Annotated in this window: 123 protein-coding genes and 1 tRNA gene (2 of these 124 only partly in view); 43 read left to right on the top strand and 81 right to left on the bottom strand. The window is 66.6% G+C overall.

Annotated elements, in window-relative coordinates; all coding sequences use genetic code 11:
* The 8 genes from QQ25_RS24210 to QQ25_RS24245 all read right to left on the bottom strand — a co-directional run.
* Positions 1-147, bottom strand: partial view of an Acg family FMN-binding oxidoreductase gene (locus QQ25_RS24210; RefSeq protein ID WP_039381493.1) — the 5' portion only. The gene continues 843 nt to the left of window position 1, outside the view; the window shows 147 of its 990 coding nt (coding positions 1-147); it begins with the start codon at positions 145-147; its stop codon lies off the left edge, out of view.
* Positions 148-240: 93 nt separating this feature from the next.
* Entirely contained in the window at positions 241-1125 is an 885-nt protein-coding gene (locus tag QQ25_RS24215; RefSeq protein WP_039381495.1) for a polysaccharide deacetylase family protein, read from the bottom strand.
* Between the two features lie 72 nt (positions 1126-1197).
* Entirely contained in the window at positions 1198-2511 is a 1314-nt protein-coding gene (locus tag QQ25_RS24220; RefSeq protein WP_039381496.1) for an RNA 5'-3' helicase PhoH2, read from the bottom strand.
* Between the two features lie 200 nt (positions 2512-2711).
* Complete coding sequence (locus QQ25_RS24225; protein WP_039324065.1) at positions 2712-3539, bottom strand: acyl-ACP desaturase; 828 nt, start codon at positions 3537-3539, stop codon at positions 2712-2714.
* Between the two features lie 76 nt (positions 3540-3615).
* Entirely contained in the window at positions 3616-5079 is a 1464-nt protein-coding gene (locus QQ25_RS24230; protein WP_039381499.1) for a glycine hydroxymethyltransferase, read from the bottom strand.
* Between the two features lie 10 nt (positions 5080-5089).
* Entirely contained in the window at positions 5090-5599 is a 510-nt protein-coding gene (locus tag QQ25_RS24235; RefSeq protein ID WP_052236033.1) for a hypothetical protein, read from the bottom strand.
* Positions 5600-5642: 43 nt separating this feature from the next.
* Positions 5643-5966, bottom strand: a complete 324-nt coding sequence (locus tag QQ25_RS24240; RefSeq protein ID WP_101906482.1) for a hypothetical protein — start codon at positions 5964-5966, stop codon at positions 5643-5645.
* Between the two features lie 247 nt (positions 5967-6213).
* Complete coding sequence (locus tag QQ25_RS24245; RefSeq protein WP_039381503.1) at positions 6214-7449, bottom strand: hypothetical protein; 1236 nt, start codon at positions 7447-7449, stop codon at positions 6214-6216.
* 30 nt (positions 7450-7479) lie between these two features.
* Here QQ25_RS24245 and coaA point away from each other — a divergent pair, with 30 nt between their 5' ends.
* A complete protein-coding gene (gene coaA, locus QQ25_RS24250; RefSeq protein ID WP_036448005.1) occupies positions 7480-8418 on the top strand; it encodes a type I pantothenate kinase in 939 nt (312 codons plus the stop codon).
* Between the two features lie 79 nt (positions 8419-8497).
* On the opposite strand, the gene QQ25_RS24255 is transcribed toward coaA, so the two are convergent.
* The 4 genes from QQ25_RS24255 to QQ25_RS24270 form a co-directional block, all read right to left on the bottom strand.
* On the bottom strand, positions 8498-8911 hold the full coding sequence (locus QQ25_RS24255; protein WP_039324069.1) for a hypothetical protein: 414 nt from the start codon (positions 8909-8911) through the stop codon (positions 8498-8500).
* A gap of 121 nt (positions 8912-9032) precedes the next feature.
* Positions 9033-9461 carry a hypothetical protein gene (locus QQ25_RS24260; protein ID WP_039381506.1) on the bottom strand — a complete coding sequence of 143 codons (429 nt, stop codon included), beginning with the start codon at positions 9459-9461 and terminating at the stop codon, positions 9033-9035.
* A gap of 137 nt (positions 9462-9598) precedes the next feature.
* Positions 9599-10972 (bottom strand): hypothetical protein, encoded by a 1374-nt coding sequence (locus QQ25_RS24265; protein WP_039381508.1) that lies wholly within the window; start codon positions 10970-10972, stop codon positions 9599-9601.
* A 15-nt stretch (positions 10973-10987) separates the two neighbouring features.
* Positions 10988-11782: a (2Z,6E)-farnesyl diphosphate synthase gene (locus tag QQ25_RS24270; protein WP_039324073.1), complete on the bottom strand. Its 795-nt coding sequence runs from the start codon at positions 11780-11782 to the stop codon at positions 10988-10990.
* Positions 11783-11838: 56 nt separating this feature from the next.
* Between QQ25_RS24270 and trhA the strand changes: the two genes are divergently transcribed.
* The gene (gene trhA / locus QQ25_RS24275; protein WP_039324075.1) at positions 11839-12582 is read left to right on the top strand and encodes a PAQR family membrane homeostasis protein TrhA; all 744 of its coding nucleotides are present in this window, start codon (positions 11839-11841) and stop codon (positions 12580-12582) included.
* 61 nt (positions 12583-12643) lie between these two features.
* Here trhA and QQ25_RS24280 read toward each other — a convergent pair whose 3' ends face one another.
* The 4 genes from QQ25_RS24280 to mca are packed head-to-tail and all read right to left on the bottom strand — an operon-like array spanning position 12644 to position 16182.
* Positions 12644-13018 carry a nuclear transport factor 2 family protein gene (locus tag QQ25_RS24280; RefSeq protein ID WP_039324077.1) on the bottom strand — a complete coding sequence of 125 codons (375 nt, stop codon included), beginning with the start codon at positions 13016-13018 and terminating at the stop codon, positions 12644-12646.
* A 26-nt stretch (positions 13019-13044) separates the two neighbouring features.
* Positions 13045-15027 (bottom strand): thioredoxin domain-containing protein, encoded by a 1983-nt coding sequence (locus QQ25_RS24285; protein WP_039324078.1) that lies wholly within the window; start codon positions 15025-15027, stop codon positions 13045-13047.
* Positions 15017-15319: a hypothetical protein gene (locus QQ25_RS24290; protein ID WP_039324079.1), complete on the bottom strand. Its 303-nt coding sequence runs from the start codon at positions 15317-15319 to the stop codon at positions 15017-15019. The genes QQ25_RS24285 and QQ25_RS24290 overlap by 11 nt, the downstream gene beginning before the upstream one ends.
* The gene (gene mca / locus QQ25_RS24295; protein ID WP_039324082.1) at positions 15316-16182 is read right to left on the bottom strand and encodes a mycothiol conjugate amidase Mca; all 867 of its coding nucleotides are present in this window, start codon (positions 16180-16182) and stop codon (positions 15316-15318) included. The genes QQ25_RS24290 and mca overlap by 4 nt, the downstream gene beginning before the upstream one ends.
* Before the next feature lie 111 nt (positions 16183-16293).
* Between mca and QQ25_RS24300 the strand changes: the two genes are divergently transcribed.
* From QQ25_RS24300 to QQ25_RS24310, 3 genes are all read left to right on the top strand, one after another.
* A complete protein-coding gene (locus tag QQ25_RS24300) occupies positions 16294-16716 on the top strand; it encodes a DUF4307 domain-containing protein (RefSeq protein ID WP_039381510.1) in 423 nt (140 codons plus the stop codon).
* 235 nt (positions 16717-16951) lie between these two features.
* On the top strand, positions 16952-17446 hold the full coding sequence (greA, locus tag QQ25_RS24305) for a transcription elongation factor GreA (protein ID WP_039324085.1): 495 nt from the start codon (positions 16952-16954) through the stop codon (positions 17444-17446).
* Between the two features lie 36 nt (positions 17447-17482).
* Positions 17483-18151: a GOLPH3/VPS74 family protein gene (locus QQ25_RS24310; protein WP_039324088.1), complete on the top strand. Its 669-nt coding sequence runs from the start codon at positions 17483-17485 to the stop codon at positions 18149-18151.
* 15 nt (positions 18152-18166) lie between these two features.
* On the opposite strand, the gene QQ25_RS24315 is transcribed toward QQ25_RS24310, so the two are convergent.
* The 5 genes from QQ25_RS24315 to QQ25_RS24335 all read right to left on the bottom strand — a co-directional run bounded on the left by QQ25_RS24315 (position 18167) and on the right by QQ25_RS24335 (position 23958).
* Positions 18167-19324 carry a cystathionine gamma-synthase gene (locus tag QQ25_RS24315; protein WP_039381511.1) on the bottom strand — a complete coding sequence of 386 codons (1158 nt, stop codon included), beginning with the start codon at positions 19322-19324 and terminating at the stop codon, positions 18167-18169.
* An 83-nt stretch (positions 19325-19407) separates the two neighbouring features.
* A complete protein-coding gene (locus QQ25_RS24320; RefSeq protein ID WP_039381514.1) occupies positions 19408-19980 on the bottom strand; it encodes a TM2 domain-containing protein in 573 nt (190 codons plus the stop codon).
* Between the two features lie 135 nt (positions 19981-20115).
* On the bottom strand, positions 20116-21219 hold the full coding sequence (locus tag QQ25_RS24325; RefSeq protein ID WP_039324095.1) for a DUF2189 domain-containing protein: 1104 nt from the start codon (positions 21217-21219) through the stop codon (positions 20116-20118).
* A 265-nt stretch (positions 21220-21484) separates the two neighbouring features.
* Positions 21485-22891: a cystathionine beta-synthase gene (locus QQ25_RS24330; RefSeq protein ID WP_039381516.1), complete on the bottom strand. Its 1407-nt coding sequence runs from the start codon at positions 22889-22891 to the stop codon at positions 21485-21487.
* A 29-nt stretch (positions 22892-22920) separates the two neighbouring features.
* The gene (locus tag QQ25_RS24335; RefSeq protein WP_039381742.1) at positions 22921-23958 is read right to left on the bottom strand and encodes an alpha/beta hydrolase; all 1038 of its coding nucleotides are present in this window, start codon (positions 23956-23958) and stop codon (positions 22921-22923) included.
* 192 nt (positions 23959-24150) lie between these two features.
* On the opposite strand from QQ25_RS24335, the gene QQ25_RS24340 reads away from it, so the two are divergent.
* A complete protein-coding gene (locus QQ25_RS24340; protein ID WP_039324100.1) occupies positions 24151-25104 on the top strand; it encodes an SGNH/GDSL hydrolase family protein in 954 nt (317 codons plus the stop codon).
* A gap of 53 nt (positions 25105-25157) precedes the next feature.
* Entirely contained in the window at positions 25158-26375 is a 1218-nt protein-coding gene (locus tag QQ25_RS24345) for an acetyl-CoA C-acetyltransferase (RefSeq protein ID WP_039324102.1), read from the top strand.
* A gap of 50 nt (positions 26376-26425) precedes the next feature.
* Here QQ25_RS24345 and QQ25_RS24350 read toward each other — a convergent pair whose 3' ends face one another.
* Together QQ25_RS24350 and QQ25_RS24355 are read right to left on the bottom strand one after the other, a co-directional pair.
* Positions 26426-27283 carry a DUF559 domain-containing protein gene (locus QQ25_RS24350; protein ID WP_039381745.1) on the bottom strand — a complete coding sequence of 286 codons (858 nt, stop codon included), beginning with the start codon at positions 27281-27283 and terminating at the stop codon, positions 26426-26428.
* Between the two features lie 206 nt (positions 27284-27489).
* A complete protein-coding gene (locus QQ25_RS24355) occupies positions 27490-28338 on the bottom strand; it encodes a Bax inhibitor-1/YccA family protein (protein WP_039324108.1) in 849 nt (282 codons plus the stop codon).
* A 175-nt stretch (positions 28339-28513) separates the two neighbouring features.
* On the opposite strand from QQ25_RS24355, the gene QQ25_RS24360 reads away from it, so the two are divergent.
* The 3 genes from QQ25_RS24360 to QQ25_RS24370 are packed head-to-tail and all read left to right on the top strand — an operon-like array spanning position 28514 to position 32061.
* Positions 28514-29560 carry an enoyl-CoA hydratase/isomerase family protein gene (locus tag QQ25_RS24360; protein ID WP_039324110.1) on the top strand — a complete coding sequence of 349 codons (1047 nt, stop codon included), beginning with the start codon at positions 28514-28516 and terminating at the stop codon, positions 29558-29560.
* Positions 29557-30333 (top strand): enoyl-CoA hydratase, encoded by a 777-nt coding sequence (locus QQ25_RS24365; RefSeq protein WP_029107898.1) that lies wholly within the window; start codon positions 29557-29559, stop codon positions 30331-30333. Before QQ25_RS24360 ends, QQ25_RS24365 begins: the two co-directional genes overlap by 4 nt.
* A gap of 9 nt (positions 30334-30342) precedes the next feature.
* Positions 30343-32061, top strand: a complete 1719-nt coding sequence (locus QQ25_RS24370; RefSeq protein ID WP_039381518.1) for an alpha/beta hydrolase — start codon at positions 30343-30345, stop codon at positions 32059-32061.
* Positions 32062-32072: 11 nt separating this feature from the next.
* On the opposite strand, the gene QQ25_RS24375 is transcribed toward QQ25_RS24370, so the two are convergent.
* Both QQ25_RS24375 and QQ25_RS24380 read right to left on the bottom strand, forming a co-directional pair.
* Positions 32073-32441, bottom strand: a complete 369-nt coding sequence (locus QQ25_RS24375; RefSeq protein ID WP_039324116.1) for a rhodanese-like domain-containing protein — start codon at positions 32439-32441, stop codon at positions 32073-32075.
* Between the two features lie 2 nt (positions 32442-32443).
* A complete protein-coding gene (locus tag QQ25_RS24380; RefSeq protein WP_039381521.1) occupies positions 32444-32968 on the bottom strand; it encodes a cysteine dioxygenase in 525 nt (174 codons plus the stop codon).
* A gap of 118 nt (positions 32969-33086) precedes the next feature.
* Between QQ25_RS24380 and lpqV the strand changes: the two genes are divergently transcribed.
* On the top strand, positions 33087-33545 hold the full coding sequence (lpqV, locus tag QQ25_RS24385; RefSeq protein ID WP_039324127.1) for a lipoprotein LpqV: 459 nt from the start codon (positions 33087-33089) through the stop codon (positions 33543-33545).
* On the opposite strand, the gene QQ25_RS24390 is transcribed toward lpqV, so the two are convergent.
* Complete coding sequence (locus QQ25_RS24390; RefSeq protein WP_039324129.1) at positions 33542-35251, bottom strand: SulP family inorganic anion transporter; 1710 nt, start codon at positions 35249-35251, stop codon at positions 33542-33544. The two genes, lpqV and QQ25_RS24390, sit on opposite strands and share 4 nt — an antisense overlap.
* A gap of 29 nt (positions 35252-35280) precedes the next feature.
* On the opposite strand from QQ25_RS24390, the gene QQ25_RS24395 reads away from it, so the two are divergent.
* Together QQ25_RS24395 and QQ25_RS24400 are read left to right on the top strand one after the other, a co-directional pair.
* Complete coding sequence (locus tag QQ25_RS24395; protein ID WP_234706186.1) at positions 35281-36885, top strand: SulP family inorganic anion transporter; 1605 nt, start codon at positions 35281-35283, stop codon at positions 36883-36885.
* A 66-nt stretch (positions 36886-36951) separates the two neighbouring features.
* Complete coding sequence (locus QQ25_RS24400; protein ID WP_039381523.1) at positions 36952-37932, top strand: patatin-like phospholipase family protein; 981 nt, start codon at positions 36952-36954, stop codon at positions 37930-37932.
* A 75-nt stretch (positions 37933-38007) separates the two neighbouring features.
* Here the strand turns inward: QQ25_RS24400 and QQ25_RS24405 are convergent, their stop codons facing one another.
* Positions 38008-38865, bottom strand: coding sequence for a patatin-like phospholipase family protein (locus tag QQ25_RS24405; RefSeq protein ID WP_039381524.1), 858 nt, complete (start codon positions 38863-38865; stop codon positions 38008-38010).
* A gap of 36 nt (positions 38866-38901) precedes the next feature.
* Complete coding sequence (locus tag QQ25_RS24410; RefSeq protein WP_039381526.1) at positions 38902-39756, bottom strand: class II glutamine amidotransferase; 855 nt, start codon at positions 39754-39756, stop codon at positions 38902-38904.
* Between the two features lie 64 nt (positions 39757-39820).
* Here QQ25_RS24410 and QQ25_RS24415 point away from each other — a divergent pair, with 64 nt between their 5' ends.
* A complete protein-coding gene (locus QQ25_RS24415) occupies positions 39821-40864 on the top strand; it encodes a zinc-binding dehydrogenase (RefSeq protein WP_039381527.1) in 1044 nt (347 codons plus the stop codon).
* 61 nt (positions 40865-40925) lie between these two features.
* Here QQ25_RS24415 and QQ25_RS24420 read toward each other — a convergent pair whose 3' ends face one another.
* Complete coding sequence (locus QQ25_RS24420) at positions 40926-41969, bottom strand: NAD(P)H-dependent amine dehydrogenase family protein (RefSeq protein WP_039381529.1); 1044 nt, start codon at positions 41967-41969, stop codon at positions 40926-40928.
* Positions 41970-41999: 30 nt separating this feature from the next.
* The gene (locus tag QQ25_RS31130) at positions 42000-42137 is read right to left on the bottom strand and encodes an F-box protein (protein WP_169748648.1); all 138 of its coding nucleotides are present in this window, start codon (positions 42135-42137) and stop codon (positions 42000-42002) included.
* Positions 42138-42212: 75 nt separating this feature from the next.
* Here QQ25_RS31130 and QQ25_RS24425 point away from each other — a divergent pair, with 75 nt between their 5' ends.
* Both QQ25_RS24425 and QQ25_RS24430 read left to right on the top strand, forming a co-directional pair.
* Entirely contained in the window at positions 42213-42596 is a 384-nt protein-coding gene (locus QQ25_RS24425) for a hypothetical protein (RefSeq protein WP_234711968.1), read from the top strand.
* A 15-nt stretch (positions 42597-42611) separates the two neighbouring features.
* Positions 42612-43802, top strand: coding sequence for a lipid-transfer protein (locus QQ25_RS24430; RefSeq protein ID WP_039324148.1), 1191 nt, complete (start codon positions 42612-42614; stop codon positions 43800-43802).
* A 78-nt stretch (positions 43803-43880) separates the two neighbouring features.
* On the opposite strand, the gene QQ25_RS24435 is transcribed toward QQ25_RS24430, so the two are convergent.
* Complete coding sequence (locus QQ25_RS24435; protein ID WP_039381532.1) at positions 43881-44486, bottom strand: TetR/AcrR family transcriptional regulator; 606 nt, start codon at positions 44484-44486, stop codon at positions 43881-43883.
* A gap of 62 nt (positions 44487-44548) precedes the next feature.
* Between QQ25_RS24435 and QQ25_RS24440 the strand changes: the two genes are divergently transcribed.
* The gene (locus tag QQ25_RS24440; RefSeq protein WP_039381534.1) at positions 44549-45379 is read left to right on the top strand and encodes an alpha/beta fold hydrolase; all 831 of its coding nucleotides are present in this window, start codon (positions 44549-44551) and stop codon (positions 45377-45379) included.
* A 20-nt stretch (positions 45380-45399) separates the two neighbouring features.
* Here QQ25_RS24440 and QQ25_RS24445 read toward each other — a convergent pair whose 3' ends face one another.
* The gene (locus QQ25_RS24445) at positions 45400-47022 is read right to left on the bottom strand and encodes a fatty acid--CoA ligase (RefSeq protein WP_039381535.1); all 1623 of its coding nucleotides are present in this window, start codon (positions 47020-47022) and stop codon (positions 45400-45402) included.
* Positions 47023-47130: 108 nt separating this feature from the next.
* Between QQ25_RS24445 and QQ25_RS24450 the strand changes: the two genes are divergently transcribed.
* Positions 47131-47442, top strand: a complete 312-nt coding sequence (locus QQ25_RS24450) for a hypothetical protein (RefSeq protein ID WP_039324158.1) — start codon at positions 47131-47133, stop codon at positions 47440-47442.
* 3 nt (positions 47443-47445) lie between these two features.
* Here the strand turns inward: QQ25_RS24450 and QQ25_RS24455 are convergent, their stop codons facing one another.
* The 3 genes from QQ25_RS24455 to QQ25_RS24465 form a co-directional block, all read right to left on the bottom strand.
* Positions 47446-47760, bottom strand: coding sequence for a hypothetical protein (locus tag QQ25_RS24455; RefSeq protein ID WP_039324516.1), 315 nt, complete (start codon positions 47758-47760; stop codon positions 47446-47448).
* Positions 47761-47898: 138 nt separating this feature from the next.
* Positions 47899-49257, bottom strand: a complete 1359-nt coding sequence (locus tag QQ25_RS24460; protein ID WP_039381537.1) for a cation:dicarboxylate symporter family transporter — start codon at positions 49255-49257, stop codon at positions 47899-47901.
* Positions 49258-49415: 158 nt separating this feature from the next.
* A complete protein-coding gene (locus QQ25_RS24465; RefSeq protein WP_039324163.1) occupies positions 49416-49682 on the bottom strand; it encodes a hypothetical protein in 267 nt (88 codons plus the stop codon).
* Positions 49683-49859: 177 nt separating this feature from the next.
* On the opposite strand from QQ25_RS24465, the gene QQ25_RS24470 reads away from it, so the two are divergent.
* Positions 49860-51503, top strand: coding sequence for a sensor histidine kinase (locus tag QQ25_RS24470; protein WP_052236036.1), 1644 nt, complete (start codon positions 49860-49862; stop codon positions 51501-51503).
* Positions 51503-52198: a response regulator gene (locus tag QQ25_RS24475; protein WP_201774270.1), complete on the top strand. Its 696-nt coding sequence runs from the start codon at positions 51503-51505 to the stop codon at positions 52196-52198. The genes QQ25_RS24470 and QQ25_RS24475 overlap by 1 nt, the downstream gene beginning before the upstream one ends.
* Position 52199: 1 nt before the next feature.
* Here the strand turns inward: QQ25_RS24475 and QQ25_RS24480 are convergent, their stop codons facing one another.
* Together QQ25_RS24480 and QQ25_RS24485 are read right to left on the bottom strand one after the other, a co-directional pair.
* On the bottom strand, positions 52200-53297 hold the full coding sequence (locus QQ25_RS24480; RefSeq protein ID WP_039381748.1) for an MmpL3/TtfA transport complex stabilizer: 1098 nt from the start codon (positions 53295-53297) through the stop codon (positions 52200-52202).
* Positions 53298-53755: 458 nt separating this feature from the next.
* The gene (locus QQ25_RS24485; RefSeq protein ID WP_039324167.1) at positions 53756-54595 is read right to left on the bottom strand and encodes a peptidoglycan recognition protein family protein; all 840 of its coding nucleotides are present in this window, start codon (positions 54593-54595) and stop codon (positions 53756-53758) included.
* A gap of 245 nt (positions 54596-54840) precedes the next feature.
* Here QQ25_RS24485 and QQ25_RS24490 point away from each other — a divergent pair, with 245 nt between their 5' ends.
* Entirely contained in the window at positions 54841-55536 is a 696-nt protein-coding gene (locus tag QQ25_RS24490) for a DUF3060 domain-containing protein (RefSeq protein ID WP_052236060.1), read from the top strand.
* Between the two features lie 5 nt (positions 55537-55541).
* Here QQ25_RS24490 and QQ25_RS24495 read toward each other — a convergent pair whose 3' ends face one another.
* On the bottom strand, positions 55542-56396 hold the full coding sequence (locus tag QQ25_RS24495) for an alpha/beta fold hydrolase (protein ID WP_082017661.1): 855 nt from the start codon (positions 56394-56396) through the stop codon (positions 55542-55544).
* Positions 56397-56499: 103 nt separating this feature from the next.
* On the opposite strand from QQ25_RS24495, the gene QQ25_RS24500 reads away from it, so the two are divergent.
* Entirely contained in the window at positions 56500-57102 is a 603-nt protein-coding gene (locus QQ25_RS24500; protein ID WP_039324171.1) for a TetR/AcrR family transcriptional regulator, read from the top strand.
* A gap of 1 nt (position 57103) precedes the next feature.
* On the opposite strand, the gene QQ25_RS24505 is transcribed toward QQ25_RS24500, so the two are convergent.
* Together QQ25_RS24505 and QQ25_RS24510 are read right to left on the bottom strand one after the other, a co-directional pair.
* Complete coding sequence (locus QQ25_RS24505) at positions 57104-57877, bottom strand: amino acid ABC transporter ATP-binding protein (RefSeq protein ID WP_039324174.1); 774 nt, start codon at positions 57875-57877, stop codon at positions 57104-57106.
* A complete protein-coding gene (locus QQ25_RS24510; protein ID WP_039381753.1) occupies positions 57874-59289 on the bottom strand; it encodes an amino acid ABC transporter substrate-binding protein/permease in 1416 nt (471 codons plus the stop codon). Before QQ25_RS24510 ends, QQ25_RS24505 begins: the two co-directional genes overlap by 4 nt.
* Positions 59290-59463: 174 nt before the next feature.
* Between QQ25_RS24510 and QQ25_RS24515 the strand changes: the two genes are divergently transcribed.
* Complete coding sequence (locus QQ25_RS24515) at positions 59464-60384, top strand: DUF3616 domain-containing protein (protein WP_234711969.1); 921 nt, start codon at positions 59464-59466, stop codon at positions 60382-60384.
* 4 nt (positions 60385-60388) lie between these two features.
* On the opposite strand, the gene QQ25_RS24520 is transcribed toward QQ25_RS24515, so the two are convergent.
* A complete protein-coding gene (locus QQ25_RS24520) occupies positions 60389-62053 on the bottom strand; it encodes a CotH kinase family protein (protein ID WP_039381543.1) in 1665 nt (554 codons plus the stop codon).
* A 337-nt stretch (positions 62054-62390) separates the two neighbouring features.
* Here QQ25_RS24520 and QQ25_RS24525 point away from each other — a divergent pair, with 337 nt between their 5' ends.
* Positions 62391-62684, top strand: coding sequence for a hypothetical protein (locus QQ25_RS24525; RefSeq protein WP_039324180.1), 294 nt, complete (start codon positions 62391-62393; stop codon positions 62682-62684).
* 14 nt (positions 62685-62698) lie between these two features.
* On the opposite strand, the gene QQ25_RS24530 is transcribed toward QQ25_RS24525, so the two are convergent.
* Positions 62699-63667, bottom strand: coding sequence for a TauD/TfdA dioxygenase family protein (locus QQ25_RS24530; protein ID WP_082017662.1), 969 nt, complete (start codon positions 63665-63667; stop codon positions 62699-62701).
* Between the two features lie 24 nt (positions 63668-63691).
* On the bottom strand, positions 63692-64006 hold the full coding sequence (locus tag QQ25_RS24535; protein ID WP_230983377.1) for a hypothetical protein: 315 nt from the start codon (positions 64004-64006) through the stop codon (positions 63692-63694).
* A 156-nt stretch (positions 64007-64162) separates the two neighbouring features.
* On the opposite strand from QQ25_RS24535, the gene QQ25_RS24540 reads away from it, so the two are divergent.
* The 8 genes from QQ25_RS24540 to QQ25_RS24575 all read left to right on the top strand — a co-directional run bounded on the left by QQ25_RS24540 (position 64163) and on the right by QQ25_RS24575 (position 70555).
* Positions 64163-64459 carry a DUF4193 domain-containing protein gene (locus QQ25_RS24540; RefSeq protein ID WP_039324183.1) on the top strand — a complete coding sequence of 99 codons (297 nt, stop codon included), beginning with the start codon at positions 64163-64165 and terminating at the stop codon, positions 64457-64459.
* 46 nt (positions 64460-64505) lie between these two features.
* The gene (locus tag QQ25_RS24545) at positions 64506-64928 is read left to right on the top strand and encodes a YybH family protein (RefSeq protein WP_039381758.1); all 423 of its coding nucleotides are present in this window, start codon (positions 64506-64508) and stop codon (positions 64926-64928) included.
* A gap of 78 nt (positions 64929-65006) precedes the next feature.
* Positions 65007-66368, top strand: a complete 1362-nt coding sequence (locus QQ25_RS24550) for a cytochrome P450 (RefSeq protein ID WP_039324186.1) — start codon at positions 65007-65009, stop codon at positions 66366-66368.
* Positions 66369-66399: 31 nt separating this feature from the next.
* On the top strand, positions 66400-66687 hold the full coding sequence (locus QQ25_RS24555; protein ID WP_039381544.1) for a cupin domain-containing protein: 288 nt from the start codon (positions 66400-66402) through the stop codon (positions 66685-66687).
* Positions 66688-66802: 115 nt separating this feature from the next.
* Positions 66803-67366 (top strand): hypothetical protein, encoded by a 564-nt coding sequence (locus QQ25_RS24560; RefSeq protein ID WP_039381546.1) that lies wholly within the window; start codon positions 66803-66805, stop codon positions 67364-67366.
* A complete protein-coding gene (locus QQ25_RS24565) occupies positions 67363-68688 on the top strand; it encodes a Dyp-type peroxidase (protein WP_039381547.1) in 1326 nt (441 codons plus the stop codon). Before QQ25_RS24560 ends, QQ25_RS24565 begins: the two co-directional genes overlap by 4 nt.
* An 8-nt stretch (positions 68689-68696) precedes the next feature.
* Positions 68697-69713 carry a hypothetical protein gene (locus tag QQ25_RS24570; RefSeq protein ID WP_039381549.1) on the top strand — a complete coding sequence of 339 codons (1017 nt, stop codon included), beginning with the start codon at positions 68697-68699 and terminating at the stop codon, positions 69711-69713.
* Between the two features lie 11 nt (positions 69714-69724).
* Positions 69725-70555, top strand: a complete 831-nt coding sequence (locus QQ25_RS24575; RefSeq protein ID WP_039324534.1) for a bile acid:sodium symporter family protein — start codon at positions 69725-69727, stop codon at positions 70553-70555.
* On the opposite strand, the gene QQ25_RS24580 is transcribed toward QQ25_RS24575, so the two are convergent.
* From QQ25_RS24580 to QQ25_RS24600, 5 genes are all read right to left on the bottom strand, one after another.
* Positions 70485-72749, bottom strand: coding sequence for a winged helix-turn-helix domain-containing protein (locus tag QQ25_RS24580; protein ID WP_082017663.1), 2265 nt, complete (start codon positions 72747-72749; stop codon positions 70485-70487). The genes QQ25_RS24575 and QQ25_RS24580 overlap by 71 nt on opposite strands.
* A 23-nt stretch (positions 72750-72772) precedes the next feature.
* Entirely contained in the window at positions 72773-73963 is a 1191-nt protein-coding gene (locus QQ25_RS24585; RefSeq protein ID WP_162627865.1) for a hypothetical protein, read from the bottom strand.
* A 101-nt stretch (positions 73964-74064) separates the two neighbouring features.
* Positions 74065-74742 carry a YczE/YyaS/YitT family protein gene (locus QQ25_RS24590; protein WP_039324196.1) on the bottom strand — a complete coding sequence of 226 codons (678 nt, stop codon included), beginning with the start codon at positions 74740-74742 and terminating at the stop codon, positions 74065-74067.
* 65 nt (positions 74743-74807) lie between these two features.
* Positions 74808-75230: a hypothetical protein gene (locus QQ25_RS24595; RefSeq protein ID WP_131546212.1), complete on the bottom strand. Its 423-nt coding sequence runs from the start codon at positions 75228-75230 to the stop codon at positions 74808-74810.
* A gap of 190 nt (positions 75231-75420) precedes the next feature.
* Entirely contained in the window at positions 75421-75696 is a 276-nt protein-coding gene (locus QQ25_RS24600) for a hypothetical protein (RefSeq protein ID WP_234706189.1), read from the bottom strand.
* Between the two features lie 131 nt (positions 75697-75827).
* Between QQ25_RS24600 and QQ25_RS24605 the strand changes: the two genes are divergently transcribed.
* On the top strand, positions 75828-76667 hold the full coding sequence (locus QQ25_RS24605; protein ID WP_039381550.1) for a glycoside hydrolase family 16 protein: 840 nt from the start codon (positions 75828-75830) through the stop codon (positions 76665-76667).
* A 15-nt stretch (positions 76668-76682) separates the two neighbouring features.
* Here QQ25_RS24605 and QQ25_RS30675 read toward each other — a convergent pair whose 3' ends face one another.
* Positions 76683-77297 (bottom strand): LGFP repeat-containing protein, encoded by a 615-nt coding sequence (locus tag QQ25_RS30675; RefSeq protein ID WP_101906476.1) that lies wholly within the window; start codon positions 77295-77297, stop codon positions 76683-76685.
* A 295-nt stretch (positions 77298-77592) separates the two neighbouring features.
* Here QQ25_RS30675 and QQ25_RS24620 point away from each other — a divergent pair, with 295 nt between their 5' ends.
* Complete coding sequence (locus tag QQ25_RS24620) at positions 77593-77901, top strand: GNAT family N-acetyltransferase (RefSeq protein WP_039381551.1); 309 nt, start codon at positions 77593-77595, stop codon at positions 77899-77901.
* Positions 77902-77923: 22 nt separating this feature from the next.
* On the opposite strand, the gene QQ25_RS24625 is transcribed toward QQ25_RS24620, so the two are convergent.
* The gene (locus QQ25_RS24625) at positions 77924-78529 is read right to left on the bottom strand and encodes a TetR/AcrR family transcriptional regulator (RefSeq protein WP_039324203.1); all 606 of its coding nucleotides are present in this window, start codon (positions 78527-78529) and stop codon (positions 77924-77926) included.
* Positions 78530-78622: 93 nt separating this feature from the next.
* Here QQ25_RS24625 and QQ25_RS24630 point away from each other — a divergent pair, with 93 nt between their 5' ends.
* On the top strand, positions 78623-79834 hold the full coding sequence (locus QQ25_RS24630) for an alpha/beta hydrolase family protein (RefSeq protein ID WP_039381553.1): 1212 nt from the start codon (positions 78623-78625) through the stop codon (positions 79832-79834).
* Here the strand turns inward: QQ25_RS24630 and QQ25_RS24635 are convergent.
* The 5 genes from QQ25_RS24635 to QQ25_RS29825 all read right to left on the bottom strand — a co-directional run bounded on the left by QQ25_RS24635 (position 79822) and on the right by QQ25_RS29825 (position 86223).
* Complete coding sequence (locus QQ25_RS24635) at positions 79822-80967, bottom strand: zinc-binding dehydrogenase (protein WP_039381554.1); 1146 nt, start codon at positions 80965-80967, stop codon at positions 79822-79824. The genes QQ25_RS24630 and QQ25_RS24635 overlap by 13 nt on opposite strands.
* 17 nt (positions 80968-80984) lie before the next feature.
* Entirely contained in the window at positions 80985-82931 is a 1947-nt protein-coding gene (locus tag QQ25_RS24640; RefSeq protein WP_131546213.1) for a hypothetical protein, read from the bottom strand.
* A 99-nt stretch (positions 82932-83030) separates the two neighbouring features.
* The gene (locus QQ25_RS24645; RefSeq protein WP_131546214.1) at positions 83031-83474 is read right to left on the bottom strand and encodes a DUF6636 domain-containing protein; all 444 of its coding nucleotides are present in this window, start codon (positions 83472-83474) and stop codon (positions 83031-83033) included.
* Positions 83475-83509: 35 nt separating this feature from the next.
* On the bottom strand, positions 83510-84298 hold the full coding sequence (locus QQ25_RS24650; protein WP_039381557.1) for a glutamate racemase: 789 nt from the start codon (positions 84296-84298) through the stop codon (positions 83510-83512).
* Entirely contained in the window at positions 84295-86223 is a 1929-nt protein-coding gene (locus QQ25_RS29825; RefSeq protein ID WP_052236040.1) for a methyltransferase domain-containing protein, read from the bottom strand. Before QQ25_RS29825 ends, QQ25_RS24650 begins: the two co-directional genes overlap by 4 nt.
* A gap of 110 nt (positions 86224-86333) precedes the next feature.
* Between QQ25_RS29825 and QQ25_RS24660 the strand changes: the two genes are divergently transcribed.
* Positions 86334-87467, top strand: a complete 1134-nt coding sequence (locus QQ25_RS24660; protein WP_039381559.1) for an AfsR/SARP family transcriptional regulator — start codon at positions 86334-86336, stop codon at positions 87465-87467.
* Complete coding sequence (locus tag QQ25_RS24665) at positions 87464-88303, top strand: serine hydrolase (RefSeq protein ID WP_039381561.1); 840 nt, start codon at positions 87464-87466, stop codon at positions 88301-88303. The genes QQ25_RS24660 and QQ25_RS24665 overlap by 4 nt, the downstream gene beginning before the upstream one ends.
* Positions 88304-88314: 11 nt before the next feature.
* Here QQ25_RS24665 and QQ25_RS24670 read toward each other — a convergent pair whose 3' ends face one another.
* The 4 genes from QQ25_RS24670 to QQ25_RS24680 form a co-directional block, all read right to left on the bottom strand.
* Positions 88315-89757, bottom strand: a complete 1443-nt coding sequence (locus QQ25_RS24670; RefSeq protein WP_039381565.1) for a serine/threonine-protein kinase — start codon at positions 89755-89757, stop codon at positions 88315-88317.
* Positions 89758-89841: 84 nt separating this feature from the next.
* The gene (locus tag QQ25_RS24675; protein WP_039381567.1) at positions 89842-90090 is read right to left on the bottom strand and encodes a hypothetical protein; all 249 of its coding nucleotides are present in this window, start codon (positions 90088-90090) and stop codon (positions 89842-89844) included.
* A gap of 47 nt (positions 90091-90137) precedes the next feature.
* Positions 90138-90302, bottom strand: a complete 165-nt coding sequence (locus tag QQ25_RS30990) for a hypothetical protein (protein WP_157847844.1) — start codon at positions 90300-90302, stop codon at positions 90138-90140.
* Positions 90303-90370: 68 nt separating this feature from the next.
* A complete protein-coding gene (locus QQ25_RS24680) occupies positions 90371-91003 on the bottom strand; it encodes a cutinase family protein (RefSeq protein ID WP_039381568.1) in 633 nt (210 codons plus the stop codon).
* 372 nt (positions 91004-91375) lie between these two features.
* On the opposite strand from QQ25_RS24680, the gene QQ25_RS24685 reads away from it, so the two are divergent.
* Positions 91376-92695 (top strand): H(+)/Cl(-) exchange transporter ClcA, encoded by a 1320-nt coding sequence (locus tag QQ25_RS24685; protein ID WP_039381570.1) that lies wholly within the window; start codon positions 91376-91378, stop codon positions 92693-92695.
* A gap of 226 nt (positions 92696-92921) precedes the next feature.
* On the opposite strand, the gene QQ25_RS24690 is transcribed toward QQ25_RS24685, so the two are convergent.
* From QQ25_RS24690 to QQ25_RS24755, 15 genes are all read right to left on the bottom strand, one after another.
* Positions 92922-94175 carry a Fic family protein gene (locus tag QQ25_RS24690; RefSeq protein WP_082017664.1) on the bottom strand — a complete coding sequence of 418 codons (1254 nt, stop codon included), beginning with the start codon at positions 94173-94175 and terminating at the stop codon, positions 92922-92924.
* 128 nt (positions 94176-94303) lie between these two features.
* Positions 94304-94654 (bottom strand): hypothetical protein, encoded by a 351-nt coding sequence (locus tag QQ25_RS24695; RefSeq protein ID WP_039381571.1) that lies wholly within the window; start codon positions 94652-94654, stop codon positions 94304-94306.
* Positions 94654-95019: a hypothetical protein gene (locus tag QQ25_RS24700; protein WP_039381572.1), complete on the bottom strand. Its 366-nt coding sequence runs from the start codon at positions 95017-95019 to the stop codon at positions 94654-94656. Before QQ25_RS24700 ends, QQ25_RS24695 begins: the two co-directional genes overlap by 1 nt.
* A 214-nt stretch (positions 95020-95233) precedes the next feature.
* Positions 95234-96085 carry a phage major capsid protein gene (locus tag QQ25_RS24705; RefSeq protein ID WP_039381573.1) on the bottom strand — a complete coding sequence of 284 codons (852 nt, stop codon included), beginning with the start codon at positions 96083-96085 and terminating at the stop codon, positions 95234-95236.
* A 170-nt stretch (positions 96086-96255) separates the two neighbouring features.
* Complete coding sequence (locus QQ25_RS30995) at positions 96256-96858, bottom strand: hypothetical protein (protein WP_052236041.1); 603 nt, start codon at positions 96856-96858, stop codon at positions 96256-96258.
* Positions 96855-97100, bottom strand: a complete 246-nt coding sequence (locus QQ25_RS24715) for a hypothetical protein (RefSeq protein WP_039381574.1) — start codon at positions 97098-97100, stop codon at positions 96855-96857. Before QQ25_RS24715 ends, QQ25_RS30995 begins: the two co-directional genes overlap by 4 nt.
* On the bottom strand, positions 97097-97663 hold the full coding sequence (locus QQ25_RS24720; RefSeq protein ID WP_039381575.1) for a hypothetical protein: 567 nt from the start codon (positions 97661-97663) through the stop codon (positions 97097-97099). The genes QQ25_RS24715 and QQ25_RS24720 overlap by 4 nt, the downstream gene beginning before the upstream one ends.
* Positions 97660-97956: a hypothetical protein gene (locus tag QQ25_RS24725; RefSeq protein WP_039381576.1), complete on the bottom strand. Its 297-nt coding sequence runs from the start codon at positions 97954-97956 to the stop codon at positions 97660-97662. Before QQ25_RS24725 ends, QQ25_RS24720 begins: the two co-directional genes overlap by 4 nt.
* A gap of 2 nt (positions 97957-97958) precedes the next feature.
* On the bottom strand, positions 97959-98102 hold the full coding sequence (locus tag QQ25_RS31000; protein ID WP_157847846.1) for a hypothetical protein: 144 nt from the start codon (positions 98100-98102) through the stop codon (positions 97959-97961).
* Positions 98099-98440, bottom strand: coding sequence for a zinc finger domain-containing protein (locus QQ25_RS24730; RefSeq protein WP_039381577.1), 342 nt, complete (start codon positions 98438-98440; stop codon positions 98099-98101). Before QQ25_RS24730 ends, QQ25_RS31000 begins: the two co-directional genes overlap by 4 nt.
* A complete protein-coding gene (locus tag QQ25_RS30870; protein ID WP_131546216.1) occupies positions 98437-99279 on the bottom strand; it encodes a hypothetical protein in 843 nt (280 codons plus the stop codon). Before QQ25_RS30870 ends, QQ25_RS24730 begins: the two co-directional genes overlap by 4 nt.
* A 76-nt stretch (positions 99280-99355) precedes the next feature.
* Positions 99356-99667 (bottom strand): hypothetical protein, encoded by a 312-nt coding sequence (locus QQ25_RS24745; RefSeq protein WP_039381580.1) that lies wholly within the window; start codon positions 99665-99667, stop codon positions 99356-99358.
* A complete protein-coding gene (locus QQ25_RS24750) occupies positions 99664-99978 on the bottom strand; it encodes a hypothetical protein (protein ID WP_234711970.1) in 315 nt (104 codons plus the stop codon). Before QQ25_RS24750 ends, QQ25_RS24745 begins: the two co-directional genes overlap by 4 nt.
* A 4-nt stretch (positions 99979-99982) precedes the next feature.
* Positions 99983-100123: a hypothetical protein gene (locus QQ25_RS31005; protein ID WP_157847848.1), complete on the bottom strand. Its 141-nt coding sequence runs from the start codon at positions 100121-100123 to the stop codon at positions 99983-99985.
* Positions 100123-100329, bottom strand: coding sequence for a helix-turn-helix transcriptional regulator (locus QQ25_RS24755; RefSeq protein WP_039381581.1), 207 nt, complete (start codon positions 100327-100329; stop codon positions 100123-100125). Before QQ25_RS24755 ends, QQ25_RS31005 begins: the two co-directional genes overlap by 1 nt.
* Positions 100330-100490: 161 nt before the next feature.
* Here QQ25_RS24755 and QQ25_RS30270 point away from each other — a divergent pair, with 161 nt between their 5' ends.
* Complete coding sequence (locus tag QQ25_RS30270; protein ID WP_082017678.1) at positions 100491-100988, top strand: helix-turn-helix domain-containing protein; 498 nt, start codon at positions 100491-100493, stop codon at positions 100986-100988.
* Complete coding sequence (locus QQ25_RS24760) at positions 100972-102138, top strand: site-specific integrase (protein ID WP_039381582.1); 1167 nt, start codon at positions 100972-100974, stop codon at positions 102136-102138. Before QQ25_RS30270 ends, QQ25_RS24760 begins: the two co-directional genes overlap by 17 nt.
* 48 nt (positions 102139-102186) lie before the next feature.
* Here QQ25_RS24760 and QQ25_RS24765 read toward each other — a convergent pair.
* Positions 102187-102260: transfer RNA gene (locus QQ25_RS24765), tRNA-Leu, on the bottom strand.
* A gap of 198 nt (positions 102261-102458) precedes the next feature.
* Here QQ25_RS24765 and QQ25_RS24770 point away from each other — a divergent pair.
* The 3 genes from QQ25_RS24770 (at position 102459) to QQ25_RS24780 (ending at position 106096) form a co-directional block, all read left to right on the top strand.
* Positions 102459-102788, top strand: coding sequence for a nitroreductase family deazaflavin-dependent oxidoreductase (locus QQ25_RS24770; RefSeq protein WP_039381583.1), 330 nt, complete (start codon positions 102459-102461; stop codon positions 102786-102788).
* Between the two features lie 102 nt (positions 102789-102890).
* Entirely contained in the window at positions 102891-103598 is a 708-nt protein-coding gene (locus QQ25_RS24775) for an ABC transporter ATP-binding protein (RefSeq protein WP_407661820.1), read from the top strand.
* On the top strand, positions 103595-106096 hold the full coding sequence (locus tag QQ25_RS24780; RefSeq protein ID WP_039324232.1) for an FtsX-like permease family protein: 2502 nt from the start codon (positions 103595-103597) through the stop codon (positions 106094-106096). Before QQ25_RS24775 ends, QQ25_RS24780 begins: the two co-directional genes overlap by 4 nt.
* Here QQ25_RS24780 and QQ25_RS24785 read toward each other — a convergent pair.
* The 6 genes from QQ25_RS24785 to kdpA form a co-directional block, all read right to left on the bottom strand.
* Positions 106083-106706, bottom strand: a complete 624-nt coding sequence (locus QQ25_RS24785) for a class I SAM-dependent methyltransferase (RefSeq protein WP_039324235.1) — start codon at positions 106704-106706, stop codon at positions 106083-106085. The two genes, QQ25_RS24780 and QQ25_RS24785, sit on opposite strands and share 14 nt — an antisense overlap.
* Positions 106707-106721: 15 nt before the next feature.
* Positions 106722-107276 (bottom strand): hypothetical protein, encoded by a 555-nt coding sequence (locus QQ25_RS24790; protein ID WP_131546218.1) that lies wholly within the window; start codon positions 107274-107276, stop codon positions 106722-106724.
* Between the two features lie 71 nt (positions 107277-107347).
* Positions 107348-107920 carry a DUF4389 domain-containing protein gene (locus QQ25_RS24795; protein WP_039381775.1) on the bottom strand — a complete coding sequence of 191 codons (573 nt, stop codon included), beginning with the start codon at positions 107918-107920 and terminating at the stop codon, positions 107348-107350.
* A 10-nt stretch (positions 107921-107930) separates the two neighbouring features.
* Positions 107931-109127: an FAD-dependent oxidoreductase gene (locus QQ25_RS24800; protein WP_234711977.1), complete on the bottom strand. Its 1197-nt coding sequence runs from the start codon at positions 109125-109127 to the stop codon at positions 107931-107933.
* Positions 109128-109237: 110 nt separating this feature from the next.
* Positions 109238-109978, bottom strand: coding sequence for a type III PLP-dependent enzyme domain-containing protein (locus QQ25_RS24805; protein WP_039381585.1), 741 nt, complete (start codon positions 109976-109978; stop codon positions 109238-109240).
* 151 nt (positions 109979-110129) lie between these two features.
* Positions 110130-111012 carry the 3' portion of a potassium-transporting ATPase subunit KdpA gene (gene kdpA, locus QQ25_RS24810; RefSeq protein ID WP_082017679.1) on the bottom strand. It continues 776 nt past the right edge of the window, so only the last 883 of its 1659 coding nucleotides appear in the window; its start codon lies off the right edge, out of view; the stop codon is at positions 110130-110132.

Below are 111012 nucleotides of genomic sequence, written 5' to 3' on the forward strand. Positions count from 1 at the left end.
CACCACCCGATTGGGATCGAGATGCAGATGCAGGCAACCACCTCGGGCCACCAGCCGCCACGGCTGGGTGTTGTGCAGCGAAGGCGCACGCGATGCCAACTGCACCGCACGGGTGAGGGTCGCGGTATCCAACATCGTCTGAGGCATGCCTCAAGCCTCGTCGCGCCCGAGCCCGCCGGTTAGGGTCTTTGGTCCTCAAACCGACGCGATGTGCGTCTCATCCCCGGCTCGATCGCCGTGTCATGCCCCGTTGTTCGGACCACCGGAATTCGCTCCGGGGATGTCGGTGATCGGGAAGTTCGGCATCGGCGGAGGTGAGGGTGTCGCGGGCAGCGCCGGGATCTCCTCCGGCGGAATGTCCTTGAGCGCCTCGGCCGGCGGCACCGGCGGGCCGTTCTCCCTGCTGCCGTAACTGGTGCCCGGTTCGCACTCACCGAGCATGTGGCTGACAGTCACGAGGTGGTAGCCGTTGGCCTTGAGCACCGGGATGAACTGCTGCACCAGGTCCACGGTGGACGAGTAGGTGTCGTGAAACAGCACCACATTGTTGGGCCTGATCTGCGTCATCAGCATGTAGCGGGTCGCACCGATGTTGGCGTCGTTGGCCCAGTCGAACGGGATCACGTCCCAGTTGATGTCGGCCAGACCCTGCTTGCGTGCCTCGGCCAGGACCTGGTCGTTGATCAGCCCGCCTGCCGTGCGCACCAGCTTCGGTCGCGTGCCCGTCGCGGCCTCGATGGCGTCACTGGCCTTGCTGAACTGCGCCGGAATCTCCTCGGGCGGGATGGTGGTCATGTTGGGGTGTTCCCAAGTGTGGCTGCCCAGTTCCATCCCGGCCTCGACCACGCGCTTGGCGCCTTCGGGATTGGCGGCGACCTTGTTGCCGATCTGGAAGAACGTGGCCTTGGCGTCGTTGTCCTTGAGGATCTGCAGCAGCCGGTCGGTGTACGGCCCTGGCCCGTCGTCAAAGGTCAGGGCGATGCACTTCTCCGTGGCACAGTCCACGTGATCGGGATCGTCGCGCCGGATGTGCCCGGTGAGCACCCCGACCACCAGGACCACCACGGCGGCAGTCACGCCGACTACGGTCCACCGCCACGCCTGACTCTTGGGTAGCCTCGCCACTCCGGCAGCCTACCGGCCTGCGATTTGTGTGCGTTTACCGGCGGTGATCGCCGGTAAACGCACACAAATCACTCAGGGCAGCGCGCCCGGACTGAACTCCTCCAGCATTTCGGTGACCAGTGCGGCGATCGGCGAGCGTTCGCTGCGCTGCAGCGTGATGTGGGCGAACAAGGGGTGACCCTTGAGCTTCTCGATCACCGCTGCGACGCCGTCGTGACGGCCCACCCGCAGGTTGTCCCGCTGGGCCACGTCGTGGGTGAGCACCACCCGCGAGCCCGCACCCAGCCGCGACAGCACCGTCAGCAGCACATTGCGTTCCAGGGACTGTGCTTCGTCGACGATCACGAACGAATCGTGCAGCGACCTGCCCCGAATGTGGGTCAGCGGAAGCACTTCCAGCATGCCGCGGGACAGCACCTCGTCGAGGACCGCAGAGCTGGCCAACCCTTCGAGCGTGTCGAAGACAGCCTGGGCCCACGGACCCATCTTCTCGCTCTCGCTGCCCGGCAGGTAGCCGAGATCCTGTCCACCGACCGCGTACAGCGGACGGAAGACCACCACCTTGCGCTGGGTTCGGCGTTCCAGCACCGCTTCGAGGCCCGCGCACAATGCCAGCGCCGATTTGCCGGTGCCGGCCTTGCCACCGAGGGACACGATGCCGACGGATTCGTCGAGCAGCAGATCGAGGGCGACGCGTTGTTCGGCTGACCTTCCCCGGAGGCCGAACACTTCGCGATCCCCGCGTACCAACTGCACCCGCTTCTCGGCATTGACTCGGCCGAGCGCCGACGAACTACCACTGAGCAACCGAATTCCGGTGTGGCAGGGCAGATCCCGGGCCTCGGCCAGATCGATCTCGCCATCGGCGAACAGGGTGTCGACATCTTCTGTCGCCACGTCGAATTCGGTCATGCCGGTCCAGCCCGACACGACGACATCCTGCGCGTGGTATTCGTCGGCCGCCATGCCGACCGCGCCGGCTTTGACGCGGAGCGGGATGTCCTTGCTCACCAGCGTGACTTGCTTACCCTCCGCCGCGAGATTGGCCGCGCACGCGAGGATCCGGGTGTCGTTGGTGTCGGTGCGGAAGCCCGTGGGCAACACCGACGGGTCGATGTGATTCAACTCGACCTGCAACGTACCGCCTTCTGTGCCAACAGGAATCGGCTGATCCAGCCGTCCATGCTCAAGGCGCAGATCATCGAACATCCGTAGCGCCTGCCGGGCGAACCAACCCAGCTCGTGGTGGTGCCGTTTGGCTTCCAGCTCGCTGATCACGACCAGCGGGACCACCACTTCATGCTCGGCGAACCGGTTGCATGCCCATGGATCGGACAGCAACACGGACGTGTCGAGCACATAGGTACGGACAGGAGTATCAGTCACGTGGCGCTCCTAGAACCCGCGCGGCCCCACACGAGTTGCTCGGTGGACACTGCGGCACCAGGACCGGAGCCGGTCCTCTCGTGATCAAACCGATCGGTACCGTCCGGACAGCAGAGCATGTCGCTAGCCATCGGATTCGACGCTACTCCCGCCTCGGCGGGGTTGCTGGCTGGCGCGCCGCGTGAATGACGCCCGCCGCGTTACGTGTTGATGAACTCCTGGAGCGCGGGTTCGTCGGCCAGGCCCCAGGCGGTGATCCGGTCGGAGATGACCTGCGCCAAAGCGGCCTTGTCGAAGATCCCGGACTCGGCCACCAGCGCGACCTTGTCCTGGTAGGCGTCGATGTCCGCGCCGATCACGTCGAGTTCGCGGGCCCGGGCGGCGATGGCCTCGATGGTCTCGTCGCGGTGGGTGCCCAGCACGTGCGACACCAGGTTGGCGAAGAAGAGTTCGTGGCGTTCCTCGTCGCGGGCGATGCGGTCGATCAACGCGGCCAGGACCGGCTCGGTGAGCTGTGCCCGCAGGTTACGGCTGAACACGGCATGCGCGCGCTCGAAGAACGCCATGAACACCAGCGTCTCGATCTGGCTGTAGCGGTCGGCGCGGTAGCCCTTCATGACGTGCTCGACCCGGACGTCCTCGTTCGCCGTCGGATCGATCTCGCGGGTGACGACGAGGTAGTTGCGCAGGGCGACGGCGTGCAGGTGTTCCTCGGCCGTCCAGCGGCCCAGGAAGCGGCCCCACTTCTCCTCGAGGATGAAGTGCTCGACGAGCTCGCGGTGGTAGCCGGACAGATTGTCCTTGGTGATCAGCAGGATCTCCAAGGCGTCGGTGACGTTCTTGGGCAACGTCACCTGAGACGGATCCCAGTCCTGGCCACCGAGGAAAGCGAAGTTCTCACCCTGGTCGAACGGCACGTAATCGTGTGCGTACCAGAGATCCTCGGTGTCCAGGTGGCGACGCAGCTCTGCTTCGACAACCGGCTCGAGCTCAAGGGTCAGCGCGTTAGCGACAGGTTTCTGTGCCATGAGGTAACTGTAACCCGGGTTTACATGTTCTTGAAAGTCGGGCCGCTGTGTGTCGCGGCCCGGCTCACACGGACGGTCAGAGGGTCAGGCCGGGGTACAGCGGGTTGGCATCGAGCAACTCGGCCGAGGCGGCGTGCACACGATCGGCGGTGCCGTCGGCGAGCTTGTATTTGGCCTTCGAAGATCCCTCGGGCTGCGTGTTGGACAGCACCTCGACGATCAGCTCGGCAACGCGGTCGAAGTCGTCGGCGCCGAATCCGCGGCTCGTCAGCGCCGGGGTGCCCAGCCGGATGCCGCTGGTGTACCAGGCGCCGTTGGGGTCGGCCGGGATCGAGTTGCGATTGGTGACGACGCCGGCATCGAGCAGCGCGGACTCGGCCTGCCGGCCGGTCAGTCCGAACGAGCGCACATCCAGCAGCACGATGTGGTTGTCGGTGCCACCGGTGACCAGTCCCGCATCACGTTTGACGAATCCGTCGGCCAGCGCCTGGGCGTTGTCCGCGACCTGCTGGGCGTAGGCCTGGAACGCCGGCTGGCGCGCCTCGGCCAGGGCGACGGCCTTGGCGGCCATGACGTGGCTCAGCGGCCCGCCCAGCACCATCGGGCAGCCCTTGTCGACGGCAGGCGCGAACTCCTCGGTGGCCAGCACCATGCCGCCGCGCGGACCGCGCAGCGACTTGTGGGTGGTGGTCGTGGTGACGTGGGCGTGCGGCACCGGGTTCTCGTCACCCGTGAACACCTTGCCCGCCACCAGGCCGGCGAAGTGCGCCATGTCGACCATGAGGGTGGCCCCCACCTCGTCGGCGATCTCACGCATCTTGGCGAAGTTCACCCGACGCGGGTAAGCCGAGTAACCGGCGACCAGGATCAACGGCTTGAATTCGCGAGCTGCGGCGGCGACGGCGTCGTAGTCGAGGAACCCCGTCTCCGGGTTGGTGCCGTAGCTGCGCTGGTGGAACATCTTGCCGGAGATGTTGGGCCGGAAGCCGTGGGTCAGGTGCCCGCCGGCATCGAGCGACATGCCCAGCAGTCGTTGGTTGCCCAGCTTGTTGCGCAGCGTCTCCCAATCGGCCTCGGACAGGTCGTTGACGTGTTTTGCGCCGAAGTTGGCGAGCTCGGGCGCCTCGACCCGGGTGGCCAGGATCGCCCAGAAGGCAACCAGATTGGCATCGATACCCGAATGCGGCTGTACGTAGGCGTAGGGGGCGTCGAACAGTTCGCGGGCATGCTCGGCGGCGAGGGCCTCGACGGTGTCGACGTTCTGGCAGCCTGCATAGAAGCGGTGCCCGACGGTGCCCTCGGCGTACTTGTCGGAGAACCAGGTGCCCATGGTGAGCAGTACCGCCGGAGAGGCGTAGTTCTCGCTGGCGATCAGCTTGAGCGAATCGCGTTGATCGGCAAGCTCTTTGCGGGTGGCTGCCGCGACCCGGGGCTCGACGGATTCGATGACCTGCAGTGCGGCCCGATAGGCGGCGCTTGAGGTGTCGGCGTAATCAGCGCCGGAAGCCGCGGGCAAGGTGGATGACGAGTCTGCTGCCATGCGTTTTAGCCTAGTCGGAGCGGTTGTGGCCGTTGATCGGGCCCGGGCCGGGATAACCGGGATAGGGGTACGGCGGTTGTGCCGGCTGCGCGAGCGCGAGGCCACGGGTGAGCTTGGACATCAGCACGAACCATGCGACGGGCCCGGCAAAAACGCAGGCCCACCAGAGCAGCAGGCTCACGGTTTCCGACCACGGCGGCTCGCCGAGCAGTTTCATCAGGATCGATGGGAAGGTGCCGCTGTCTCCACCGTCGGCACAGAACAGGCCGAAGCCGAACATCGACGACCAGACGATGATCTGGGCCCAGGCCTGCCCGGAGGTGAGTTCCCGGCCCGGCTGCTTACGCATCATCCTGCTCGTCGCGACGAGGCAAAGCGCAAGCACAGGCGATGCGAGGACACCGAACACCACCATCCAGCCGAGCTGCGCAAAGAGTCCCCGACCGATCACCATCCACACTAGTAAGAGCATGTTGAGCGGCATGGCCAGCGCAGGGATGGACGACCGCAGCTCAGACACCCTGCGAGCCTAAGCCCGCAATGCCGAGGGGATCAGCGGCTCATCAATCGGCAGTGTGGTTCCAAGCGCCGCCGGCCTTGCCATTGGCATAGCCGCCGCCCGGCCATCCCTTGCTCCAGTCGTGACCGGCCCAGGCACCTCCGGGCCAGCCCTTGCTCCAGTCATGACCGGCCCACGCGCCGCCGGGCCAGGGACTCACCAGGCCAGGCGTGGGCGGTTCCACTTCCTCGCCATTCAAAATCACGACGGGATCAGCATTGGCCACCACCGCGGGTCCGACGAAGCCGGCCAGCCCCATCGAGCCTGCCGCTATGACCACACCGGCCATGCGCTTGATCCGGCTCGATGCCGTGCTTGTTGCAGACATGTCGACTCCCTTGCTGCCGCCCGGTTCTGTCGCACATTGCTCAGCAAACACACTACTCCGCGGCAACGAGGCCGATCAAGCTGTCGAGCGATCAGAGCCACGCCACGCCGCAACACGGATCAAGGTCAGTATTTGCACTTTCAACAGTACTTTCCAGCAACGGATCGACCACCCGCCCAAAACTCGACCGGCGCGAGCCGACGAACGCCGGAGAACTCGTCAGCAAATCCCTGATGCGAAGAGACGGCTACAGGGTCGACGGAATCAGCGGCTCATCGAGCAGCCGGCCGAAACGCTGCGTCAGCGACACGCCATCGGGCCGGTCGTCCAGCCATGCCCGCAACAGCCGGTAGCCCTCGATGTAGGTGCTGGTGTAGGCCCGCCACAACGGCGAGGACAGGAACCGCAGGGACTGCCGCGCCCGGGTGTCGTCGACCAGCAGCCATCGCTTGAGGAATTCGGCCACCTCGTCGACATCGCGGTGCTCGTCGTGCAGCATCAGCGCAGCGTCCTGACGCACGTCGGCCAGCCCGGCGACGGCCTCCGAGATGGCCTCGGCGCGCTCCCCGTCGAACCGCAGCCCCAGGTCGGCATAGATGTCGGCCGCCCATGTCCCCCAGCCCGGTCCGACGATGGCGTGCAACGCCAGGTCGGCCAGGCCCTCGGCCATCAGGCATTGCGGGGTGTTGACGAGGAAGATCGTCTGTTCCAGCTCGCCGTCGCGGGCCACCAGGCCGGCCTCTTTGCGGCAGTGCTCGGTGTGATGGCCGGGGTAGGACTCGTGGGCCACCAGCCGGGGCAGGTTGGCCATCTGTTGTTTCAGGTCGGCGTTGACCGCGACGGTGGACTTGTAATCGCCCAGGTAGTAGTTGAATCCCGACCACGGCTTGTCGGTGACCACCTCATAGGTGATGGTCTCGGTCTCCGGCAGCGGGTACACCGCCCGTACCTTGTCGCGCAGGGCCGAGGAGAACGCATGGATGCACTCCTCGAGCCGTGCCGGTGGGATCTCGTCTCCGCTGCGGTGGGCCTGAATCCGTTCGGCCAGTGGGCCGGTACCGCCGAGTGCGTCGTCCAGCTTGGCGTGGGCCTGGCGGTAGCGCTCGGGATCGCCCTTGGCGATCCGCACGTCGAAATAGGCCTGCACCTCGTCGACGAAGCCGACCTGCTCGCCGGCGAACTTCCGGCCCGCGCAGCTGAGCGCGCGCAGGTGCGCGGCGATGTACTCGGCGCGGTCGTGTTCGAGATCACCGGGGATCTGCGTCAGTAACCGGTCGGCCTGGCGGGCCAGATCGGCGGGGTCGGGTGCGGGCTCGTTCTCCACCACGCGACGCAGCTGGGGGTCACCGGTGAACGAATCGACGTAGCCGTCCTCGACGCGGTCGAAGCGCAGGCCGACAAGCAGATACTCGCGAATGAGGGTGGCCGAATCCGTCACCGCGCCGGTTCCGGAGCCCGTCGTTTTCTCGATCCCGTTAGCCATGCCCACAACCGTAGATGCAAGACTGACCGAATGCCGCGGCCGAGCGAGCCGAGCCCCTATGTGGAGTTCGACCGAAGTCAATGGCGTGCACTGCGCATGTCGACACCGCTGAAACTCACCGAGGACGAGTTGTTGCGCCTCCGGGGTATGGGCGAGAAGCTCGACATTCTCGAAGTCGAAGAGGTCTATCTGCCGCTGGCCCGGTTGATCCACCTTCAGGTGGCGGCCCGGCAGCGGTTGTTCGCCGCGACGGCGGAGTTCCTCGGTGAGCCGCAGCAGAATCCGGACCGGCCGGTGCCGTTCGTCATCGGCGTCGCGGGCAGCGTGGCGGTCGGGAAATCGACCACCGCGCGCGTGCTGCAGGCCCTGCTGGCCCGCTGGGGTCACCATCCTCGGGTCGACCTGGTGACCACGGACGGGTTTCTCTACCCGAACAAGGAACTCAACCGCCGGAACCTCATGCACCGCAAAGGTTTCCCGGAGAGTTACGACCGGCGCGGTTTGATGCGGTTCGTCACCGCGGTGAAATCCGGGGCGGACGAGGTCTGTGCACCGGTGTACTCACACCTGCTCTACGACATCGTGCCGGGTGAGCAGCAGGTGGTGCGGCATCCCGACATCCTGATCCTGGAAGGGCTCAACGTCCTGCAGACGGGCCCGGCGCTGATGGTCTCGGACCTGTTCGACTTCTCGGTGTACGTCGACGCGCGTATCGAGGACATCGAGCAGTGGTACATCTCGCGGTTCCTGACGATGCGCTCGACGGCGTTCGCCGATCCGGCCTCCCACTTCCACCACTACTCGACGCTGACCGATGAGCAGGCCGTGTTCGCCGCCCGCGACATCTGGCATTCGATCAACCGGCCCAATCTGATCGAGAACATCCTGCCGACCCGGCCGCGGGCCACCCTGGTGCTGCGCAAGGATTCCGACCATTCGATCAACCGGCTGCGGCTCCGCAAGCTGTAGCCCGATCGTGCCGAATGGCCGGTTATCGCACGGATTTCGGCAACCCGCGGGCAATAACCGGCCACTCGAACGGTGTCGATCAGGCAGGGATCCGCTTGACGCCGACGTATTGCAGTTCGGCCATCGCCAGCGTGTAGATGCCGGTGCCGATGACGAACACCACGCCCGCGGTGGTCAGCGCCATGGTGAAGACGGCGACGAGCGCGATCACGGTGCAGGCGGCGTTGGCGATCACGGTGCCGATACCTGCGGGCCGCACCCGCTCGATCCCGGCCAGGGCGAACACCGCGATACCGTAGACGACCGAGAAGATGCCGACGCCGTATTCGACGGATGTCGGCAGGCCGGTGAGATCGGCGAACCAACCGGCCGCGGCCAGCAGCGCGATCCCGCTGATTCCGACTAGGACTGCGTCGAGTCGCATCGCCAGGCGCAGCAGTGAATCGGTTGCCTTCCTGGTGCCTGCGGATCCGCTGGCGGTGATGGCGGTCATGATTCTCCTTCTCTCTGATGGGATTTCTTGTCGTGAATTGACTTCTCAGCGGTGGAGCACGGTGCGGGGATACCCGCCGTAACCTCTTCCGTCGGGCACCCCGCACCGGCTCGGAAAGGAGTCACGCCAGACGGCGCACTCCGCGGTATTGCAGCCAGGCCAACACGAGGTTGACCCCGGCGAATCCGAGCACCAACTCCTCGCCGGTCCCGGTCAGCGGCAACCACTCGGTCACGATCGCGACGACGGTGGTGATCGTGAAGGCCACGTTGCCGGCGAGGGCGGCGACGCCCACGCGGCGGACCTGTGGAACAGCGGCCAGCACGTAGAGCAGAGCGCCGTAGCCGACCAGGAACGCACCGGCCAGCCACCCGGCGGTGGCGGACAGGCCCGCGATGCGGGCCAGTTGATCGGCAGCCATGGCCACCAGCAGGCCGACTCCGGCACACACGGTGGCATCGGCGCGCAGGGCGAACCGCAGAAGGGAATCTTCGGCAGCCGCTCCGGCCGTGGTGGTTTCGGATCGGGGTCGGTTCAGGATCGCGGTCATATCGGGCTCTCTCGGCGATGAGGCGGTCGATCGGTGGAACACCTCTGACCCTGCCGACGAGGCGCTGCCAGATCGACGCCAAACACTGCCAAGCACTGCCAAGCCCAGGTCAGCGCTGTTTCTGAAGTCGACGTTCCCTATCGCCCGCTGGAGCCGACCGCCGGCGCCAGATCACTGCGCAGGTCCGCGGCGATCACCCGCGCGGCTGCGTTCTGCCAGTTGTGCAGCGAGCGCTGCGGAACCTCGGTGACAAACCACTGCCAAGCCTGCCGGGCGACCGGGTCGAGACCTGCGGCCGTGGCGTTCTGCGCGTAGGCGCGGACCCCGACGACGTAGGGAAAGTACAGCGAGTTGTAGTGACGCCATTGCTCGGTGGTGCCGAAGTCGCCGCCGTCGCGGGGTTTGAGCGCGGCGATGCGGTCGGCCAGCAGCGCCTTGAGTTCATTGGCGCGTTCCAGCGGCTGATCCGGTGCTCCGCGCTGCGTGAGCCGGGCATCGATGGCGGGCAGCGCGGTCAGCGGGCTGGCCACCAGTTTGGACAGATCGCCGTAGTGGCCGAGGGCGCGTCGCGTGAGCCGGGCGAACGCTTCGTCGTCGATGCCGCCCAGCGGATGGTCCGATCGCAGCGGCAGCGCCGCCTCGGTCCGGCGCAGTGCCTCACGGTCGGCGCGAAGATCCGGGGACCGGGAGAAGGCCAGCCGGTCGAAGAGCCCGGCCAGCGGATCGGCCAGGACTTCCACGGCTACGGCGACCGCCAGGCTGGTGAACAACAGGATCGTCATCACGGTGTGGCCGGCCCCGGCATCCAGGACCGTCATCCCGATCAGGGCCTGCGCGGCGAACGGCACCGCGATCACCAACGTGCCGATGATCGAGCGGCGCATGTCCACCCGCAATGCCTGGCCTTCGTCGAACGCGTCCCAGATCGCGACCGCCACACCCAGCAGCGCCACGTCGAATCCGGTAGAAGCCAGGGCCAGCCAGCTCGGCATCAACCCGAGCGGGATCACCAGGATCACGTTGCCAAGGGCGAAGAACAGCGTCGCGACGATGATGAAACCCACCACCGATCGGGGTTTGGCACCGCCGAGCACGGCTTTGACCATGGCGCCCAGCGAGGACAGCGAGATCACCGCGAACATCACCCAGTGACCGGTCCGCAGCGGCCCGTCGACGCTGCCCGCGAGCCCCGCCCCGGCCAGCGCCAGCATCGCCACGGCGAAGATCGCGGCGATCTCACCCACACGGGACCGGAAGGTGTCAGCCGGGCGGGCGAGTTCGACCATGACCGCGAACCAGGCGATGCCCGGTAGCGCCACCAGATAGATCTCGACACGGCTCAGCGCATCCGAGCCCGTGGCCAGCCGGACGGCATCGAGCGCGACGACTACGGCGAAGCTGGTGAGCCCGACCGCCGCGAGGACCAGGACGGGCTTACGCGGGTCGCGGGCAAGCAGGTAGAGGCCCAGCCACCAACTGAGCGTGAACACCACTGCCGACAGCGCAGCCATGGCACAAGTTTGGCACTACTTGCCGAATCTGCGGTGCCTGGCCGTGTAATCGCGCAGTGCCCGGAGGAAGTCGACGCGGCGGAAGGCGGGCCAGTACGCCTCGGTGAACCACATCTCCGAATATGCGCTCTGCCACAACAGGAATCCGCTGAGCCGTTGCTCACCTGAGGTGCGGATGACCAGATCGGGATCGGGTTGGCCTGACGTGTAGAGGTTCTCCGAGATCCCGTCCACCGTGACCGCGTCGACCAGTTGTTCGGCGGTGGCACCGTTGGCCATTTCCTTCGACAACAGCGAGCGCACGGCGTCGACGATCTCCTGACGTCCGCCGTAGGCCACGGCCACGTTCACATGAAAAGTCGCAGCGCTTGCCGGCGTCGTGCTCTCGACGGCCTCCCGCAGCCTCCTGGCCGGCTCTTTCCCCAACAACTCCAGGTCACCGACGGTGCGCACGCTCCAGGTGTTCGACGGGGCGCAGATCTCCTCGACCACGTCGGTGATGATCTCGAGCAGGGCGGACAGCTCCTCGGGATCGCGTTGCAGGTTCTCCGTGGAGAGCAGGTACACCGTCGTCATCTCGATACCCGCGGCCTGACACCAGCGCAGCATCTCGGCGATCTTGGCCGCACCCATCCGGTAGCCGATGCTCACATCGTCGTAACCCGCGTCACGCGCCCAGCGGCGGTTGCCGTCGCACAACACCGCGATGTGGCGGGGCAGTTCAGCTCTGGACCGCGCCAGTTCCTGACGCAACCGCATCTCGTAGAGCCGATAGGCCGGTTCCTTGAGCCGCGGGGGAATGATGTCCACGAGATCCCAGACTACTGTGAACGTCGGGGTACACCACGGTTCTCAATGGAGGTGACATGACTGCGCCGACGGGTAGCACCAAGCCGTACCGCTCAGCGGCCGCACACACCCGGCCCGCAGAGGATCTGCCCGAGGCGGTCGCCGAGGGCGTCGCCCAATTCCTGGGCAGGCCACGGGCACGCGGATGGATCCACGTGTACTCGGCGATCGTCGCGTTCATCGCCGGCGCGGCCCTGGTGTCGGTGTCCTGGTCGCTGGAATCCACGCGGGCGGGCCTGGCCACGCTGCTCTACACCTTCACGATCGTGGCGATGTTCGCCGTCAGCGGCACGTACCACCGGGTGACGTGGAAATCGCCCGGCGCCCGCAAATGGATGAAGCGCCTGGATCATTCGATGATCTTCATCTTCATCGCCGGCAGTTACACCCCGTTCGCGCTGTTGGCCCTGCCCGAATCCAAAGGCATGGTGCTGTTCTGGATCGTCTGGGGCGGGGCGATCGCCGGTGTGCTGCTCAAGATGTTCTGGCCGTCGGCACCACGCTGGCTCGGGGTGCCGCTCTACATCCTGTTGGGCTGGGTCGCGGCCTGGTTCATCGGGCCGATCATGCACGGCGCCGGGGTGGCCGCTGTGGTGCTGTTGATCGTCGGTGGTGCGCTCTACAGCATCGGCGGCGTGCTGTACGCCCTCAAGTGGCCCAACCCGTGGCCGACCACTTTCGGCCATCACGAGTTCTTCCATGCCTGCACGGCGGTCGCGGCGATCTGCCATTACATCGCGATGTGGTTCGCCGTCTTCTGAGTCTCGTTCGCAGAAGGCCCCGCACCGTCTCCGAAGCGATGCGGGGCCCGAAGGACAACGACTAGAGCGTGACGGCGTCGGCCTGCGACCAGTAGGCCTTCATCGCGGTGATCTTGCCCTCGCCGTTGAACACCATCACATCGATGGGCTCGATCCGCATGCTGCTGGTGCCGAAGTCCAGCGTGAGCCGGAAGTGGAAAGCGGCCTCGTGGCCGGCCACCCGCAGCGTCACCAACTCCGCCTTGCCCTTGACGTTCTCGACGTTGGCGTAGAAGCCACGGATGGCGGCGCGCCCGATGTGGACCTCACCGCCGCCCACCGGATCCTCGACGGTCGCGTCGTCCGCGTACAGATCGGCGATTTCGTCAGCAGTTCCGCTGGAGACCAATTCGAGGTAACGGTTGACGGTCTGGGTGATTTGCTCGGCATTGGGCATGGCCGCGAGGCTACACGGACGGCACATCAGCCGTCCCGAGGTTCACCACCCAGCGAGACGGTGAGATCCCCGACCGTGGTGACGGGCAGGTCACATACCGTGCCACGACAGACATAGGCGGCGTCCGAACCGTCGACCCGGTCCCGTCCCCGGAGCAGCTCCGAGGAGTTGACGGCACCCCCGATCACCAGCGCCCCGCCGGGGGCCAGCCGGCGCGCGGCGGTCAACAGCTCAGACGACGGATCCCCGGCGACGGCGACCTGGATCGGCCCGCGCACCTGCGCCTCGGCGACCGTGAGCCAGTGCCCGCCGGATCGGGCGGCACGGGCCAGGATCGGCGTGGCCGAGGACAGAGTCTCCTGTGCCGCATCGACATAGCGTTGCGAACCGGTCAGATATCCCGCGGCCTGCAGGGCCTCGGTGATCAGCGAGGCGCCCGATGGTGTCGCGCCGTCGATCGGATCGGCAGGACGCACCATCAGTTTCTCGGCGTCGTCGGCGGTGTCGAACCAGCGGCCGGGCTGATCGGGATCGGCGAAGTGCTCGAGGGCGATGTCGAGCAGCCCGACCGCCTCGGACAACCCGAAGCCGGTCAGCTGGTACAGCGTCAGCAGCGCGGTGGCAAGCGCTGCATGGTCTTCCAGGATGGCCGCGCTCTCCCCCACGCGGCCGCCGAGACCGGAACGACGCAACCGACCGTCCACGACGTGCAGGCCCAGCAGCCGGCGAGCGCATTCCATTGCGGCAGAAAGCAGTTCGGGCTGATCCAGTGCCACGGACGCTTCGGCCAGCGCGGTGATGGCCAGCCCGTTCCAGGCGGTCACCACCTTGTCGTCGCGGGCCGGCTGGGGCCGCAGCGCGCGGGCGGCCAGCAGCGCCGCGCGTACCGACTCGAAGCGGGCCTCGTCCTCGGGATCGCGGCGCAGTTGCAGCACCGAAGCGCCGTGCTCGAACGTCCCGCTCTCGGTCACACCGAAAAGCGAAGCCGCCCAAGCTCCGTCGTCACCGAGTACCGAGCGCAGTTCCGCCGGCGTCCACACATACGTCAGCCCCTCGTGCCCGTCCGCGTCGGCGTCCAGCGAGGAGGTGAACATGCCACCGGCACCCAAATCCGACACGATGAACGCCGCGGTCTGTCGCGTCACCCTGCGCGCCAACGGATCTCCCGTTCGACGCGCCAGGTGCGCATATACCCTCAACAGCAGCGCGTTGTCGTACAGCATCTTTTCGAAGTGCGGCACCACCCAGTGCGGATCGACACTGTAGCGGGCGAATCCGCCGCCCAGTTGGTCGTAGATGCCGCCGCGGGCCATCGCCGAACAGGTACGTTGCACGGCAGTCAGGGCCGGAACGGATCCGGTGCGTTCGTGGTGGCGCAGCAGCCCTTCCAGCAATGCCGAGGGCGGGAACTTCGGCGCGCCGCCGAAACCTCCGTAGGTCTCGTCCTCATCTTGCAGCACCGCGGCCACCGCGTGGTCGCACAACTCGGTCCCCACCGGCTCCCCGCCGCCGGGCAGCCCGGCGGACATCGACCGCAGTTCGGTGGCGATCTGATCCGAGGCCCGCTCGACCTCGTCGCGGCGGTCCCGCCAGGTTTCGGAGACCGCGTCCAACAGTTGCAGAAACCCCAGCTTCGGGTAGTACGTGCCGCAGAAGAACGGCCGGCCGCTGGGAGTCAGGAAGCAAGTCATGGGCCAGCCGCCCTGCCCGGTCAACGCGACGGTGGCGTTCATGTACACCGCGTCCAGATCGGGACGCTCCTCACGGTCGACCTTGATGCAGACGAATCCGTCGTTGAGCACCGCGGCCACCTCGGCGTCGTCGAACGACTCGTGGGCCATCACATGGCACCAGTGACACGCTGCGTAGCCGATGGACAGCAGGATGGGGACATCCCGCGAGGCGGCTTCGGCCAGCGCCTCGGGCGTCCACTCTCGCCAGTGCACCGGGTTGTCGGCGTGCTGGCGTAGATACGGGCTGGTGGACCCGCCGAGCGTGTTACCCGCCACCCGGCTCCCGTGGCTGACCCTTGTGGTCGTCGGGACTGCTGTTCAGCGCGCCGCCGTCGGGGTCCTCGACCGTGCCGTCGTCGGCCGCCTGATCGGGCTCGGGGTGTTCGGGGTCGAACGACTCGGGCAGCTTGCGCAGGTGCCGGTTCATCGACCAGACCAAGGCGAAGGTTCCGATCAACAGGGCCACGGTGATCAGCAGGCCGAGCGGAGTCGCCTTACCGAACTCGGGTCCGGTGTTGCGCGGCTCGTCGGCGAGCAGTGTGACCACTGCGGTCAATGTGTCGATCATTTCTCAATCCCGGTGAACAGGTCGTCTTCCGGCAGATTCACCGGCACACGTGACCGCGCCAACTCGAACTCCTCCGTCGGCCAGAGCCGCTGCTGCCACTCGATCGGCGCATGGAAGAAATCGCCTTTCGGGTCGATCTGGGTCGCGTGCGCGCGCAGCGCATCGTCGCGCTGACTGAAGTACTCCGAGCATTCAACACGGGTGGTGATCCGGTTGGCGAATATGTCGTGGTCGGGGTCCCAGTGCTCCAGCCACTTGGCGAAGGGACCGGTTTGGCCGTTCTTGGCGAACTCGTCCTGCAACAGCTGCATGCGCTGACGCAGGAAACCATGGTTGTAGTAGAGCTTCGACACGCTCCACGGCATCCCCGCTTCGGGATACAGCCGGTAATCGGCGGCTGCTTCATAGGCCGCCACCGACACCTCGTGGCAACGGATGTGGTCGGGGTGGGGGTAGCCGCCGTTCTCGTCGTACGTCGTCAGCACATGCGGCTTGAACTCGCGGATCACCCGGACCAGCCGGGCGACCGGCTCGGCCAGCGGCACCAGCGCGAAGCAACCCTCCGGCAGCGGGGGCGGCGGGTCGCCCTCGGGCAGGCCCGAGTCGACGAATCCCAGCCAGTGATGCTCCACGCCGAGGATCTCGGCTGCCTTCGCCATCTCGTCCCGGCGCACCTCGTGGATCCGGCCGTGGACCTCGGGCAGGTCCATCGCCGGGTTGAGAATGTCACCACGCTCGCCGCCGGTGAGCGTCACGACCATGACGCGCACACCTTCGGCGGCATAGCGCGCGGTGGTAGCCGCCCCCTTGCTCGACTCGTCGTCGGGGTGGGCATGCACCGCCATCAACCGCAGTTCACTCATGTCGCTTTCATCTAACTACGGCGTCCTCTTACCTAATCCCTGTACCCAAGACTGCGGCTCACTCCCTGGGCTGCACCGACTGATCTGTCTGGCCCTATAGTTCCAGTTCTGATGATCGAACGCCCCGCCGCCCGCTACGGATCCCGCCAAATGTCCCGGCGGACCCGGCGCTGGATCACGTTCGCGCTGGTCGGCATGGTGGTCGTGGCGGGTGTGATCCTCGCGATCGTGGCTTTCCAGCGGTTGGGCACCGGTGAGGTGAAGGGCGAGCTCTCGGCCTACGAACTGATCGACGACCAGACCGTCGCGGTGACGATCGGGGTGACCCGTCCCGACCCGTCCATGCCCGTGGTGTGCATCGTCCGGGCCCGCTCGATCGACGGTAGCGAGACCGGTCGGCGGGAGGTCCTGATCGGCCCCTCTGACCAAAACGTGGTGCAGGTGACGGCAGAAGTGAAATCCAGCCGACGCCCCGTGATCGGAGATGTCTACGGTTGCGGGACGGATATCCCGTCGTACCTGGTAGCGCCCTGATTCTTACGCCCGCAACCCACACCGCACAGCCATTAAATGAAGATTCGTTGGCCGCTCGGTGGTACGATTGTGCGATACACGGTTCCTCGCTGGGGCCGTGTATTGCTGCATTAGCGCTCGGTTAGGTGCTTACGCCCGCGGCAATACACGTGCCGTCCCCGGCCGGAAACAACGGACTTCGTACGCGAGGAAGGCGCACGAGCGCCACAAGCAAGACAGACAGGAGCGCGAGAACATGACCGACACACAGGTCACCTGGCTCACTCAGGAAGCATTCGACCGGTTGAAGGCGGAGCTGGATCAGCTGATCGCCAACCGACCGGTGATCGCGGCCGAGATCAACGACCGCCGCGAAGAGGGCGATCTGCGCGAGAACGGTGGCTATCACGCCGCCCGCGAGGAGCAGGGCCAGCAGGAGGCCCGTATCCGCCAGCTGCAGGAGCTGCTCAACAACGCCAAGGTCGGAGAGGCACCCAAGCAGTCCGGTGTCGCGCTGCCCGGTTCGGTCGTCAAGGTGTACTACGACGACGACAAGAACGACACCGAGACATTCCTGATCGCCACCCGCCAGGAGGGCATCAGCGACGGCAAGCTCGAGGTGTACTCCCCCAACTCACCGCTGGGCAGTGCGCTGATCGATGCCAAGGAGGGTGAGTCGCGCACCTACACGGTGCCCAACGGCAACACCGTCAAGGTCACTCTGGTCAGCGCCGAGCCCTACCACGCCTGACGGGACGCCCCGGGGCCAAGCACTACAGTCGGGGAAATGGCGCAAATCGCCGAAGACCTGTTCTTGCTGTTGCTGGACAACGCAGCCGCGCAGCCCGGGCTTGACCGTCACCGCAGGCAGAACGTACTCAGCGCCGCGGTATTGCTGGATCTGGCATACGCCTGCCGAATCCGCCCGGCCATGGCGGGCGAACCGATCGAGGCCGGCCGACTGATCGCACTGGCCGGCAACTGGCCGGCCGATCCGGTCGGTGACCCGGCTTTCGAGCTACTGCGGCGCCGGCCACTCCCGGCCGGCACCGCACTGGCGAAGCTGAGCAAACAGACGCAGCCCACCCTGGAGCTGCATCTCGAACGGCTGGGGCAGATCCGCCGAGTCCGCATGCCCGGCAAAGGTTTTCCGGGCAAGACCGCATACTGCTGGCCGCTGGCCAACCGCGACCGGGTGAGTCAGGTGCGGACGGCCCTGCTGGCGGCGTTGTTCGACGGACACAACCCCGTGCCTTCGATCGCCGCGATCATCTGCCTGCTCCATGCGGTGGACGGCCTGGGTGCCGTACTCAGCCTCAACGACCGGGGCTGGCGGTGGGTGCATGCCCGGTCCACCGAAATCGCCACCGGCAGTTGGGTGGACGAGACCGCGTCGGCACTGCCGGAGATGAATCTGGCGATGACGACGTCGGCGCTGCGTCCGGCTCTGATGTGATCGCGCTGCTCGCCGTCAGGACTTGAGCGCCTGCTCCAGGTCGGCCAGCAGATCGGCGGCATGTTCGATGCCGACCGACAGGCGCACCAGGTTGTCGGGCACCTCCAGCTGTGAACCCGCGGTCGACGCATGCGTCATCGCCCCCGGGTACTCGATCAACGACTCCACCCCGCCGAGCGACTCGGCGAGAATGAAAAGCTCAGTACGCGAGCACAATTCACGTGCGGCGCGCGGCCCCCCGCGCAGCTTGAGGCTCACCATGCCACCGAAACCGGACATCTGGCGCGCGGCGACATCGTGGTTGGGATGGCTGGCCAGACCGGGATAGAGCACGGACTCGACCGCCGGATGCCCGTCGAGGAATTCGGCGATGAGCGCGGCGTTCTCACTGTGCTGACGCATCCGCAGCACCAGTGTCTTGAGCCCACGCATCGTCAGGTACGCGTCGAACGGACCCGGCACCGCGCCCGCCCCGTTCTGCAGGAACGCGAACGCCGCATCGAGTTCCTCATCGTTGGTCAGCAGCGCGCCGCCCACGACATCCGAATGCCCACCGATGTACTTGGTGGTCGAGTGCAGCACGATGTCGGCGCCCAGCAGCAGCGGCTGTTGCAGCGCCGGCGAGGCAAATGTGTTGTCCACCAACACCTTGACGCCCGCCGACGATGCGATCTGCACGATCGCGGCGATATCGGCCACGCTGAGCAGCGGGTTGGTCGGTGTCTCCACCCAGATCATCCGGGTGCGCGGGGTCAGCGCCGACCGCACCGCGTCCAGGTCACTCAGCGGGACGGGCGTGTGCGTGACGTTCCACTGCGAGAACACCTTGTCGATGAGCCGGAACGTGCCACCGTAGGCGTCGTCAGGGATCACGACGTGGTCGCCGGGCCGCAGCACCGCGCGCAACGCGCAGTCGGTGGCGGCCATGCCAGAGGCGAAGGCCCGTCCGTAAGAGGCTTCCTCGACCGCGGCCAGCGCCGATTCAAGGGCCTGCCGGGTGGGGTTTCCGGTGCGGGCGTACTCGAATCCGCCGCGCAGCCCGCCGACGCCGTCCTGGGCGAAGGTCGAACTGGCATAGATCGGCGTGTTGACGGCTCCGGTGCCCGGATCGGGACGGTAACCGGCGTGGATGGCTTTTGTGGCCAGACCGTGCCACCTGCGCTGTTCACTCATAACGCATCGAGCCTATCGGGGTGGGCACGGGCGTGCCCGGCCCACCACCTCTAATCCGGGCCCGCCGTGCTCACCCCGACAGGTCAGCTGCGCAGCTTCCGCCCGTACTGGTCGGGAATCGATCGGGTGAACATCATCACCGCATCCACCAGGGCCCAGATGCCGACTCCGACGCAGATGAAGATTCCGACGATCAAGAATGACGTGATGATGCCGAGGATGGTCAGTCCGAGCTGGGCCGCGCCGATGTTGGTGGAGCCGATGTAGAAGCGCCCGACACCCAGACCGCCCAGGAAGAACTGAAGGAGGCCGGCGGTGATGGCCGATTTGTCAGACAGCGGCTCGCCGGTGAGCGGGTCGCGACCGTAGGGCGCCGACGGGTCCATGGGGTAGGCGCCGTAGGGCTGCGGCTGCCCCGGGTACGCCGGCGGCGCGCCTTGCGGCTGCCCCGGGTACCCGGCGGGCGGTCCCTGGGGCGGGTAGCCACCGTAGGGCGGGTAACCCTGCGGGGGCGCGCCCTGCGGGGGCATTCCCTGTGGCGGCACGCCCTGTGGGGGCATTCCCTGGGGCGGCACGCCCTGCGGAGGCATTCCCTGGGGAGGCATTCCCTGGGGAGGCATCCCGTACATGTCTCCGGGCGGATTCGGCATTGACATTGCGGCCCTGACTTTCTCGAATGCACCGAGCGGATGGAATCGGCATCGGCAGGCTAGCTCACATGATGGCACGGACCACAACGCCCACGACGCAGACATTTCTGCCTTACGCCGTGGGCGTCGAGTTCGGTTCTGCTACTGGGACAGCGGTGCGACCGGGCCGCCACTGAGCCGGCGCCAGGCATACACCTGGATCAGGAGGACCAGCGGGATCGCGATGATCAGGCCCAGCCCGCACGGGATCGCGCCGACGATCGCGATGGCGAACATCACGAGCACGGTGAGCAGCACGGTGCCGAAGTTGGGCTTCACGAGGGCGAAGCTCGCCTTGACCGCGTCGACCGCCTTGAGATTGCGGTCCACGGCGGCCACCGTCGTGAACAGGAACAAAACGGCGATGGCCACACCGGCGATGAAGGACAGCGGCATGGTCAGGAACCAGAGCCCCGGGATGAAGGCGCTCGGGAGCTGCAGCACGAAGTTGACCGCGAAGGTGATCGCGCCGACGATCACCGTCGCGAGGATGACGTTGGTGACATTGCGCGGCTTGAAGAACGATCCGATCGACACGGGCTGCCCGTTGGCGATGTCGAGCAGTCCGGCGGTGTAGGCCGCGGCGATCCACCCGCTGAGGATCAACATCACGATCCCGCCGACGAACATCACGATCGCGCCGGCCACACCGAGATCACTCGAGGCCCCGAAGCTGAAACTGTCGTCATAGTTCTCGTAGCTACTGGTGGTCCCGGGCGACACGGCGGCTGCGATGAGAGTGATGACAACCCAGACGGCAGCTGATGCCGCGCCGAACACCAGGCCCGGCACGATGAGCTCGACCGGATGCTTGAGGAACTTGTTCCAGGCCCAGGACAGGGCGTCGCCGATGTTGTACGGCGCGACGCCGAAGCCGGGGCCGCCGGCCTGCGGATATCCCGCCGGCGGATAGCCACCCGGTGGCGGGTAACCACCCGGAGGCGGGTAACCACCTGCAGGGGGATAGCCGCCAGGCGGCGGATAGCCACCGGGCGGCGGGTACCCACCGGCGTCACCCGGGGGCGGAGGTGGGTAACCGCCCTGCTGCGGCGGAGGCGGATAGCCACCGGGGGGAGGCGGCGGGTAACCACCGCCACCGGGGGGCGGAGGTGGTGGGTAGCCACCCTGCTGAGGTGGAGGCGGTGGCGGATATCCGCCCTCTGGCGGCGGCGGGTAATTCCCGGGCGGGGGCGGTTGATCGGTCACGTCGAAAGCTCTCCTCATCTCGGATAGCGCTCCGCGAACGGGCGCTACTTTCTGCCGGCACCTAGTACTGACTGCTCCACACGCAGATTACGCACCGCCAACCCGGTTTTGCAGGTCAACACGAGCGCATTCGCCGAGCACAGCGGGACAGTCCTCGCCATGGGCAGCGATGGTGTCTGAGTTTGCCGGCCCTCGGCCAGCTCACCCTAGCTGAGAAGTTGCTGGAGACAAGGTATTCCACGCGTCGCGAGGCGCCGCGATCTGGCTAGTGCCTGCTGCCGCCATTGGACAGGAATCCGAGGAGGTCGTGGCGCGTGAGCACACCGACCGGCTTGCCCTCTTCGACGACCATCACCGCGTCGCACTCACGCAGTGTCTTGGCCGCAGTGGAAACCAACTCCCCCGCACCGATGAGCGGCAACGGCGGGCTCATGTGCTCGGCGACCGCGTCGGCCAGCTTCGCCCGCCCTTCGAACACCGCGGACAGCAGTTCCCGCTCGGAGACACTGCCTGCCACCTCGCCCGCCATCACCGGAGGCTCGGCGCCGACCACCGGCATCTGGGACACGCCATACTCGCGGAGAATGCCGATCGCGTCGCGCACGGTCTCCGACGGGTGGGTGTGCACCAGGTCGGGCAGCGCACCGGACTTGCCGCGCAGCACGTCGCCGACGGTCGACTGTTCGATCGAACCGTCGAGCCGATTGCGCAGGAATCCGTAGGACGACATCCAGGCGTCGTTGAAAATCTTTGAGAGATAACCACGTCCGCCGTCGGGCAACAGCACCACGACCACCGAGTCGGGGCCCGCCTTGCGAGCCACCTCCAGCGCGGCCACCACCGCCATGCCGCATGACCCACCGACCAGCAGGGCCTCTTCGCGGGCCAGCCGTCGCGTCATGTCGAACGAATCGGCGTCGGATACCGCGATGATCTCGTCGGGTACCGCGGGATCGTAGGCCGACGGCCAGAAATCCTCACCGACACCTTCCACCAGGTAGGGGCGGCCGGTGCCACCGGAATACACCGAGCCCTCCGGGTCGGCGCCCACCACCTTCACGGGCCCACCTTGGCGGCCGTGGGAGATCTCCTTAAGATAGCGCCCGGCACCGGTGATGGTGCCGCCGGTGCCGACGCCGGCCACGAAATGGGTCACGGTGCCGTCGGTGTCTGCCCAGATCTCCGGGCCCGTCGTCTCGTAGTGACTCTCCGGCCCCATCGGGTTGGAGTACTGGTCGGGCTTCCAGGCGCCGTCGATCTCCTCGACGAGCCGGTTGGAGACGCTGTAGTAGCTGTCCGGATGGTCCGGCGGAACCGCCGTCGGGCACACCACAACCTCGGCACCGTAGGCGCGCAACACATTCTGCTTGTCCTCGCTGACCTTGTCGGGGCAGACGAAGATGCACTTGTAGCCGCGCAGCTGGGCGACCAGGGCCAGACCGACACCGGTGTTGCCGGACGTCGGCTCGACGATGGTGCCGCCGGGCTTGAGCTCACCGCTGGCCTCGGCCGCGTCGATCATCTTGGCGGCGATGCGGTCCTTGGAGCTGCCGCCGGGATTGAGGTACTCGATCTTGGCCAGGACAGTGCCCGAGCCTTCTGGGACAACGGAGTTCAGCCGTACCAGCGGAGTGTTGCCGATGAGCTCACTGATGTGCCTGGCGATGCGCATACGTCAATGGTCTCAGGCCCGCCGACAGCTCACCAGGTGGCCTCTCGAATGTATTCGCCGATCTGGCGCAAAGAGCGCTTCGCTTCCGACACCAGAGGTGACGCGAGCTGGAAGACATGCATCTGACCGGGCCAGATCCGGAGCTCGACGGGCACCCCGGCCGCCGCCAGCATGTGTGCCCCTTTTCGGGCATCGCTGAGCAGAACCTCCGAGCCGGACGCGTGGATCAGCGTGCGCGGCAGGCCGGGCTCGACATGATCGAGCGGCTCGTAGACGTGCTCGCCGTTGCGTTTGGCCGCGACCTCGACGAGCTCGACGAGTGCGTCGAACGCCTTGGCCGGGAACATCGCGTCGGAGTGCATGTTCGGGTGGTTGGCCCGGGACTCGTTGTCGATCTCGAACAGTGGCGACATCGTCACGATGGCGGCGGGCACTTCGCCCTCGTCGAGCAGGCGCTCGGCCAGGGCCAGCGACAGGTAACCACCCGCAGAGTCACCGGCCAGCACGATCTGGTCCGGTTCATAGCCGGTCAGCCGCAGCCACTGGTAGGCGTCGTAACAGTCGTCGATCGCGGTGCCCACCGAGTGCTTGGGGACCATGCGGTAGTCGACGACGAGCACCGGGCTGTCGGCATATCCCGACAACGCGGTCACGATGCCGGAGTGCGTGTTGGCCCCACAGGCCAGGAACGCGCCACCGTGCAGATAGAGGATGACGCTGCGCTTGCCGTCGGCGGGCAGTACGCCGTCGGCGCGGACCAGCTGCGCGGTGCAGTGGGACAACGCGATGGTCGCCTTGATGGTCCCGGGCACCGGCCGGATCAGCCGGGCGGCGAAATTGAGGAGCCCGAACGGCCACGGCAGATGCGGTACGTGGCTACCAATCGCCAGGGTCGGTTTGATTGTCAGCATCGCCGCCAGCGAAGCCAATCGGCCGGCCAGGCTCGGTCCGTCCTCGACCACCTCGACGGGTGCGCCGTCACTGACCGGAAACCTACGCCCGCGGTACGCCCTAGCTGGGCCTATAGCAGCATGATGAGACCTGGATACCTTGCTCGGTGCGGTCATCGTCACCACTTCCTACGTCTTTGTAGTGCTAGGTGAGCTTCGTCACTCAGACAACCCGGGTAACTTAGCTTGACATCCGTAAACAGTTCAACAGTCAAATAAACTGAATTGATACCGGACTTGATACAGCACCGTGACCGCCACGCTGAGGCGCCACGCGGACAACCCGTCTCGTCCGCCTAAACTGACCACGTGGGCACACGCTTGGCGCGTCGGTCGACCATCACTTTCGCCGCAGCGGCGACGCTGGCTTCTACGGCTTCGGCGTACATCGGAGCGCGCAACCTGCTGAACGGGCAGGCAGACAAGGCGCGGCAGGTCATCCCCAAATCGTGGGACATCCCGCCTCGCGCCGACGGCGTGTACCTCCCCGGCGGCGGGCCCGTCGAGAAATGGGAACGCGGAGTCCCGTTCGACCTACATCTGATGATCTTCGGCGACTCGACTGCCACCGGATACGGCTGCCACGTGCCCGACGAGGTGCCCGGGGTCTTGATCGCGCGCGGTGTGGCCGAACAGCTCGACAAGCGAATCCGCTTGAGTACCAAGGCGATTGTGGGAGCCACCTCGAAAGGCCTGTCCGGGCAGATCGATGCCATGTTCGTGGCCGGACCGCCGCCCGATGCCGCGGTGATCATGGTCGGCGCCAACGACATCACCAAGCCCAACGGCCTCGGGGCATCGGCGCGTCGACTGGGTGCCGCGGTACGCCGGCTGCGCTCGGCGGGGGCCGTCGTCGTGGTCGGCACCTGCCCGGACTTCGGCGTGATCACCGCGATCCCGCAGCCACTGCGCTGGTATACCCGCAGGCGCGGTCTGCGCCTGGCCCGCGCGCAGGCCGGCGAGGTACGCGCTGCCGGCGGCGTTCCCGTTCCGTTCTCCGATCTGCTGGCGCCGGAGTTTTACAAGGCCCCTGAACTGCTGTTCTCCGAAGACATGTTCCATCCGTCGGCGGCCGGCTATGCGCTGGCGGCCAAGCAGTTGCTCCCCGCGCTGTGCGCTGCCCTCGGTGAATGGGACGGTGACGCGGCGTTGGAATCCGGATCCGCCGACACCCGGACGCTGCTGACCCGGCTGGGCGCGGTCAGCAGGCTGTGGCGCCGCTCAACCGGGGTGCCCGCACCCATCGTGGTGCACGCGGGCTAGTTTCAACCTGAGTTTCTACAGTTTTCTACGCCATCCGATCAGCAGGAGCCGTCATGCCTGAAGCCGTCATCGTTGCCACCGCCCGCTCACCCATCGGCCGGGCCGGCAAAGGTTCACTCGTCACCATGCGGCCCGATGATCTCGCCGCCCAGATGGTCAAGGCCGTTCTCGACAAGGTGCCCGCGCTGGACCCGCGCGACATCGACGACCTGATCATGGGCTGTGGCCAGCCGGGCGGAAAGTCCGGCTTCAACATCGGCCGCACCGTCGCAGTCCAGCTGGGCTACGACTTCCTGCCCGGCACCACCGTCAACCGCTACTGCTCGTCCTCGCTGCAGAGCACCCGGATGGCGTTCCATGCGATCAAGGCCGGCGAGGGCCACGCGTTCATCTCCGCCGGTGTGGAAACCGTGTCGCAGTTCGCCACCGGCAACGCCGACGGCTGGCCCGACACCAAGAACCCGCTGTATGCCGACGCCATGGCCCGCAGTGAGCAGGCCGCCGCCGGCGCCGACGAATGGCACGATCCCCGCGAGGACGGTCTGCTGCCCGACGTCTACCTCGCGATGGGCCAGACCGCCGAGAACGTCGCGCTGCACACCGGCGTCAGCCGTGAGGACCAGGACCACTGGGCGGTGCGGTCGCAGAACCGCGCCGAGGAGGCCATCAACTCCGGCTTCTTCGCCCGTGAGATCACCCCGGTCACGCTGGCCGACGGCACCGTCGTGTCGACCGACGACGGCCCGCGCGCCGGCACCACCTACGAGAAGATCAGCCAGCTCAAGCCGGTGTTCCGGCCCAACGGCACCGTGACCGCCGGCAACGCCTGCCCGCTGAACGACGGCGCCGCCGCGCTCGTGGTGATGAGCGATGTGCGGGCCAAGGAGCTCGGCCTGACCCCGCTGGCCCGCGTGGTGTCCACCGGTGTCTCCGGACTCTCGCCCGAGATCATGGGCCTGGGCCCGATCGAGGCCGTCAAGAAGGCCCTCGCCAACGCGAAGATGGCCATCGACGACATCGACCTCTACGAGATCAACGAGGCGTTCGCGGTGCAGGTGCTCGGCTCGGCCCGCGCACTCGGCATGGACGAGGACAAGCTGAACGTCTCCGGCGGCGCCATCGCGCTCGGCCACCCGTTCGGCATGACCGGTGCCCGCATCACCGCCACGCTGCTCAACAACCTGCAGACCCACGACAAGACGTTCGGCATCGAGACCATGTGTGTCGGTGGCGGCCAGGGTATGGCGATGGTTGTGGAGCGCTTGAGCTAATTTGCGTTGACTCTGCGTGGAGGGCGCAAAAGTGCGAGTAACCCGCGCCCTCACCGCAGAGTCACCGGCTCGGCGACTTCATTCCACGCACGACGCAGACGCCGGAGGATGTCTACCCGACGGTGGCCCTTGGCTACTTGGATCGTGGTCCAACCGGCCCGCCTGATGTGTTCGTGGCGGACGATGTCGTAACCAAGCGCATCGGCATGCTGTACGCCGTCGTATTCGACCGCGAGCATCTGCTCCTCCCACCCCATGTCCAGGTAATACCGCGACCGGCCATTCGGGCCCGGCACCGGGATCTGGGTTTGCGGCCGCGGGTAACCATCGTCGATGATCATGAGACGAAGCCAGGTTTCCTTGGGCGACTGGGCACCCGGGTCATAGAGATCGAGCGCAGCCTCAAGCTGACGTAGCCCACGCGTACGCCGATGACGATCCGCCAGCGCCAAGACATCGACGGCTTTGAATCCAGTCGCATTGCCGAGCGCATCGAGCCGCGCCACCGCTTCCCCCAGCGGCCCGCGCCTGCCGATGTCGAATGCCGTCCGCTCGGGCGTCGTCACATTGAGTCCGTCGAGCCGCTGAATCTCCCCGGCCAACAACAGATCGGTGCGGGTGATCACTCCACGCGGAGCCCTCGCATTCGCCCAGATCAGCTCGACCGGAACGTCGTCGTCAATCCACTCTGCGCGATGCATCGCGGACGCCGCGAGACCCGCGACCACCGCTTCGCGATGAGACCACAACCACGCGGCCTGCGTCCGTCGCCGTAAAGTAAGGGCAATCCGCTTGTCCAGGTACACATTTGGCATAAGCGATCGGTAGTAATGGCGCAACTCGTGGCGGTTCACCGCACCGCACGCCAAAGCCTCACTGCCGACGAAGGGATCACTTCCGATGTCCATGGCCACAGGCTGGTTTCGATTGCCGACATTCGTCGCCGCCCACACCCCCCGGGGCTTCGCGCTGTGGATGAACATCGCGGTGTGGACCACCGGTTTGACTCTGCGTCCAGGGTGCAAAAGTACGAGAAACCTACGCCCTCATCGCAGAGTCAACCCATAAGAAAAAGGCGCCCGCAATCGCGGACGCCTTTCTCGGGGCAGGGTTGCTAGTCGTTGTTGAAGTACGACAGCAACCGAAGGATCTCGATGTACAGCCAGACCAGGGTGACGGTCAGGCCCAGGGCGATGCCCCACGCGGCCTTCTCCGGAGCACCGGCGCGGACCATCTGGTCGGCAGCGTCGAAGTCGATCAGGAAGCTGAACGCCGCCAGGCCGATGCACAGCAGCGAGAAGCCGATCGCCAGCATGCCGCCGTCACGCAGGCCCAAGCCGGCACCGCCGCCGACGCCGAACATCGCGAGCACGAAGTTCAGCAGCATCAGCGCCAAGACGCCGAACATGCCGGCGATGATCATCCGGGTGAACTTGGGTGTCACGCGGATGGCACCGGTCTTGTAGACCACCAGCATGCCGAAGAAGACGCCCATGGTGCCGACGATCGCCTGCGCGATCATGCCGACGCCACCGACCGAGGCGATGTTGGCGATGATGAACGACACCGCGCCGAGGAACAGACCTTCCAGCGCCGCGTAGCTCAGCACGATGGCCGGATTGTCCTGCTTGCGTCCGAACGTGGCGATCAGCACCAGGACCAGACCACCGAGCCCGCCGACGAGGGCGAACGGCGTCGCCAGCGTCAAGTTGCCGGAGACCAGGTAGTAGGACACCACCGCGACGACCGAAAGGACGGCCAGGGTGATGCCCGTCTTGGTGACGACGTCGTCGATGGTCAGCGGCCGGGAGACACCGGTCTGCCGCTGATCGGGATATTCAGGTGCATATTGCTGTGCATGCACCTGTTGAGCACCGAAGCCGGCGGCTCCGGTACCGAAATTTGCGTATCCGCCCTGCGTCTTGGGCAGGCTACGGAATACCGGGTTGCTGGATTCGCGCACCGTCGGGTCCTCTCCTATAGAGATGTGTTCGAGTACGAACTACTAGCTCAACGATCGATGTTCTGGGCAGGTTCCCGTGGAAGCGAAAGACTCCCAGGAAACTTCCAGGTTCGATCTTGAGGCAAACCCTACCCGTAGCGCACCGTCCCTGGGGGTCCGAACTAGATTGCAAATCGTGACAGAAAACGAGGACGTCCTAGTAAGTGTCCGCAACGGCGTCGGCATCCTCACGCTGAACCGGCCCAAGGCGATCAATTCCCTCAACGACGCGATGGTCGAGGGCATGTCCGAGGCGCTGCACGCCTGGGAGAACGATGGCTCCGTTCACACCGTGCTGCTGACCGGTTCCGGCGAACGCGGCCTGTGCGCGGGCGGCGACGTGGTGGCGCTCTATCACAGCGCTCGTGACGGCGGCGCCGACGCGCGCCGGTTCTGGTACGACGAGTACCTGCTCAACGCCTACATCGGCAGCTATCCAAAGCCCTACGTGGCGTTGATGGACGGCATCGTGATGGGCGGCGGTGTCGGTGTGGCGGCACACGGAACCGTTCGGGTGGCCACCGACACCACCAAGATGGCCATGCCCGAGGTCGGCATCGGCTTCATCCCCGACGTCGGTGGTACGTACCTCCTTTCGCGGGCTCCGGGCCGGCTGGGCTTGCACGCCGCGCTCACCGGTGCACCGTTCTCCGGGGCCGACGCGATCGCCATGGGCTTCGCCGATCACTACGTGCCCCATGACAAGCTGGCCGCCTTCACCGAGTCCGTCGTCGCCGACGGCGTCGAGAACGCGCTGGCCACCTACGCCGTCGAACCGCCGGCCAGCCCCCTGCTGCAGGAGCGCGGCTGGATCGACGAGTGCTACGCGGGCGACACCGTGGCAGATATCGTCACCGCGCTGCGCGGCCAGGGAGCCGCCGCCGAAAAGGCCGCCGATCTGATCGCCACCCGCTCCCCCATCGCGCTGGCGGTGACGCTGGAAGCAGTGCGTCGGGCCGCGAAGCTGGAGACACTGGAAGACGTGCTGCGCCAGGAATACCGGACCTCGTGCGCATCGGTGAAATCCCATGATTTCGTCGAAGGCATCCGCGCTCAGCTCGTCGACAAGGACCGCAACCCGCAGTGGTCCCCTGCCTCGATCGACGCCGTCACCCCCGCCGACGTCGAGGCGTACTTCGTTCCGGCAGAACCCGATCTGACCTTTCAGGAGGAGTCCAAATGAGTGAGTTCGAGACGATCCTGGTGACCCGCACCGACCGGGTCGCCACCATCACGCTGAACCGGCCCAAGGCGCTCAACGCGCTCAACAGCCAGGTCATGACCGAAGTGACCAGTGCCGCAGCCGAACTCGACCGCGACTCCGGCGTCGGCGCCATCATCCTCACCGGAAACGAGAAGGCGTTCGCCGCAGGCGCCGACATCAAGGAGATGGCCGAGCTGTCGTTCGCCGATGTGTACTCGGCCGACTTCTTCGAGCTGTGGTCGAAGTTCGCGGCCACCCGCACCCCCACGATCGCCGCGGTCGCCGGGTATGCGCTGGGCGGCGGCTGCGAGTTGGCGATGATGTGCGACATCCTGATCGCCGCGGATACGGCCAAGTTCGGCCAGCCCGAGATCAAGCTGGGCGTGCTGCCGGGCATGGGTGGTTCCCAGCGGCTGACCCGAGCGATCGGCAAGGCCAAGGCGATGGACCTCATCCTCACCGGTCGCACCATCGACGCCGTGGAAGCCGAACGGGCAGGCCTGGTTTCCCGCCTGGTGCCGGCGGACTCGCTGATCGACGAGGCCCTTGCCGTGGCGGAGACCATCGCCGGGATGTCGCTTTCGGCCTCGCGGATGGCCAAGGAAGCGGTCAACCGCGCCTTCGAGTCCAGCCTGGCCGAGGGTTTGCTCTACGAGCGCAGGCTGTTCCATTCGGCCTTCGCCACAGCCGACCAGAAGGAAGGCATGGCGGCGTTCTCCGAGAAGCGCGCCGCCAACTTCACCCATCGCTAAAGTCGACGGGTGACCGACACCGACTCACCCTCACCGGCCACCGTTACCGCCGAGGCTCCATCCGAGCCCGCAGCCGGTCCGGCGGCCAAGCCGGTGTGGTGGCTACGCCACTACACGTTCTTCGGTACCGCGGTGGGGCTGGTGTTCATCTGGTTCTCGCTGACGCCGTCGCTGCTGCCGCGCGGCCCGCTGTTCCAGGGCCTGGTCAGTGGCGCGGCCGGCGCAACGGGCTATGGCCTCGGCGTTTTCGGGGTGTGGCTGGTGCGCTACATGCGTTCGGCGGAGACCAGCCCGCGCGCGCCGAAGTGGGCGTGGTTGGCCTTGCTGGTCGTCGGCGTCATCGGCCAGATCCTGATGATCGTGTACTTCCACGTGTGGCAGGACGAGATCCGCGACTTCATGGGAGTGCCCCGGCTGAAGTTCTGGGATCACCCGTTGACCGCGGTGCTCTCGATCGTGGTGCTGTTCGCGTTCGTCGAGTTGGGCCAGCTGATCGGCAAGCTGGTGCGATTCCTGGACCGCAAGCTGGATCGTTTTCTTCCACCACGGGTTTCGGCCGTCGTGGTCGTGGCGTTGTTGTTGGCATTGAGCGTTGCCTTGCTCAACGGTGTGGTGGCCCGGGTGGCGATGGACACCATCAACCGGACCTTCGCGGCCGTCAACGATGAGGATGACCCCGACTTCCCCGCGCCGATGACGAATCTGCGCTCGGGAGGCCCGCAATCGCTGGCCGCATGGGAGACGCTGGGCCATCAGGGCCGGGTGTTCGTGTCGGCCGGCCCTACGGTGCAACAACTTTCGCGGTTCAACGGCAAACCCGCGACAGAACCCATCCGCGCGTACGCCGGCCTGCATTCCGCCGACGGCATCAAAGCCACTGCGGCGCTGGCGGCCAGGGAATTACAGCGCACCGGCGGGCTGAACCGGGCTGTGGTCGCGGTGGCCACCACGACCGGCACGGGCTGGATCAACGAGGCCGAGGCCTCGGCCCTGGAGTACATGTACAACGGCAACACCGCGATCGTGAGCATGCAGTACTCGTTCCTGCCCAGCTGGCTGTCGTTCCTGGTCGATCAGGAGAACGCGTTGCAGGCGGGGCAGGCGTTGTTCGAGGCGGTCGACGCGTTGGTGCGCGCGATGCCACAGGAGCAGCGCCCCAAGTTGGTGGTATTCGGCGAGAGCCTGGGATCGTTCGGCGGGGAGGCACCGTTCCTGGCGCTGAACAATCTCGTCGCCCGCACCGACGGCGCGCTGTTCTCGGGCCCGACGTTCAAGAACACGATCTGGACGACGCTCACCCGGGATCGCGATGCCGTTTCACCGGAGTGGTTGCCGATCTACGACAACGGCGAAAACGTCCGGTTCAGCGCGACAGCGGAGAATCTGGACCGGCCCGACGCGCCGTGGGGCCACCCGCGCGCGGTGTACCTGCAACACGCGTCGGACCCGATCTCGTGGTGGACGCCCGACTTGTTGTTCGCCAAACCGGACTGGCTCCGCGAGCCCCGCGGGTATGACGTATCGCGCCGCATGGAGTGGATTCCGATGGTGACGTTCCTGCAGGTGTCAGCGGACATGGCGGTGGCAGTCGACGTGCCCGACGGACACGGCCATGTGTACGTGAAGAACGTGGCCGACGCGTGGGCCGCGGTGCTTCAGCCGCCGGGGTGGACACCGGAGATGACCGCGAAACTGCGGCCGATGCTGTCGAACAACGAAAACGCTTGAGCCGCAGCAGGTCAGGCGTGTCCGGCCGCCACCAGGGCGTGATAGCCGCCGACGACGTCGGTGGACCGGTGCAGCCCCAGGTCGACCAGCGAGGCGGCGGCCAGGCTTGAGGTGTAGCCCTCCGAGCACAGGATCACCCAGTAGACGTCGTCGTCGACGGCCTGCGGAATCCGCGCATCGCTGGTCGGGTCGCAGCGCCACTCCAGCACGTTGCGCTCGATGATCAGGGCGCCGGGCACCGAGCCCTCGGCCGCGCGTTGTGCCTCCGGTCGGATGTCGACCAGCACGGCGCCGGAGTCCAGCGCCTCGGGAAGATCTGAGGCGGGCAGCCGGCGCAGGCGGGCCCGGGCCTGCTCCAGCACGGTGTCGATACGGCTCATCGCTATCCCTCCGGCGCGTCGGTGAGTTCGGTGCGGTTGCGCCGCAACGTGTTGTGCGGCGTCACTTCGTAGTAGGACATCGCGGTCAGCGGCGGCGAGTAGGCGTGCACGCTCAGCGTCGGCCCCGACACCGTCACCGGACCGTGCGCATGCACCACATCGTGGACCCAGCCCAGCGGGAAGGCCGCCTGATCGCCTGCCGTCAGCCGCCGTTGCCGCAACAGCTCACCGTCCCAACGAGTTTCGCGCAGTGAACCGGACACCACGGTCAAGGCACCCAGTGAGCCGCCGTGGTCGTGCAGTTCGGTCGACCTGTCGGGCACCCAGCTGATCAGCCAGACCTCGACTTCGTCGTCGCCGGACAACCGGGTGTACCAACGGTCGTCCTTCGGCAGCCCGCGCAGCAGACGGTCATAGCGTCCGGACAACACGTCGTCGGCGGCGCGGTCGGTGGCGTGCAGCAGGTCGGGCAATCGCAGCCGGGTTGGCGCGGAGACGGCAGGAATGGGCGCAAGAGTGGACAGCATCAGTGAAGCTCCAGGGATGACGGCGGATCAGGGCAGACGGGCGCGCTAGCGAGCCCGACAACACTCCTGGAATCCGGTCCCTTCCGTCACGGCGGCCAGTGTTGCATAGATTGGCGGCATGCGCAGTTACACGTGGACCACACGCCTGACCGCCGGAGCCGTCACAGCCGCCGGGCTGGGCCTGCTGATCGGATGCTCGACGGAGGCCGGCAAGGATCAGTCCGGAGAGTCCGCGGTGCCCTCCCCGCCGACCACCACAACCGCCGAGGCGGCGACCCCCACGGCCAAGCCCGGCGAGGTCGCGGTGTCCCCCGGCGGGGTGACCACCGCGGTCGGCGCTGACGCGCAGTCCACCGAAGAGGAGTATTTCCAGGCCTGTCACGCCGCGAAGGTGTGGATGGACGGCAAGGGCGGCGACCTCAAGGCGCAGGTCGAGCCGTACCTGGCGAGCCTGCAGGCACCTGGCGCGGCACCAGGGCCGGGCACCTACAACGTGGCGTGGGCCGAGCTGGAGCCGGCCCGGCAGGCCGCTGTCATCGTCGCGGCGCGAGCGGCCGCCGACGAACTCTGCAGCTAGTTCGAATCACGCTGCGGCGAATCCCCCGGCGCGCCGCCCTGGGCGGCCACCCAGGCACGTCCCCGCTCGACGGCGATGTCGAGTGCGCCGAATATCCGGTCGGTGGCCGGTTCGATGCCGTCGTCGCCCAGCAGGTCGTCGAGACCGCCGCGCCGCAGCACCTCCGCGGTCCCGGGTTCGACGCCGGCGATGATCAGCCGTCCGTTGTTGGCCTTCAGCTGGCCGGCCCAGCGGCGCAGCGCCTTGATCGTCACCGACGACGGCACATCGGGCAGCGCCCGCAGGCTCAGCACCACGACGGCATTTGAGGTGCCCTCGGCGCGCGGCCAGTCCTCGTCGATGCGGGCCACCTCGGCGAACAGCCCGACCCCGGCGTAGTGCAGCACGGTGACGTCGTTACTGGCGCACTTTTCGGGAACCGGTGATTCCTTCCAGTCACCGTCTCCGGTCGGTGTCAGCGCCACCAACTGCGCGGCCTTGGCCGCCTTGGCGCAGTAGAGCACCAGTGAGGTGATCACGCCGATGAGGATCGCGGTGTGCAACGGCAGCTGCGTGGTGGCCGCGAAGGTCACCAGCATCGCCACCGCCGACAGCGGGGCGACGCGCAGCACCAGCTTGATGTCGGGCAGCCGGCCGACCACGAGTTCGGCGCCGATCACCAGGATCAGCCCGCCGATCACCGGCATCGGGATGATCTCCGCGGCAGACCCGGCCACCAGCACCAGCAGCGCGAGCCAGATGCCGGCGAAGATGCCTGACCACCGGGTCTGGGCACCCGCCGAGGTCGACACCCCGGTGCGCGACAGTGAACCGCCGGCCGGCAGCGCACCGAACAGTCCGCCCGCGACGTTGGCCGCGCCCTGGGCCAGGAAATCGCCGTTCATGTTGGTGCGGCTGCCGTCGGGATTGGGCACGGCAGCCGAGATTCCGGCGGCCTGGGCCAGGGCGACGAGTGCCACCGCCACGCCGCCGACGAGCAGTTCGGGTATGGCGGCGAAGTTCGGAACCGTCACCGGTGGAAGCGCATTCGCGATCGACGCGATGTCACCGACAGTTTCGACGTCCACCTTTGCCACCGCGACAACAGCGGTGACAACCACCAGCGCGAGCAGGGTCGCGAAGGACTCCAGCGGTTTGATGAAGTGGAACACCGCCCATACCGCGACGGTGCCAAGAGCCACCGCCACCGCGGCGCCGGACCACAGACCGATGTGGGCCAACGCGTCGATGAATTTGCCGATGGTGTTGCCGCTCTGCGGTTTGTATCCCGTGGCGTCGCCGAGCACGCCGGCGACGATCTGCAGGGCGATGCCGGTGGAGAAACCGGTCATCACGGCGTTGGAGACGAAGTTCATGATCGAGCCGAACCGCAGCAGGCCGAACAGCAGCATCACGACACCGACCACGATCGCCAGGGCGGCGACGTTGGCGGGATCGGCCGGATCCAGCCCGGCCTCCTTGAGCACGCTGCGCGATGTCAGTGCGATCGCGCTCGTCAGCGTCGTCACCATCAGCACCGTGCGGGCGAACAGTGACCCGACGATGCCGGGCACGATGCCGGCGTAGATGCCTGCCACCGGGTTGAACCCGCCGATGCTGGCATAGGCCATTCCCTCGGGAATGGAGAACAACCCCGTCACCAGCCCGGCAATCACATCTCGAGGCTTGGGACGGCCCAGTTTCCGCGCGAATGTTGGTGCGCCCACGTATCAACCCTCCCACGAAACAGATCGTGGTGGGCGATACTTCGGATGTGCGCGTGCCGGGAATCGTTCCGTATCAGAGGGCGTGGCTACGCGCCGACGTGGTGGCCGGTCTGGCCGCCGGGGCGGTGATCATTCCGCAGGCCATGGCCTACGCGACCGTGGCCCACATGCCGGTCCAGTTCGGGCTGTACACCTGCATGTTGCCGCTGGTGGTGTACGCATTCATCGGTGGATCGCGGACGGCAAGCGTCAGCACCACTTCGACGATCGCGACGTTGAGTGCGTCGACCATGCTCGGCGCCGGCATCGCGGCCGGATCCCCGGACGCCCAAGCACATCTGATCACGCTGACACTGCTGGTCGGAGCGTTCCTGCTCGCGGCACGGCTGCTGCGACTCGGCGCGATCATCGAGAACATCAACGAGGCAACGTTACTCGGCATCAAGGTCGGTGTCGGCCTGACTGTCGCCGCTGCCCAGATCCCCAAACTGTTTGGTGTGCAAGATGATCCGCATGCCACCGGTTTCTTCCACATCCTGTGGTCGGTGCTGCGCCACCTCGGCGACGCGAATCTGCCCACGGTGCTGTTGTCCATCGTCACGATCACGCTGCTGCTGTTGATCGGAAAGCTCGCCCCACTGGTGCCCGGGCCTCTGGTCGTGGTGGCGCTCGGTATCGCGCTGGCCGCCTTCGGTGGGCTGCCGTCGATGGGTGTGGAGTTGATTCCCGAGGTGCCGCGAGGCATTCCGCTGCCGGCTCTGCCCGCACTCGACCACATCGGTCAGCTGATCCCGGGCGCATTGGCGATCGCGATGATGGCGTTCCTGGAGACCGTCGCGGTGGCCCGCGGCGTTCGCCGCCATGACGAACCACAGATCGACGCCGATCGCGAGCTGTCCGCCACCGGCATTGCGGCACTGGTCAGTTCGTTCTTCCACTCGCTGCCGCCAGCCGGAGGCTTCTCGCAGACCGGGATGAACCTCCGCGTCGGCGCTCGATCCCAGGTCTGCGGTCTGGTCACCGCAGGGCTCGCAGTTCTGGTGGCGGTATTCCTGGCGCCTGTGCTCTCCAAGCTGCCGCAGGCGACGCTCGGCGCGATGGTGTTGGTCGCGGTGCTCGGTCTCATCGACATCGGCGCACTGCGGCGGTTGTATCGGTTCGACAAGCTGGAATTCAGTCTCGCCGCGATCGTCGGGGTGTTCGGTCTCACCGTCGGTCTGCTGCCCGCCGTCGCAGTCGGAGTCCTGCTGACCCTGTATTTCGTACTGAGGGAGGCCAATCGCGCTCACGTCGTAGAAGTCTCCGGGGATCCGCTGGTCCTGCGTTTCGAACTCGGGCTCTACACGGCCAACCTGCGAGCCAACACCGAGGCGGTCGTCGCGTTGGTCGGTGCGCGCGAACCGCGCCCTCAGGTGGTGATCCTCGATCTGTCCCGGTTGCCCTGGCTGACCTCGACGATCCTTGACGGGTTACGCGATCTGGAGAACCAGCTCGACGGCATCGAGGTCCGGTATGCCGGGCTGAGCGATGAGCTGCACGAGACAGCACGGCGCTGGCCCTGGTGGCAGGAGGTGGAAAGCCAGGGGCGCTACTTCGGCACCACTGGCGACGGAGTCGATTCGACCAGGCAGTGAGCCGCTCGGCAAGCCACTTGGCAGGCGTCTTCACGGACATCGCGGATCAAACCGCAGAATGGACGCATGCGCGTTGCTCTGGCTCTCGGCAGTGGTGGGGCACGCGGCTACGCCCACATCGGGGTGATCAACGAGCTGAGCGACCGCGGCTACGAGGTCGTCGGCGTGTCCGGGTCGTCGATGGGTGCGCTGGTCGGCGGCCTGCACGCGGCGGGGAAGCTGGAGGATTTCGCCGACTGGGCACGGACTTTGACCCAGCGGGCGGTGTTGCGGCTGCTGGATCCGTCGATCACCGCGGCGGGCATCCTGCGCGCCGAGAAGATCCTCGACGCGGTCCGCGACATCGTCGGCGAGGCCACGATCGAGGACCTGCCGATCCCCTACACGGCGGTCGCGACGGATCTGATCGCGGGCAAGTCGGTGTGGCTGCAACGCGGCCCGGTGGTCTCGGCGATCCGCGCGTCGATCGCCATTCCCGGGGTGATCGCCCCGCATGTGCTCAACGGCCGGTTGCTGGGCGACGGCGGCATCCTGGACCCGCTGCCCATGGCGCCGATTGCCGCGGTCAACGCGGACCTCACCATCGCGGTCAGCCTGTCCGGCGGTGACCCGGGCACTGCCGCGGCCACACCCGAAGATCCCGACCGGCGCCCCACCACCGAATGGCTCAACCGCATGATGCGCAGCACCTCGGCGGTGCTGGACACCGCATCGGTGCGCGCCGTGTTGGATCGGCCAACGGCCCGCGCGGTACTGAGCCGGTTCGGGGCGTCACTCCCGGAAGGCGATGACCCCGAAATCGATCCCGACGGTGAACCTCCGGTTGTCGCCGAGCCGGCCGGGGTGCCGCGGCTGGGCAGCTTCGAGGTGATGTACCGCACCATCGACATCGCGCAGGCCGCGCTGGCCCGGCACACGCTCGCGGCCTACCCGCCGGACCTTCTGATCGAGGTGCCCCGCACGGTGTGCCGCAGCCTGGAGTTCAACCGCGCGGCCGAGGTGATCGACGTGGGACGGGAACTGACCGCCCGCGCGCTCGACGGCTGACCGCCGCATTTTGCCGAAACGGCATTCCAGCAGGAGAAGTGCGAGAAGCCGCCTGCTGGAATGCCGTTTCGGCGGTCAATCCGCGAGGAACTGCGCGACGGCGGCAGCCACGCGTCGCCCCTGGGCGCGGCCGGCCCGAGCCGACGGCACCCGGCACCGCGGGTCAAGCGGGTTCGTCCCGAAGGCGTCCAGTGCGTCGTCGTCGGCGAATATGCCCAGCGAGCGGCCGTCGAATCCGTCGACCTCCTGGGCCGCGCCATCACCGAAGGGCGATGGTGTCGAACGCCCTTGCGGTACCAAGGCCACAACGCTGTCACAGTCGGCGGCCAGCGCCATGTTCACCGCACTGCCGATGCCGCCGTCCATGAACCGCCGGCCGCCGATGGTCACCACGGGCCACACTCCCGGTACCGCGCAGCTGGCGGCCACCGCGTCGACGAGCGACACCCCGGAGTTCCGGTCCAACGTCACCAGTTCGCCGGTATCGATGTCGACGGCCGAGATCCGCAGGTCGCGGTCGGGCCAGTCATGCGACGGGAGACGTTGCTCGATCACCTTGCGACGCACGGCCGGGTCGATGGTGGCGGCGTCGAGCGCCACGGCACCGATCTCCCGCAGCTTCTGCGCCTTGGTGGTGCCCGGCGTGAGCATGGCCTTGACGAACAGGTCGGTGATGGTGTCGATGCTCACCCCGGGATCGAGTTCGGCCGATTCTGAACCGACCTGCAGCTCGAACAGTGCCTCCAGGCCGAGCCCACTGCTGAGCTGAGCCGACACCGTCGAACCCGCCGACGTGCCCACCAGCACATCCGAAGCGAGCAGCGCGTCGGCGGTGTCGGGCGATTCGTCGGCGATGCCCTGCAGGATGCCGGTTTCCCAGGCGATGCCCGCGATACCGCCACCGGCGAGCACCAATGCACGTTTGGAAGTCACGAACGTCGAGTGTGCCAGGGCCTCGAAATCCCAGAGCTAGGCATGCTGTGAGGCCGCGGCCTTGGCGGACAGGTCGTCGGGGCGCAGGAGGAGGCGTGGCGGCCCTGGAAGCGCGGTCCGGCGGTCGATGTGCAGATCCGCGTCGACGTGGACGAGCTCGCCGGGTTCGATGAGCTGCCAGTCCTCGCCGTCCATCGGCTCGCTGGCGAACACCACCGACGGCTGTGCACTCAGGTGCTGGGACTCGGCGCGGATCCGCGGGCTGTGCAAGCGCAGTTGCCGGTCACGCGGTTTCCTGCGGTCCAGCAGGTAGAGCTCGTGGGTGTCCGGATAACGTAGCGCCCACATGCCGGTGGCCGTGCTGAGCAGGAGGTTGACGGCGTAGATCGGCACGGTGTCGGCAAGCCAGCCGATGGCTTCGACGATGCCGGCGCCGACATCACCGTCACGGGCACGGGCAGCGGCGGTGATGAGCGCGAAAACCCGCTCGGAATCGGTCTGTCCACCCACCAGGTCCGCCACCCCGAGCTCGTGCAGCCGGTCATCGAGCGCGTCCAGGCCCTCGACCACGCCGTTGTGCGCGAAGATCCGCCCGTCTTGGAGGAACGGATGGGTGTTGGCCGCGTGGAGCGCTCCCGTCGACGCATAGCGAACGTGCGCGATGAAGGTCGTCGCAGTCACATCGTGTGCCTCGGTGGCGAATTCGCTGTCCTGCCACGCCGCCACCGGCTCCTTGTGCACCACCGGCAGGCCGTCGGCACCGAATGCGCCGAGCCCGGTGCCGTCGGGATTGCGCCTGCTCTGCTCGGCGAGATTGTCCGGCGCGTCCAGCAGCCAGAAGGTCGCCGGCACCAGTCGGCGGCCGGCGTGCAAGCCGAACAATCGGCACATGCCCTCAGCGCGCCCGATGAAGTGCCATGATGCGGATAGTAACCGGTGAGACGAGGAGAACGCCATGACAGCCACCATGCGGGCGGAACGTTTCTACGCCGACACCAAAAGGGTTGTGGTGGAGGATGTTCCGATCCCGCAACCCGGGCCGGGCGAGGTGCTGGTCAAGGTGGCGTTCTGCGGCATCTGCCATTCCGACCTCAGCCTGATCAACGGCACCTTTCCGGCGCAGGCGCCGGTGGTCACGCAAGGACACGAGGCCTCGGGCACCATCGCCGAATTGGGTCCCGGAGTCACCGGTTGGGCCGAGGGCGACCGCGTCATCGTCGCGGCGGGCAGGCCCTGCATGGCATGCCCCAACTGCCGGCGCGGCGATATCGCGAACTGCATGCGAATCCGGTTGATGGCCTTCGCTTATGACGGGGCCTGGGCCGAGTACACGCTGGCTCAGGCCGTTGGACTCACGCGGGTTCCGGACAACGTGCCGCTGGAGCAGGCCGCGATCCTGGCCGATGCGGTGTCGACGCCCTACGGCGCGGTGGTGCGCACGGGCAAGGTAGGCATCGGCGAGTCGGTCGGGGTATGGGGCCTGGGCGGCGTGGGCACCCATATCGCGCAGCTGGCCCGGCTGGTCGGCGCCGTGCCGGTGGTGGCCGTCGACGTCAAGCCCGAGGTGCTGGAGCGCGCCCTCGAACTCGGCGCCGATTACGCGTTCGACGCCGGTGACGAGGAGCTGGGCGAGAAGATCGCCGACGTCACCGGTGGCCGCGGGCTCGATGTGGCGTTCGACGCGGTGGGGCTCAAGTCGACGTTCGAGCAGGCGCTGAGCCAGTTGACGGTCGGTGGCCGGCTGGTCGCGGTCGGGATGAGCGCCCAGGAACCCACGATCGGCCCCACGTCGATGTTCGGCCTGACCCAGAAGCAGGTGCTCGGCCATCTGGGGTATCAGAACGTCGACATCTCGACGCTCGCCACGCTGGTGTCACTGGGCCGGCTGGATCTGTCGCGGTCGATCAGCGAGATCGTGTCACTGGAGGACATCGCGTCGGGTATCGACAAGCTGGAACGCCAGGAGGGCAATCCGATTCGGATTCTGGTGCGGCCATAGGATTTCCATACGCCGAATCTGAAGATATGTGCGAGTTCTCGGTGATTATTCGCACGCAAGCTCAGGTTCGACGCGCCTTGCCTGTGATGAGTGGCAGATCCGGGTAGGTGACGACACCGGGTTCGGCAGCGCACACCGCGGGCACCGAGTTGACGCAATGGGCGGCGGTGGCGACGACACCGGACTCCGGGCCTTCCTCCCCGGCCTCGGACTGGAAACCCTTGATGATCACGGTGAAGTCCGGGTTGCCGCGGACCTCCATCTCGTAGCGCTGCCCGGCCGGGCCGAAAGTCCATGCGGGGTCGAGGTTTTCCTCGCCCATCAGCCAGTTCACCGTGACACGCACCACGGGCTCGCCGTCGACGAGGGCCTCCCAGTGGAACTTGCGGCCGGCCACCTGGCCGGGTTCGATGACGCCGATCGGCGAGTCGATGGGTGCGGTCGCCACGGCGATCTCCTGGGTGGCCCGGATCCGCGGATCGATCTCGAACCCGACGTGATCGACCACCATCTTGACGGCCTGGATGAATCCGCCGTCGAGCATCTTCTGCATCGGCCCGCTCAGCGCGGTGTCCGGAGTGCCGCCGAATCCCATGACATGACGCACCACATCGGGTGCGTCATAGGTCCGGAGATCGGAAAACTCCTCGGCGCGAACGAAGTTCACCCCGGTGGCCATCGCCGAGAACACCAGCGGGAACTTCTCGCTGATTCCACCGGGCGCGATGCCGGTGCCGTGCAGGGTGGCGTTGCCCTCCAGCGCGGCGGCCCGCATGGGTGCGGCCTGCTTCTCGCTGGGATACAGCCAGCCCACCGGGGTGATGACGTTCTTGCCCGAGCGCAGCAGCGCCGCGACCTCGTCGGGGTTGGGAATGAGCGGCGAGTAGATCACCGCATCGGCATCCAGCGCCAGGATCTCGTCGACACTGCTCGTCGCGGTGATGCCGAGCGGTCCGGTCCCGATGATCTCGCCGACGTCCTTGCCGTTCTTGGCCTCGGAATGCACCCAGCATCCGGCCAGTTCGAGCTCAGGATGTTCGAGTACGCCCTTGATCGCGGCCACCCCGACGCCGCCGGTTGCCCACTGCACCACTTTGAGCGTCAAGACCCCTCCTCGGCGGAACTAGAACACGTTCTACTGGTCTACACCACCGTCGTCGTCAGCGGAAGCACGGTCTCGCCGCGCGAGGTAGGAGATCACGAGCACCACCAGGACGGCAGGCAGGAACGCGGGCACCGTGAGCAGCAATGAATGGTCGGCGAGGTAGGTCATACCGGGTTGACGAGAAAGCCTTGCCGAACGTGACTGTCACATCCCACCGGTCTGCGCCGTCTGATGGGTATGCAGATGAGATTCGTCCAGATCGTCGTGGTGGTGGCGTCGCTGAGCATGCTGGTGACCGGAGTGTGGATGCGGATCGACCCGGAGTCGTTCGCCCAGTGGGCCAACTGGCCCAATCACGTGCATTTCCTGCACGACGCAGGCGTGTTCCAGATCGGCATCGCAGCGACGATGCTGTTCGCGCTGTGGTGGCGCGATGTGATCGCCGTGGTGTTGACGGGGTTCCTGGTGGCCAACACCCTGCACGCGGTCAACCACTACCTCGACCGCGACGGCGGCAATCCGTCCGACTGGTGGCAGCTCGGGGTGTTCTCGCTGCTGGCCGCGGCGGCATTGGCGGTGCGGTTGCGCCAACTCCAGTTGAAGACGATTGACCCGGTTTCGAGATGAAGTATGTTCCGTTGCATGGCTAACAAAGTGTTCGTCGTCGGTGTGGGGATGACGAAATTCGAGAAACCCGGACGTCGCGAGGGTTGGGACTACCCGGACATGGCGCGGGAGTCGGGCACCAAGGCGCTCGAGGATGCGGGCATCTCCTACGACCAGGTGCAGCAGGGTTACGTCGGGTACTGCTCGGGCGACTCGACCTCCGGTCAGCGCGCGCTCTACGAGTTGGGCATGACGGGCCTCCCGATCGTCAACGTCAACAACAACTGTTCGACCGGTTCGACAGCGCTTTACCTTGCCGCACAAGCGATCCGCGGCGGGCTGGCCGATTGCACGATCGCGCTGGGCTTCGAGAAGATGCAGCCCGGTTCGCTTCAGGCAGGTGCGCAGGACCGCGAGTCCCCGCTGGGCAAGCACGTCAAGGCCCTGGCCGAGATCGATGAGTTCGCCTTCCCCGTCGCGCCGTGGATGTTCGGCGCGGCAGGCCGCGAGCACATGAAGAAGTACGGCACCACCGCCGAACACTTCGCCAAGATCGGCTACAAGAACCACAAGCATTCGGTGAACAACCCGTACGCGCAGTTCCAGGACGAGTACACGCTCGACGACATCCTGGCCGCCAAGATGATCTCCGATCCCCTGACCAAGCTGCAGTGTTCTCCCACCTCCGACGGCTCGGGTGCAGCCATCCTGGCCAGCGAGGCATTCGTCGACAAGCACGGGCTGGCCGCTCAGGCGGTGGAGATCGTCGGGCAGGCGATGACCACGGACTTCGCCTCGACCTTCGACGGCAGCGCGGCCAACATCATCGGCTACGACATGAACGTGCAAGCCGCACAACAGGTTTACAGCCAGTCCGGACTGGGCCCCGAGGACTTCCAGGTGATCGAGCTGCACGATTGCTTCAGCGCCAACGAGCTTCTGCTGTACGAAGCCCTGGGCCTGTGCGGTGAGGGTGAGGCGCCGCGGCTGATCGACAACGACGACACCACCTACGGCGGTCGCTGGGTGGTCAATCCGTCCGGCGGCCTGATCTCCAAGGGCCACCCGCTCGGCGCGACCGGCCTGGCCCAGTGCTCCGAGCTGACCTGGCAGTTGCGCGGCACCGCCGACAAACGTCAGGTCGACGGCGTCAACGCGGCGCTGCAGCACAACATCGGCCTCGGCGGCGCGGCCGTCGTGACCGCCTATCAGCGCGCCGAGCGGTAAGACTTCCCCGCCGAGCAGACGCAAAACTGCCCAAAATCGCCGACAAATTGGCAGGTTTGTGTCTGCTCGCGGGAGAACTCAGGCCGACAACATCGCGTCGATCAGGCGGCGTAACACCTGCCTGATCTCGCGGCGCGCCTTCTTCGGATCCTCGGCGGTGGCGATGGCCATGGCGGCCTCGTCGAGAGCGCCGATCAGCACGTGGGCCAGTGCCCGCACCGGCTGACGGGCCAGCTGGCCCGCCTTGATCGCCTCGGCGAGCAGTTGCTCCGTCATCCCCAGGCTGTAGCGTTGGGCGACATCACGGAAACCGGCCCAACCGAGCACGCTCGGCGCGTCGAGCAAGATCAACTGCCGCACCTCCGGGTCACCGGACACCTCCAGCCAGGCATCGACCGCGGCCCGGATCGCATCGGCCGGTGACGTCGCGCCCGATGCGGCGACCGCCTCGGCCAACCGGAACATCACGTCCTGCTCCACTGCCTCCGCAACCGCCAGGAAAAGCGCTGCCTTGTCGGCGAATTGGTGATACATCGCGCCGCGGGTCACACCGGCGGCCGTCGCGATCTCGGGGGTGCCGACGTCGGCGTACCCCCGTTCGCCCCACAGCCGCCGGGCAGCCGAGATCAACGCCTCGCGGGTGGCCGCGGAGCGCTCCTCCTGAGTACGTCTCTTGTTTTCCATACACCCTGTTGGTAAGTTACCGGCAGACTGTTCGTAAATGCGTATCGAGCCGGGAGTCATCCATGTCGATCATTGAGATTAGCGCCGGAACCATCCATTACGAGGAATTCGGACCATCTGACGGCAGGCCGGTCGTCTTCGTCCACGGCTACATGATGGGCGGTCAGCTGTGGCGGCAGGTCAGCTCGCGGCTGGCCGAGCGCGGCCTGCGATGCATCGTCCCGACCTGGCCGCTGGGCGCGCATCCCGAACCCCTGCGTCCCGGTGCCGACCGCGGGATCCGCGGGATGGCCGGGATCGTCGCCGACACGCTTGCCGCACTCGACCTGCAGGACGTCGTGCTCGTCGGCAATGACACCGGCGGGGTGGTCACGCAGCTGGTGGCGGTACACCATCCGGAGCGGCTCGGCGCTCTGGTGCTGACGAGTTGTGATGCGTTCGAACACTTTCCGCCGCCCATTCTCAAACCGGTGATCGTGGCCGCGCGGTCCAAGACGCTGTTCCGCGTCGGCATCCAGGCCATGCGGATCCCCGTGGTGCGCCGGCGGGCTTTCGCCGGGCTGGCGCACTCGAACATCGATGCGTTCACCCGCGAGTGGGTGCGGACCACGCTGTCGAACCCGGCGATCGTCGAGGATCTCCGGGAGCTCTCCCTGTCCCTGCGCACCGAGGTCACCACCGGAGTAGCTGCGCGGCTGCCGGAATTCGACAAGCCGACGCTGATCGCGTGGTCGGCCGACGACCTGTTCTTCGAGCTCGGTGATGGCCGGCGGCTGGCCGACATCATTCCGAACGCGCGGTTCGAGGTCATCGACGATGCGCGAACATACTCGATGGTCGACCGGCCGGACCGCCTGGCTGACCTGCTCTCGTCGATCGCGGTACGCGCTTAACGTCCCGCGAGCGGGAGAAATCAGAGAGTGATCACCTCATAGGCGCCGTCAGCGTGACGCGCCCGGATGGTCTTCTTGTCGTACTTGCCCACACTGGTGCGTGGCACCTCCTCGATGAATGCCCACCGCTCGGGAAGCCACCAGCGAACCACCTTGTCGGCCAGGAACTCCCGTAGTTCGGCCGGCTCTGCCGACGCACCCTCCTCCAGCACGACGACGGCCAACGGGCGTTCCTGCCAGCGCTCATCCGGCACCCCGACCACGGCGGCCTCCAGCACCGCGGGGTGAGCGATGAGGTGGTTCTCCAACTCCACCGAGGAGATCCACTCCCCGCCGGACTTGATGACGTCCTTGGCCCGGTCGGTGAGAGTGACGTAGCCCTGGGCATCGATCGAGCCGACATCCCCGGTGCGTAACCAGCCGGTGTCGAACTTCTCGGAATCGCGGTCCAGGTAGTAGGCCCCGGTGATCCACGGTCCGCGCACCTCGAGTTCGCCGACGGCGTCGCCGTCGTTGGGCAGCGGTGCACCCGCGTCGTCGACGACGCGCACCTCCACGCCACACATCGGCCGGCCTTGGCTGACCCGCATCTCCCACTGGCGTTCCTCGGTCACCCCTGGCAGCGGCTTGGCCACCGTCGCCAGAGGTGAGGTCTCGGTCATTCCCCAGGCCTGCTGGATGTAGACGCCATACCGCTCCTGGAAGGTCTGCATGAGCGAGAGCGGCACCGCCGAGCCGCCACACGCCACCAGTCGCAGCGACGAAACATCGTGTCCCGGTTCTTTTTCCAACCGATGCATGACGTCGTTCCAGATGGTCGGCACGGCGCCGGCCAGCGTGGGGCGCTGTGATTCGACCAGCTCGATCAACGAGGCGCCGTCCATGAACCGGTCGGGCATCACCAGGTTGGCGCCGGCCATCAGGGCCGCGTACGGCAATCCCCACGCATTGGCATGGAACATCGGGACGATCGGCAGCACAGAGTCACCGCAGCTGACGTCGAGCGCGTTGGCCGTGCAGGTGTTGAGCGCATGCAGGTAGCTCGACCGGTGGCTGTACACCACGCCTTTCGGGTTTCCCGTGGTACCACTGGTGTAACACATTGCCGCCGCAGCGTTTTCGTCGACGTCGGGCCAGTCGAATTCAGTGGGTTGGGCGGCCAACAGCTCCTCCCAACGCAGCACGGTCGCACCCGTCAGCGCGTCCACGTCGCCCTCGCCGACGACGATCACGGTGTGCACGGTCTCCAACAGCGGGAGCACGGGGGCCAGCAGCGGCACCAGGGAGGCGTCGGCGATCACCACGCTGTCGGCGGCCTCGTTGGCGATATAGGCGATCTGTTCCGGGGACAGCCGGATGTTCAGCGTGTGCAGCACTGCGCCCATCGCCGGCACGGCGAGGTAGGCGGCAAGGTGTTCGGTGTTGTTCCACATGAACGTGCCGACGCGCTGGTCGCCGTCGACCCCGACGCCGCGCAGGGCATGCGCCAGTTGGGCTGCCTGCCCGCCCAGCTCCCGATAGTTGATGGTGCGGTAGCGGCCCTGCCCGCAGGCGGTGGTGACGGTCCGGTCGCCGTTGATTCCGCACGCGTGCCGCAGTATCGCGGCGATCGTCAGCGGCCAGTTCTGCATCGTGCTCTTCACGGGCGCGATGCTATGCGCTCTCAGGGAAGCGTCGGCGGGAACGAATCGAATTCCTTGAACGATGTATGTAGGGGAAGATGAGCTGACAACGGCGAGAGGGCGTGACCGATGCGCGTGAAATGGTCCCTGGCGGCAGTCGCGGTAGCTGCGTTCGGGATGGTCGGTGCGTCGTCCGCGGTGGCCTCTGCGGAGGAAACCGCCCAGCAGGTGATCGATCGCCTGCAGTCTGAGGGGTACACCGTCACCATCGACAAGATCGGCACCGCGCCGCTGGACAAGTGCACGGTGACCAGCGTGCGCAACCCCCAGCAGGTCAGCCAATTGGTGCCCTACGTCGGGCCGGGCCTCGGTGGCGATCGGATCCTGGTCCCATCGATCACCAGCCGGACCGTGTCGGTCTCGCTCAACTGCCAGCGCTGAGGGCTACCTCGAACAGTCCAGTGACACCGTGATGGTGCGGCGCACCACTATGGGTACCAGGTCGAATTCCTTCTTGCCGTTCTTGCCGAACCGTTCGACCCGGATGAGCTTGGTCTGGCTCTGTGGGTTGCGGACGCTGGTGACCGTGCACTGATCGAGTGGGGCACTGCCGACCCGGTCGATGTTGACGTGGAAGCCCTCGGCTTCCAGTTGGCCGATGGTGACGATCGGCGACTCGGCGTGGGCCGGACCGGCGGTGACCAGAAGTGCGCCCAGTGCCGTCCCCGACGCGGCCAATATGGCGATCGATGTTCGCATGACCGTGTCTTCTTTCTCAATGCCCCGCACTCACCTTGTCGGTGATGCCCTCACCGTTGTTACGTGTTGGAACGGTGGTGAGTTCAACGCGAAAGGCCCGGCCATTCACCGGCCGGGCCTTTCGCGTCCGTCGAGCCGCTATGTGCGGGCGGGTTCAGCCGCCGCGGCGTGGTTGTCGACCATGGTGAGTTCGTCGAACGGATCGTCACCTCGCAGCACCGCATCGACCTTGGTCTTGTCCACGGTGTGTGTCCACGAGCCGACGAGCAGGGTGGCCACCGCGTTGCCGGAGAAGTTGGTCACCGCGCGGGCTTCGGACATGAACCGGTCGATGCCGACGATCAACCCGACGCCGTCGAGCAGGTCGGGGCGATGGGCCTGCAGGCCGCCGGCCAGCGTGGCCAATCCGGCGCCGGTCACGCCGGCCGCTCCCTTCGACGCGACGATCATGAACACCAGCAGGCCGATCTGCTGCCCGACGGACATCGGGGCGTGCATCGCGTCGGCGATGAACAGCGCCGCCATGGTCAGGTAGATCGCGGTGCCGTCGAGGTTGAACGAATATCCGGTGGGCACAACGACACCCACGGTGCTGCGGTCGACGCCCAGGTGCTCCATCTTGGCGATCAGCCGCGGCAGCGCCGACTCTGACGAGGACGTCGAGAAGATCAGCAGGTACTCGCGGGCCAGGTAGCGCACCAGCTTGAAGATGGACACCCCCGACACCGCACGCAGCAGGACGCCAAGGACGCCGAACACAAACACCACACAGGTCACGTAGAAGCCCAGCATCAGGGTCAGCAACTGCGTGACGGCGGTCCAGCCGGTCTGACCGACGACGTTGGCGATCGCGCCGAACGCCCCGATCGGCGCCAGCCACAGGATCATGATCAACACTTTGAACACGAGCTTCTGCAGGTGCTCGATGCCCCGCAGGATCGGCTCACCGGCGCTGCCCATTCCCTGCAGCGCGAACCCGACCAGCAGCGCCACGAACAGTGCCTGCAGCACGCTTCCGGCTGTCAGCGCGGAGAACAGCGTCTCCGGGATGATGCCCTGGACGAAGTCCATGAGTCCGCCGGCCTCGTGTGCCTTCTCCGCGAGTTCGGCGCCCTTGCCTGCCGAGCTTTCCGTCAGGTGCATGCCGCTGCCCGGGTGGATCAGGTTGCCGACCACCAGACCGATGGTCAGCGCGATCGTGGACATCGCCAGGAAGTAGCCGAAGGCCAAGCCGCCGACCTTGCCGACAGTGGCGGCCTTACGTACCGAGCCGATCCCCAACACGATCGTGCAGAAGATGATGGGCCCGATCATCATCTTGATCAGGTTGACGAACATGGTGCCGAGCACGCCGACGCTCTTACCCACCTCGGGTGCGACGAGTCCGACCACCACACCGAGAACGACGGCCGCGATGACCGCGATGTAGAGCCAGTGGGTGCGGTCGCGACGATGCGGGGTCGCCGGTTCGGGGTGTGGTTCTACGGACACGGTCATCGGTGCCACCTCCAGGTCGGGTCCGGTCGGACTTCGAATGCGCTCTACAAGCACCTTCGACCATAGGGTGAGCCAGGTCACGTTTTAGTTCATTACGTTCACGCAGCGATCCGGCCCCGAGCGCAGCGGCATCGGGACCGGATCAGCGATGGAATTGCTCAGATACCTGTGCAGAGCGAGACGAACGGGATCGGCGCGCAGACGCCCACCGAGAAGTACGGAGTGATGTCGCCGTTCCATGCCGGCGGCGGAGGCGGTGGAGGCGGCGGTGGAGCCGCCACGCAGGAGTCGGACGGCGGATCGTATACGGTGCCCGGCCCACATTCGGCGGCATCGGCGACCGCCGGGGCGATCACCGTCACAACTGCCAGTGCCGCGACCGCGGCCATGATGACGCTTGTCAGGCGATGAATCATGCAGTTCATCGCAGTCTCCCTTGGATCTTCCCTCGACCCTGCTTACGGTCAGATTCTACGACTCCGTGCCGTGGGGCAGCATCCCCGAATTGACGCTGGGATAGGCGCCGCGATGTCCGAGTGAACCGGCTACCAGGGTTTTCCGGCGATTATCTTGGTAGTTCGGTACGTTCACGATCCGGAGGTGTGGTGAGGCGTAGGTGGCGGCGGCTGTGTGAGCGAGCCTGGCCGCGCTCGCTCGCCGGGCAGGCCATCGCACTGCAGGTCCTGGTGGTCGCGGTGGTGGTGCTGGCCGGCACGGCCCTGGCCCTGCTCGATGCCCGCCGCGACGGGCAGGAGGCGGCACGTCAGCAGGTGGTGGGTATCGCGACCGCCCTCGCCGACTCCCCATCCACTGCGGCGGCCATCGAATCAGGCTCTGCGACAGCGGTTTTGCAACCGGTGACCGAGGCGGTCCGCACCGGCACCGATATCGCCTTCATCACGATCATGGCGCCGGACGGAGTCAGGTTCACCCATACCGACCCCCGCCAGATCGGCGGGCACTATCTCGGCACGGTGGAGCCCGCGTTGCGCGGCGAGACGTTCAGCGAGGTCTACACCGGGACGCTGGGCCCTTCGGTGCGCGCGATCGCACCGGTGCACGGTCGCGACGGACGGGTCGTCGGCCTGGTGGCGGCCGGGATCACCCAACAGACCCTGGGACAGCGCTGGCGCGCTCAGATACCGGCGATCGCTGCGATAACTATTGCCGCACTGGTCGTTTCGCTGATGGGTGGCTGGGCGATCCGGCGCAGGCTGTTACGCCAGACGCGTGGTCTGCGGCCCGACGAACTACGGGTCATGTACGACCACCACGATGCGATCCTGCATTCGGTGTCCGAGGGGCTCATCGTGCTGGATCGTGACGGCGTGGTGCTGGCCAACGACGAGGCGCGCCGGCTACTGGGACTGCCGCCCGGTCCGGTGGCTGCACAGGATCTGCCGGATTTTCTGCGCAGCGCCGATCCCGGGGCGCGCGACGAGCTGCACGTCACCGGGGATCGGGTGCTGGTGGTCAATCGGGCCCGGGTCACCGACTCCAGGACCGGCGGGCAGGAGCGAAGCCACCGGGGGGTCAGGACCGGCGGGCAGGAGCGAAGCCACCGGGGAAACAGATCCGAGGTCGTCACGATCCGCGACCGCACGGAATTGCAGGGAGCCCTGGGCGAACTCAGCTCGCTGCAGGTCCTTGCCGACTCACTGCGGGCGCAGGCCCACGAGTCGGCGAACAAGTTGCACACCGTGGTCACCATGGTGGAGATGGGCCGGCCCGAGGATGCGGTCCGGTTCGCCACCAGCGAGTTGGAGTTGTCGCAACGCCTGGTGGACCGATTGTCGCTGGCCGTCGACGAACCGGCGCTGGTGGCATTGCTACTCGGCAAGACCGCGCAGGCCGACGAGCGCGGGATCGTCCTGACGGTCACCGAGGACACACAGTTGGCCGCACATGCGGTGCTCACCGGACAGGAGATGGTGACGGTGCTGGGTAATCTGATCGACAATGCGATGGATGCCTGTGATCGCGAAGACCCGTGGATCGAGGTCACGGTGAGCCAGGACGATCAGGAATTGTTGATCCGAGTGGCCGACAGCGGGCCCGGCATGGACGCGGACACCTTCGAAAAGGCCATGCAGCGGGGATATTCGACGAAGTCGGACTCGTCCGGCCACGGCCTGGGCCTGGCCCTTGTGGCGCAGACCGTCAAACGGCACGGCGGGACGCTGCGAACCGACATCACCTACGGTTCGGTGGTCACGGCGACGGTACCGGTAGCGCCCCACGCATGATGATCAATGTGCTGATCGTGGAGGACGATCCGTTGATCGCCGAGGCCCATCAGGCCTATCTCGGTCGCCTGGAAGGGTTTTCGGTGGCAGCGGTGGCACACACCGCTCGCGACGCGATGCGTGCGGCGTCCGAGGCCGCCGCGTCCGAGCGTCCCGTCGATCTGGTGCTGCTGGACATCGGATTGCCCGACGCCAGCGGAATCTCCTTGGCGTCCGGTCTTTCCGGGCTGCGGCCCGCACCTGACATCATCGCCATCACTTCCGAACGAGACCTGGAGATGGTCCGCGCCGCGGTGTCCCACGGTGCACTGGCGTATCTGCTCAAACCGTTCGCCTTCGCGGCATTTCGCGATCGGCTGGAGCGCTACCGTCGCTATCGTTCGGCGCTGCCGTCGGGAACCGATGCGGCCAGCCAGGCCGAAGTCGACCGGGCGTTGGCCGAATTACGGATCGCCTCAAGCGAATCTGCGAAGTCCTCGGTAAAAGGCGCGGCGTCGCAGACCACCGAGGAGATCGCAGTGGCGGTGCGCGACGATCCGAACGGATTGACCGCCGATGAGGCAGCCAACCGGGTCGGAGTCTCGCGAGTGACTGCGTGGCGCTATCTCGAGCGTCTGGCCGATGACGGCGTCGTATCCCGCACCACGGAGTACGGCAAGGCCGGGCGGCCGCGCACGCGGTACCGCTGGCGCTGAATCAGGCGCCGGCCGGCTCCAGGGCGGGAAGCTGGTGCATCTCCACCGCATCCACCGAGGCGAGCTGCGAGTACAGGGACTCGGCGACGTCGAAGACGTTGACCTGGCCGGCGTAGTCGGCGATGTACAGCCGCGTGCCGTCGGCGCGCACGGCGACCGCGGCGGGCTGTGCGTGCACGTCGACGCTGCCCTGGATCTGGCTGGTCAGCGTGCACCACACGACGACGCGGTCGTAGTCGACCAGGTAGGCGCGGGTGGCGTCGGGGCTCAGCACCAACTGGGTGGGCGCTGCACCGACCTCGACCGCGTCCACGACGGTGCCGGCGGACAGGTCCACGGTGTGCACCACACCGCGGTGCTCGAGGTCGGAGGTCAGCACGTAGGCGATGCCGTCGCCGATCGCGATGTCGCGGATCGGCGCACCGATCCACACCGTGGCCTGGGCCTGGGCGGTTTCGGTGTTGACGATGACCAGCCGGCTGCCGCGGACGTCGGAGGTGGCGACGTACAGGCGCTTGCCGGTCGGATCGATCTGCAGGGCATCCAGGCTGACGCCGGAACCGGTGGCGATGTCGATGGTGCCCACGCGCTCGGCGGTGGTGTCGATGACGGCGATGTCGATGCGCTCGTGGCCGGTGCGGCCGACGAACACGCGCTTGCCGTCCGGGCTGATCGCCAGGGCCGTGACGCTGAAGGCCAGCGGGTACTCGTTGAGCACTGCGCCGGTGATGGTGTCGACCGTCACGATCGAGTCGTGTCCGGCGGTGGCGACGCTGACGTAGGCGCGGTCATCGGCGACGACGACGGCGAAAGGGTCTCCTGCCAGGCGGACCGAACCGACCACGCCCATGGTGTGGGGGTTGATCACGGTCACGCTCTGCGCCGCGGCATTGGTGATCACCGCGGTGTCGCGGTCGGGGTCCACGGCGATGTCCCCGAGCGGGCCCCGTCCGACCTCCACCAGGCCGGCCACGTCGATGTCGTCGAGAGCACCGTCGAATGCGACGCTGCACGCCGACGTGTCGTCGATTGCGTGGTCATGGCGGCCAGGGCGCAGCGCTTCAGTCAGCGCGCGCAGGAAGTTGTTTGCCATGGTCATCGGCACCTCCGCCGGCAAGGCTTTCACCGGCTCTAGATTTCAAGTCGATCTGCGCCGGGAGTGGCGCGGTTGCATCGAGTCTAGCGACCAAACCGACAGGTCCTGGACGAGTTCGCAGCGAATACGCGGCACTCATCAATTCTCTCTCAGAATGCGCTTAGGAAATTCTTCGTTATCGACTCGTTACCTTTTGGTCGCATTCGATTAAATGCTTGTTACCAGGCATTTCCAAGCTTCGGCGGGACGCGGTGCATTTCACGATCAGCGGCGCCGTCAAGAGCAATTCTTACCTTCTCCGGCAAAAGTGAGCCGTAGATCACACCGCGACACGCCAGCAAACTTTCTGTGGCGTCAATGCGCCCAGGTGCGCAGAAACACCGGATATGTGTTACGGCTGTGAAAGTTGAGCTGTGTCAGATGGCGTGTTCGCTGCCGACAGCGACAACTCCGGACACCGGTCAGAGCCGCAACGCGGCAGCGGTGGCCGGGCCGACGATTCCGTCGACCTTGAGTCCGCGCGTGCGGCGCTGGAACTCCTTGACGGCAGCCTCGGTCTGCGGGCCGAAGACGCCGTCGACCTCAAGATCGCCCGCATACCCCGCGTAGGCCGCTTTGAGCCGACGCTGGAGCTGGGCGACCTGCGGGCCTTCCATGGGCGCGAACAGCAGGGTGTCGGTGTACTGCCCCACGGGCACCGGCGGCCGGGGTGTCGGTGCCGGATTCGCGATGTCGCCGATCTGCGCCTGGATGTCGGCGCGCAGGATGTCCATGTCGATGGCGCCCGGATCCCACTTGCCTTGCGCGCGGCCCGCATATTCCTTGTGCCCGATGGTGCGTTGGGAGGTCTGCGCCAACCGGCGATTGATCGCGGCACAACACCGCACCAGCGCGAAATACTGTGCGTCGGGCCAGTTCTTGCGATGCGGCGCGGTGGGACTGGTGCCGCTGTTGGCACACTCGATACCGATCATGTGCCAATTGCCCATGTTCGTCGGCAACCACGGATACTGGCCGATCCCGGCATGCCACGCCACCCCGAGCGCCACGACGGCCACCGTGCCGTCGCGTGCGATGTGCAGCTGCGACAACGGGCCGGGAAGGTCGGGGCGCCCATTGGCGATCGACGCGGCCGTAGCCGAGTCAGATCCGGTGTGGTGCACCATCACCCCACGGATGTCCTTGAAATCGCCGTGCCCACGCGTACGCCAGCCGGGATACTCGACGAGGCCGACACCCTCCGCCCGGAGTACATCGGCCAGCCAGACCGGGTCACCGGTCCATCGTCCCGTCTGAGGCACTGAGATTCCTTTTCGTCGCACAGCAAACCATCTGTGCCACCAAGCCTACGCGCGGGCACCGACATCGCCCGGAACACCGCGCGACGGCCAGATCGGTTATGCATCAACTACTTTGCTCGTCACCATCCCACCTGCGCTCATGCCGCCGACCGTGGTTCGCGAACGCCACGTTCAGCAAATGCGGTCGCGCTGCGGCGCATCGACTTCCCACCCGCAGCAGCGGTCGGATGTGCGAGCATCTGCGCATGGACCCGAAGGACGACCCCGAGGCCCGCATCCGGGAACTCGAGCGCCCACTCGCTGATGCCGCCCGCGCGTCGGAGCTCGGCACCGGGGTTCCCGCCGGCCCTCCCCCGACCCAGCCCTGGACACATCAGAGCTCCTTCCCGCCCCCACCCCCGGGACCACCGGCGCCGTGGCCGGGCTACGAGCCGTATCCGGCTGCGCCGCAGCCCCAGCGCCGCAGCAACAGCGCACCGCTGTTCTTGATGTTCGGCGTGCTCGCGGTGGCGCTGCTGGTCGGCGGCCTGGTGACGGCGTATCTGACGTTCGGCGAATCAGAGACGGCCGGCACCGACACCGACACGGTCACCGACAGCCAGTCGACAACCATCCGGCAGACCACTGTCGGCGACGTGCCGCTGCCCGGACCGGTTGGGCCCACACAGGTTCCGGCCGGCGAGACGGTGATGGTCGCCGGCGTCGGCCAGAACCGGATCATCGAATGCCGGGAAAACACCGTGACGGTCAGCGGCATGCGGAACACGCTGGAGATCACCGGTCACTGCATCGCGGTGGTCGTCTCCGGCATCGAGAACACCATCACCGTCGACTCGGTCGAATCCATCGGGGTATCCGGATTCGACAACCGGGTCACCTTCCACACCGGGCAGCCAGAGGTGGCGAACTCGGGGCAGTCCAACGTGGTCGAGCAGGGCTGACCGGTTCAGGACGAGCGGTCGAGGCGCCCCAGGAAGTCGCGCAGCAGGGCCACCAGTGGCGCCGGATTGTCTTCCGGCGCCCAGGCATAGGAATCGTCGATGAACTCAAGCGCGGCCTGCGGCAGCGTCTGCGCCAGCCGCGACGTGCCCTCGGCGGGGAAATAACGCTCCTCGCGCGGCCAGACGACCAGGGCCGGCCGCTGGTAGTCGGCCAGTCGCGGTGAGTACCTCGCCAGGTAGGCCGGCGACAGCCCGCCGAGGAACCGGCGGAAATCCTTGCGCACCAACGGATCCGTACGCAGCGGCCGCAGATACTCGGCCATCACGTCGGCCGGGATCGGACGCTTGGTCGCGCCGCCGTAGGTGATGCGGAGCCGTTGCACGGGCTTGAGCCCGATCGCGGCCGACTGCAACAGCCCGGCGCCCGGCAGCGAGGCGAGCCGGGCCAGCACCTTGACCGGCCATGGATCGGAGTCGAACGCATTGGTGGCGATGAGCACCAGCGCCTCGACCCGTTGCGGATACTCGGCCGCGACCACCTGGGCGATGTCGCCGCCGTAGCCGTTGCCGACGAGCACCGCTTGCTCGATACCGAGCGCGTCGAGCAGGTCGATGACGGTGCGGGCCAAACCGGGCAGGGTGAGATCGGCACCTGGTAAGGCGGGACTGTGTGATCCGAGGGCCAGATCGGGTGCGATGCAACGGAACCCGTCCCCCAGGCCGCCGACCACATGGCGCCAGACCAGCCCGTTGGCCACCAGGCCGTGCAACAGCACCACCGGCCTACCGCTGCCGTGTTCACGTACACCGACCGGCCCGCAGGGCAATGGGACCATTCGCCGGGAACTGAGCGTGTTCATCTTCTGCGTCCTCTCGCCACGAGCACCGGGACAATCAATACAGACTGTATGCAAACACACCAAGCGCCGAACATCAATACATACAGCTTGTTAAAATTCTCTGATGAGCGACGATCCCCGCGACGGACGAGAGCAGCGCAGTGAAGCGACCCGGGCCGCGCTGATCGCCGCAGCCCGCTCGCTGTTCGTCGAACGCGGCTACGCGGCGGTGTCCACGGGAGACATCGCGCGTGTCGCAGCCGTCACCCGCAACGCGCTGTACTACCACTTCCCCACCAAAGAGGCGGTGTTCCGGGCGGTCTACGAGGATGTCGAAGGTCGACTGGCCGAGCGGGTCCTGCCGGCCGCCCTGGCCCATGACAGCAGCAGAGCGCAGCTCGAGGCCGGGATCGAAGAGTTCCTCGACGGCTGCCTGGACCCCACCGTGGCCCGGATCAGCGTGCTGGAGGCGCCTGCCGCGTTGGGCTTCGCGCAGATGCGTGAGATCGACAATCGCAACTACCTCGGCGCCTTGCGCGACGGCATACGCAGCGCCGTCGAGAACGGTGAGCTGCCCGGACTACCGGTCGATGCGCTCGCGTCGATGCTCATCGGCGCGCTGGACGAGGCGGCCCTGCTGATCGCGACCGCCGACGACCCGGCCGCGGCTCGCCGCGACGCCGGCCAGGTGGCGCGCGCGTTGGTCGCCGGGCTGTTCGTGGGCTGAGCTACAGCACCTTCGACAGAAACTCTTGGAGCCGAGGATGTTTGGGGCTGTCGAACACCTCGGCCGGAGAGTCGTCCTCGACGATGTTGCCGTCGGCCATGAAGATCACCCGGGAGGCCACCTCGCGGGCGAAACCCATTTCGTGGGTGACGACGACCATCGTCATGCCGCCCTCGGCCAGGTCGCGCAACACCTGCAGCACGTCGCCGACCATCTCGGGGTCCAGCGCGCTGGTGGCCTCGTCGAACAGCATGATCGAGGGGTTCATCGCCAGTGCCCGCGCGATCGCGACGCGCTGCTTCTGACCACCGGACAACGTGGCGGGCTTGACCTTGGCCTTCTCCGCCAGGCCCACCTGGGTCAACAACTCCATGGCCCGCTTCTCGGCGGCGGACTTGTCCATCTTCTTGGTCAGCAGCGGCGCCAGCGTGACGTTGTCGATCACCGTCATGTGCGGGAACAGGTTGAAGTGCTGGAACACCATGCCGATGTGCTGACGAACCTTGTCCAGGTCCACTTTTCGATCGGTGAGGTCGAACCCGTCGATGGTGACCTTGCCCGCGGTGATGTCCTCCAGCTTGTTGAGACACCGCAGGAAGGTGGACTTGCCGGAACCCGACGGTCCGATGACACAGACCACCTCGCCCTTGCTGACCGTGGTGTCGATACCGTCGAGCACCACCAGATCGCCGAATGACTTCTTGAGGCCCTCGATGCGGATCTTGACGGTGCCCTCGGGCTCGGCGGCCGCGGCTTCCGGTACCAGCTGGGTCATTTCACGAGCCTCTTCTCAAGCCGATCAGAAAGTTTCGTCAACGCCATGATGACAATGAAGTAGATGATGCCGATGATCAGCCACATGGTGAACGACTGGTAGTTACGGGCGATGATCAGCCGCCCGGTCTGGGTCAGCTCGGCGATGCCGATCACCGACAGGATCGAGGTGTCCTTGAGGGTGATCACGAACTGGTTGATGTACGACGGGATCATGGTCCGAATTGCCTGCGGCAGAATGACTTTTCGCATCGCCGGTAGGTACCCGATACCGAGGCTGCGCGCCGCCTCCATCTGGCCCTTGTCCACCGATTGGATTCCGCCGCGGACGATCTCGGTCATGTATGCCCCGGCGTTGAGCGACAGTGTGATGATGCCCGCGGTCAGCGCCGACATCTGGAAGCCCAGCGCCGTCGGAATACCGAAATAGATGAAGAAGGCCTGCACCAGCAGCGGCGTGCCGCGGAAGATGTCGACGAACGTCGTGCCGATGCCCCGCAACACAATCGATCGCGACACCCGGAAAAGCCCGAAGATGACACCGAGCACCAGCGCGATGGCGATCGACACCACCGTCAGGATCAGCGTCATCTTCAGGCCGGTCATCAAGAACGGGAAGGTGCTCTTGACCAGTCCGGCGAAGGAGTTGTCGGCCTCCGTGGCCCCTTCGCCGAGGTACTTCTCGACGATCTCGTCGTAGCGCCCGGAGTCCTTGAGTTCCTTGAGGCCCGCGTTGAACTTTGTCAGCAGTTCGGCGTTGCGGCCCTTGTTGACCGCGAAGCCGTAGCTGGAGCCCTTCTCCTTGGGCGTCACGGTCTTGAAACCGTTGCCCTGCTGGATGCCGTAGGCGAGCACCGGGTAGTCCTCGAAGACGGCAACGGAGTTACCGGTCTTGACCTCCTCGAACATCGAAGCCGAATCCGCGAACGAGACGATCTGGAAGCCGTACTTGTCCTTGATCGACGCGGCGAACTCGGCGCCCTGGGTGCCGTTCTTGACGGCGACCCGCTTGCCCCTGAGGTCGGCGTAGGACTTGATGTCCTCGTTGGCGGCCGGCACCGCCATCTGCACGCCGGATTCGAAGTACGGATCGGAGAAGTCGAACACCCGCTTGCGCTCGTCGGTGATCGACATACCGGCGATCACGCCGTCGGCCTGGTTGGCCTGAACGGCCTGCAGCGCGGCGTCGAATCCCAGCGGCTTGATCGTGACGTCGAACTTCTGGTTCGCCGCGATCTCCTTGATGAGGTCGATGTCGATGCCGACGAACTTGCCGTCAACATCTTGAAATTCGAACGGCGCGAACGTGATGTCGGTGGCGACGACGTAAGACTCGCCCTCGGCGGCAGCGCGGGCCGGAGCCAGCATCGCGGCCCCGAACAGCCCGACCATCAACGCCACGACGGCGGCCATCAGCCGTTGCGGGGACCGGATGACTCCGGCGATACCCTCGCCCGACGTGGATTCGGCTCTCATCGCTGCGGCTCCTATCGAGGTTTGAAACGACGAGTCCTCACGCTATCGTCGTGACACCCATTAGGGCGGGATTTCGGGGTACGGCGGACGCCACCGGCTTAGCATCGCCACATGGCCGGGTCGCTCAAGATGTCGTGGGAGCGGTTCAGAGACCACAGACGGATCAAGTCCCAACGGTTCGGTGAACGCAACGGCGGGGTGGCTTTCAATGCATCCGGAGTCGTGCAGGTGACACCGGACCGGTTCGTCTTCATCGACAATCACGATGCCACAGCGGTTTTCGAGCTCACCCTGGATCCCGACAACGACAAATCGGAAGGGATCAAGCGACGCGATCTGGCCGGAGTGACGGAGCAACAGCTCGGCGATCCCGAGGGTTTGACGCGCGTCGACGCAGACGGCCGGACATACCTCGTCGCGGCGTCGTCCTTGTCCGTATCGGGCTCGCGGGTCAATGACGGGCTGGTCCGCATCGCCTATACCGACTCCGGCGACCTGCGAGCCGAACCGATGACGGGGTTCCGGTCCTGGCTGCTGGCGCATGCGCCCACCCTGGCGACCGCAGCCACATGCGAACCCGATGACGGCGGGCTCAACTTGGAAGGTCTGGCATGGGATCCGGGCGCCCGCACGCTGGTGTTCGGCGTGCGGGGACCTGCGCAGCCCGGACAGGTGACGATCGTCGAGGTTTCCGTGCACGCCGGCACTGCCGCCTGGAGCACCGACTCCCTGGGCGCCCCGGCCACGCGGACCCTGCGGGTACCCCATTCGGGGGCGTTGCAGGGCATCCGCGACATCTCGTACGACGAGCGTTCCGCAGAGTTCCTGATCCTGCTCGGCAAGTCGTTGAGCAGGAAAGCCGAACCGTTCGCACTGTGCACGTGGACCCGCGGCACCGACGCACTACGGGTCACCGGGGCGCGCTTCCGTGCGTCGATGAAGCCGGAGGGCTGCACCGCGTTCTACCGGAACGGCCGGCGACGGATCCTCATCGTCGACGACCGCGGCGGGTACGCGGTGGCCGACGGTTGAACCCTCAGTAGAGGCAGATCCGCGAGCCGAGTGGCTCCTGGTGGACCCGGGCCCGACCACCCGGGGTGAGATCCATGCCGTATGTCGCCTGCAGGTTGGTCCGCGCGCTCACCAGCCGGAAATAGCCGCTGTAGGCAAAGTCGGCAGGCACCGATGCCGAGGGCACGATCGCGAATTCCTCTGCGCGGTCGGCGTTGGCCGGCACGCAGGTGTAGAGGTACTTGTGTCCCTGGTCGGTGGTCAGGCTGTTGCTGGCGTGCAACACGCGCCCGGAGCCTTGGCTGGTCAGCGATTTCCGTCCGCCTCCGGCGGCAGTGATCCGCCACAGGTCGGCCGGATCATCGTCGTCCTTCAGCGGCCAGTGGTAGACCTCGAAGTTCTCCGGTACGGACGCCCCGTGCGGGATCGTCTCGCTGCTGCTGGCGTGCAGGGCCGCGCCGGCCTCCTCACTGAGCAGGTAGACGGTGGTGTCGTCGGGGATCCCGGTCAACGCATAGGCGGCTGATCCGGCCAGCCGTAGCTGCTGGCGCACGGTCGCCACCCGCACGCCGGCATCTGGTACCCCGAGCTCGCTCACCAGGCCTTGCAACTGGTCCAGCAGTGGCCTGAGCACCGTCTGCTGGGATTCCCGGCTGAAAATCGTGTCGCGGAAGGTGCGGATCTGACCGAACAGCTGCTCGCGGCGGGCCGCGTCGGCACGCACCAGCCGTGCGAGCACCGCGGCGCCACCCAGCTTGAACCGGTGATCGGTGCGCAAGGTCTGGTCGATGCCCCACGGGATCAGCTTGAACTTGATGTCGCCGGCTCCGGGCGCCTCGACGGCGGTGACGTCGTTGTACACGTAGGTGTTGTTGGTGTTGTTGGAGTAGCCGTCCCAGTGTTTGAGGAAGAACTCCATGGCGTACAACCGGATGAACTGCTCGAGGTCGAACACGTCCGCGGCACCGGCGATCCCGTGGTCGGCGATGTGGCCGATGGCGAACTTGAGGTCTGCCTTGTTGTCGAACGCCGACAGTGACTCGGTGGCGATGAGGCGCACGCGGCCTGCGACGAAATCATCCCTGTGCTCGATTTCGTACAGGTTCCCTTCCATGTTGCCGAAGTTGCGCTCGATGTAGCGCTTCATGATCGGTTCGGCATTGACGTAGACGCCGGGCGCGTCGACCCCGGGAAAGCCCTGGCCGATCGGCGTGCCGTTCACGAAGACGCGCGCCAAGTTGCACCTCGAATGCGGCAGCCCGGCCATCGCCAGCAGGCGGTAGCCGAGTGGTTGGCGAATGTAGGACAAGTCCTGGATCGAGTTGTTCAGAGTCAGGTAGCGCGATCCGAACAGATCCTCGGCCAGCTCCTCACTGGTGTCGCTGAACTTGCCGAAATCCAGGTGAATACAGGGCTTTTCGCTGTTTATCGAGCCGCAGAAGGATTTCTTCTTGACGCCGACATCGCTGAATTCGGCCCGCGCAGGGAACGCCGTACCCGAGATCTCGACCGAGGCGGCCTTGCGCCAGGTATAGCGCGGACCGCCGTCCCAGTCGAAGTTGCAGATCCCCCCGGCGGGCTGTTCGGTGCGCACCGCGTCCCAATCTGCCTGCGCCATGGTGATTCTGATGGTCAGCACATTGTCGAGTGCGTAGAGCGCGTCAAGCTTCTGCTGCTGTTGCGCGCTCATCGGATCTCCCCCATGTCAGCACCTTTCGCCGCATCCTTGCCGATCAGTGTGCGCGACGCCGACGCGAGGGGCCATCCAATTGCACTGCGCGGGAATCAGATAGTTGCACAGGAAAGGTCCCGCCCACCACGCCATCGACCAGTGGCAAAGCGCGTGTTGGGTTTTACAAATCGATCGGCGTGTCCATCACCGGAAGCCTGGCTGTAAAAGAACGTTCGGTCCAAGACGCCACAGATAGAGGTAGTGCACTACGCGTGAGGTCACGCCACCGGCGGCCGTACGTTTTCTGCATCAGAGCGCTGAAGAGTACGGCGCTTGGTTCAGAGGAAGTTTCGACATGAGCGTTTTCAATCCGGTTTCCGTGATCAAGCGCGAAACCTCACGACAGACCGCAACGGGCCGTCATTCACACGAGCCCGTACTCATCACCGAACAGCAGGTGCTGTTCAGTACCGCCGCAGCGGCGGGTACCCGCGGCCACCACGACGTCGTCGCAATGGTGTCGCATGCGGTGGCATCGATGACAGAACACTGGCACGCCCGCGCCGACCGCAAGCACGCCCGCTACTACCCCTCGCGGTGCAGTTATCTCGAGAACGGCCTGATGGCTCGGGAGATGGAACGGCTCTGACCGGCCGGCACAGGTCAGCCGGCCAGCGCGATCGGCGGGACCACCTCGGAATAGCGCGATGCATCGCCGGCGATGGCCCGGCTGCGTCGACCGTGGACATCCACCGGGACATCGCCGGCCAGGGTGATCCGGCTCAGCCGGCGGTACTGGTCGTCGTAATCGGCCACCGCGTAGTGCTGGGTGGCCCGGTTGTCCCAGATCGCCAGGTCGCCTGGCTCCCAGCTCCAGCGAATCGTGTTCTCCAGCTTGATGACCCGACTCTGCAGCAACTGGAACAGGGTGGCCGATTCCGCGGAGCTCAGCCCGACGAACTGTTTGATGAAATGGCCCAGCAGCAACACCCGGTTGCCCGTTTCGGGATGGACCCGCACCACGGGGTGTTCGGTTTCGTAGTACTCGGAGACGAACTCATCGCGGTACTGCCGCTCGGAATCGGCCAGATCGTCGTGACGCCCGTCGTAATCGGCCGCATAGTCGTACTGATTGGTGTGTACCGCCCACAGATTTTCGACCAGTGCGCGCAGGGGCTCGGGCAGCTGGTCGTAAGCGGCCTCGGTCGACGCCCACGTCGTGGTGCCGCCGTATTCCGGCAGCGTCACCGCCCTCAGCAGCGAGGCCTTCGGAATGCGGTCGACGAACGTCACATCGGTGTGCCAACTGTTGGCCTTGTCATACCGCGAGTCGATGGGCAGGATCCGCTCGCCGCGCGAGGTGACGGTCGGGTGCGCCCGCGTCGGGGTGCCGAGCAGGCGCGCGAACGCCAACTGACCGTCGTCGTCGAGATGGTGTTGCCCACGGAAGAAGATGACCTTGTGCTCGAGCAGGGCATCGTTGATCGCCGACACCGTGGCCGGGCCGAGAGTGCCGTCGAGGTCGATTCCATCCATGCGGGCCCCGATGTGGGCCCCGAGCTTCACTACACGCAGAGAGGACACCCCGTCACCCTCGGCGACAGGGGGCCTGAACACCACGGTTGCGCTCATCACGAGCGCAAAGAGCTGCGAGGGTCAGTCGATCCGGATGACGTAGGTGCCGTCGTCGTCGCGCTCGATCTGCCCGTCGAGAGCGTTGATCCACACCGGGGTGTCGCGCCGCGAACCGAGGAACGCACTCTGCACGGAACCACCCGGCTGCAGATCGACATTCCATTCATCGTCCTGGGCGACGATGGTGAGGATCTCCTCGCCGTTGGCGCGACGAATCGAGATCAGCTGACCGTTGGAGTCCAGGTCCTCCAAGTCGGCATCGTCGTCATCGAGGTACTCATCAAGCTCGGCGTCGTCGAAAATCTCGGCGTCCGAACCTCTGACATCGTCATGCACGCCGACGACTGTACCGAGCATCACGTCGTCCGATGAAGACCCCGGCGGCTTCAGACGCTAACGTGCATCCGACGTTTACGGGCCGTTCGCCCGGGGAACAACGAGACCCGCTGCGGCGTTGGCCAGACATTGGTCTGGTTATTAGGAGGATCATCTATGGCAACTGACTACGACGCACCTCGCGTCAAGGAGACGGACGAGGCCACCGACGAGTCGCTCGAGGAGCTGGCTGCCCAGCGACGCACCTCGGCCAACACCGCAGTGATCGACGAGGACGAGGTGGTCGATTCGTTCGACCTGCCCGACGCCGACCTCTCCGGTGAGGAACTCAGCGTGCGGGTCGTCCCCAAGCAGGCCGACGAGTTCACCTGTTCCAGCTGCTTCCTGGTGCACCACCGCACCCGGATGGCCCTGCAAAAGGGCGATCAGCAGTTCTGCGTCGACTGCGTCTGACGCGATCCGCGACGGTGGCCGGCTGCGGTCGCCTACCGTGACGTTCGTGACTGAAGCCGCGATTCGACAGCGCATCGCCGAGGGTGTGGACGCGATCCGTGCGGGCGACCTCGACACCCTGACGGCTCTGTACGCGCCCGACGTGGTCTCGTTCGACCTCGGCGCCCCGCTCCGGTACGCCGGTGACGACAACAAGCGACGGGCCTGGCAGGAGGTCTTCACGGCCTACACCGGTCCGATCGGTTACGACGTACACGAGCTGACCGTCACCACCGAGGGCGAGATCGCCTTCGTCCACAGCCTCAACCACGTCCGCGGCACCCTGGCCAGTGGCCGGGACATCGACATGTGGCTGCGGTGGACGGCCTGCCTGCGGCGCGTCGACGGCATCTGGCTGGTGTTCCACGACCATGTATCGGTGCCGGCAGACCTCGAGTACGGCAGGGCGATCGTGAATCTCACGCCGTGATCTGGCCGAATCGCCCACACCGCCGGGCATAGTTCATATCCTCAGACCTGCAGACCGACAAGGACGTTGGGGGTGCAGATGTCTGACAGTGCCATGGTGGATGCCCGCCGTGCCGAACGCAGCTACCACTTCGACCGGCACACTCCACAGTATCGGGACCAGTTCGAGCCGATCGCCTCCGAGATGCTGGGTTCCTGCCCGCTCGCCTGGACCGACACCTACGGCGGGCACTGGGTGGCCGCAGGCAGCAACGAAGTCTTCGAACTCGCCCGGTGCCCGCACATCTCGAACGACAACGACATCGTGGGTGAGCGAAAAGGCTACCGGGGCATCAACATTCCACGCGGCGAGGTCAGCACTCAGTTCCGCGGCGGCATGTTGGAGATGGACGATCCCGAACACCGTGCCTACCGGACACCGCTCAACGGTTACCTGTCGCCGGCCGCGGTCGCACGATGGAAGCCGGTGGTCGACGAGCTCGTCAGGGCCTGCCTGGACGAGAAGATCGAAGACGGCAGTATCGATTTCGTCGACGATCTGGCGAACATCGTCCCGGCGGTCCTGACGCTGGGACTGCTGGGTGTCCCGCTCGCCGAATGGGAGATCTACTGCGAGCCCGCCCACGCATCGGTGTACACGCGCGCCGACTCCCCCGACGCCAAACGCGTCTTCGACCTGTCGGTGGCGTCGGCGGTGCACATGATGGAGCACGTCGCGGTGATTCGGGACCACCCGCGGCCGGGATTGATCGACGCCATGGTCCAGATGCGCATCGATGGCCGGCCCGCACCCGATTCGGAGATCCTGGGCATGCTGATGCTCTTGATCGGCGGCGGTTTCGACACCACCACAGCATTGACAGCGCACTCGCTGGAGTGGCTTTCGCAGCACCCGGATGAGCGTGAGCGGTTGAGCCGGGACCGGGCGACCCTGCTCGACTCGGCGACCGAGGAATTCTTGCGCTTCTTCACCCCTGCGCCCGGGGACGGTCGCACCATCGCCGAGGACATCGAGGTCGATGGCGTGCCGCTGCGGGAGGGCGAGCGGCTGTGGTTGTCCTGGGCGATGGCCAACCGCGACCCGCGGGTCTTCGAAAACCCGAACGAGCTCGTGATGGATCGAACGGGCAACCGTCACTTCAGTTTCGGCCTGGGCGTGCATCGCTGCATCGGTTCGAATGTCGCGCGGACGGTGTTCAAGTCGATGCTCACCGGGGTGCTCGACCGCATGCCGGATTATCGCTGCGACCCGGCCGGCGCCGTGCACTACGAGACCATCGGCGTCATCCAGGGCATGCAACATCTGCCCGCGACATTCACCCCGGGCCGCCGGACCGGGGCCGGACTGGCCGAAACGCTGGAGAAACTACAGCGGATCTGCGATGAGCAACCGTTGGCCGCGCCGATCACCGTGCACAAGGCCGCCGCGGTCATCGACTGAGAGCAGGCCTTGAAATGACAGTGCTGAGCACATGACGACCGGCTCCCACGGCGAGATCCAGCTCGAGAACAACTGGTTCCGGGTGACTCGGTGGACGATCAACCCCGGCGGTGCGATACCGATGCACCGGCACGATCACGAGTACGTGGTGGTCCCACTGGTCACCGACACCATGCATGTCGTCACTGCCGATGGCATCGAGATCGTCTCGGAACTCACTGCCGGCCAGAGCTATTCACGGCCGGCGGGTTCCGAGCACACCGTCGAGAATCGCGGCGAGAGCCCCATCGTCTTCGTCGAAGTGGAGCGTCTCGCGTAACCGCACCCCGCCCATCTCACAACACCATGGGAAGCCGGCCAAACGGACTCTGACCGGCGGTTTTCCCCCTCTTTGGGGGACGACGTGAGGTCGCCGTGTCCATATCGTCAATGCCATGGCGCACAACGGAAACAACGATTGGACCCAGCCGGCAGCCCTTGCCCTTCCCAAAGAGGGCTATTTCGAGCTGACGCGGGGACGGTACGGACCTGTCTTTCCCCGCACCCCCGCCTGTTACGGCTTCAACATCATCGCCAAGGTTCTCGACGGGCACGAGCAAGCGATCCGTGACTATGGCAAGCAGCTCGAGGCAGCCGTCGCCGCGCAGCCCGACGTGCTCGCGCCGCTCAAGCTCCACTACCTGCGCTGGCAGCTGTTCGACGTCGGATCCGGTCTGCACTTCCAGTACCAGGGAATCTTCGACACCGACTTCGACAAGTACACCGAAGACGCGGTCAAACTGTTCAGCTCGACAGGCATCACCACCGCGTTCACCCATCTGGAGGGCTTCCCGGAGGACTGGAAGACCAATCCGGAGGCCTTCATCATGTTCGTTCGGAACCACCAGGTACCCAGCTTCCTGGAGTATGGCGAGTACCCGTACGTGACGTCCGAGGAGGTCAAGAAAGCCCTGCGGCTCAAAGCCGCGTTCTCCGACATGCTGGATCAGATGCAATGACAGCCCTCGAATTCGACGACATCCAGCACATCATGCTGACCGGGACGCCCCACCTGACCGGTCGGTACGAATTCCTCTCCTTCGACACCCCCGAAGCGGGCCGCGCCTGGCTGGCCGAGATGGTCCCCCTGGTGCAGTCGGCCACCGATGTCCGCGAGACAGTCAACGCCTTCCAGCGTTGGGTCAACCTGGCCTTTACCTGGAATGGGCTGCGCGCGTTGGGGGTTGACGAGGACTCGCTGGCGTCATTCCCCGACGAGTTCCGTGAAGGGATGGCGTCGCGGGCCGACATCCTCGGAGACACCGGTGCGGCCGCGCCCGAACACTGGCTGGGCGGGCTGGGCGGCGACGACTTGCACGCCATCGTCATCCTGTTCGCACGGGATGAGGAGGAACGCCTGCGGTGCGTCGGAGAACACGATGCGCTGTTGGCCCGCTGCCCCGGCGTGCGTTCGCTGTCGCATCTGGATCTGGCGGCCACCGCACCGTTCGAGTACGACCACGACCACTTCGGGTATCGCGATCCGGTCTCGCAGCCACAGATGAAGGGCTCCGGGGAGGAGCTGATTCCCGGCTCGGGCGGGGCGCTGGCAGCGGGCGAGTTCGTCCTCGGCTATCCGGATGAGGAGGGGCTGGTGTCGAATCAGCCCACACCCGAGGCGCTTTCGCGCAACGGCAGTTATATGGCGTACCGGCGGCTGGAGGAGCATGTCGGGGTCTTCCGCGACTACCTGAAGCAGAATGCCGAGGGCGACGAGGACGAGGAGCTGCTGGCCGCGAAATTCATGGGCCGTTGGCGCAGCGGTGCACCGTTGGTGTTGGCACCCGAGCACGACGACCCGGAACTGGGTGCGGATCCGATGCGTAACAACGATTTCGACTACGGCGAGATGGACCCGCACGGCTACGCGTGCCCGCTCGGCTCTCACGCCCGCCGCCTGAATCCGCGTGACACCGAACCCAATCCGAATCGGCGCAGGCTGATCCGCCGCAGCGGCACCTACGGCCCGGCACTGCCCGAAGGCGTGCCCGACGACGGGATCGAACGCGGTGTCGGGATGTTCCTGATCTGCGCCAGCCTGGTACGTCAGTTCGAGTTCGCGCAGAACGTCTGGATCAACGACACGGCGTTCCAAGATCTCGGCAACGACCACGACCCCATCTGCGGCACCCAGGACGGCACGTTGGACTTCAAGATCCCGAAGCGGCCGATCCGGAAGGTACACAAAGGGTTACCCGCATTCACCACGCTGCGCGGCGGGGCGTACTTCTTCCTGCCCGGCCTGAGCGCGCTGCGTTACCTCCTGACTCCAGAAAGCTAGGCGACACCATGACCACGCCCCTGCCATACGCCCGCACCTACAATCAGGCCCACATCGCCCGGCCACACAACGGCAACCGACGGGTCTCCATCTACTGGTCGTGGAGCTACCCGTGGGAGGTCCAGCGCGACCCGGCGCAGTTGTACAACCGGTTCTCCACCGTCACCGAGGTGCGCCTGGCGACCTGGCCTGCTTACGAAACACCCGAGTACAGTCCCCGAAACTTCCTGCAGGGCATCGACGGAACGCTGGAACTGTTCCACCGCTCCTCGTTGGCATTTCAGGATGTCGCCGGCGAGGCGACGGGGCACCCGGTCGCGGTGTTCCAGCGGGTCGATCAGGCCGGGTACCGGCTGCCGATCGATGAACGCATCCTGAACGACACCGACACCCTGATGATCTTCGGCCTGGACCACGTGCTCGGCGACGAGGCCGCCACGCCGGAGGAGGTCGCCGCGATCCAGCAGTGGTTGAAGCGTGAGGGCACCTGTCTGATGCTGGCACCGCATCACGACGTCGGGTTCACCGACGACAAAGAGCAGCAGCAGATGGAGTTCCTGCACCACGGTGATCCGCTGACACCGCGGATCCAGCGCTTCAGCGGCTACGCCCGGTCGCTGTTGACCGGACTGAACATCCCCGTGCACAACACCTGGGGCCTGCGGCCGGCCACGGTCGAGGGCACCAGGCAGATTGTGCCGCTCACCCGATACCACGATCTGGATTCAGCCGGCCTGCTGCGGGACGTCACGACGTTGGCCTTGCATCCGCACCTTCCGCACTATGAGCTGAACGCGCCCGAGGGGCCTGACCTCAGAGTGCTGGGGCGGCAGTTGATCGACCAGACCCGGCCGCATCCGTTCACGTTGGCGGGCAACACCGAGTTCAACGCGCTGGTCCACATGCCGCCGTCCGGTGACCGCGCCGGCGACATCGTGCTGGTGGACTCCACCCACTTCACGACGCTGTTCGGTGCCAGCGACAGCCTGAAGTCCTTCTGGCGCAACCTTGTAACGATGGGTTGATGGTGGCCGGCATGAACGATCTCCTCTTACAGGGTTCGAATGTCGCCGTTGTCTTCTTCGTCGTTTCGAGCACTCTGGCCGTCGGTCTGGGCTTGACGGTCGGCCAGATTCTGGCCCCGCTCAAGAATATTCGTGTGGTCGCGCTGTCCCTCGCAGCCAACTTCGTGCTGGCGCCGCTGGCCGCGTTCGGGCTGTGGCGGGTGTTCGACCTGGACGACCCGCTCGGGATCGGGTTGCTGCTGTGCGGGCTCGCGGCCGGCGCACCGTTCCTGATCAAGCTCGCCGAGTTCGCGAAGGCCGACATGGCCTTCGCGGTGGGCCTGATGGTGCTGTTGATGGTGGTGACCGTCGGATATGTGCCACTGATCCTGCCGGTCTTCGTCTCGGGTGCGGCCGTCGACCCCGTCCAGATCGCGCTGTCTCTCGTGGTGCTGATGCTCATCCCGCTGGCCGCGGGCCTGCTTCTGCGGGCCCGCGGACCCGGCCTGGCCGCCCGGGTCCAGCCCGTGATCGCGAAGGTGTCGACCGTCAGCATGATTCTCGTCATCATGTTGACCATCGCTGCCCATTTCAACAGCGTGCTGTCGGTCTTCGGCACGTTCGGGATCCTGGCGGCCGTCATCTACACGGTGATCTGTGCCGGGATCGGTTGGCTCATGGGCGGTCCCGGCACGCGGGAGGTGCTGGCGCTGGGGACCGCTCAGCGCAACGCCGCAGCGGCGTTCGTCGTCGCCGGCCAGAACTTCGACGATCCGAAGGTGGTCGTGATGATCACCGTGGTGTTGATCGCCGAGTTTCTGATGCTGTTGCCGTTCGCGCGGCTGCTCGCGCGCTCTCGCTGAGCAGCCCGAGCCGGTCGGCCTCGGCCACCGCCGCGGCGCGCGAGGAGACCGCGAGCTTTCGGTAGATCGACTTGGCCTGGCTTTTCACGGTTTCCCGGCCGACGACGAGTTCATCGGCAATGCGCTGCAGAGATAGATGAGTGGCCAAGTAGGGCAACAGCCGCAGTTCCGCCGTCGTCAGCGACGACCGGGCACCGCGGGCCGCGCGGGCTGCCGACAGGGCACGGATCCGGTCCAGCCATTGCCCGACGCCGACGGCCCCGGTTTCACGCCGATGGGCGCGTTGTGCCTCGACCAGGTGACGGTCGCACAGTTCGGTGTCGTCGATCTCGACGGCGGCGCCGGCGACCAGCACATGGGCCATCAGTGCGGTGCGGGCGGACAGATCGCCGAGCCGCTCGACGAGCCGCTCGGTCGCGCTGACGGCCGAACGCGCTCCGGCCACGTCGCCGCGCCGGGCCCGCACCAACGCATCGACCGCGTAGACCACCACCATCGGGACCATGTCGGACAGATCCCGTGAGTCGACGATCGAGCGCGCGGTCGCGGTGTGCTCGGCGGCGGCTGGGAGGTCCCCATCGAGCAGGTCCAGTGCGGCGAGATGCGCCAGCGCGGCGGCCTGGAATCCGGGCAGGTCTTCGATCACCGGTAGCGCAGATTCCAGGGTGGCCCGCGCCTGCACGGGTTCCCCGAGCATGGACAACGCGGCACCCTTCATGGTGGTGGCCGCGCCCCACCACGGGTTCGCCAGGTGATCGCCTGCACCACACACTGTTTCGGCGTGACGGATGACCTCCCCCACGCCCCCGACACCGAGCAGTGATCCGATCAGCGCCGCAGCCACCTCGACCGAGGGCGTGCCGTCGGAGAGCGGCTCACCGGAGTCCGCCGCGCTCGCGGCCAGCAACGACCGCTGGATCAACTCGGCGTCACCGGTCATCACGCCCAGCCAGGCCCGCGCAATCGCCGCGTCGGGGTAGTCGCTGAAGGTCTGCTCGTCGACCAGGCTGAGCCGCCGCGCCAGCACGCCGACCCGGCCGTCGAAACCCAACCGGACGGCGTCCATACCCACCAGCGCGGCTGCCTGGGCACGGTCGTCGGCGGCCAGCGCCTGGGTCAGTGCGCCGTCCACGTCACCGGCTCGGGCCAGCCGATCTGCCGCCCTCGCGGCCAAGTCCCGGAACCGGTCCGGATCGCGGTCGCGTAATCGGGCGCGCAGCAGATCACCGAACAGCTGGTGGTAGCGGTACCAGATGCCCTGGGCATCAAGGGAAACCAGGAACATGTTGCCCGAGTGGGTGATTGCGTCGAGCATCGCCGCCGAATCGGTACGGCCCAGCAGCGCGTCGAGCTCGTCGGCGGAGAAACGGTCCAGCACCGCTGATTCCGTGAGAAACGTGACGGTGTCGGGTTCGAGGCGGCTGAGCACCTCCTCGACCAGGTAGTCGGCTACCAACTGGTGCCGGCCGGTGACCGCCTCGGCGGGTGCACCGTCACGCAGCGCCAAAGCTGCCATGACCACTCCGGCCGCCCAGCCTTCACATTTGTCGAGCACGCGCGCGATCGTGGCCTTGTCCATGCCGGCGCCGAGGGCCGCGAATGCGGCCGTACCTTCGGATCCGGACAGTTTCAGCTCCGGAATGCCGAGCTCCGTCACATAGCCCTGCAGCCGGCGTCGCGCCAGATCGAGCGCGGGAATCCGGCGGCCGATCAGCACCAGCGTCGTCGAATCGGGGGCGAGGTCCACCACTGCGCGCAGGGTGTCGGCGGCTGCGCTCGCCGACAACTCGTGAACGTCGTCGAGCACCAGTACGACAGGCCCGCAGCTCTCCAGCGCCTGGACGAATGCCGACACCAGTTGGGTTTCGGCCCGGCCCGCCCCCTGCAGGTACAGCAGCACTGTCGGGTCGAGGGGCCCGACCTGGTTCATCGCCGTGGCGAGGTGCAGCAGCAGATGCGCGGGGTCGTTGTCGAGATTGTCCAGGCGCGCCCACGCGAACGGGCGTTCGTCGGCGTCGTCCCACTGCAAAACGGCGGTGGTCTTGCCGTAGCCCGCCGGGGCCGCGACCACCACCAGACCGGTGCGACCCCGCAGTACTCCGGCGACTCCCGGGCGGGGAACACCGGCACGCGCGGTGGCCGGCCGTCCGACGGTCGCCACCGGAATGTGCGCCGGCCAAGATCCTGCTCCCACTTGCGCATCGTAGGCCAGGTGCGTCAGGTCGGGGCAGCACCCTCTTTCCCGCGCTTCTCCACACAACGCAGTCCGAACGTCTCGACGAGCGTCAGCCAATCCGCTCCGGAGACTACATAATCCGCACGCTCCCGTGTGATCGGTACATCGTCGGGCCACGAGAACCGGAAGTCCAAACCCGAGACCGAGTCTCGCGTTCCGATGGTCAGCGGCTGCAGACCCGGAACGGACAGCACCAGGTACGGCATCTTGTTCAGGTAGTTGCTCAAGACATCGCTCAGGACCCCGGTCGTCACGGACCAATGCCAGGTAGAAGGGCGGTACATCCGTGGTGTCGCAGTCACCTGCGCCGGCGTCACCGAGGCGATGACCGCACCGCTGTTTGGATCGCTCACCCGGATCGCTTCTACACCAACGTCAATCGCCAGTCTGGGTTGCCCGAGCGAATCCATGAACTGTTTCCGTTTCCGGACCGCGAACGAGTTGATCTCTTGTACCAACAGCGGATTGGTGAACACCAGACAACGGGTCGACTGCCCGGGCGCCGTTGGTCGCACCTCCAACTCACTACGGCGGCCCGCCACGGCGAGAATCTCATCGAAGTCTGGAGCCGACACCGATGCGTCGATGTCCAGCGAAAGGCCGTAGCCCGCGTCCGGCGCATCCAGCCGCGTTCCCTGCGCCACCCGGTGATCTCGTCCACCGAGGATGAATCGCCTTCGGCCGCAGTACATGTGCAGCGCAGTTCCCATCATCATGCCGCCGGTCATCCCCCAGGTGCCCAGCTTCGCGTCGCCGAACGAATAAACATCGCCCGGACGAGAATTGACGGTCAGGCCATCACGAGTAACGGAGATGACGATCTTCTGGCGTCGCGACCACCAGTACCAGGCGAAGGCGCCGCCGAGCAGGAGAACGAAACCACCGATCCGGAACGCGTGCCCGGCGGCTTCCTGTACCCAGTCGGCGCTGCCGTCGGTAAGCGACTGCAGCCCCAGCCACAGGGCGATGAGCACGCCCGTGAACGCCAAAACCCCTACAGTCATGGTTAATTGGGATTTTCCGGGGTTCTTCTGCCAGGCCGGAGTCGTCTTGGAAGCCAGTTTGGAACCTACGAACGGCGGTCGTGCCACATACTGACGTGGGCCGGCGGTGGTGTCGTCGAGGTTCATCACGAGCCCCTCGTGGCCACCACGGGCATCGCGAACTGCCAAATCCGCTTCATGGTCGTTCCCTTTCGTGACGCGTGGGAACATCGTGTGATCCGGGCAGCACCCTTGTATGGGGTAGCGGACTACCCCATTTTCGATGTCGGTCAGAAATGCCAGCGGGTGGTCTTGACGCGCTGCTGAAAGGCGTCGAGCGCCGCCAGGTCCTTCTTCATCAGAGGCTTGTTGACCTTCTCGGTGAAGAAGTCGATCAGCGGGCCGGCGAAGAACGCGGTCATCACGGTGCCGATGCCGACCTGCCCGTGGAAGGCTAACGCCAGGGCCACGAACGCAAGATCCTGGGCCACCCGCACCACTCGGTACGGCAGGTGGGTGTGATCGACGATGATCGGGGCGATCGCGTCATAGGGGGCGTTGCCGAGCGCGGCGGTCATGTACATCGACGCACCGGCGGCGAACAACGTGATGCCGACGAGGAACATCACGGTCTGCACCAACCTGGTCGGTTCGCTGGGAACCAGCGGACTCAACAGGGCGGAGAACCATTGGATGAAGTAGCCGGTCATCACCATGTTGATGACCGAACCGATCCCGATGTACATCCGGCCGAACACCAGGATCGGAATCAGCAGCACCGCGTTGCTGATGAGTTGGTACGTGCCGAGGTCTAGACCGATCGTGCTGCTGATGCCGATGTTGGCTGCGGTGTAGGGATCCACGCCGACCTGCGCGACGCGCAAGACGGCGGACCCGAAACCCAGGACCGCCACACCGACGAGCGCCCAGAACGACCGCCGCCAGTAGTGCTGGTCTCGCCCACCCACAATCGACGACTATGGCAGAGCTCAGAGACGGACGGGCGCGAACCGTTACCCGTCGGCCTCGGGGTTTACGAGAGCTTCGTCAACGTGAACGAGAACCGCTCACTGCGCTCAGCCGGGCCGCAGTCGCTGGCCTCCCAGGTCGCGTACCCGACGCCGGCCAGCGTCGCGTCGTCCCAGGAGAGCGTGCGTGAGGCGGTCAGCGGAGTGCCTTCACACGTCCCCGCGTCGGGCCATGGGCTCACCATCGTCCAACGCCCGCTGTCCAGGTGGGCCCGGCCTCCGTACGGCGCCCACGTCGCGCCGCCGGTCGCCGCCACGTCGGCGCATCCCGCGCCACAGGGCGTCACCGTCCACGTGCTCCACGTCGACGGACCGTCGTGGTCATAGCGATAGGTGCCGTTGAGCTCTTCGGCGGCAGCCGGGCTCGCGAAACCGACAGCCGTTCCGGCGAGAACCATCGCCGGGATGATGCCCATGACCAGTCTCACGATCGCACTCCCTGAAGTCGCCCCGACCCGGTGCCCATTAATTGACGGGCAGAGCATCTCACACGAACGCGCCTCGGACACAGCAGGATTGACATGGCGACGGCCCAGGTGGCGCCGCTGAGGGCACCCGAGATTAGCTGGCAAGCCACGCCGGCGACGTGTACCGGCGGACGGACCTACCGCACGTGAGTTAGCGGGATTCGACCTCGAACTCGACCAACCCTTCACTCCGCGCATGGACAACGACGTGTTCCCAGCTGATCACCGCGGCGGCGATCACCGTGATCGCGGTGGTGAAGCCGGCGAGTGAGGCCAGCACCGTCGCCCACTGACCGTCGGTGGCGCCAGCGAGCAGGAGCGCGGCGACCGCCCCGGCGAATACCAGCCCGGCGATCAGCACGCTGCGCGGATGCATGCCGGCCACGGAGTGGTTGCCCCGGCGCGTCGATTCGATCGGCGTGGTCATGTAACCCACTGTGCCCGCGCTGCCTGAGCAGGCATGAAGCGTTTCTTATGGAAACACTGTCAACCGAACGGGCCGCCGGCAAAAGCGTTCGATCCCCTCCGGCGCACGCAGCCCGGCTATCGTGGTCGGCTATGGCCAACTTGGATCGCCGAAAAATGATGATGTTGTCAGGTCTGGGCGTGATGGCGGCGGCACTACCCGCTCCGCAAGCGCAGGCCCTCCCGATCAAGCCCCAGACACCGCCCGTTCCGGCGCCCAATGCTCCGCAGGCGGCGGCAAACTATGTGTTCGCCGACGAATTCGACGGGCCCGCGGGCTCGTCGCCGAATACCTCGAAGTGGACCATCGCCAAGGCCCGCGAGACCTTCAAGGAACCCACCTACTGGGAGCAGCCCGGCCGCATCGGGCAGTACCGCGACGACCGTAAGAACGCCTTCCTCGACGGCAAGGGGAATCTCGTCATCCGGGCCACCAAGGAAGGCGACACCTATTACGGCGCCAAAATGGCCAGCGTGTGGGAGGGCGGCGCCGGCCACACCTGGGAAGCGCGGATTAAGTTCAACTGCCTGACGCCGGGCGCGTGGCCCGCCTTCTGGCTGGGCACCCTCGGCGAAGGCGAACTCGACATCGTCGAGTGGTACGGCAACGGAAAGTGGCCGTCAGCCACCACCGTGCATGCCAAGTCGAACGGCGGCGAATGGGAAACCCACAACATCGCCGTCGACACCGGTTGGCATACGTGGCGCACCCAGTGGGACGCCAACGGCGCCCGCTTCTGGCAGGACTACACCGAGGGTGCGAAGCCCTACTTCGAGGTCGCGGCGAGCCAGCTGCCCGACTGGCCGTTCAGCCAGCCGGGCTACACCATGTTCGTGGTGTTGAACCTCGCGGTCGCGGGCTCCGGCGGTGAAGATCCCAGCGGCGGGACCTACCCGGCCGACATGCTCGTGGACTACGTACGCGTCTGGTAGCCGCGTCCCGCCGAGCTACTTCGGCGTGACGGTCTCGGCGAACGTGCCGTCACCCTTGTTCAGCCAGGTGATGGTGCCGTGCTGGAATTCGCTGATCCAGCCACCGTTGGCTGCGTCCGGGCCGCCGGCCGTCTCATCCTCGTCCTCGGTGGGGAAGCCCAACTGGCCCGCCGGGCCGCCGTTCGCGGTGTAGACCCGCAAGATCTCGCCCTGCACCACGTGGGCGCCGGTCGACGGCGAGGAATAGATCGTGCCGTTGGCGAAGGCCTGCACCGTGCCATCGCCGACCTTCTCCGGCTGCGCTGTCGGAAGGCCCAGCTTGGCCTCACCGCCGGCATCGGCGTATTCCTCTGCGATCGGAGCGTCGAGTACCACCTCGCCGACACCGGGCGCGTTCACCGTGCTGGGCGCGCCTTCGACAGCCGACGAGACCGCGCTCGAAGCGGAGCTGGCCCCCTCTTTGGCCTTGCTCGTGCCGGCATCGACGGCCGACGACGCGGCGCTCGTGGCACTGGACAAGGCGTCCCTGGTGTCGTCTTTGGCTTCCTGCGAGCACGCGACGGCCGCCGCCCCCGTGATGGCGAAGGCTGCAGCTAGCGCACCTGTGCGTTTCATCAGCTTTGGGTTCATTTTCCGAACGTAACACCGGAACAACTGCTCGTCAGCAACATACGGAAATCCTGGGACGAAATGCCCGAATCAGGGACGTGAGTCCCAGGAGCCGACATGTGGGCCCCCGAGTTCGTGCGCCGCCGCACGCCCATACCCACTGCGAGCTGCACTTTTAGGACTCAGTCAGGGTGGCGTGAAATCACGGACAAAAGCGCCCAACCGACCACATTGCGAATCAACGTGGGAATAGCAAAGGTGCGGGCAAATGGCGGGCCGACCACCATTATCGTGAGGTGACGGCGAATGGAGGCATATGAGTTCCGAGATCCGACTCGACCGCACCGGTGCGGCGACCACCGTCACCGAACACGCTGACCGCTTCACCATCGATGTCGACGGCCACACGGTGGGTATTGCCGACTTCCACGACCGCGACGGCCGCCGCATCTTTCCGCACACCGAGGTTCAGCCGCAGTACCGTGGCCGCGGTCTGGCGACCATCCTCATCGCCGAAGCCCTGCGGTCCACGCGTGCCGCCGGGCTGCGGATAGTGCCGACGTGCTGGATGGTGGCCGAGTACATCGACAAGCATCCGGAGTACGCGGACATCACGGACCGGTGAGCATCGCCCGCCGTGCGCAATTTCAACGCCGCGCCTCGGCGGCGACGAGCGTGAGGATGGCTGCGGTCAACCGGTCGAGGTAGTCGTCGTCGGCGTCGACTTGCATGACCGACTGGCGCCAGTAGAGCGCTCCCCCCACCATGTCGAGCGCGACGTCGATGTCGGCGTCCTCGGCGATCTCGCCGCGCTGCCGGGCCCGCTCGAACAGCTGAGCAGCCTTGTGCCGCCGCGGTTCTCGGATCTGCCCGGCGATCGTCGCTGCATACTCCGGATCGCGCGCGGCCTCGGCGAGCAGGTCCGGGATGATGGTGCGGGCCAGCCGGTGCGTGAGCGCCTCACGCCCGTTCTCCAGATAGGCCCTGATGTCCCCGCGCAGCGTCCCGGTGTCGGGGACATCGATGGCCGCGACGGCCACCTTGGTCACGAGATCGGCGGCCAAGTCCCCCTTCGACTTCCAGCGACGATAGATCGCGGCCTTGCCGACCCCGGCGCGTTTGGCCACCGCATCGACGGAAAGCCTGCCGTAGCCGACGGCGGCCAGCTCCTCGAAGAACGCCGACTCGATCGCGGCGGTCACGTCGTCGAGGAGGACGGGACCTCCTGACGTTCGGCGCGCGGATGTGGCCATGGAGGGATTGTACGAGACGGAACGGTTGCGTTCCGTCTAGTCTCGCCTTAGCCTTATCGAGACGATGCAGTTCCGTTTCGTTAAGGAGAAGCCATGAAATTCCTGTTCGACGACGAGTCGTTCTCGTTCGAAACGCTCCGCGCGGCGGGCTATGCCAACGCCGGTGGCGCCGATCTGGGCGAGGTCCTGGTCACCGCCCGGGCCATCCCTGAAGGCGACGAGGCTGCGTGGCACCGCGAATGGAAGGCGACCGCGCAGCGGGTCGAGACGCTCGGCCGTGAATCGTCGGCCGCCGGTCGCGCGGTCAGCGCACGGGAGGCACTGCTGCGGGCGTCGAACTACTACCGCACCGCCGAGTTCTACCTCCGGGAGAACCCTTCCCGCGACCCCGAGGCCAAGGATCTGTTCAACCGCTCACGCGAGACCTTCTTGGAGTCGATGGCGTTGTTCGACTTCGGTTTTGAACGGGTGGCCATCCCCTACCAGGACACGACACTGCCCGGATACCTTTTCCTGGTCGATGATTCCGGACGTGCCAGGCCCACCGTCATCTACAACGGTGGCTACGACTCCACGCTCGAGGAGTCGTATGTCGCACTCGCGGCCGGAGCGCTGGCACGCGGGTACAACGTGCTGGCATTCGACGGGCCCGGCCAAGGCGCCGCGCTACGGGAACAGGGCCTGACCTTCCGGCCCGACTGGGAGGCCGTGCTGACACCGGTGGTGGACTTCGCCCTCACCCGCCCCGAGATCGCGCCCGGCGCGATCACCGTGTTCGGTTACAGCCTGGGCGGTTATCTGGTGGCCCGGGCGGTCGCCTTCGAGAAACGGCTCGCCGCGGTGATCCTCAACGACGGCGTCTACGACTTCCACGGTGCGCTGGCCAACATGATGCCGCCGTTCCTGTCCAAGTGGGTCGACGAAGGTAATGACGAAGCCGCCGACGCGGTGCTCGGGCTGCTCATGGCGGTGAACACCCAGACCCGCTGGGCGGTGCGAAACGGGCTGTGGGCCTTGGGAATCGACTCCCCAGCCAGCCTGGCGCGCGCCTTCAAGGCCTATACGATCGCCGATGTGGCCGACCGGATCACCGTCCCGGCCCTCGTGCTCGACGCCGAGAACGACCAGTTCTTCAAAGGTGAACCGGCGCGGGCGACCGAGGCGATGGTCAACGCGAAGACCACGCTGGTGACGCTCTATGAGGCCGACGGTGCCGGTGAGCACTGCCATATGGGCGCCGCATCGCGGGCCAACCAGGTCATGTTCGACTGGCTCGACGACCAGATCGGCGCTCAGCGCGCCTGAGGTGTCACCAGGTACTTCTCGCCGGTGGCCTTCTGCAGGTAGCCGCTGAACGCGTCGGGCTTGAGCATGCCGGCCAGTGACACCTCCTGGGTGTAGCTGCTTGCGAACGTCGTGGTGAGTTCCGCGGCGACCCGGGCACGCAGCCGGGCGATGGTCTCCGGCCCGGCGCCGGCGAGAAACGGGGTGAGCAGCCAGCCGCCCACGCCCCAGGCCATCCCGAAGTTTCTGGTCAGGACGGTCGGGCCGGTGTCGAGGCTGCCGTAGATGTACACCTGCTTATGCACCGCTGACCCGTATCGGGAGTACCGCGCGGCGGTCGCGTTGGCGGCCCGCTCCATGCCGTTGAGGATCTGACTGGCCAGCGTGCCGCCGCCGGTGGCGTCGAACGCCAGCGTCGCCGACGTCGCCTTGAGCGCCTCGAAAAGATCGGCCTCGAACGAGGGTGCCGACGAGTTGCAGACGTGGACTGCCCCAAGCCCGCGTAGCAGCGCTTCCTGTTCATCCTTGCGGACGATGTTGACCAACGGCACCTCGTCGGCGAGGCAGATCTTGACGAGCATCTGTCCGAGATTCGACGCCGCGGCCGTGTGCACGAGAGCCGAATGTCCTTCTCGGCGCATGGTTTCCACCATGCCCAGGGCAGTGAGAGGGTTGACGAACGACGATGCGCCGTCCTTGGCCGTGGCACCCTCGGGCAGGACAAGGCACGCCGCGGCGTTGACCACGCGGTATTGGGAGTACATCGCGCCGCCGGCGATCCCGACCGTCTTGCCGAGCAGAGCTTGGGCCGACGGCGACTCCCCCGCGGCCACCACGGTGCCCGCTCCTTCGTTGCCCACCGGGAGTGAGTCGCCGACGCGGGCCGACAGGCCGGAAAGCGCCCCTTCTTTCAGCGGCGCCGTGACGACGGGCCGGTCCGGGGGGCCCGCGACGGTCGCGGCCGACATGTCGGTGGCACTGGGAATCAGCAGACCCAGATCCGACGGGTTGATCGGCGAGGCTTCGATCCGGACCACGACCTCGTCTTGTGCCGGGGTGGGCACCGCAACCTCGTGCAGGGACAACTCGAGCGTGCCGTCCTCGGTCACCAGCGACCGCAATTCCAGAGCTGTCTCGGGTAGTGCCTCAGTCATGTCTGAACACTACGTCGCTACACCGAGCATGCGCCCCCGGTGAACAATTCACAGGTGGTCTGCAGACCGTTGAGCACCCCGGCCGGGATCGCCGAGATGAAGTCGGTTGCACTGATCGCCCGCAATGACGTGAGGTCGCTGGCCCTTTGCGTGCCGATCAGCACCGCGACGGCGTCACCTCTATCCGTGGTGATCGTGAACGAGTCGTCGCCGTCGCCGTACTGCCCGGCACAGTCGGCTTGGCATGCCCCGGTCGCGGGGTCGATCTTCTCGTCGAACATGTCGTTGATCCACCCGGCGGACAGCTCGCGGACGGCCAGAGGGTTCTGCGGCTGCGGGAACCCGGCGATGGCGTAAGCGGCGACCTGGATCAGTGGGTTGCCGCCCTGCATCGGGTCCATGTGCACGCCGTCTTCGAGAACGACGCCGGTGAATTGGCCTGGCCGCGCTTCGGACAGCTGGTCGTTGACGTCGCTGAACACATTGAGGAAATTCAGCGGGGCACCGATCTCGTAAATCGGGATGTAGTCGTTCGGATCGTCATCGCTGGGATCGACGGTGCCGTTCGTTTCCAGATCGTCCAGCCGGTCCATGGCGTCAGGAATGATCGAGCCCATCGGCACCGCGTCGTAGATCACCACGCCGGCAAGCTCATTGGGTGCTTCCAGCCCTTGTTCCCGCCGACGGGTCAGCCCTTCGGCGTAGTAGCCGGCGACACCCGGGGCGAACCCGCCGCCCAGCGAATGCCCGACCAGAACAAATTCCGTCGGTACATCGATATTCTCGGCGCGTCCAGCCTTCAGCTCCGCGGTGTCCATGCTGGCGTTGAGCGCCGTGCGGTCCGGATCGAGAAACAGCTGGGCGACGGCCTCGTGGAGGTTGTCGCCACCGAGCCACATGCCGTCCGCCTCGAACGGGTTCGACGTGAAGGTGGTGGTGACGACGACGCTGTTGGTCGTGTGGGCCAGATAGGACGCGGTGTAGCTGTACAGCGGACCGTTGGCCAGGAATCCGTGCTGCAGGTAGATCATCCTGGTGGGCGGCTCACCGTTGTCGGAAGTCGGGAAATACCAGTTGGATTCGACTTCGTGACCTTCGGAGATGACCAGGGTGGATGTGCTGACCTCGACGGAGTCCCGCAACGCCGGCGGCACCACCGGGTCGCCGCCGACGGCGCGCTCCAGAGTGGCCAGCGTGTCGAAGACGACGTCACCGATCACCGATATCGGCTTGGGGTAGTTCTGCGGCTCAGGATTGAGCACCAGTGCCCCGAGGCTGCGGATCACGTCATGGATGGTCTCCAGGGGATCCTCGTGGGTCGGTGTGGCCGCGGCGAGGCTGACGACCCGGGCGTCGGATTGGTCCGGCGTATCCGGCTTCAGGGCGTCGCGCAGCGTTGTCCCGATCTGGATGTCGCGCTGTTCGATTGCCGTCACCGCGCCCTCTGCCGACAGGCGCGTGCGCTCGTGGTGGGCGGCGATGGCCGACCGGATGCTGATCGGCGGCCGGACCCGGACCTCGACGGGGCTCTGCTCGTCCGTGGTTTTCGGTGTCGTGTCCTGGACGACGTCTTTTGCGGCGCTGATGTCGCTTGCCGCGTCCCGAACCTCGCGTGTTGCGTCCCGAAACTCGCTGCGCGCCTTGGCCCGGACGGAATCGGCCAGTTGGCGGACGGGCCGCGAGGCCTCCGCCGTGCGTTGTTTTGTCTTGGTCTTCGTCTCGGTGGGCGGCTGCGTCTCGGTGGCCTGGGTGTCTGAGGCCTCGGCTTCGGGCCGCTGTTTCGCCGCGCGCGGTTTCCGGTGCGGGGATTTCTGGGCGGACTCGTTGTGGGTGGCCGACGGCTTCGCGTCCTGCTTCGACCCGCTGTCGTCGTCGGCATGGGCCGTCCCCGCCCCGGCGAGCACAGCCGCCGACAATCCGGCCGTGAACATCCCGGCACCAACCCACGCTGCTACCCGCGTCATTATTCGCCCCCCGTTACATCGAACTCGACGATTGTCACGCTAGCGGGGAGCGACGGTCCTCCGGGCGAGATTCGATGAGATGCGCGGCGAGTAGGTGAGCTAGGCGAGTTCGAGAGACTGGCGCGACAGCCGGAAGAAGTGCCCGGAGTTGCTGTCGGTGCACGTCACACCAGCGGGTTGCGATTCACACGTGACCGGGCCGGCTGAACGCGTCTGGCTGTACGGAAGCGTGGGCATTCCGGGTTCGAAGATGGTGTCGCCGTGGCAGTGCACCTCGGGTGCGCGACCCGGCTTCAGGCTGACGCGGTCGCCCCAGTCCAGACGGCAGTCCGCCGGCTTGGCCGGCGCGGTGTAGGTGTGTTCACGGATCTCGCACACGACGCCGTTTCCGCCGTCAGAGCCGCTCGCCAGCAGACACCAGATGTTGCCCGACGGGGTGACGAACTTGGTGGACGCCGGGCAGGCGGAGGCGGTTCCGGGTAGGGCGAGGACGGCGGCCGCTGCGGCGATGAACGGGATGAGGTGACGTCGGAATGTGCTCATGGCTTTGAGCATGCGGTGGCGGCCTTGCGAAATTCTCAATGGAATCTTGTGCTGACTCGGTCCGCAGTGGCCGCTGGTTCTGCAGTGAGTTCCACGCCCCAGGCGATCGCGGCTCCACGCCGCATCTCCTCGGAATCGCCGCTGGTCAGATAGGTTCTTTCAGTCACCGGACCGGTGCTGGCGGCGGGATGGCGTGCGGCGACCGCGGCGGCCAGCCGCTGGACCGGATCAATCAGGGCGGTGTCGGGCAGCACGTCGGCGAACCAGTCGCTCACGGCCGGGTAGTGGGTGCAGGCCAGTACCAGCGCCTGTGCCCGCCGCAATGGGGCCACGATCCGGCGCAGATCCGCGACGAATCCCGGTGAGCCGACGCTGCCGGCCTCGATGTGCGCCGACAGCGGTTGCGCCACCCGCGACAACACCTCGCGACCGGGCCGGGCCAACCCGCGCCGGTAACAGCCACTGGCAATGGTGCGCCGCCCGCCGACGACGCCGACGGGTCCGCGGATCTGATCGGAGACGGAAGCCAGGCCGTGGCCGATGATGCCCTCCACCGGAACCGGCGCCGGCGTGAGCCGCGGACCGACCGTGCTCGCGGCATTACAGGCCAGCACCACCTCGGTCGCCCCTCGCAGCGCGAGCTCGGCGATCACCGCGGAGAGCCGGGTGGTCAGGTCCTCACCGCGCATTCGGCCGTAGGGCGTGGCACCGGCGTCCGACCAGTACAGAACCGGCAGCCCGGGCACGCACCGGTCCAACTCGCGTGCCAGCCCGATGCCGCCGATGCCCCAGTCGAGGATGCCGAGGCAGGGAGCCGCCGTCATGGGTAGGTGAGCGGGGCCGTGGAACCCTTGGCCAGCGGTCCGGAATCGAAAGCCACCAGACGTTGTGACAGGGTCGCGGTCAGCAGCCGAAGCCGGGTGCCGGGAAACCGGCTGGCGAAATACCAGCGGTACTCATGCTCGGCACGGATCGGGTTGTGTCGCAACATCTCCAGCCACGCCGGATGAGTGGTCAGCGCCCTCAGATCTGCGGCGAAGCGCGGCCGGACCCGCCGGGTGCGCACGTGTTCGAGGGCCGATCGAGCGAGTACCGGGAGCTCCCGAACCCGTATCGGATGCTCCACCATGTCGACCACCCACAGCCTTCCGCCGGGCACCAGCACCCGGCGGATCTCCGCCATCACCGGATCCCAATCCAGGTACCGGAACGACAGAAAGCAGATGACCACATCGACGTGGTCGTCGGGCAGGTCCATCTGCGGGCCGTCGACGGTTGCGAACCGCAGCCGTGGACGTTGCCGGCCGCGTTTGTGCGCCCGGGCCACCATCGCCGAGGAGATGTCCACGCCGACCCCGAAGTCGAGTACGCCGTCGTCGTCCAAAGCGCGCAACAACGCGCCACTGCCACAACCGATTTCGAGCACCCGTAGTCCGCGTCCGAGCTCGGCCCGGGCGCGGGTGGCATGTTCGGACACCCACCGCCATTCCGCGCCGCGCACCCGGATGTCGGCGTACGCGCGGTCGTACAGTTCGGCAACCGGATCATACGAGCCGGCAGACCCTGCCGGGTTGGGCATGCAGCGGACAGGCGGCTGGGCTGCGGCACCCAGGTATTTGCGGACGGTGCCGAACGGCCCGTGCGACTTCCGGCCCGGCGCGTCGATCAGATAGAGGTCGGCGCGGGACACGGGCCGGCGGCCGGCCCAACAGAATTTGTCGCGGCGTGCCGACACCGTGGTGTAGTCGCGGTTGCCGAAAGCAGGTACTCCGAACACATTCGCGAAGAACGGAGCGAACCAGCGCGCGGTGCGGCATGCGTGGAAGTAGGCCTGGCCGGTCGGTGTGAAAGGGATTGTCATGGAACGCCATTCGTGCGGTGAGAACTGCTCGGGCCAGGCGGTCGATCCGAACATGGGGCCGTACATTCCGGAATGGTTGATGAGGTGCAGCTGGTCGACCACGCGGCCGGCCTGGGCCAATCGGGTGAGCTCGGCGACGAACTCCGCCTTGTGATGCAGGCCCGACACCATGACCTCGGCATCGGGATGGGCGGCGGCCAGTTCGCGTGCCATCGTCGCGGCGGCCACCGCGAACTCTTCGGATCCTCCCCGGTAATGCGTGGTGTGGGCCACCCAGATGACCGGTGCCGCAATCACTTCAGGTGACACTCGGGCGAAGGGAACGCGCGGGTGCTGCCCGGCAGGAATCCAGGCGCCGTAGTTGCCGACCAACTCCAACATCTCGGAGTGCTCCAGATCGAACACCCTCATGCTGGTCGCCGGTGGACTGTAGAAGTGCAAGGTCAATCCGCCGTCCAGGCCGGCCATATCGTGAATGACGTCGCTGGTGATGCGCGTTGCCGCACCGGCCAGGTGCTCGGCGCTGCCGGTGATGGCCAACTCTGGGCCGTCCCAACCGAACCGCCGCTCCTCGAACCGGCCCTGCAGCACGATCACGAATCCGCCCGCGCCGCCGTGGTCGTGCGGTGCGCAGCGCTGCCCCGGCCGCCATCGCGCCAGCATGATCTCGACCTCGTCGTCGATACGCAGGATCGTCCGGGAGTACGGCTCACCGTCGTTCGGGTCGCTCGCCAACGCGGCCAGCACGGCCCGTACGTGGGCCACCCGCGCCAGCAGTTCGGGCCCGGGGGCCGCTCCCCTGACGGCGACCCGGGCGAGCGCGTCGAGCAGCGATTCCAGTTCGGCGGCATCGCCGTGCCCGACGGGTAGGTGCGAAATCGTGGTCATGTCGGAACGATGAGCCCGACACCTTGCAGGATTCTCAACGGATCCTTGCGGTGGCGCCGCGCCGGGTCACAATGGGATGCGGACCGCGCCGAACACCGGGAAGGCTTGTGATGGGTGAACCTCGTCTCGGGTTCGGCCTGTTGGGTCCGCTGCAGGTCACCCTGGACCACAGCGCCCTGGCGTTGGGTACGCCCAAACAGCGTGCGGTGCTGGCGGTCCTGCTCATCAATCGCAATCGGGCGGTCAGCACCGAATCGCTGATCGATGCGGTCTGGGACGGTGAGCCGGTGCCCGCGGCCCGTGCCACCATCCACACCCATGTGTCGAACCTGCGTCGGCTGCTCGGCGGCTCCGAACGGGAAACCCGTTCAGCACTGGTCAAAGCGGCTCCCGGTTATCGACTCAACGTGGATCCCGGCAGTTGCGATCTGGACCGCTTCATCAGCGAGAAGGCCGCCGGCCTGAATGCCGCTGTCGCCGGACGTTTCGAGCAGGCCGCTACGCACCTATCGGCGGCGTTGGCGCAATGGCGCGGAGATGTCCTCGGCGATCTGCACGGATTCCGATTCGTCGACACCTTCGCCTCGGCCCTGGCCGAGGACCACGTGCTGGTCCACACCAGCCGCGCCGAAGCCGAGATCGCGTGCGGTAGGGCCGCGACCGTCATCGCCGACCTCGAAGAGCTCGTCGCCCGGCATCCGTACCGGGAACCGGTGTGGGCCCAGTTGATCACCGCCTACTACGTCGCGGAGCAGCAGTCCGACGCGCTGGACGCCTACCGGCGGGTCAAGTCAGTGCTGGCCGAGGAACTCGGTATCGATCCCGGGCCGACGCTCAGCGCACTGCACGCGCGCATCCTGCGTCAGGAACGGCTGGATATCCGGCAGGCCGCCATGGCCACCGCCGCGCGCACCGTGAGCGCCGGACTCACCGCCGGCGCAAGAGTTTCGACGGCCGCCGCATTGCGCGACGGCGCGGGACGCCGATATCCGTTGCAGCCGAACATTACCCGCATCGGGAGGTTGCCCGACAACGACATCGTGCTGGCCGACGCCGAGATCAGCCGCCATCACGCGGTGATCATCGACACCGGAGGCAGTTTCGTGATCACCGACCTGCAGTCGGCCAACGGTGTGCAGGTTCGGCAGGAACGCATCCGTCCCAGCGCCACCCTCGGCGACGGTGACCGTGTCCGCATCTGCGGCCATGAGTTCACCTTCGAACTTCAAAGCGCTGCGACGTGACATCCGCTCGCAACGGCCGGCTATGGGTCCTGATCGCGGTATTGGCGGCGATCGCGCTCACCGCGGGGGTGATCATCGGGACACACCTCGGTGGCCGCCCGAACACACCCAGTTCTGCCCCCACCGCGTCGCTGGCCGCGGAGTTCGCCCAGTTGGAAACGCAGCTGCATGCCGTCGCCGGAATCGCGGTCAGCGGCGTCGGCCCCGGCCACGAGCCAGTGTCGGTGGGCCAGTGGCAAAGCGGACCGGCATGGTCGACGATCAAGGTGCCGTTGATCATCGCCGCGCTGCGCGAGGAGGTGCCGCCGCAGATCACCGACGCGATGACCGCGGCCATCACCGAATCCGACAATGCCGCTGCCGAATCGATCTGGGACAGCCTCGGGACGCCGTCAGAGGCCGCACGCAAGGTCGAAGCGGTGCTGCGGCAGACCGGTGATCCGACGGTCGTCCAAGCACAACGCGTGCGCCCGGAGTTCAGCGCCTCGGGGCAGACCGACTGGCCGCTGACCGCCCAGGTGCGGTTCACCTCGGCCGCCGTGTGCGACACGGAAAATGACCCGGTGTTCGACCTCATGGGCCGTGTCGAGCAGGACCAGCGCTGGGGCATCGGCACCGTCGTCGACAGCCGGTTCAAGGGCGGCTGGGGACCGTCACCGACAGGCGGTTACCTGGTCCGTCAGATCGGTGTATTGACCACCCCGGCCGGGATGGTGGCCGTCGCTATGGCGGCGCTGCCGTTCTCGGGGAAGTTCGAGGACGGCACGGCCGCGCTCACCACGATGACCGACTGGCTGAGCCAACGGCTGGGCGCCGTGCCGGCCGGGCACTGCTAGCGCTGCACCGATCACCACAGATAGACGCGGGCATTCTTGCCGCCCGTGCAGGTGATCCAGCTGTCCCCCGGGGACTGCTGGCAGTGCATCAAGAAATTGGATCCGTCGCACAATGCGCCGGGCACCGTGGCGCAGTCCACGGCACCCGGTGCCGACACGGCGCGCGGCAGCGGGCTCGCGTTGCCGTACTCGGCCCAGTACGACGTCAGCACACTGTTGGTGAAAAGGCATGAGGTTTCGGGGGTTCCGCGCCCGGCGCGGCTGGCGAACCCGGCGGCGGTGGTCGCCGCGAAACCGTCGTCACAGGACTGGTGCAGGCTGCTCTGATCGGGACCGGTGATCAGTGGCGGCACCGGGCCGTCTGCCTGCGCCGGATCTCTCGGCGATGCCGAAGGCGGCGGTGCGTCCGCGGGTTGTCCGGCGTTTTTGGCGAGCATGCCGATCACGACGCCGATGCCGCCGAGGATCAGCGCGGCCGCCACCGCGACGACGGTGGGCAGCACCCATCCCCGCCTGCGAGGCTCGGAATGAGTGGGCTCCGCAGCGGACTGCGTCGGGATCGGGAAGCTGGCAGGGCCGGCAAAAGCCGCCGCAAGGGTCGGCGCCTGGTGCGGCAGGGTCGCCGGCGCCGACCCAGCCTGCAGCGCTCGTTGCGCGGCGCGACCCAGCCCTCCCGTCGTCCCGTAGCGGTCATCGGGATCCTTGGCCATGCCGCGTGCCACCACATCGTCGAAAGTCGTGGGCACGGCCGGATTGGTGATGCTGGGCCGCGGCGGCGGCGCCGAGACATGCGCGGCGAGCACGGTTTCCAGGCTGTCACTGATGAACGGCGGGTGGCCCGTCAACGATTCATACAACACGCACGCCAGCGAGTACGTATCGACCGCCGGTGTCACCACCTGGCCGGTGAACCGTTCGGGCGCCATGTAATTCAGCGTGCCGATGCGGGATCCTGCCGTGGTCAACCGGGTGTCGCCCTGACTCTCGGCGATGCCGAAGTCGACGAGGTAGGCGAATTCGGCCGGGGTGACGATGATGTTCTGCGGCTTGATGTCGCGATGGATCAGCCCGGCCGCGTGTGCCGCGTCCAGGGCCGCCGCGATCTGGATGACGATGGCCACCGCCCGCGCCGGCTGCAGGGGGCCGTCCGCGGTCAGGTCCGCCAGCGTCGTGCCCTGCACCAGCCGCATGTCGATGTAGAGGCTGCCGTCGATCTCGCCCCAGTCATGAATCGGGATGACATGGGGTTCCTGCAAGACGGCGGCCGCGTGCGATTCCCGCTGAAACCGGGTGCGAAATGTGACGTCTCTGGAGTACTCGTCGGCAAGGATCTTCAACGCCACGACCCGGTTCTTTTCCGCATCGAAGGCCTCGTACACCTCCCCCATCCCGCCCTTGCCGAGCAGGCGCCTGATGGAGTACTTGCCGAACGTCGTACCGACGCGCGAATTCACTGCCGATCCCCCTGGTCGTTCGATATAGACGAAGTATCGCTTGTGCGGCCACGGGATGCAGATGATTGCCGACCATCCGGGCTGTCAGGGGCTCCCGAGCGCAGGCGCCGGGTCGGGAGGGCCGTTCGGCCGCTGATAGCCGGGGCAGGTGATCTCGATCTTCACCTGGCGCCAGCCAGTTCCCCGATCGTCGGCGGGCATCCGTCCGGTGATCGTGTAGGCGTCGTCGACCTTGATGGCCGTCATCTCACGAGGGTCCTTGGTGAAGCCGTGGGCGTCTGGGATACGGAAGCCGGCGGCCGTGACGACCAGGCGGTGCGCGGTCGCCAGCATTACCCGAACGCTCCGCCTGTGGTCCGTCGTTGACGGCGAGGCATAGATCAGCAGGTTGCCGTCAGAAATTTGGTGCAGGTAACCCGCGCGGTCAGGATATGGACGTCGCCGTCGAGCACGATCTTCACCTCGGACATGCCGGCCCCGGACGTACAACCCACCAACAATGTGATCGCGGCCATGGGCGCCGCGACACCGACGCGGGCACGCATGTGTGCAGTATGAACCGGCCGACGGGTCCCCGTGCGCCGATCAGAACAGTCGGCGCACGTGCGATGCCCTAGAGCCGGCCGGCTACGAAATCGGCTGCCTGCACGACTTTTCCGGACTGCACATAGGACACATGGGCGCCCATGTCCCAGCCGCCTTCCCAACAGATCGGGTCGGCCTCGTTGCACTGGTCGATGGAATTGGCGGCATACTGCGGGGCCAGCGTCGGCAGCGCCTGCCCCGCGGCCAGGAGACCCGAGAAGCTGGTGCGCGGCGCGCCGAACAGGGCACTGGCCGCCACGTGATCGGCGACCTGTGGGGCGGCCTCGTTGGTGGCCTTTTCGATCACCGCCGCGCCCTGCGAGTAGCCGCCAAGCACCATCTTCGTGTCGGGACAACTCGCAGCGATGGACTCGATGAGGGAGCGCGCCGCGTCGGTGCCGGCCGGGGTGCTGGTGTTGAAGTCGTTGCTGGCCGGGTAGTCGACCGCCGCGGCGTCGACGGTGCGCGGCGCCACCCTTGCCCGCAGATCGTCGACAAACGGAGCGCCGACACTGCCCAGACCCGGCGGCTCGTTGGTGCCGCGGGCGAACACCACCTCGACATCGGGGCAGGGCGCCGCGGTGGCCGGCGCGGGCGTGATCGTCGGGACAGCTGCGGCCAATGCCGCGAACACCAGAATCAATGCGGGCTTGCTGGTCATACCGATCGATCGTAGGTCCCCACGCAACACCGCCTCACCCGATACGGCCACGACACCGGGCCGCTGAAGGAACGGGATCCGCTGTTTCGATGTCACGCAGGTGCGCCAGGCTGTCAAGCTCGGTGCGAATCACCTGCCGCGCAGCCGAATTCACATTTCTGTGCATGAATCAGACTCGTTCGGGCCATCAATTGCTGCGCGCGGGCGCCGTGGTGATGGGGCCGATTCGGCATTGCGACCGGCGACCGCGGCGCCGGTCTGCGAGACTGAACATCCGTCGCCACCATGTCTTGGTGAAGGAGGACGTCGGATCGTGCGGTACGCGAGCAGCGTGGACGATCGGGTGCCTCGTCCACCGGCATTCTCGGCGCCATGACCGGACCGAGGACCGACGGCGGCCGACCCGCGGAACCGATGCGGGGATCAATCCGTTTGTGCGTGATCGCAATAGCGGCCGGAGTGATGATCGGTTTCATCGGCGGCGCGTTTCGCTGGTGCCTACAGACCGCGGACCGGTTGCGGATCGACTTCGTCGACTGGACTCATGGACTGCCCGGGCCGGGGTGGCTGCTGCCGATCGCCGCTGCGGCGGTCGGCGCGACGCTGGCCGCGCTGACCGTGCGATGGGTGCCACTCGCCGCCGGCAGCGGGATCCCGCACGTCGAGGCCGTCTTCCGCGGCGACGCCCGACCTCCGCTGCTCACGCTGCTGCCCGCGAAGTTCATCGGCGGTGTGCTATCCATCGGATCGGGACTGGTGTTGGGACGCGAGGGCCCGACGGTGCACATGGGTGCGGCGATCGGCGCTGAAGCCGGCCGACGTGCCAAGTTCACGGAACCCGATATTCGGATGATGCAGACCGCCGTGGGTGGAGCCGGCCTCGCGGTTGCCTTCAACGCGCCGATCGGCGGCACGCTGTTCGCGGTCGAGGAGGTGACGAAATCCTTCAATATGCGGACGGTGCTGGCGACATTGCTCGCGGCGGCCGCTGCCGTCGGTTGTATGCGGTTAGTTCTCGGAAACGAGCCGGACTTCTTCGTCGAAGCGATCGGGGCGCCGGCGCTGGTATGGCTTCCGCTCTTCGTGGTTTTCGGCTTGATCACCGGATGCCTGGGCGCCGTCTACAACCGGACGGTGTTGTGGTTCGTCGACCACGTCAGCGAGATGCGACGAATCCCGGCGATTGTCAAGGCCGGGATGATCGGGGCCATCATCGGGCTCGCGATGTTCGTCTCCCCGCTCGCGGTGGGCGGCGGCGACACTCTGACGCAACTGATCCTGGGTGGGCACCACATCGTCCTCCCCGTCGTCGTCGGATATCTGTTGGTGCGCTTCATCGCGGGCCCACTGTCGTATTCCGCCAACCTGCCGGGCGGACTCTTCGCGCCGTTGCTGGCGGTCGGCGCGCTGTGGGGGCTCTTGTTCATCGGGGGATTCGACGCCGTATGGGCAGGTGACGCAACCAACCTGGCCATCCCGATGGCCCTGGTCGGCATGGCGGCGTTCTTCGGTGCCACGGTGCGCGCGCCGGTGACGGGCATCGTGATCGTCATCGAGATGACGGCCACCACGGCGGTCACCATTCCCATGCTGGCCGCCACGGGTGCGGCGGTGCTCGCTGCCGAGCTCACCCGGTCGCCGCCGATCTACGACAGTCTGCGCGAGCGGATGTCGCCTGAGTCGCTGCGCTGATTAGTCGGCCGGGCCGCTCGATTCACTCGCAAACCGCATCTACCTGCAAGAACATCGGTGCCCCCAGTCGGACTCGAACCGATATAGCGGCCCAGATCGACTGGGAGACAGCGGGTTTACCTGCCCAAATACATCACGGTAGGTCACTCAAAGTATCTGTAACTGTGGGCAGGGAGTGGGCAGAGAGTGGGTAGGCGGCGTTGTCGCACCGGCACGGAATAGGCCGCTACAGCTGCGCAAACTCGTCCATTAGCTCTTCGGCGGTTACGGCACCGTAGAGGAACTCGGACCCATCCAATGCCTGAGTGCCCGGGATGAAAGCATCCATGAGGTGGACGCGCGGCCTGAATCCGGTTTTCGCATCTCCCTCTAGCAACTTGAGCGATAGCAGCTTTCCCGTGTCGTGCGACAGTGCCCGGTCCCCGACGCCTGCATATAGTTCTGCCAATTCGGGCGTCAGACGGCGAAGCTTCGAACGTGGAGTCCAAACATCCTCAGGCATGCTCAAGAGCAATGCGCGCCGACGTTTCGAGGTCTCTCCTTGCGTCTCATCCTGGAACACCTCGTGCACATAGTTGATCCACGCAACGCGGCGCTGTTGCCACTGCACCAGTGCGATTTGGTCTCTCAACTGGTCAACGAATCCCTCGGCCGCGTACTCGATGAATCCAACGATGTCACGCTTGCGCGAAGCAGCATCAAGCTTCGCGTAGTACCGACTGCGTGTCCGGTTGTAGTGGTCAGAGAGCAGGCTGCTCGAGACCCAAGGCACTAGGCGCGAATGCGCCAGAATTGCGCATTCGAGTGCACGGGCGGTACGCCCATTGCCGTTGCCGAACGGGTGAATCCAGGCGATGTACAGGTGACCAAGCACCGCGGCGTAGAAGGCTTGAAAGAATCGCTTGTCTGCATCGAGGTTCGGATCGTATACGTGAACCAACATTTCGTTGATCCAATCGCAGAGTCGCTCAACCAAGTACGGCACGTCCTCGGGTGGCGCAGCCCGGTACACGCTTCCAACGAGCAGCGGGCGCGTGGTGTATTCGCCTGGAATCACATGATCCTCGTCTGGGATCCCTTCGAGAATCTCGCGATTCTGTGCTCTCAGCCAAGCCGGAGTTACGCGCCACTCTCTGGAGTTGTTCGCTTGGATGTCGATGCGCCGCAGGACTCGTTCCATGTTCTCAACTTCGGTTTGCAGGTATTCCTGCGACGGCGGCAGCTTCTTGCGATCATCCAGGATTTCGGCAACCTCACTCTCGCTCAGCGTGTTGCCTTCGATGGCGGTGGTGGCGGATACGCCTTTGATCAGGTACACGCGAGCGAGTTCGGCGGCCAGGCTCGGTTGCAAAGGCGTGCCCGTCAGATGCCGGCACTTGGAGAAGGCTTCCCCAAGCCTTACGCTGAGTAGGTTGAACTCACCGCCGGTGAATTGGAACGTTATCCAAGGATGACTGTCCTCATATTTACGGGTCACCATCAGGCAAAACTATAATCTTTGCGCTTATTTGTCCAACAAATTGCCGCATGATGCGCCGAAGTTCGCGCCGAGCGAACGTCAGCGCAGCTGGAAACGTTGGAGTCGTTGGAAGCCGACACGCCGTCGCGCTAGAGATCGTTCTCTTCGAGCCAGAGCGCGGCCCAGTTCTCGTCGGTGAACCTGATCGAGTCGTCCGGGCCCACGATCGCCCGAGCCGGCGACAACAGCACCACGTTGCCGAGTCGACCGGCCGCCCGGCGCACCGCGGGCCGGGCCGCCTTCGGCAGCGACCACGTCGGCACGTTCACCGGCTCGCCGGCGCGCAGCCCATCGAGGATCCGCTGACACGGGAACGGCTCACTCTCGGCGTGCGTCTGGTTCCCGTTGGCCACCCACGCCGCCCGGTCCGCTTCGAAGTAGGCGACCAGGTGCCCGTAGACACCGGCCGAGGCGGCCTGCTGCCGCGCCACCCGGGCCATCAGGCACCCGCCGATCGGCCCCAGCGCGACTGTGCCGCGCGCATGTGACGGTCGCTTTTTGCCGCCCCAATGCCCGGATTCACGCGCGAAATCAGGTCGATTACGGCCCGATCCTGCGCGCGCTGCTCGGCCGCGATCTTGACCAGCACACCCGCGCGGGCCTCGCCGGCAAGCTCGGCTTTCCACAACCGACCAAGCTGCTCGGAGCGGTCGGCCGCGGTCGCGGCACGGTCGATGAGCTGCTGTTCATGCTCGGACCACTCCAATCTGGTGTCGAGCTCCCGGCCTGCCTCGGCCAGGGCTTGGTCCATGTCCCAGCGCAGCCGGCGGCCCGCCGCGCGCGGCCGGCGCGATGTTTCAGCCATCGCTACCTCCGAAAAATCTGGTTGCAATGCATCGACAGGCGGACGCTATGCCATCCGGCGCTCAGCCGGGCCGGTGAGGGGGTGCTCCCCCCGGGTGGTGTTGGTGTCGGCCCGGTCTTGGCGGCGAGGTGCCCAAACCTGCTGCCGTGACCGGGCCGACGTGCGGGCCGGCTGCGCGTCGTGTTCGTCACCACGGCGGCGCCGTCGCCCACGTCTAGCTGCCGCCGCCACCGGCGATGGAGAACTGTCCGATGCGCTGGGGTCGTACGACGTTCCATCCGATGCGCCAGGTGGCGCGCAGGGCGACGCTGTCGGAGCTGAAGTAGGTGTGCTCGCTGGCGGCGATCTTGACGTCGCCGACGGCGGACACGACCGCGGTCTTGTCGATCACCAGACCGGTGTAGGGGCTGGCCCATCGGTTGATCAGCACGGGCAGCCCGAGCAGCATGGGCTTGGCGTCGGTGGTGCCGGCACCCAACAGTGAACTGTTGTAGTCGGTTCCGGTCTTGAGCTTGCGCAGCTCGGCCCACCCCACGGGGTCGACGACGATGTGGCTCGGTATCGAACCGGCGGCCTGCAGTTCGGCGACCAGGTCGACCAGGGTGTCGAGGTCGCTGGACACGTCGCCGCCGTCGACCACGCCGGCGATGTTGAGCAGGCCGGCCGGCGGTTGTACGGCGGGCGGCGTTGGGACCACCTGCGCGAGGTATGCCTGATCGGCGCGCTTGATGATGGCCCGGGACACCGACTTACGCAGTTGGATGGCGGTGCCTTCTTGGTACCACTGCTCGCGGGACAGTCGCACCAACTGGCTGATCTTGCCGGTGTGGACGACGACCTCGGACATGGCCGGGTCGGACTCGTCGATCTCGGCGGCCTCGGCGACGAATTCGGCGTCGGCGTCGTCGACGTAGGCGACGTGCAGGCTCGGTTGGTCGCCGTCGATCTGCCCGGACACGGTGGAGGTCTGCAGGATCAAGGCCTCGGGGATGACGTCGGCCGCGTGGAACGTGGTCTGATCTGGCCGCCAGGCGTATTGGCTGGTGGCGGTGGTCTGAGTTGCCATGATGGCTCCCTAGGTGGTGGGCGCAGGCAGCGGCGAGTGTGCTTGCTGCGCAACGGATTTCCGGAATTCGGTCGACCACCTGGATCGTGCCGGTGTTCCCACCTGGGGAGTCGGTGAGCGGGGCCGGGCGCCTGGCCGCGGGCTCCCGCTCACCGACAACTGTAGCGCGGTCAGTGCTCGCGGGGTGCGAACGCCGCGGTGAACGGGTCGCGTTGCGGCATGGCCGGGGCCGATGCGCCGGACTGCAATTGGCCCTCGCGTGCGGATCGTGGCGCCGCGGCGATGTCCCAGTGGGGGTGTGCTTTGAGGACCGTGGTGGCGGCGGTTTCGACCTTGGCGGGGTCAATGTTGCCGTTGTCGTCGAGCAGGTCGTCGACCTGGGCGCCGTCGCGCCACACGTCGGAGGGGTCACGGAACCGGTTGGCCACCAGCCGCTCGACCTCGCTGCGCTGCAGCACGGCGAGCCGTTCGCGCAGGGTGTCGCGTTCGGCCTCTGTGTCGCGCAGCTTGCGCCGGTACTTGGCGGCCTCACGGTTGCCGCCGGCGTCGTCCTGGTCGCCGTCGTCGTCGGCCGGGGTGTCGTCGGGTTGCGCGCCGTCCTGGTCGCCGCCTGCGGCCTCGGCGTCGCGGTCGGGGGTCTCGGGATCGGCGTCGACGGGCAGCCCTGAGCCGGATTGCATGGTGTCGGTGTCGGCGGGGCCGAATGATGCGGTGAACTCGTCGGCCGCTGAGGCGAACTCGTCGAACTCCGGGGTGGTGGCGGGGTCAGTCATCGTTGGTTGTCCTTTCGTGGGAGGACCGCGGGTGCGATCCATGCGGTTGTGGTGGTTGTGGTGATGCCGTGCTCGTCGAGTTCGTGGGTGGTGACGGTCGCGGGACCGGTCGGGATCGGTGGCGCGTCGCCGGGCAGCGGTGTGCGGGGCACGATGTCGCGCGGGGCCCGGTGGTCGCGGGCCCGGGCGAGCTCGGCGCGCATGGCGTCGCCGAGATCGTCGGGGCGGTCGTCGTCAATCATGCGAGTACTCCTGTGTGGTGCGAGCAGTGCCGAGCGGGGTTGAACAGCTCGGCCGGGCGAGTGTGGGCAAGGGCAGTCCGCGTGTCGTGCAGCATTCGCCGTAGCGTCGGCGTGGTCTTGGACCGGCGGAACGGTTCGACCGGCACGTGGTACTCGGCGGCCAGCGGATCGGCCAGGGCGGCATAGCGTTCGGGCACCGCGGCGGCCAGCACGAGGTAGTGCTGTGCGGCTTGGCACCAGTCGGCGCGCGGATCGGTCGCGACGTCGCCGAGCGCGGCACCGAACGTAATCGCGATGCGGTCACCGAACGGGCCGGCGGTCCGCAGGTAGTACCCGAACCCGCGCACCGTGGGCACGTAGTGCACACCGCAGGTGCAGCGCGCATCGAGTCGCAGCACACACCGGCCGCTCGGGCACAGTGCGTCGAACAGGGCCGGCCCGGGCCGCAGCAGGGCGCCGGACTGTTCGAACGGTGAGCGCAGCCGCGGCGGGTCGAGGTTGAGTTTCCATACGCGCCAGCCGAATCGGCCGGGGTGTGTGTCGATCACGTGCGGGGTGGTCACGATGCGGCCACCCGGTGGGGCGGTTGGCCACGGTCGGTGGTGGTGTTGACCCGGCCGGCCACGACACCGACCGGGCGCCGACTCACCGGGAGGGAATCGTGCCATCGTCGACAGTGGGCCAGAGCCGGGCACCGGTGGCACAGCGCGAGGGCCTGGCCGATGCGGGCGGCGCGGATCTCGTCGTCTTCACCCGGCGGGCCACCGTCGAACAGGTGGGATCGGCCTCGACAGCGTGCGCCCGGCAATGCGGGTGCGGCACCGAGCGCGGCCATCAGTGCGTCGAGTTGGTTCATCGTCAGCCGGCCTCGTCGCAGTTCTCGGCGTGGCCGCGGTCGACCGGCCACCGGCACACCGGGCAGCGTTCGGCGTCCCGTGCGGCCTTCTGGCGGCGTGCCGGCGGTACGGCGGTGTGGGTGTCTCGTGGGTCTGGCCGGATCACGGTGTCTCCTCGCGTGTGTGGCGCGGTTCGGTGAAATCGACCGGGGCCCGGGCGTTGTCGGGTAGGTCGATCACGGGTGCGATCGGTGCTGCCGCGAGGCGCGCTACGCACGGCACACGGCGTCGCCGGCCGTCGGGCGTCGCGCACCATTGCCCGGGTGTGGCGTGGCAGTTCGGGCATTCGACGGCGCCCGCGCCGGTGTTCTCGTAGGCGTCTGGGATTGCTCGGCCGGATCGCTGCATGGCGTTCCTCCTCGGCGACGGTTGGCGGCGCTGTTGGCGGGCGGCATCGAGGTCGACGACATCGGCGGCGGTGCGGGGGTCGGGGCGGCGCTTCACGATGCCGCCCGGCGGAAATTGGCGTGTCCGGGGCAGTCGGTCAAGTCGTCGAGACGTCCGAAGTCGTCGCAGCGTGGGCAATCGTCGATCGCGGCGCGGATGGCCGCGCGGTGCTGGCTCTCGTCGTCGGCCTCGGCCGCGCAGTCGGCCTCGTATGCCTTCCGGGCCTCCCCGCACGACCAACACGGGTCCGTGCCTTCGGTGCCGATGTGCTTGGCGCAGACCACCTTGCCGCTCGCCGTGAGGTGGAACGGGGGTACTTCTTCGGATGGGATTTTGAGGCGTGGGGCGTTGCTCGACTGGTGTTGCTCGGCGGATTCCGGTTCATCGGCGGCCGAGACCGCGCTTCTCCCCCCTTCTTCAAGTTCTCCAGTAATAGGAAGATTGGCCGGATCCGGCCAATGGGAGTGGCCACTTTCGTCCAATGGGAGTGGCCGGATACGTCCACTCGGTGGGCCACTTTCGTCCAATGGCTGGTCAGAGCCTTGGCCACTTTCGTCCAATGGCTGGTCAGAGGCTCGATGTGATGGCCGGTCAGGAACTCGATATGCCTGCGCCCGATCGCCGGTGAACGTCTTTGCTGGAATCGCCAATATCGCCCCCGCGTTCTCCAGCCTGAGCAGAGCTCGCCCCACCGACTTTCGATGCACGCCACCCAACAACTCGCCGATTTTGTCCTGGCTTGCACGCCACCACATTTCGCCGTCGACTGTCAGGCGGCCGTGGTTCTCACCCGGCAATCCGGTCACATATCGGACCAACGCCAGGATGGCGGCGCCGTCGAACCCGACGCGACCGATGTCGGCGGGCAGCACCATGAGGAAGTCGGGCGGCCTCATCGGCTCTCCGATCGTGGGCAGCGCAGCCCGGGACCACTCACCCGCGGGCGAGTGGTCCCGGTGCGGCGTTCGAATGTCACGGGGTGATGTGCCCCTGCTGAATGTCGGCGGCCTGGATCAGGATCGCGGCCAACTCGCGTGCGGCGTCCGCCGACATCCGGATGATCTTCGCGGGGCGATGCTTGCTGCCGTCCCACTGCTCGAGTGCGAGTTCGACACCGTCGTAGTGAGCTTCGACCGCGGTGGTGGGGCTTACCCACAGTTGCGCCTTGCGCACGCTGCCCTCGGGGATGAGCGGCACGCCGGGTAAGAGCTTGGCGCAGTAGGGTTGTCGGGCATTGTGACGCTCGTTGGACGCGTGATCACACCAGCTTGCGTGCTCGGTCATCGCGATACCGCCTCGGCGGCCTCGATGGTGCCGGCAGCCTTATCGAGCGCGACGGTTGCCAACCTCAGCAGGTTCAGACCGGCTACAACGTCGGTGACGGCGAACAATGGGGCATCGGCGGGCAGTTCCCGCAGCACCGTGTTGACCTCCGCGCGGATGGTGTCGATCTGGGCAGTCGCGGCACCGAGCCTGCGCGGCGCGGCCGGTTCGGTGCCGGGTGGCACGTACTGCCGGCAGAACGCGCACTCGTCGGGGCCATCCGTGGGCACAGTGCAGTGACGGCACTCGGTGATCGTGGGTAGAGTCGTCATCGGGTCAGAACTCCTGTTCGTAGATGGGTGGGGTGTTCTCCAGAAGGGCCTCGGTGGCAGCCGGGGCCCTTCGCATATCCGGCGTATGGTCGTCGTCGACCAGGCCAAGGTCCGCGTGATCGACCTGCGGCAGCGTCCGCACCATCAGGCCACGCCCCGCGGGTCGTCGGTGCGCTGCATAGTGTTGGCGTCCAGGTACTCCTGCACGTCAGACCACCGGTAGATGACTTTCTTCGGCCCGATCTTGATGAACTTGGGGCCGGCGCCTCGGTAACGCAGTTGCGCCAGTCCGGCCTCGGTGGTGTGCAGGTAGGCCGCCACCTCCTTGGGCGTTGCGGTGTCGTTGGCCATTGGTTCCTCCACTCGAAAAACTGATCGACCCGATGCGCTACTGCATATGTTTGCGCATCAACAGTTAAAGTTTGACTGTCAACAAGCAGAGAATCACAGTGATCGTGGCTTGTCAATGTTCACTTGTTGACTGTCAAAGTTTGTGTGTCACGATGGGTGACATGGCTGGACGAGTACCCGACGCAGGGGCTACCGCAAAGACCGTCACCGAGAACGTCAGGAAGCTGCGAAAACTGCAGAACCTGACGTGGACACAGCTATCCGAACGCCTGGAAGCGATCGAGTGGATATTGACCCCGGTAGCCATCAAAAACATCGAAGCGGGAAAACGACGGGTAACAGTCGATGACTTGACGGCTTTAGCTGCGGCACTTGAAGTTTCACCTGTGAGCCTGCTCATGCCACCGGCAAACGAGGAGACAACTTCCGTCACCGCTACCGGTATTCAGGGCACGATCACGGCTGGACAGTTGTGGAACTGGCTCACATCCGACGATGCGGCACCGCAATTCGGAAAGGTCCGGATCGCCTACGTCTACACCGTTTGCCCGCCGTGGGTTGCCAAACGCAAAGACCGCGAGAATGCTCTACTGCTCCTTCAGGAGATCAACGACCAGCGGGAATCACGACCGGAATCTGGCGATGGCGACGATAAGTAGGTACGAAACATCGAGCGGTGCAACGCGTTACCGAGTTCGTTACCGTACGCCTGACCGCCGGCAGACGGACAAGCGTGGATTCAAGACCAAGCGGGACGCCGAAGCGTTCGCCGCCACGGTGGAGGTCGAGAAACTCACCGGCAGCTACGTAGCGCCCGCCCTCGGCAAGGTCACCGTCGGCGAACTCGGCCCAGAGTGGCTAGCACGCCAGAAAGCCATCATCAAGCCCTCGGCGTTCCACTCGGTCGAATCGGCCTGGCGCGTACATGTCGAACCACGGTGGGCGTCAAAGGCCATCGCGGACATCAACTTTTCTGAGGTTCAGTCGTGGGTCGCCGAGTTGGCCGGCCGCCGCAAGGGCACGGTAGTCAGGACCGCATACGACGTGCTGGCACGGATTCTCGACGACGCAGTGAAGGACCGGCGACTAGCGCGCAACGCGGCCCGGGGTGTCAAGCTCCCGGCGCGGTCGAAACGGAAGAACATCTATTTGACTGCCGAGCAGCTTCAGGCGCTCGCCGTCGAGGCGGGCCGGTACCGATCGCTGGTGCTGTTGCTCGGTATGGCCGGCCTCCGGTGGGGTGAGGCCGCGGCTCTGCGGGTCGGTGACATCGACTTCCTCAAGCGCAGGGTGGTGTTGCATGAGAACGCCGTCACGGTGGGCGCCGATGTCCACCTCGGCACGCTGAAGTCAGGCAAGGAACGCACGGTTGTGTTGCCCGAGTTCGTCGTTGACGAGCTGGCGAAGACATGCCGGGGCAAGCAGCACGGCGACCTGATCTGGCCGGCCCGTGAAGGCGGCCACCTCGGTCCCCCGTCGTCGCACGACTCGTGGCTGTCCGGTGCCGTCGAACGGTGCCAGACCGCGGCCACGGCGGCCAGGGCCAACGAGAGCAAGCGCGGCAAGGAACCGACCACGCCGGTTTTCCCACGGGTTACCGCGCACGCTCTGCGGCACACTGCGGCGTCGTTGGCGATCTCGGCGGGGGCGAACGTGAAGGTGGTGCAGCGGATGCTGGGGCACTCCTCGGCGGCGATGACGCTGGACGTGTACGCCGATTTATTCGACGACGACCTCACTGGAGTTGCCGACAAGTTAGATGAGACTGTGGGCAAAATGTGGGCAAAACGTACTCAGGCCGCAGTCTGAGCGACGGAAATATAGCCTCTACCAGCAACGTTCCGTGTCAAGTTCCGGTGCCCCCAGTCGGACTCGAACCGACACTTGGCGGATTTTAAGTCCGCTGCCTCTGCCAATTGGGCTATGGGGGCCGATCGGTAGCACGGTACCTGGGTGGCTAGCCACCGGCGGACATGCACCCTGGCACCCCGGGTAGTGCCGGCGGGCCGCGCTTGGTTGAATGAGGCCGCAGGGCAGGACAGCGACGGGGGCCGCATATGCCGAGCAGTATCGCGAATTCGATTGCCGTAGTTGCCGAACGGATCGCATCGGCATTGGGGCCACGGGCCATGCGGGTGATCGCCCGCTTCAACAAGTACGTCACCAACCCACTGCAGCGGCTGTGGGCGCCGTGGTTGCCCTATATGGCCGTCATCGAGCACACCGGCCGCAAGTCGGGCAAGCCGTACCGGACCCCGGTCATGGCGTTCGTCGACGCCAAGTCGGTCAGGGTGGTGCTGAACTACGGCGAGCACTCAGATTGGGTGCGCAATGTCCGGGCAGCCGGTTCGGCCCGCCTGGTACATCGGGGCCGGCGCTACCGGCTGAGCGATCCCCGCATCATCCCCGCCTGCGACCAGAAGGCCCGGTTGATCGCGTCGATAGGCCCGCGAGTCTGAGGTTGTGTGCGAGTTTCGGCCAGGATCTCGCACACAAGTTCAGGTTCGGGGAAGGCACCACCGGGCGTAGGCTCCCCATATCCCGACTCCCGGGAGGCTGCGATGCCCGAACTGGCCATCGAACTGCGCGACGTGGTGCGCGAGTACAAGGTCGGCGGCCAGACAGTGCGCGCCCTCGACGAGATCAGCCTCCAGCTCAACGGCGGCCAGTTCGTCTCGATCATCGGCCCCTCGGGCGCGGGCAAGAGCACGCTGCTGCATCTGCTCGGCGCGCTGGATTCCCCCGATTCGGGCTCGATCACCTTCGACGGCGAGGAGATCGGGCGCCTCGGCGACGAGCAGCAGTCGGCGTTCCGCCATCACCGGGTGGGTTTCGTGTTCCAGTTCTTCAACCTGTTGCCCACCCTGTCGGCGTGGGAGAACGTGGCCGTCCCGAAGCTGCTCGACGGGGTGCGGCTGGGCAAGGTCAAACCCCAGGCCGTGGAATTGCTGGACCGCGTGGGCCTGGGTAACCGGACCGAGCACCGGCCCTCCGAACTGTCCGGCGGCCAGATGCAACGCGTCGCGGTCGCGCGGGCCATGATGATGGACCCGCCGCTGATCCTCGCCGACGAACCCACCGGCAACCTCGACTCGACGACGGGTGCGGCGATCTTGACGCTGCTGGGCGAGGTCGCGCATGAGGAGGGGCTCGGCCGGCTGGTGGTGATGGTGACCCACAATGCAGATGCCGCGGCGGCCACCGATCGGGTGATCACGTTGCAGGACGGCCGGCTCGGCTCCGACGAGATGTCGGTGGTGCCGGGGTGAGACCCCACCGCGCGATAGCCGCCGCAGCCAGCCGGCTCCGCGTGTTCAGCCTGCGCGAGCTCACCGTGCACCGGCGACGCACTCTCGCCTCGATCGCCGTAATGGCCGTGTCGGCAATGTATCTCGTCGCGATCCTCGGCATCTTCGGGTCGATCACCGGATCGGTCAACCGCCTGGCCGACGGTGTCGCCGGCGTCGCCGCACTCGAAGTCTCGGGCGTCACCGACTCGGGCTTCCCAGACTCCGTCCTGGCCGACGTGGAAAAGGTGCCCGGCGTGGCGACCGCCGCGCCGATGATCCGGATGACCGCGCCCACCGCGAGCGAACCGGTGCTGCTGTTCGGCGCCGACGATCGCAGCCGCGCGTTGGAGGGCGCCCTGAAAGACGCGGTCGGAGTGCAGGTTCAAGCCCCCACAGCCGCCGAGGGGGTGCGCGTCGGGCCCGCCGTCGGCCATGAGAAAGGTGAGACGTTCCAGCTCGGCTCGGGAACGGTCACCGTCGCCGAAGTCCTTGAGGGCAAGCAACTCGCCGACCTCAACGGCGGCCACTACGTGCTGGCCCCACTCCCGTTGGCGCAGAACGTCACCGGACGCCTTGGCCAACTCGACTCGATCCTGATCACCACCGCACCGGGCGCCGACCTGGACACGGTCAGAGAACACGTGACCACAGCCGTGAACGGCCGGGCCATCGTCGCCGCGCCCAGCTTGCGGGCGGCGCGAGCCGGTGACGGCGTCAAATTGATGAACTACATGGCGCTGATGGGCGCCGCCGTCGCGTTGGTGGTGGGCGCGTTCCTCATCTACACGACGATGACCATGGCCATCGCCCAACGCCGCCCGGTCATCTCGATGCTGCGCGCCATCGGCGGCCGGCGCGCGACCATCGTCCGCGACATGCTCGCCGAGGCCACGATCCTGGGGCTGATCGGCGGCACCATCGGGTCGCTGTTGGGAATAGCGCTGGGCCGCATGGCGATCGGCCGCCTGCCACCGACGGTGACCCAGGGCCTCGAAGCTCGCATCGAATACTGGTTGCCGAGCTATGCGATCCCGGTGGCCATCGCCGCGACGGCGTTGACCAGTGTGGCGGCCTCGGCGATGGCCGCCCGGCAGGTGTACAAGGTCTCTCCGATCGAGGCGCTGGCCCCGGTCGGGGTATCGGCGGCGGACAACATTCCGCGCTGGTTGCGGGTCGCCACCGGCATCGCGGCGGTGGCGGTGCTGGCGGCGTCGATCCTGGTGGTGTTCTACCTGCCGGGATCAATGGCTTTCGTCGCGATCGCCGCGTTGTTCACCGCACAGATCGCACTCGGTTTCGCGCTGGCCGGGCCCATCGTCAAAGCCACCGCCGCGGTGGCTCACCTGTTCGGCTCGGCCGGGGCCCTGGCCGCAGCGACGGTGGAACGTGCGCCGCGGCGGGTGTGGGCCACCGTGATGACCGTGCTGATCGCCGTCGTGACGACCGTGGTGATCACGGGTACGAACAACGACATGATCCGGTCAGCGCGGGACGTCTTCGCGCCGGTCGCCGACGTCGACGTCTGGGTGAGCGCCAATTCACCCGACCAATACCCCACCGACCTTCTGCCGCAAGGTCTTACCGAGAACGTCACCGAGGTGCCCGGGGTAGCGAACGTCACCGAAGGTGCGCTGGGCTTCGCCGTGGTCGGCGGCACCCGCGTCATGCTCGACGGGTTCGCCCCCGGCAGCCACGACGCCCTCTTCCGCGCCCTGGACGACCAGACGCGCAGGGACGTGCTCGCCGGCCGCGGCGTGGTGCTCACGCAGAATCTCGGTAAGACGCTCGACGTGCGGGTCGGCGACAAACTGCGGTTGCAGACGCCGCACGGCCCGCAGGAAACGACGGTGCTGGCCCTGGTGCCGTACTTCTCGACGGTGATCGGCACCGTGGGCATGGGACTGGATCAGATGCGTGCGTGGTTCGACCGACCCGGATCGACGACCCTGCAGGTCACCGCCGTCAAGGGAACCGATCCAACCAGGCTGCTGGCCAACATCCGTCACGTCGTCCCCACGCCGAACCACACCTACGACGGCCGCACCGCACTGGCCGGCCTCGAGGCGCCGCTGCATCAGAGCATGCTGATCGCCAATGCCGTGTGGATCATCGTGGTGTTCGTCGCCGCCGTGGCGCTGCTCAACACCCTGACGCTGTCCGTACTCGAGCGGCGCCGCGAGATCGGGGTGCTGCGCGCCATGGGATCCAGCCGCCGCTACACGCTGGCCATGGTGCTGGCCGAGGCCGCGGCCATCGGCATCGTGGGCGGTGTCCTGGGACTGCTGGTGGGGCTGGTCGATCAGTGGCTGTTCAGCCTGGTCAGCGGGGACATCATGAATTTCGACGTCACGTTCCGGCCGAGCGCGATGGCGCTGGTCTTCACCCTCGGTGCGCTGGCGATCAGCCTGCTGGGCTCGCTGCCGCCCGCGCGACGGGCCGCGCGGCTCAACATCATCGAGGCGGTCAGCGTCGAATAGTCGCGACTCCCTGTAGATGTGGTGTGCACGGCGGCGGCACCAGCGTCCGGCGGGTGCTGCGGAGCGCGCTGGTGTCGAACCCGGCGGCGGCGATGGCGTCGACGGTGCGGCGGTTGGGCTCACAGCCCGAGGACAACCACGCCCACGGCTTGGCGATCAGATCCTGGAATCGCCCCATCATTCCGTCACCCCGCACATGCTCGAGGACGACCAACCGGCCATCGGGCGTCAGCACCCGGCGGATCTCGGCCAGGGTGGCGCCCACATCGTCGACCGAGCACAGCACCAGACCGACATGCACCGAGTCGAAACTGTTGTCCGGGAATGGAATCGACTCCCCCGCCCCATCGACCACATCGACGTCGATCCCGTGGCGCCGGGCCAGGGCGCGCGCCATCCGCCGCATCGCCGCATCGGGCTCGACCGCCGCGACAGACGTCACCGCGTCCGGCAGGAACAGCAGATCGGTGCCCGGTCCGACCCCGACCATGAGCAACCGGCCCGTCGCATGCCCCATCGCCGACCGCCGGTACCGGCGGTAGAACAGCCTGTCGAATATCGGCATACCGAGCCGATACACGTACGGGAACAACGGGTTACGGTGCTTCATCTACCTCGATTCAGGTCATTTCCCGACGCAGGGCGCGCTGGTGACGCGTTGCCCCTGGCCGGATACGTGCACATTGCCTCCGCACAGCGACGCCGCGAAGTTGTTGTTCCCGATCACCTCGGACTGACTGTTGGGGATCGCATACGAGGTGTTGTCGTTGCCCGTCACGTGATTCGTGCTGCCGAACGCGGCGCGGGCGTCGTTGTCGTTGCCGATCACGGTGGTCGTGCTGTCGTCACCGGCGAACACGAAATTGCGGTCGCCCTTCGCGCTGGCATTACTGCCGTTGATCGCGAGGACAAAGTTCCTGTCCCCGTCGGCGGTTGCGGTGCTGGCGTTCTGGCCCGGCAAGTCGAAGGCGACGGCCACGCTGCGGCCGCTGGTGTTCGCTGTGCTGCTGCCGGCTTGCACCACGCGGTGGCCGCCCGCCGAGACCGCCACGCCGCCGGTATTGACCTGCTGTGTCGACGATTCGGTTGACGGTGCGGCCCATGCCGTACCCACCCCGAAACACAGGGCCGCAACCGGGGCGCCGACGCATGCGCCGACGAATCTGGTCGATGTCCTCATTGGAACCCACCCTTTCCGGGTGCACGCCGCGGCACCCCATATCGTCTGCACGGTGGTGAGCGCCGATTGGTTCAATCCGAACTCCCCAGATCCAGTCGAAACGGTGGGTACTCGTCGGTCATCAGCGACACGTACACGGCCACCCGATACCGCCATCGCACCATGCCCATCAGCAGATCGAACATGTCCTGCGAGACCGTCCCGCGGGCCAGCAGCCGCACCGCCGAGATGACGCAAAGCACCTGCAGCAGCGGCTCCATCGCCCAGCACATGATGATCTGCGGAAGCCCCAACAGCCACCACTTCACCAGCACCGTCCACCTGGAGAGTTGTTCGGGATAGTCGACCTCGAGATCACCCGGATAGTCGGCCCGGGGCTTGAGCGTGAACGGCGGATACGCATCGGTGGTGTTCATCGGGAACCGGTAGTTCATCACCCGCCACGACCACCGAAGCACCCCGACATTGAAATCGAACAGCGGCCTCGGGTACCGGCCGGTGAACAAGATCGCCACTCCCGCAACGAAAGTCACCAGCGGGTACAGCAGGTAGAGCCCGATCAGGATCGGGTAGTGCGGCACGGCCAGCACGCACCACTTGACCAGCCACAGCCGGCTCGACGGCGCGTCGATCGCGCCGCGCACCCGTACCGCGTCAGCGGACATGTTCATCACTGCCTGCCGTCGTCGCGGTGGCGAGGTCCCGGCTGATTCCCGCGGCCATCCGGCGGTGGCTCACGACACGTAGGAACGTCGCCAACGCCCAGGTCATCAGGCGGTCCGGGACCATCGCGGCCGGTCGCAGCACTGCTTCACCGTGCGACACCTGGAGTGAAGCCACCCGGGACACCGCTGCGACCCGGCGCCGGCGGGACTTCTCGTACCAGCGCAGTGCACCGCACAGATCGCCGTCGGAGCGGTGGCCGCAATCCGAGATCGCCTTGCACAGCACCATCGTGTCGAGCAGCGCCTGGTTGGTCCCCTGCGCCAGCGTTGGTGGCATCGTGTGGGCCGCATCGCCCAACAACGTGAGCGCGCCGTGGCCCGGCCCGGGAATGGGGTGGCGGAAATGCGGATAGGGCGAGCGCGCCAGATCATCGTCGGTCAATGTCGCGAGCAGGCGATCGACCAGCTCGGACCATCCCGTGAAATTGGCGCGGATCACGTCGATCGGGCGTTCTGGCCTGACGAAGTCCGGTGACCACGGCAGATCGAACCACCACTGCACCTCGGCGCCTCCGGCCGGCCACAGGCCGAGGTTCCCGTGGTCCCCGACGATGACGAAGGCGACGTGCCGGTCGGCCCCGCCCGGAAGGGTGCCCAGTCCCTGCCAGCTGCACCAGCCCGTGGGCTCCGCGTGCGGCGCGCCGACGATCTCGCGGACGGTGGAGTGCAAGCCGTCCGCGCCGATCACCAGATCTCCGTCCGCGCAACTGCCGTCGGCGAAGTCGATGCGAACCCCGCGGCTGCCGTTCGTGACTCCGACAACCTGTCTGTTGCACCGAATCCGTTCCGCCGGAAAGCCTTCCAGCAGCCGTTCGAGCACGGTCCGGCGCGGGACCATCCGGACCGGCGCACCCATCCGGTTGACGATCGCCGTCACGTCGAGGGTGGTCATCGGGCGTCCCGTCGACGTCATCACCCGTACGGTGGACAGCTCCTGGCCCGCGCCGCCCATGTCGACGCCGAGTTGCCGGAGCACGGTTTCGCCGTTCGACCAGATGGTGACGGCGCCGCCGCCGGCCCGGACCTCGGGACGCTGCTCGAACACTGTGACGTCGTGGCCGTCCCGCAGCAATCCCCGAGCAATCGAGATGCCCCCCACCCCCGCACCGACAACGAGGATCCTCAGCGACCCTCGCGGCGCTGATCGAACGTGGTGCCGGCCCTGGGGCCGTTTTGAGCCCACGGCTCAATTTATGTCCGGCGCCGGGCCGCTGTACAGGTTTGTCGGTTACCGGCCTACCGAACTCCGCGCAGCCCAGCCGAGACGACCACCACCGGCCGCGGGAAACGCAGCGTCGCGCACGCGTCGTCGAGCGTCGTCTCAATGGCCCGGCCGAGCTCGGACAGATCGTCGGGGCCTGTGCCGATGTCGAATCCACCGCCGCCGACCCACACCCGGGTGAGCACCACGTCGCGCTCCCGGCGAATATCAGCCATCTCCGTCATCAGATCACCGACCGTCTCCGGAAATCCGGTGAAACTGTCTTTCCCCGAATCGATTTCGCGATACAAGCCGACGAGATCGACCCGAGGACCGGTCAGGACCGCGTCCACCGCGCCGGCAGCGGTCGCACCGAGGATCACCCGTTGCCGACGGTGCCGCACTGCACAGGAAACCAGCAGGCGAACCTGGTCGACGCTGTTGGTCACCACCCGGCCCACCCCGAGATTGGCGCTGCAGAACACCAGCTCGTCACCGTTGAACCCACCGGCGTGCACCACCAAGCGCATCGGATGGATACCCGTCCCGATTGCCGTCGCGAGATCTCCGCTGTTGCGGACCTCGACGGTCAACCCGTGATCGCGGGCCCATTTGGCCACGCTGTTGTCCCTCAGCGCCGAGGCGGGCAGGGCCAGTTCGACCGGATCAAGCGAGCGGCACCACGTGGCGCACCGGCGCATGCCCTCCTGCTCGCTCGGCTGCTGTGCCGTCGACGGCGCCGCCGATGTGGACCACAACCCTGTCGTCAGTGTCACCAGAACCTCTTCTTCACCGCGCCCCGGCCGGATGCCGCATGCGCCTGCTTCGAGCTTCCCGCTGCCACAGTGGCAGAACCAGGATCTTTGCGGTGTCTTGACGCGGACGGCCGAAACATTCACGCTGCGTTGATATCTCGTCTCATAGTGATCACTGAAGAGCGTCGGCCATCGGCCCGACCATCAGTGCCGGCAGATACTCCAGGCCGATCAGGAGCAGGGTGGAGGCGAATGTCAGTACGACGAAGGTGGGAGTGTGGGTCTTCAGCGTGCCGGCGGTGACGACACCGGGGCGCTGGGCGGCGAAAGTCCCGGCGATGGCCAGGACCGCGATGATCGGCAGGAAGCGGCCGATCACCATCGCCATCGCCAGCGCGACGTTGAACCACGTGGTGTTCCCGCTGAACCCGGCGAAGCCACTGCCGTTGTTGGCCGCCGAACTGATGAAGGCATACAGCACCTCGGCGAGCCCGTGCGGCCCCGAGTTGAGCATCGCCGCGCGCTGGCCGGGCAGCGCCATGGCGATCGCGGTGCCGACCAGAACCGCGATCGGCAGGGCAAGGAGGTGCAGGCTGACGAGCTTCACATGCCTGGCCTGCAGGCGCTGTCTGAGGTACTCCGGCGTCGTGCCGACCATCAGTCCGCCGAGGAAAACCGCCAGCAGCACCATCATCACCAGGCCGTACAGGCCGCTGCCCGCGCCACCGGGGGCCACCTCGCCGAGCATCATGTTCAGCATCAGCACTGCGCCGCCGAAACTGGCGAAACTGTCATACGACGAGTTCGCCGCGCCGTCACCGGACGCCGTGGCCGCCTGACCGAAAGTCGCGCTCCCGGGCACACCGAACCGCATTTCGGTGCCCTCCACCGGCGTACCGACGGCGTGGACGACGGTGCCGTGCGGCACCGATGTCGCCGCGATGAGGGCCACCGTCGCCAGTACGTAGAGCGACGCGACGACGGCGAACAGCGCCCAGCCCTGCCTGCGGTCCCCGACCATCACACCGAAGGTCCGCAGGAACGCCACCGGGATG

It is taken from the genome of Mycolicibacterium setense (assembly GCF_000805385.1).
Lineage (GTDB): Bacteria > Actinomycetota > Actinomycetes > Mycobacteriales > Mycobacteriaceae > Mycobacterium > Mycobacterium setense.

Excerpts from the sequence above, each read along its gene's own strand:
- QQ25_RS24400 (WP_039381523.1), top strand. The coding sequence starts at position 36,952 with ATGCGCGTTGCTCTGGCTCTCGGCAGTGGTGGGGCACGCGGCTACGCC.
- QQ25_RS30675 (WP_101906476.1), bottom strand. The coding sequence starts at position 77,297 with ATGAACCCAAAGCTGATGAAACGCACAGGTGCGCTAGCTGCAGCCTTC.
- QQ25_RS24605 (WP_039381550.1), top strand. The coding sequence starts at position 75,828 with ATGGCCAACTTGGATCGCCGAAAAATGATGATGTTGTCAGGTCTGGGC.
- QQ25_RS24550 (WP_039324186.1), top strand. The coding sequence starts at position 65,007 with ATGTCTGACAGTGCCATGGTGGATGCCCGCCGTGCCGAACGCAGCTAC.
- QQ25_RS24380 (WP_039381521.1), bottom strand. The coding sequence starts at position 32,968 with ATGCTGTCCACTCTTGCGCCCATTCCTGCCGTCTCCGCGCCAACCCGG.
- QQ25_RS24570 (WP_039381549.1), top strand. The coding sequence starts at position 68,697 with ATGACCACGCCCCTGCCATACGCCCGCACCTACAATCAGGCCCACATC.
- QQ25_RS24640 (WP_131546213.1), bottom strand. The coding sequence starts at position 82,931 with ATGACGCGGGTAGCAGCGTGGGTTGGTGCCGGGATGTTCACGGCCGGA.
- QQ25_RS24660 (WP_039381559.1), top strand. The coding sequence starts at position 86,334 with ATGGGTGAACCTCGTCTCGGGTTCGGCCTGTTGGGTCCGCTGCAGGTC.
- QQ25_RS24365 (WP_029107898.1), top strand. The coding sequence starts at position 29,557 with ATGAGTGAGTTCGAGACGATCCTGGTGACCCGCACCGACCGGGTCGCC.
- QQ25_RS24520 (WP_039381543.1), bottom strand. The coding sequence starts at position 62,053 with ATGAGCGCGCAACAGCAGCAGAAGCTTGACGCGCTCTACGCACTCGAC.
- QQ25_RS24525 (WP_039324180.1), top strand. The coding sequence starts at position 62,391 with ATGAGCGTTTTCAATCCGGTTTCCGTGATCAAGCGCGAAACCTCACGA.
- QQ25_RS24515 (WP_234711969.1), top strand. The coding sequence starts at position 59,464 with ATGGCCGGGTCGCTCAAGATGTCGTGGGAGCGGTTCAGAGACCACAGA.
- QQ25_RS24280 (WP_039324077.1), bottom strand. The coding sequence starts at position 13,018 with ATGCCCAATGCCGAGCAAATCACCCAGACCGTCAACCGTTACCTCGAA.
- QQ25_RS24700 (WP_039381572.1), bottom strand. The coding sequence starts at position 95,019 with ATGGCTGAAACATCGCGCCGGCCGCGCGCGGCGGGCCGCCGGCTGCGC.
- QQ25_RS24335 (WP_039381742.1), bottom strand. The coding sequence starts at position 23,958 with ATGACCGCACCGAGCAAGGTATCCAGGTCTCATCATGCTGCTATAGGC.
- QQ25_RS24320 (WP_039381514.1), bottom strand. The coding sequence starts at position 19,980 with ATGTCAATGCCGAATCCGCCCGGAGACATGTACGGGATGCCTCCCCAG.
- QQ25_RS24430 (WP_039324148.1), top strand. The coding sequence starts at position 42,612 with ATGGCTAACAAAGTGTTCGTCGTCGGTGTGGGGATGACGAAATTCGAG.
- QQ25_RS24690 (WP_082017664.1), bottom strand. The coding sequence starts at position 94,175 with ATGGTGACCCGTAAATATGAGGACAGTCATCCTTGGATAACGTTCCAA.
- QQ25_RS24775 (WP_407661820.1), top strand. The coding sequence starts at position 102,891 with ATGCCCGAACTGGCCATCGAACTGCGCGACGTGGTGCGCGAGTACAAG.
- QQ25_RS24350 (WP_039381745.1), bottom strand. The coding sequence starts at position 27,283 with ATGGACATCGGAAGTGATCCCTTCGTCGGCAGTGAGGCTTTGGCGTGC.
- QQ25_RS24490 (WP_052236060.1), top strand. The coding sequence starts at position 54,841 with ATGGACCCGAAGGACGACCCCGAGGCCCGCATCCGGGAACTCGAGCGC.
- QQ25_RS24475 (WP_201774270.1), top strand. The coding sequence starts at position 51,503 with ATGATCAATGTGCTGATCGTGGAGGACGATCCGTTGATCGCCGAGGCC.
- QQ25_RS24310 (WP_039324088.1), top strand. The coding sequence starts at position 17,483 with ATGGCGCAAATCGCCGAAGACCTGTTCTTGCTGTTGCTGGACAACGCA.
- QQ25_RS24575 (WP_039324534.1), top strand. The coding sequence starts at position 69,725 with ATGAACGATCTCCTCTTACAGGGTTCGAATGTCGCCGTTGTCTTCTTC.
- QQ25_RS24425 (WP_234711968.1), top strand. The coding sequence starts at position 42,213 with ATGAGATTCGTCCAGATCGTCGTGGTGGTGGCGTCGCTGAGCATGCTG.
- QQ25_RS24265 (WP_039381508.1), bottom strand. The coding sequence starts at position 10,972 with ATGGCTGCGCTGTCGGCAGTGGTGTTCACGCTCAGTTGGTGGCTGGGC.
- QQ25_RS24315 (WP_039381511.1), bottom strand. The coding sequence starts at position 19,324 with ATGAGTGAACAGCGCAGGTGGCACGGTCTGGCCACAAAAGCCATCCAC.
- QQ25_RS24245 (WP_039381503.1), bottom strand. The coding sequence starts at position 7,449 with ATGGCTAACGGGATCGAGAAAACGACGGGCTCCGGAACCGGCGCGGTG.
- QQ25_RS24500 (WP_039324171.1), top strand. The coding sequence starts at position 56,500 with ATGAGCGACGATCCCCGCGACGGACGAGAGCAGCGCAGTGAAGCGACC.
- QQ25_RS31130 (WP_169748648.1), bottom strand. The coding sequence starts at position 42,137 with ATGACCTACCTCGCCGACCATTCATTGCTGCTCACGGTGCCCGCGTTC.
- lpqV (WP_039324127.1), top strand. The coding sequence starts at position 33,087 with ATGCGCAGTTACACGTGGACCACACGCCTGACCGCCGGAGCCGTCACA.
- QQ25_RS24760 (WP_039381582.1), top strand. The coding sequence starts at position 100,972 with ATGGCGACGATAAGTAGGTACGAAACATCGAGCGGTGCAACGCGTTAC.
- QQ25_RS31005 (WP_157847848.1), bottom strand. The coding sequence starts at position 100,123 with ATGGTGCGGACGCTGCCGCAGGTCGATCACGCGGACCTTGGCCTGGTC.
- QQ25_RS24715 (WP_039381574.1), bottom strand. The coding sequence starts at position 97,100 with ATGATTGACGACGACCGCCCCGACGATCTCGGCGACGCCATGCGCGCC.
- mca (WP_039324082.1), bottom strand. The coding sequence starts at position 16,182 with ATGAGTGAACTGCGGTTGATGGCGGTGCATGCCCACCCCGACGACGAG.
- QQ25_RS24750 (WP_234711970.1), bottom strand. The coding sequence starts at position 99,978 with ATGACGACTCTACCCACGATCACCGAGTGCCGTCACTGCACTGTGCCC.
- QQ25_RS24480 (WP_039381748.1), bottom strand. The coding sequence starts at position 53,297 with ATGACCATGGCAAACAACTTCCTGCGCGCGCTGACTGAAGCGCTGCGC.
- greA (WP_039324085.1), top strand. The coding sequence starts at position 16,952 with ATGACCGACACACAGGTCACCTGGCTCACTCAGGAAGCATTCGACCGG.
- QQ25_RS24455 (WP_039324516.1), bottom strand. The coding sequence starts at position 47,760 with ATGCGAACATCGATCGCCATATTGGCCGCGTCGGGGACGGCACTGGGC.
- QQ25_RS24560 (WP_039381546.1), top strand. The coding sequence starts at position 66,803 with ATGGCGCACAACGGAAACAACGATTGGACCCAGCCGGCAGCCCTTGCC.
- QQ25_RS24540 (WP_039324183.1), top strand. The coding sequence starts at position 64,163 with ATGGCAACTGACTACGACGCACCTCGCGTCAAGGAGACGGACGAGGCC.
- QQ25_RS24620 (WP_039381551.1), top strand. The coding sequence starts at position 77,593 with ATGAGTTCCGAGATCCGACTCGACCGCACCGGTGCGGCGACCACCGTC.
- QQ25_RS29825 (WP_052236040.1), bottom strand. The coding sequence starts at position 86,223 with ATGACCACGATTTCGCACCTACCCGTCGGGCACGGCGATGCCGCCGAA.
- QQ25_RS24650 (WP_039381557.1), bottom strand. The coding sequence starts at position 84,298 with ATGACGGCGGCTCCCTGCCTCGGCATCCTCGACTGGGGCATCGGCGGC.
- QQ25_RS24345 (WP_039324102.1), top strand. The coding sequence starts at position 25,158 with ATGCCTGAAGCCGTCATCGTTGCCACCGCCCGCTCACCCATCGGCCGG.
- QQ25_RS24745 (WP_039381580.1), bottom strand. The coding sequence starts at position 99,667 with ATGACCGAGCACGCAAGCTGGTGTGATCACGCGTCCAACGAGCGTCAC.
- QQ25_RS24510 (WP_039381753.1), bottom strand. The coding sequence starts at position 59,289 with ATGGCCGCCGTCGTGGCGTTGATGGTCGGGCTGTTCGGGGCCGCGATG.
- QQ25_RS24675 (WP_039381567.1), bottom strand. The coding sequence starts at position 90,090 with ATGCTGGCGACCGCGCACCGCCTGGTCGTCACGGCCGCCGGCTTCCGT.
- QQ25_RS24600 (WP_234706189.1), bottom strand. The coding sequence starts at position 75,696 with ATGACCACGCCGATCGAATCGACGCGCCGGGGCAACCACTCCGTGGCC.
- trhA (WP_039324075.1), top strand. The coding sequence starts at position 11,839 with ATGACTGCGCCGACGGGTAGCACCAAGCCGTACCGCTCAGCGGCCGCA.
- QQ25_RS24465 (WP_039324163.1), bottom strand. The coding sequence starts at position 49,682 with ATGAACTGCATGATTCATCGCCTGACAAGCGTCATCATGGCCGCGGTC.
- QQ25_RS24770 (WP_039381583.1), top strand. The coding sequence starts at position 102,459 with ATGCGGGTGATCGCCCGCTTCAACAAGTACGTCACCAACCCACTGCAG.
- QQ25_RS24230 (WP_039381499.1), bottom strand. The coding sequence starts at position 5,079 with ATGGCAGCAGACTCGTCATCCACCTTGCCCGCGGCTTCCGGCGCTGAT.
- QQ25_RS24685 (WP_039381570.1), top strand. The coding sequence starts at position 91,376 with ATGACCGGACCGAGGACCGACGGCGGCCGACCCGCGGAACCGATGCGG.
- QQ25_RS24790 (WP_131546218.1), bottom strand. The coding sequence starts at position 107,276 with ATGAGGACATCGACCAGATTCGTCGGCGCATGCGTCGGCGCCCCGGTT.
- QQ25_RS24505 (WP_039324174.1), bottom strand. The coding sequence starts at position 57,877 with ATGACCCAGCTGGTACCGGAAGCCGCGGCCGCCGAGCCCGAGGGCACC.
- QQ25_RS30870 (WP_131546216.1), bottom strand. The coding sequence starts at position 99,279 with ATGAGGCCGCCCGACTTCCTCATGGTGCTGCCCGCCGACATCGGTCGC.
- QQ25_RS24680 (WP_039381568.1), bottom strand. The coding sequence starts at position 91,003 with ATGACCAGCAAGCCCGCATTGATTCTGGTGTTCGCGGCATTGGCCGCA.
- QQ25_RS24375 (WP_039324116.1), bottom strand. The coding sequence starts at position 32,441 with ATGAGCCGTATCGACACCGTGCTGGAGCAGGCCCGGGCCCGCCTGCGC.
- QQ25_RS24625 (WP_039324203.1), bottom strand. The coding sequence starts at position 78,529 with ATGGCCACATCCGCGCGCCGAACGTCAGGAGGTCCCGTCCTCCTCGAC.
- QQ25_RS24530 (WP_082017662.1), bottom strand. The coding sequence starts at position 63,667 with ATGAGCGCAACCGTGGTGTTCAGGCCCCCTGTCGCCGAGGGTGACGGG.
- QQ25_RS24440 (WP_039381534.1), top strand. The coding sequence starts at position 44,549 with ATGTCGATCATTGAGATTAGCGCCGGAACCATCCATTACGAGGAATTC.
- QQ25_RS24410 (WP_039381526.1), bottom strand. The coding sequence starts at position 39,756 with ATGTGCCGATTGTTCGGCTTGCACGCCGGCCGCCGACTGGTGCCGGCG.
- QQ25_RS24435 (WP_039381532.1), bottom strand. The coding sequence starts at position 44,486 with ATGGAAAACAAGAGACGTACTCAGGAGGAGCGCTCCGCGGCCACCCGC.
- QQ25_RS24630 (WP_039381553.1), top strand. The coding sequence starts at position 78,623 with ATGAAATTCCTGTTCGACGACGAGTCGTTCTCGTTCGAAACGCTCCGC.
- QQ25_RS24300 (WP_039381510.1), top strand. The coding sequence starts at position 16,294 with ATGATCGAACGCCCCGCCGCCCGCTACGGATCCCGCCAAATGTCCCGG.
- QQ25_RS24255 (WP_039324069.1), bottom strand. The coding sequence starts at position 8,911 with ATGACCGCCATCACCGCCAGCGGATCCGCAGGCACCAGGAAGGCAACC.
- QQ25_RS30995 (WP_052236041.1), bottom strand. The coding sequence starts at position 96,858 with ATGACTGACCCCGCCACCACCCCGGAGTTCGACGAGTTCGCCTCAGCG.
- QQ25_RS24565 (WP_039381547.1), top strand. The coding sequence starts at position 67,363 with ATGACAGCCCTCGAATTCGACGACATCCAGCACATCATGCTGACCGGG.
- QQ25_RS24330 (WP_039381516.1), bottom strand. The coding sequence starts at position 22,891 with ATGCGCATCGCCAGGCACATCAGTGAGCTCATCGGCAACACTCCGCTG.
- QQ25_RS24260 (WP_039381506.1), bottom strand. The coding sequence starts at position 9,461 with ATGACCGCGATCCTGAACCGACCCCGATCCGAAACCACCACGGCCGGA.
- QQ25_RS24755 (WP_039381581.1), bottom strand. The coding sequence starts at position 100,329 with ATGGCCAACGACACCGCAACGCCCAAGGAGGTGGCGGCCTACCTGCAC.
- QQ25_RS24645 (WP_131546214.1), bottom strand. The coding sequence starts at position 83,474 with ATGAGCACATTCCGACGTCACCTCATCCCGTTCATCGCCGCAGCGGCC.
- QQ25_RS24705 (WP_039381573.1), bottom strand. The coding sequence starts at position 96,085 with ATGGCAACTCAGACCACCGCCACCAGCCAATACGCCTGGCGGCCAGAT.
- QQ25_RS24290 (WP_039324079.1), bottom strand. The coding sequence starts at position 15,319 with ATGATCGACACATTGACCGCAGTGGTCACACTGCTCGCCGACGAGCCG.
- QQ25_RS24495 (WP_082017661.1), bottom strand. The coding sequence starts at position 56,396 with ATGAACACGCTCAGTTCCCGGCGAATGGTCCCATTGCCCTGCGGGCCG.
- QQ25_RS24725 (WP_039381576.1), bottom strand. The coding sequence starts at position 97,956 with ATGAACCAACTCGACGCACTGATGGCCGCGCTCGGTGCCGCACCCGCA.
- QQ25_RS24450 (WP_039324158.1), top strand. The coding sequence starts at position 47,131 with ATGCGCGTGAAATGGTCCCTGGCGGCAGTCGCGGTAGCTGCGTTCGGG.
- QQ25_RS24555 (WP_039381544.1), top strand. The coding sequence starts at position 66,400 with ATGACGACCGGCTCCCACGGCGAGATCCAGCTCGAGAACAACTGGTTC.
- QQ25_RS30990 (WP_157847844.1), bottom strand. The coding sequence starts at position 90,302 with ATGCGTGCCCGCGTCGGTGTCGCGGCGCCCATGGCCGCGATCACATTG.
- QQ25_RS24225 (WP_039324065.1), bottom strand. The coding sequence starts at position 3,539 with ATGGCACAGAAACCTGTCGCTAACGCGCTGACCCTTGAGCTCGAGCCG.
- QQ25_RS30270 (WP_082017678.1), top strand. The coding sequence starts at position 100,491 with ATGGCTGGACGAGTACCCGACGCAGGGGCTACCGCAAAGACCGTCACC.
- QQ25_RS24785 (WP_039324235.1), bottom strand. The coding sequence starts at position 106,706 with ATGAAGCACCGTAACCCGTTGTTCCCGTACGTGTATCGGCTCGGTATG.
- QQ25_RS24415 (WP_039381527.1), top strand. The coding sequence starts at position 39,821 with ATGACAGCCACCATGCGGGCGGAACGTTTCTACGCCGACACCAAAAGG.
- coaA (WP_036448005.1), top strand. The coding sequence starts at position 7,480 with ATGCCGCGGCCGAGCGAGCCGAGCCCCTATGTGGAGTTCGACCGAAGT.
- QQ25_RS24460 (WP_039381537.1), bottom strand. The coding sequence starts at position 49,257 with ATGACCGTGTCCGTAGAACCACACCCCGAACCGGCGACCCCGCATCGT.
- QQ25_RS24635 (WP_039381554.1), bottom strand. The coding sequence starts at position 80,967 with ATGACTGAGGCACTACCCGAGACAGCTCTGGAATTGCGGTCGCTGGTG.
- QQ25_RS24240 (WP_101906482.1), bottom strand. The coding sequence starts at position 5,966 with ATGTCTGCAACAAGCACGGCATCGAGCCGGATCAAGCGCATGGCCGGT.
- QQ25_RS24695 (WP_039381571.1), bottom strand. The coding sequence starts at position 94,654 with ATGGCCCGGGTGGCGCGGCAGCAGGCCGCCTCGGCCGGTGTCTACGGG.